The organism is Nonomuraea sp. NPDC050786, from assembly GCF_040654115.1.
Taxonomy (GTDB): Bacteria; Actinomycetota; Actinomycetes; order Streptosporangiales; family Streptosporangiaceae; genus Nonomuraea.
In genome coordinates this window covers 1-112,852 of sequence record NZ_JBFAHJ010000025.1, presented here as the reverse complement: position 1 = coordinate 112,852, position 112,852 = coordinate 1, and the positions used below count along the sequence as shown (strand labels likewise).

At 70.6% G+C, this 112,852-nt stretch carries 104 protein-coding genes and 1 pseudogene (1 of these 105 cut by a window edge); 26 read left to right on the top strand and 79 right to left on the bottom strand.

Annotation, left to right across the window (positions count from 1 at the left end; translation table 11 throughout):
- The 14 genes from AB0H84_RS36330 to AB0H84_RS36265 all read right to left on the bottom strand — a co-directional run.
- Positions 1 to 1,840: the 5' portion of an ABC transporter ATP-binding protein gene (locus AB0H84_RS36330; RefSeq protein ID WP_357614737.1), read on the bottom strand. Its footprint begins 44 nt before the window's first position; 1,840 of the gene's 1,884 nt are visible here — the first part of the coding sequence; it begins with the start codon at positions 1,838 to 1,840; the stop codon falls past the left edge of the window.
- A 213-nt stretch (positions 1,841 to 2,053) separates the two neighbouring features.
- The gene (locus AB0H84_RS36325) at positions 2,054 to 2,869 is read right to left on the bottom strand and encodes an enoyl-CoA hydratase/isomerase family protein (RefSeq protein ID WP_357614734.1); all 816 of its coding nucleotides are present in this window, start codon (positions 2,867 to 2,869) and stop codon (positions 2,054 to 2,056) included.
- Positions 2,870 to 3,019: 150 nt separating this feature from the next.
- The gene (locus AB0H84_RS36320; protein ID WP_020547488.1) at positions 3,020 to 3,235 is read right to left on the bottom strand and encodes a helix-turn-helix domain-containing protein; all 216 of its coding nucleotides are present in this window, start codon (positions 3,233 to 3,235) and stop codon (positions 3,020 to 3,022) included.
- 113 nt (positions 3,236 to 3,348) lie between these two features.
- Positions 3,349 to 4,947, bottom strand: coding sequence for an ABC-F family ATP-binding cassette domain-containing protein (locus AB0H84_RS36315; RefSeq protein WP_357614731.1), 1,599 nt, complete (start codon positions 4,945 to 4,947; stop codon positions 3,349 to 3,351).
- A 114-nt stretch (positions 4,948 to 5,061) separates the two neighbouring features.
- Positions 5,062 to 7,644, bottom strand: a complete 2,583-nt coding sequence (locus AB0H84_RS36310; RefSeq protein ID WP_357614728.1) for a Tat pathway signal sequence domain protein — start codon at positions 7,642 to 7,644, stop codon at positions 5,062 to 5,064.
- Complete coding sequence (locus AB0H84_RS36305) at positions 7,641 to 8,264, bottom strand: rhamnogalacturonan acetylesterase (protein WP_357614726.1); 624 nt, start codon at positions 8,262 to 8,264, stop codon at positions 7,641 to 7,643. The genes AB0H84_RS36310 and AB0H84_RS36305 overlap by 4 nt, the downstream gene beginning before the upstream one ends.
- On the bottom strand, positions 8,261 to 9,136 hold the full coding sequence (locus AB0H84_RS36300) for a carbohydrate ABC transporter permease (RefSeq protein WP_357614723.1): 876 nt from the start codon (positions 9,134 to 9,136) through the stop codon (positions 8,261 to 8,263). The genes AB0H84_RS36305 and AB0H84_RS36300 overlap by 4 nt, the downstream gene beginning before the upstream one ends.
- Before the next feature lie 13 nt (positions 9,137 to 9,149).
- Positions 9,150 to 10,124: an ABC transporter permease subunit gene (locus tag AB0H84_RS36295; protein WP_357614720.1), complete on the bottom strand. Its 975-nt coding sequence runs from the start codon at positions 10,122 to 10,124 to the stop codon at positions 9,150 to 9,152.
- A 60-nt stretch (positions 10,125 to 10,184) separates the two neighbouring features.
- On the bottom strand, positions 10,185 to 11,630 hold the full coding sequence (locus AB0H84_RS36290; RefSeq protein ID WP_357614717.1) for an extracellular solute-binding protein: 1,446 nt from the start codon (positions 11,628 to 11,630) through the stop codon (positions 10,185 to 10,187).
- Positions 11,631 to 11,746: 116 nt separating this feature from the next.
- Complete coding sequence (locus AB0H84_RS36285) at positions 11,747 to 12,361, bottom strand: DUF624 domain-containing protein (RefSeq protein ID WP_357614714.1); 615 nt, start codon at positions 12,359 to 12,361, stop codon at positions 11,747 to 11,749.
- A gap of 138 nt (positions 12,362 to 12,499) precedes the next feature.
- Positions 12,500 to 13,156 (bottom strand): DUF1961 family protein, encoded by a 657-nt coding sequence (locus AB0H84_RS36280; RefSeq protein WP_357614711.1) that lies wholly within the window; start codon positions 13,154 to 13,156, stop codon positions 12,500 to 12,502.
- A gap of 81 nt (positions 13,157 to 13,237) precedes the next feature.
- On the bottom strand, positions 13,238 to 14,257 hold the full coding sequence (locus tag AB0H84_RS36275) for a LacI family DNA-binding transcriptional regulator (protein WP_357614708.1): 1,020 nt from the start codon (positions 14,255 to 14,257) through the stop codon (positions 13,238 to 13,240).
- Between the two features lie 366 nt (positions 14,258 to 14,623).
- The gene (locus tag AB0H84_RS36270) at positions 14,624 to 15,235 is read right to left on the bottom strand and encodes a Uma2 family endonuclease (protein WP_357614705.1); all 612 of its coding nucleotides are present in this window, start codon (positions 15,233 to 15,235) and stop codon (positions 14,624 to 14,626) included.
- A gap of 101 nt (positions 15,236 to 15,336) precedes the next feature.
- Positions 15,337 to 16,011 (bottom strand): acVLRF1 family peptidyl-tRNA hydrolase, encoded by a 675-nt coding sequence (locus tag AB0H84_RS36265; RefSeq protein WP_357614703.1) that lies wholly within the window; start codon positions 16,009 to 16,011, stop codon positions 15,337 to 15,339.
- Between the two features lie 118 nt (positions 16,012 to 16,129).
- On the opposite strand from AB0H84_RS36265, the gene AB0H84_RS36260 reads away from it, so the two are divergent.
- Complete coding sequence (locus AB0H84_RS36260; RefSeq protein ID WP_357614700.1) at positions 16,130 to 17,155, top strand: EAL domain-containing protein; 1,026 nt, start codon at positions 16,130 to 16,132, stop codon at positions 17,153 to 17,155.
- Between the two features lie 3 nt (positions 17,156 to 17,158).
- Here AB0H84_RS36260 and AB0H84_RS36255 read toward each other — a convergent pair whose 3' ends face one another.
- From AB0H84_RS36255 to AB0H84_RS36225, 7 genes are all read right to left on the bottom strand, one after another.
- The gene (locus tag AB0H84_RS36255) at positions 17,159 to 17,764 is read right to left on the bottom strand and encodes a response regulator transcription factor (RefSeq protein ID WP_357614697.1); all 606 of its coding nucleotides are present in this window, start codon (positions 17,762 to 17,764) and stop codon (positions 17,159 to 17,161) included.
- Complete coding sequence (locus AB0H84_RS36250) at positions 17,761 to 18,903, bottom strand: sensor histidine kinase (RefSeq protein ID WP_357614694.1); 1,143 nt, start codon at positions 18,901 to 18,903, stop codon at positions 17,761 to 17,763. Before AB0H84_RS36250 ends, AB0H84_RS36255 begins: the two co-directional genes overlap by 4 nt.
- The gene (locus AB0H84_RS36245) at positions 18,900 to 19,634 is read right to left on the bottom strand and encodes an ABC transporter permease (protein WP_357614691.1); all 735 of its coding nucleotides are present in this window, start codon (positions 19,632 to 19,634) and stop codon (positions 18,900 to 18,902) included. The genes AB0H84_RS36250 and AB0H84_RS36245 overlap by 4 nt, the downstream gene beginning before the upstream one ends.
- Complete coding sequence (locus AB0H84_RS36240; protein WP_357614688.1) at positions 19,634 to 20,518, bottom strand: ABC transporter ATP-binding protein; 885 nt, start codon at positions 20,516 to 20,518, stop codon at positions 19,634 to 19,636. The genes AB0H84_RS36245 and AB0H84_RS36240 overlap by 1 nt, the downstream gene beginning before the upstream one ends.
- Before the next feature lie 95 nt (positions 20,519 to 20,613).
- Positions 20,614 to 21,459, bottom strand: coding sequence for an ATP phosphoribosyltransferase (gene hisG / locus AB0H84_RS36235; RefSeq protein WP_357614685.1), 846 nt, complete (start codon positions 21,457 to 21,459; stop codon positions 20,614 to 20,616).
- Positions 21,460 to 21,522: 63 nt separating this feature from the next.
- Positions 21,523 to 21,786, bottom strand: a complete 264-nt coding sequence (locus AB0H84_RS36230) for a phosphoribosyl-ATP diphosphatase (RefSeq protein WP_020547470.1) — start codon at positions 21,784 to 21,786, stop codon at positions 21,523 to 21,525.
- A 99-nt stretch (positions 21,787 to 21,885) separates the two neighbouring features.
- A complete protein-coding gene (locus AB0H84_RS36225; RefSeq protein ID WP_357614682.1) occupies positions 21,886 to 22,848 on the bottom strand; it encodes an acetylxylan esterase in 963 nt (320 codons plus the stop codon).
- 211 nt (positions 22,849 to 23,059) lie between these two features.
- Here AB0H84_RS36225 and AB0H84_RS36220 point away from each other — a divergent pair, with 211 nt between their 5' ends.
- The 4 genes from AB0H84_RS36220 (at position 23,060) to AB0H84_RS36205 (ending at position 27,483) form a co-directional block, all read left to right on the top strand.
- Positions 23,060 to 24,100, top strand: a complete 1,041-nt coding sequence (locus AB0H84_RS36220; protein ID WP_357614679.1) for a LacI family DNA-binding transcriptional regulator — start codon at positions 23,060 to 23,062, stop codon at positions 24,098 to 24,100.
- Positions 24,101 to 24,295: 195 nt separating this feature from the next.
- Positions 24,296 to 25,552, top strand: coding sequence for an extracellular solute-binding protein (locus AB0H84_RS36215; protein WP_357614676.1), 1,257 nt, complete (start codon positions 24,296 to 24,298; stop codon positions 25,550 to 25,552).
- A gap of 66 nt (positions 25,553 to 25,618) precedes the next feature.
- A complete protein-coding gene (locus AB0H84_RS36210; RefSeq protein ID WP_357614674.1) occupies positions 25,619 to 26,530 on the top strand; it encodes a sugar ABC transporter permease in 912 nt (303 codons plus the stop codon).
- Positions 26,530 to 27,483, top strand: a complete 954-nt coding sequence (locus AB0H84_RS36205) for a carbohydrate ABC transporter permease (RefSeq protein WP_357614671.1) — start codon at positions 26,530 to 26,532, stop codon at positions 27,481 to 27,483. Before AB0H84_RS36210 ends, AB0H84_RS36205 begins: the two co-directional genes overlap by 1 nt.
- Before the next feature lie 119 nt (positions 27,484 to 27,602).
- On the opposite strand, the gene AB0H84_RS36200 is transcribed toward AB0H84_RS36205, so the two are convergent.
- From AB0H84_RS36200 to AB0H84_RS36145, 12 genes are all read right to left on the bottom strand, one after another.
- A complete protein-coding gene (locus tag AB0H84_RS36200) occupies positions 27,603 to 29,996 on the bottom strand; it encodes a glycoside hydrolase family 2 protein (RefSeq protein ID WP_357614669.1) in 2,394 nt (797 codons plus the stop codon).
- Between the two features lie 86 nt (positions 29,997 to 30,082).
- A complete protein-coding gene (locus tag AB0H84_RS36195; RefSeq protein ID WP_357614666.1) occupies positions 30,083 to 31,096 on the bottom strand; it encodes a LacI family DNA-binding transcriptional regulator in 1,014 nt (337 codons plus the stop codon).
- A gap of 176 nt (positions 31,097 to 31,272) precedes the next feature.
- On the bottom strand, positions 31,273 to 33,120 hold the full coding sequence (locus tag AB0H84_RS36190; RefSeq protein ID WP_357614663.1) for a DEAD/DEAH box helicase: 1,848 nt from the start codon (positions 33,118 to 33,120) through the stop codon (positions 31,273 to 31,275).
- Between the two features lie 303 nt (positions 33,121 to 33,423).
- Positions 33,424 to 33,786, bottom strand: a complete 363-nt coding sequence (locus AB0H84_RS36185) for a metal-sulfur cluster assembly factor (RefSeq protein ID WP_357614661.1) — start codon at positions 33,784 to 33,786, stop codon at positions 33,424 to 33,426.
- Entirely contained in the window at positions 33,783 to 34,220 is a 438-nt protein-coding gene (sufU, locus tag AB0H84_RS36180; protein WP_357614658.1) for a Fe-S cluster assembly sulfur transfer protein SufU, read from the bottom strand. The genes AB0H84_RS36185 and sufU overlap by 4 nt, the downstream gene beginning before the upstream one ends.
- Before the next feature lie 2 nt (positions 34,221 to 34,222).
- A complete protein-coding gene (locus AB0H84_RS36175; RefSeq protein WP_357614656.1) occupies positions 34,223 to 35,479 on the bottom strand; it encodes a cysteine desulfurase in 1,257 nt (418 codons plus the stop codon).
- Positions 35,476 to 36,222, bottom strand: coding sequence for a Fe-S cluster assembly ATPase SufC (gene sufC / locus AB0H84_RS36170; RefSeq protein WP_344995220.1), 747 nt, complete (start codon positions 36,220 to 36,222; stop codon positions 35,476 to 35,478). The genes AB0H84_RS36175 and sufC overlap by 4 nt, the downstream gene beginning before the upstream one ends.
- A gap of 5 nt (positions 36,223 to 36,227) precedes the next feature.
- Complete coding sequence (locus AB0H84_RS36165; protein ID WP_357614653.1) at positions 36,228 to 36,548, bottom strand: non-heme iron oxygenase ferredoxin subunit; 321 nt, start codon at positions 36,546 to 36,548, stop codon at positions 36,228 to 36,230.
- A complete protein-coding gene (gene sufD, locus AB0H84_RS36160) occupies positions 36,545 to 37,669 on the bottom strand; it encodes a Fe-S cluster assembly protein SufD (protein WP_357614650.1) in 1,125 nt (374 codons plus the stop codon). The genes AB0H84_RS36165 and sufD overlap by 4 nt, the downstream gene beginning before the upstream one ends.
- Positions 37,669 to 39,081, bottom strand: a complete 1,413-nt coding sequence (sufB, locus tag AB0H84_RS36155; protein ID WP_357614647.1) for a Fe-S cluster assembly protein SufB — start codon at positions 39,079 to 39,081, stop codon at positions 37,669 to 37,671. The genes sufD and sufB overlap by 1 nt, the downstream gene beginning before the upstream one ends.
- Positions 39,078 to 39,776, bottom strand: coding sequence for a helix-turn-helix domain-containing protein (locus tag AB0H84_RS36150; RefSeq protein WP_357614947.1), 699 nt, complete (start codon positions 39,774 to 39,776; stop codon positions 39,078 to 39,080). The genes sufB and AB0H84_RS36150 overlap by 4 nt, the downstream gene beginning before the upstream one ends.
- Positions 39,777 to 39,871: 95 nt before the next feature.
- Positions 39,872 to 41,089, bottom strand: coding sequence for a multidrug effflux MFS transporter (locus tag AB0H84_RS36145; RefSeq protein ID WP_357614644.1), 1,218 nt, complete (start codon positions 41,087 to 41,089; stop codon positions 39,872 to 39,874).
- 212 nt (positions 41,090 to 41,301) lie between these two features.
- On the opposite strand from AB0H84_RS36145, the gene AB0H84_RS36140 reads away from it, so the two are divergent.
- Positions 41,302 to 42,210, top strand: coding sequence for an ABC transporter ATP-binding protein (locus AB0H84_RS36140; protein WP_357614641.1), 909 nt, complete (start codon positions 41,302 to 41,304; stop codon positions 42,208 to 42,210).
- Positions 42,207 to 42,989 carry an ABC transporter permease gene (locus AB0H84_RS36135; RefSeq protein ID WP_357614638.1) on the top strand — a complete coding sequence of 261 codons (783 nt, stop codon included), beginning with the start codon at positions 42,207 to 42,209 and terminating at the stop codon, positions 42,987 to 42,989. The genes AB0H84_RS36140 and AB0H84_RS36135 overlap by 4 nt, the downstream gene beginning before the upstream one ends.
- Positions 42,990 to 43,194: 205 nt before the next feature.
- Here the strand turns inward: AB0H84_RS36135 and AB0H84_RS36130 are convergent, their stop codons facing one another.
- The gene (locus AB0H84_RS36130) at positions 43,195 to 44,388 is read right to left on the bottom strand and encodes an MFS transporter (RefSeq protein ID WP_357614635.1); all 1,194 of its coding nucleotides are present in this window, start codon (positions 44,386 to 44,388) and stop codon (positions 43,195 to 43,197) included.
- 98 nt (positions 44,389 to 44,486) lie between these two features.
- Here AB0H84_RS36130 and AB0H84_RS36125 point away from each other — a divergent pair, with 98 nt between their 5' ends.
- Positions 44,487 to 45,401 (top strand): EamA family transporter, encoded by a 915-nt coding sequence (locus AB0H84_RS36125; protein ID WP_357614632.1) that lies wholly within the window; start codon positions 44,487 to 44,489, stop codon positions 45,399 to 45,401.
- Between the two features lie 287 nt (positions 45,402 to 45,688).
- Here AB0H84_RS36125 and AB0H84_RS36120 read toward each other — a convergent pair whose 3' ends face one another.
- The 8 genes from AB0H84_RS36120 to AB0H84_RS36085 all read right to left on the bottom strand — a co-directional run bounded on the left by AB0H84_RS36120 (position 45,689) and on the right by AB0H84_RS36085 (position 53,227).
- Entirely contained in the window at positions 45,689 to 46,357 is a 669-nt protein-coding gene (locus AB0H84_RS36120; protein WP_357614629.1) for a GntR family transcriptional regulator, read from the bottom strand.
- Positions 46,358 to 46,459: 102 nt separating this feature from the next.
- Positions 46,460 to 47,398, bottom strand: coding sequence for an ornithine cyclodeaminase family protein (locus AB0H84_RS36115; RefSeq protein WP_357614626.1), 939 nt, complete (start codon positions 47,396 to 47,398; stop codon positions 46,460 to 46,462).
- Entirely contained in the window at positions 47,395 to 48,366 is a 972-nt protein-coding gene (locus tag AB0H84_RS36110; RefSeq protein WP_357614623.1) for a proline racemase family protein, read from the bottom strand. The genes AB0H84_RS36115 and AB0H84_RS36110 overlap by 4 nt, the downstream gene beginning before the upstream one ends.
- Complete coding sequence (locus tag AB0H84_RS36105) at positions 48,363 to 49,364, bottom strand: proline racemase family protein (RefSeq protein WP_357614620.1); 1,002 nt, start codon at positions 49,362 to 49,364, stop codon at positions 48,363 to 48,365. Before AB0H84_RS36105 ends, AB0H84_RS36110 begins: the two co-directional genes overlap by 4 nt.
- Entirely contained in the window at positions 49,361 to 50,284 is a 924-nt protein-coding gene (locus AB0H84_RS36100; protein WP_357614617.1) for a dihydrodipicolinate synthase family protein, read from the bottom strand. The genes AB0H84_RS36105 and AB0H84_RS36100 overlap by 4 nt, the downstream gene beginning before the upstream one ends.
- Positions 50,281 to 51,849 (bottom strand): NAD(P)/FAD-dependent oxidoreductase, encoded by a 1,569-nt coding sequence (locus AB0H84_RS36095; protein WP_357614614.1) that lies wholly within the window; start codon positions 51,847 to 51,849, stop codon positions 50,281 to 50,283. The genes AB0H84_RS36100 and AB0H84_RS36095 overlap by 4 nt, the downstream gene beginning before the upstream one ends.
- Complete coding sequence (locus tag AB0H84_RS36090) at positions 51,846 to 52,088, bottom strand: (2Fe-2S)-binding protein (RefSeq protein WP_344995175.1); 243 nt, start codon at positions 52,086 to 52,088, stop codon at positions 51,846 to 51,848. The genes AB0H84_RS36095 and AB0H84_RS36090 overlap by 4 nt, the downstream gene beginning before the upstream one ends.
- Complete coding sequence (locus tag AB0H84_RS36085) at positions 52,085 to 53,227, bottom strand: FAD-binding oxidoreductase (protein ID WP_357614611.1); 1,143 nt, start codon at positions 53,225 to 53,227, stop codon at positions 52,085 to 52,087. Before AB0H84_RS36085 ends, AB0H84_RS36090 begins: the two co-directional genes overlap by 4 nt.
- 172 nt (positions 53,228 to 53,399) lie before the next feature.
- On the opposite strand from AB0H84_RS36085, the gene AB0H84_RS36080 reads away from it, so the two are divergent.
- Both AB0H84_RS36080 and AB0H84_RS36075 read left to right on the top strand, forming a co-directional pair.
- Positions 53,400 to 54,377 carry a COX15/CtaA family protein gene (locus tag AB0H84_RS36080; RefSeq protein WP_357614608.1) on the top strand — a complete coding sequence of 326 codons (978 nt, stop codon included), beginning with the start codon at positions 53,400 to 53,402 and terminating at the stop codon, positions 54,375 to 54,377.
- Positions 54,378 to 54,439: 62 nt separating this feature from the next.
- On the top strand, positions 54,440 to 55,147 hold the full coding sequence (locus AB0H84_RS36075; protein ID WP_357614605.1) for an ElyC/SanA/YdcF family protein: 708 nt from the start codon (positions 54,440 to 54,442) through the stop codon (positions 55,145 to 55,147).
- On the opposite strand, the gene AB0H84_RS36070 is transcribed toward AB0H84_RS36075, so the two are convergent.
- Together AB0H84_RS36070 and AB0H84_RS36065 are read right to left on the bottom strand one after the other, a co-directional pair.
- Positions 55,123 to 56,313 (bottom strand): PrsW family intramembrane metalloprotease, encoded by a 1,191-nt coding sequence (locus AB0H84_RS36070; RefSeq protein ID WP_357614602.1) that lies wholly within the window; start codon positions 56,311 to 56,313, stop codon positions 55,123 to 55,125. The two genes, AB0H84_RS36075 and AB0H84_RS36070, sit on opposite strands and share 25 nt — an antisense overlap.
- Before the next feature lie 106 nt (positions 56,314 to 56,419).
- Positions 56,420 to 57,364, bottom strand: a complete 945-nt coding sequence (locus tag AB0H84_RS36065; protein ID WP_357614599.1) for a heme o synthase — start codon at positions 57,362 to 57,364, stop codon at positions 56,420 to 56,422.
- A gap of 263 nt (positions 57,365 to 57,627) precedes the next feature.
- Here AB0H84_RS36065 and tkt point away from each other — a divergent pair, with 263 nt between their 5' ends.
- Genes tkt through pgl form a run of 6 tightly spaced genes read left to right on the top strand, consistent with a single transcriptional unit; the run spans position 57,628 to position 65,780 of the window.
- Positions 57,628 to 59,721 (top strand): transketolase, encoded by a 2,094-nt coding sequence (tkt, locus tag AB0H84_RS36060; protein WP_357614596.1) that lies wholly within the window; start codon positions 57,628 to 57,630, stop codon positions 59,719 to 59,721.
- A gap of 6 nt (positions 59,722 to 59,727) precedes the next feature.
- Positions 59,728 to 60,819, top strand: coding sequence for a transaldolase (tal, locus tag AB0H84_RS36055; RefSeq protein ID WP_357614593.1), 1,092 nt, complete (start codon positions 59,728 to 59,730; stop codon positions 60,817 to 60,819).
- The gene (locus AB0H84_RS36050) at positions 60,819 to 62,432 is read left to right on the top strand and encodes a glucose-6-phosphate isomerase (protein WP_357614944.1); all 1,614 of its coding nucleotides are present in this window, start codon (positions 60,819 to 60,821) and stop codon (positions 62,430 to 62,432) included. Before tal ends, AB0H84_RS36050 begins: the two co-directional genes overlap by 1 nt.
- A 1-nt stretch (position 62,433) precedes the next feature.
- The gene (gene zwf / locus AB0H84_RS36045; protein ID WP_357614590.1) at positions 62,434 to 64,059 is read left to right on the top strand and encodes a glucose-6-phosphate dehydrogenase; all 1,626 of its coding nucleotides are present in this window, start codon (positions 62,434 to 62,436) and stop codon (positions 64,057 to 64,059) included.
- A complete protein-coding gene (gene opcA / locus AB0H84_RS36040; RefSeq protein ID WP_357614587.1) occupies positions 64,059 to 64,973 on the top strand; it encodes a glucose-6-phosphate dehydrogenase assembly protein OpcA in 915 nt (304 codons plus the stop codon). Before zwf ends, opcA begins: the two co-directional genes overlap by 1 nt.
- A 33-nt stretch (positions 64,974 to 65,006) precedes the next feature.
- On the top strand, positions 65,007 to 65,780 hold the full coding sequence (gene pgl, locus AB0H84_RS36035) for a 6-phosphogluconolactonase (RefSeq protein ID WP_357614583.1): 774 nt from the start codon (positions 65,007 to 65,009) through the stop codon (positions 65,778 to 65,780).
- A 69-nt stretch (positions 65,781 to 65,849) separates the two neighbouring features.
- Here the strand turns inward: pgl and add are convergent, their stop codons facing one another.
- The gene (add, locus tag AB0H84_RS36030) at positions 65,850 to 66,875 is read right to left on the bottom strand and encodes an adenosine deaminase (protein ID WP_357614580.1); all 1,026 of its coding nucleotides are present in this window, start codon (positions 66,873 to 66,875) and stop codon (positions 65,850 to 65,852) included.
- A 100-nt stretch (positions 66,876 to 66,975) separates the two neighbouring features.
- Here add and AB0H84_RS36025 point away from each other — a divergent pair, with 100 nt between their 5' ends.
- Entirely contained in the window at positions 66,976 to 67,719 is a 744-nt protein-coding gene (locus tag AB0H84_RS36025) for a class I SAM-dependent methyltransferase (RefSeq protein ID WP_357614577.1), read from the top strand.
- A gap of 18 nt (positions 67,720 to 67,737) precedes the next feature.
- Here AB0H84_RS36025 and AB0H84_RS36020 read toward each other — a convergent pair whose 3' ends face one another.
- The 3 genes from AB0H84_RS36020 to AB0H84_RS36010 form a co-directional block, all read right to left on the bottom strand.
- The gene (locus AB0H84_RS36020) at positions 67,738 to 68,313 is read right to left on the bottom strand and encodes a TetR/AcrR family transcriptional regulator (protein WP_357614574.1); all 576 of its coding nucleotides are present in this window, start codon (positions 68,311 to 68,313) and stop codon (positions 67,738 to 67,740) included.
- Between the two features lie 12 nt (positions 68,314 to 68,325).
- Positions 68,326 to 69,195 (bottom strand): oxidoreductase, encoded by an 870-nt coding sequence (locus AB0H84_RS36015; protein ID WP_357614572.1) that lies wholly within the window; start codon positions 69,193 to 69,195, stop codon positions 68,326 to 68,328.
- Positions 69,196 to 69,277: 82 nt separating this feature from the next.
- The gene (locus tag AB0H84_RS36010; RefSeq protein ID WP_357614569.1) at positions 69,278 to 70,024 is read right to left on the bottom strand and encodes a hypothetical protein; all 747 of its coding nucleotides are present in this window, start codon (positions 70,022 to 70,024) and stop codon (positions 69,278 to 69,280) included.
- Between the two features lie 73 nt (positions 70,025 to 70,097).
- Between AB0H84_RS36010 and AB0H84_RS36005 the strand changes: the two are divergent.
- A pseudogene (locus tag AB0H84_RS36005) lies at positions 70,098 to 70,514 on the top strand (Clp protease N-terminal domain-containing protein); the annotation flags it as partial.
- A 276-nt stretch (positions 70,515 to 70,790) separates the two neighbouring features.
- On the opposite strand, the gene AB0H84_RS36000 reads toward AB0H84_RS36005, so the two are convergent.
- Positions 70,791 to 71,813 (bottom strand): GNAT family N-acetyltransferase, encoded by a 1,023-nt coding sequence (locus AB0H84_RS36000; protein WP_357614566.1) that lies wholly within the window; start codon positions 71,811 to 71,813, stop codon positions 70,791 to 70,793.
- Between the two features lie 239 nt (positions 71,814 to 72,052).
- On the opposite strand from AB0H84_RS36000, the gene AB0H84_RS35995 reads away from it, so the two are divergent.
- On the top strand, positions 72,053 to 73,660 hold the full coding sequence (locus AB0H84_RS35995) for an amidohydrolase (RefSeq protein WP_357614564.1): 1,608 nt from the start codon (positions 72,053 to 72,055) through the stop codon (positions 73,658 to 73,660).
- A 60-nt stretch (positions 73,661 to 73,720) separates the two neighbouring features.
- Here the strand turns inward: AB0H84_RS35995 and AB0H84_RS35990 are convergent, their stop codons facing one another.
- The 5 genes from AB0H84_RS35990 to gap form a co-directional block, all read right to left on the bottom strand.
- Positions 73,721 to 74,065, bottom strand: coding sequence for an RNA polymerase-binding protein RbpA (locus AB0H84_RS35990; RefSeq protein ID WP_080037068.1), 345 nt, complete (start codon positions 74,063 to 74,065; stop codon positions 73,721 to 73,723).
- Positions 74,066 to 74,138: 73 nt separating this feature from the next.
- The gene (gene secG, locus AB0H84_RS35985) at positions 74,139 to 74,369 is read right to left on the bottom strand and encodes a preprotein translocase subunit SecG (RefSeq protein WP_139630497.1); all 231 of its coding nucleotides are present in this window, start codon (positions 74,367 to 74,369) and stop codon (positions 74,139 to 74,141) included.
- A 99-nt stretch (positions 74,370 to 74,468) separates the two neighbouring features.
- Entirely contained in the window at positions 74,469 to 75,251 is a 783-nt protein-coding gene (gene tpiA / locus AB0H84_RS35980) for a triose-phosphate isomerase (protein ID WP_357614562.1), read from the bottom strand.
- Between the two features lie 6 nt (positions 75,252 to 75,257).
- The gene (locus tag AB0H84_RS35975; protein WP_357614559.1) at positions 75,258 to 76,457 is read right to left on the bottom strand and encodes a phosphoglycerate kinase; all 1,200 of its coding nucleotides are present in this window, start codon (positions 76,455 to 76,457) and stop codon (positions 75,258 to 75,260) included.
- A 278-nt stretch (positions 76,458 to 76,735) separates the two neighbouring features.
- On the bottom strand, positions 76,736 to 77,740 hold the full coding sequence (gene gap / locus AB0H84_RS35970) for a type I glyceraldehyde-3-phosphate dehydrogenase (protein ID WP_357614557.1): 1,005 nt from the start codon (positions 77,738 to 77,740) through the stop codon (positions 76,736 to 76,738).
- 184 nt (positions 77,741 to 77,924) lie between these two features.
- Here gap and AB0H84_RS35965 point away from each other — a divergent pair, with 184 nt between their 5' ends.
- Positions 77,925 to 78,566 (top strand): hypothetical protein, encoded by a 642-nt coding sequence (locus AB0H84_RS35965; protein WP_357614555.1) that lies wholly within the window; start codon positions 77,925 to 77,927, stop codon positions 78,564 to 78,566.
- 450 nt (positions 78,567 to 79,016) lie between these two features.
- On the opposite strand, the gene whiA is transcribed toward AB0H84_RS35965, so the two are convergent.
- The 7 genes from whiA to AB0H84_RS35930 all read right to left on the bottom strand — a co-directional run bounded on the left by whiA (position 79,017) and on the right by AB0H84_RS35930 (position 85,774).
- Positions 79,017 to 79,997 (bottom strand): DNA-binding protein WhiA, encoded by a 981-nt coding sequence (gene whiA / locus AB0H84_RS35960; RefSeq protein WP_138714326.1) that lies wholly within the window; start codon positions 79,995 to 79,997, stop codon positions 79,017 to 79,019.
- Positions 79,998 to 80,068: 71 nt separating this feature from the next.
- Positions 80,069 to 81,022 (bottom strand): uridine diphosphate-N-acetylglucosamine-binding protein YvcK, encoded by a 954-nt coding sequence (gene yvcK, locus AB0H84_RS35955; protein WP_357614941.1) that lies wholly within the window; start codon positions 81,020 to 81,022, stop codon positions 80,069 to 80,071.
- A 311-nt stretch (positions 81,023 to 81,333) separates the two neighbouring features.
- Positions 81,334 to 82,200: an RNase adapter RapZ gene (rapZ, locus tag AB0H84_RS35950; RefSeq protein ID WP_357614552.1), complete on the bottom strand. Its 867-nt coding sequence runs from the start codon at positions 82,198 to 82,200 to the stop codon at positions 81,334 to 81,336.
- 82 nt (positions 82,201 to 82,282) lie between these two features.
- Positions 82,283 to 84,187 carry an excinuclease ABC subunit UvrC gene (uvrC, locus tag AB0H84_RS35945; RefSeq protein ID WP_357614938.1) on the bottom strand — a complete coding sequence of 635 codons (1,905 nt, stop codon included), beginning with the start codon at positions 84,185 to 84,187 and terminating at the stop codon, positions 82,283 to 82,285.
- A gap of 106 nt (positions 84,188 to 84,293) precedes the next feature.
- Entirely contained in the window at positions 84,294 to 84,731 is a 438-nt protein-coding gene (locus AB0H84_RS35940) for a Rieske (2Fe-2S) protein (protein WP_357614550.1), read from the bottom strand.
- A 45-nt stretch (positions 84,732 to 84,776) separates the two neighbouring features.
- On the bottom strand, positions 84,777 to 85,238 hold the full coding sequence (locus AB0H84_RS35935; protein ID WP_357614547.1) for a Rieske (2Fe-2S) protein: 462 nt from the start codon (positions 85,236 to 85,238) through the stop codon (positions 84,777 to 84,779).
- Between the two features lie 104 nt (positions 85,239 to 85,342).
- Complete coding sequence (locus AB0H84_RS35930) at positions 85,343 to 85,774, bottom strand: Rieske (2Fe-2S) protein (RefSeq protein ID WP_357614544.1); 432 nt, start codon at positions 85,772 to 85,774, stop codon at positions 85,343 to 85,345.
- 209 nt (positions 85,775 to 85,983) lie between these two features.
- Between AB0H84_RS35930 and AB0H84_RS35925 the strand changes: the two genes are divergently transcribed.
- A complete protein-coding gene (locus AB0H84_RS35925; protein ID WP_357614542.1) occupies positions 85,984 to 86,703 on the top strand; it encodes a DUF2306 domain-containing protein in 720 nt (239 codons plus the stop codon).
- A gap of 33 nt (positions 86,704 to 86,736) precedes the next feature.
- On the opposite strand, the gene uvrA is transcribed toward AB0H84_RS35925, so the two are convergent.
- Entirely contained in the window at positions 86,737 to 89,577 is a 2,841-nt protein-coding gene (uvrA, locus tag AB0H84_RS35920) for an excinuclease ABC subunit UvrA (protein ID WP_357614539.1), read from the bottom strand.
- 687 nt (positions 89,578 to 90,264) lie between these two features.
- Here uvrA and AB0H84_RS35915 point away from each other — a divergent pair.
- A complete protein-coding gene (locus AB0H84_RS35915) occupies positions 90,265 to 90,921 on the top strand; it encodes an MBL fold metallo-hydrolase (RefSeq protein WP_357614934.1) in 657 nt (218 codons plus the stop codon).
- Positions 90,922 to 91,189: 268 nt separating this feature from the next.
- Here AB0H84_RS35915 and AB0H84_RS35910 read toward each other — a convergent pair whose 3' ends face one another.
- The 13 genes from AB0H84_RS35910 to AB0H84_RS35850 all read right to left on the bottom strand — a co-directional run bounded on the left by AB0H84_RS35910 (position 91,190) and on the right by AB0H84_RS35850 (position 104,011).
- Positions 91,190 to 91,465 carry a hypothetical protein gene (locus AB0H84_RS35910; RefSeq protein ID WP_357614536.1) on the bottom strand — a complete coding sequence of 92 codons (276 nt, stop codon included), beginning with the start codon at positions 91,463 to 91,465 and terminating at the stop codon, positions 91,190 to 91,192.
- A gap of 53 nt (positions 91,466 to 91,518) precedes the next feature.
- Complete coding sequence (pssA, locus tag AB0H84_RS35905; RefSeq protein WP_357614533.1) at positions 91,519 to 92,346, bottom strand: CDP-diacylglycerol--serine O-phosphatidyltransferase; 828 nt, start codon at positions 92,344 to 92,346, stop codon at positions 91,519 to 91,521.
- Positions 92,333 to 92,974, bottom strand: coding sequence for a phosphatidylserine decarboxylase (locus AB0H84_RS35900; protein WP_357614530.1), 642 nt, complete (start codon positions 92,972 to 92,974; stop codon positions 92,333 to 92,335). Before AB0H84_RS35900 ends, pssA begins: the two co-directional genes overlap by 14 nt.
- 108 nt (positions 92,975 to 93,082) lie before the next feature.
- On the bottom strand, positions 93,083 to 94,066 hold the full coding sequence (locus tag AB0H84_RS35895; protein ID WP_357614528.1) for a TerC family protein: 984 nt from the start codon (positions 94,064 to 94,066) through the stop codon (positions 93,083 to 93,085).
- Positions 94,067 to 94,244: 178 nt separating this feature from the next.
- On the bottom strand, positions 94,245 to 95,375 hold the full coding sequence (locus tag AB0H84_RS35890) for a glycosyltransferase family 4 protein (protein WP_357614525.1): 1,131 nt from the start codon (positions 95,373 to 95,375) through the stop codon (positions 94,245 to 94,247).
- Between the two features lie 84 nt (positions 95,376 to 95,459).
- A complete protein-coding gene (locus AB0H84_RS35885) occupies positions 95,460 to 97,154 on the bottom strand; it encodes a lipid II flippase MurJ (protein ID WP_357614522.1) in 1,695 nt (564 codons plus the stop codon).
- Positions 97,155 to 97,227: 73 nt separating this feature from the next.
- Positions 97,228 to 98,094, bottom strand: a complete 867-nt coding sequence (locus AB0H84_RS35880) for a hypothetical protein (protein WP_357614519.1) — start codon at positions 98,092 to 98,094, stop codon at positions 97,228 to 97,230.
- Position 98,095: 1 nt separating this feature from the next.
- A complete protein-coding gene (locus AB0H84_RS35875; protein WP_357614516.1) occupies positions 98,096 to 99,073 on the bottom strand; it encodes a copper transporter in 978 nt (325 codons plus the stop codon).
- Complete coding sequence (gene steA, locus AB0H84_RS35870) at positions 99,070 to 100,266, bottom strand: putative cytokinetic ring protein SteA (RefSeq protein WP_357614513.1); 1,197 nt, start codon at positions 100,264 to 100,266, stop codon at positions 99,070 to 99,072. The genes AB0H84_RS35875 and steA overlap by 4 nt, the downstream gene beginning before the upstream one ends.
- A gap of 73 nt (positions 100,267 to 100,339) precedes the next feature.
- A complete protein-coding gene (gene recN, locus AB0H84_RS35865; protein WP_357614510.1) occupies positions 100,340 to 102,049 on the bottom strand; it encodes a DNA repair protein RecN in 1,710 nt (569 codons plus the stop codon).
- Between the two features lie 95 nt (positions 102,050 to 102,144).
- On the bottom strand, positions 102,145 to 103,044 hold the full coding sequence (locus tag AB0H84_RS35860; RefSeq protein ID WP_357614507.1) for an NAD kinase: 900 nt from the start codon (positions 103,042 to 103,044) through the stop codon (positions 102,145 to 102,147).
- Positions 103,041 to 103,853, bottom strand: coding sequence for a TlyA family RNA methyltransferase (locus AB0H84_RS35855; protein ID WP_357614505.1), 813 nt, complete (start codon positions 103,851 to 103,853; stop codon positions 103,041 to 103,043). Before AB0H84_RS35855 ends, AB0H84_RS35860 begins: the two co-directional genes overlap by 4 nt.
- Positions 103,850 to 104,011 (bottom strand): hypothetical protein, encoded by a 162-nt coding sequence (locus AB0H84_RS35850; protein WP_357614502.1) that lies wholly within the window; start codon positions 104,009 to 104,011, stop codon positions 103,850 to 103,852. Before AB0H84_RS35850 ends, AB0H84_RS35855 begins: the two co-directional genes overlap by 4 nt.
- 119 nt (positions 104,012 to 104,130) lie before the next feature.
- Between AB0H84_RS35850 and AB0H84_RS35845 the strand changes: the two genes are divergently transcribed.
- Positions 104,131 to 104,487, top strand: coding sequence for an SCP2 sterol-binding domain-containing protein (locus AB0H84_RS35845; RefSeq protein ID WP_357614499.1), 357 nt, complete (start codon positions 104,131 to 104,133; stop codon positions 104,485 to 104,487).
- A 164-nt stretch (positions 104,488 to 104,651) separates the two neighbouring features.
- On the opposite strand, the gene AB0H84_RS35840 is transcribed toward AB0H84_RS35845, so the two are convergent.
- Both AB0H84_RS35840 and AB0H84_RS35835 read right to left on the bottom strand, forming a co-directional pair.
- On the bottom strand, positions 104,652 to 105,623 hold the full coding sequence (locus AB0H84_RS35840) for an HAD-IIA family hydrolase (RefSeq protein ID WP_357614496.1): 972 nt from the start codon (positions 105,621 to 105,623) through the stop codon (positions 104,652 to 104,654).
- A gap of 190 nt (positions 105,624 to 105,813) precedes the next feature.
- Complete coding sequence (locus tag AB0H84_RS35835; protein ID WP_357614493.1) at positions 105,814 to 106,236, bottom strand: tetratricopeptide repeat protein; 423 nt, start codon at positions 106,234 to 106,236, stop codon at positions 105,814 to 105,816.
- A 110-nt stretch (positions 106,237 to 106,346) separates the two neighbouring features.
- Between AB0H84_RS35835 and AB0H84_RS35830 the strand changes: the two genes are divergently transcribed.
- Positions 106,347 to 108,035: a DUF1015 domain-containing protein gene (locus AB0H84_RS35830; RefSeq protein ID WP_357614491.1), complete on the top strand. Its 1,689-nt coding sequence runs from the start codon at positions 106,347 to 106,349 to the stop codon at positions 108,033 to 108,035.
- 158 nt (positions 108,036 to 108,193) lie between these two features.
- Here AB0H84_RS35830 and AB0H84_RS35825 read toward each other — a convergent pair whose 3' ends face one another.
- On the bottom strand, positions 108,194 to 108,613 hold the full coding sequence (locus AB0H84_RS35825) for a single-stranded DNA-binding protein (protein ID WP_357614488.1): 420 nt from the start codon (positions 108,611 to 108,613) through the stop codon (positions 108,194 to 108,196).
- A gap of 110 nt (positions 108,614 to 108,723) precedes the next feature.
- Between AB0H84_RS35825 and AB0H84_RS35820 the strand changes: the two genes are divergently transcribed.
- Positions 108,724 to 109,656: an MBL fold metallo-hydrolase gene (locus AB0H84_RS35820; protein WP_357614485.1), complete on the top strand. Its 933-nt coding sequence runs from the start codon at positions 108,724 to 108,726 to the stop codon at positions 109,654 to 109,656.
- Between the two features lie 207 nt (positions 109,657 to 109,863).
- Here the strand turns inward: AB0H84_RS35820 and AB0H84_RS35815 are convergent, their stop codons facing one another.
- Positions 109,864 to 110,973 carry a hypothetical protein gene (locus tag AB0H84_RS35815; RefSeq protein WP_357614482.1) on the bottom strand — a complete coding sequence of 370 codons (1,110 nt, stop codon included), beginning with the start codon at positions 110,971 to 110,973 and terminating at the stop codon, positions 109,864 to 109,866.
- Between AB0H84_RS35815 and AB0H84_RS35810 the strand changes: the two genes are divergently transcribed.
- A complete protein-coding gene (locus AB0H84_RS35810; RefSeq protein WP_357614479.1) occupies positions 110,911 to 112,569 on the top strand; it encodes a hypothetical protein in 1,659 nt (552 codons plus the stop codon). The genes AB0H84_RS35815 and AB0H84_RS35810 overlap by 63 nt on opposite strands.
- The last annotated feature ends 283 nt before the right edge of the window (positions 112,570 to 112,852 follow it).

Genomic DNA, 112,852 nt, shown 5'->3' with positions numbered 1-112,852 from the left:
GCTCGGCGTACAGGCCGCCGCGGGCCAGCAGCTCCTCGTGGCGCCCCCGCTCGGCGATGCGGCCCTCGTGGATCACGAGGATCTCGTCGGCCTCCCTGATCGTGGAGAGCCGGTGCGCGATCACCAGCGACGTGCGGCCCTCCAGCGCGGTCTTCAGCGCCACCTGCACGGCCGCCTCCGACTCCGAGTCGAGGTGGGCGGTGGCCTCGTCGAGCACGACCACGCGGGGCGCCTTGAGCAGCAGCCTGGCCAGCGCGAGGCGCTGTTTCTCGCCCCCGGACAGCCGGTAGCCGCGGTCGCCGACGACCGTCTCGAGCTGGTCGGGCAGCCCCTCGACGAGGTCACCGATCTGCGCGGCCCTGAGAGCCTCCCAGATCTCCTCGTCGCTCGCCCCCGGCCTGGCGTAGCGGAGGTTGGCTCCGATCGTGTCATGGAAGAGATGAGCGTCCTGCATGACCACTCCGACGGTGTCGCGCAGGGAGGCGAGGGTGGCGTCGCGCACGTCGAGCCCGTTGATCCGGACCGCGCCCTCGTTGACGTCGTACAGGCGGGACACCAGTGACGTGATGGTCGTCTTGCCCGCGCCCGAGTGGCCGACCAGGGCGACGAGCCGCCCCGGCTCCGCGGTGAACGAGATGCCCTTGAGCACGGGGTAGGACGGGCCGGTGTCCTGTCTGGCCACCGACTCCAGCGAGGCCAGCGAGACCTCCTCGGCGGCCGGGTAGCGGAAGCGCACGTCGTCGAATTCGATGGTCACGGGACCGTCGGGCACGGCGCTCGCGCCGGGCTTCTCCGCCACCATGGGCTTGAGGTCGAGGATCTCGAAGACCCGGTCGAAGCTGACCAGGGCGGTCATCACGTCGATGTGCACGTTGGACAGGGACGTGAGCGGGCCGTACAGGCGCATCAGGAGCGCGGCCAGGGCCACCAGCGTGCCCAGCTCGAAGACGCCGGAGACCGACAGCACGCCCCCGATGCCGTACACGAGGGCGGTGGCGAGCGCGGCGACGAGCCCGAGCGCGACCCTGAACACCGTGCCGTACATGCCGACCGTCACGCCCACGTCGCGCACCCTGGCGGCCCGGTGGCCGAACACCTCGGCGTCGTCCTCCGGGCGGCCGTAGAGCTTGGCGACCATCGCGCCGGCCACGTTGAACCGCTCGGTGGTGACCGAGCTCATCTCGGCGTCGAGCTGCATCTGCTCGCGGGTCAGCGCCGACATGCGCCGCCCGACGAACTTGGCGGGCACGATGAAGATCGGCAGCAGCACCAGCGCGACCAGCGTCACCTGCCACGACAGCGCCAGCATCGCGCCCAGCACGAGCACCAGGCTGACCACGTTGGAGACCACGGACGACAAGGTGCTCGTCAGCGCCCGCTGCGCGCCGATCACGTCGGTGTTGAGCCTGCTGACCAGCGCGCCGGTCTGGGCCCGCATGAAGAACGCCACCGGCATGCGCTGCACGTGGTCGAAGACCTCGGTGCGCAGGTCGTAGATCAGGCCCTCGCCGATGCGCGCGGAGAACCACCGCTGCACCAGCGTCAGCCCGGCGTCCACGAGCGCCAGCGCGCCGATCGTCACGGCCAGGGCGACCACGACGCCCGGCCGCCTGGCCAGGATGCCGTCGTCGATGATCGCCTTCATCAGCAGCGGGTTGGCGATCACGATCACCGCGCCGGCCACGACGAGCAGCAGGAACGCGGCGATGTGCCTGCGGTACGGCCTGGCGTAGCGCACGATGCGGCGGACCGTGCCCGGTCGCAGCCGCTGCTTGGCCAGCGAGTCGTCGCGCCGCAGGGACGCCATGTGGGGACCGAAGCCCCCTCCTATCATCGTCATGTGGGGGATCCTCCTCCCCCGGATTCAGCGTCGCCGTCGCGCCTGGCGATTCCCGAGTCCGCTCACCGCGAAACGCCCGGCTCTCCGGAGCTGCGCTCAGGCCCATGCCGTCGCCCCTCATCAGGCCGCACTCGTCGAGCCCGGATCCGCCCGTCTCCTGACCCGCGAGGGACGGAGGCACGACGGCGGCGAGCCGGGACACCGCCGAGCGGGTCAGCCGAACAGCGCCTTGATGCGGGCCGCCTGTTCGAGCCCCTCGGCAACGCTCTGCTCCTCCAGGGTGCGGCGCCGCGCCCCCTGGAGGAGTCGCTTCGTCGCGACCGCCGCATCCCGGTTCACGGCAAGCAGCTGCGCGACCTTGTCTCGTACCGCTTGATCCAGGTCGCCCCCGGCGACCACTTGCTCGGCGAGGCCGATGCGCATGGCCTCGTCGGCGTGCACGGTCCTGGCGGTCAGGCAGATGTCGATCGCCTTGGCCAGGCCAACCAGCTCGACCAGGGGCTTGGTCCCCGTCAGGTCGGGCACCAGGCCCAGTGCGGGCTCCTTCATGCAGAAGGAGACATCGTCGGCCACGATCCGCAGGTCACAGGAGAGCGCGAGCTGGAACCCCGCACCGATCGCGTGCCCCTGCACTGCGGCGATGGAAACGATCTCCGGGCGGCGCAGCCACAGGAATCCCGCCTGTGCCTGCCGGATGCGCTGCTCGAAGGTTGCGTCGTCGCTCTTGGCCGCCGAGCTGAACGAGCCCTGTCCGGGCACCCCCTCAGATGTGAACATTCGCAGGTCGATCCCTGCCGAGAAGGACGGTCCCTCACCTTTCACGACGACTACGCGCACCTGCTCGGGCAGGCTCTCGCCGATCCGAGCCAGCGCCGACCATGTCGCGAACGTCTGAGCGTTGCGCTTTTCCGGCCGGTCCAGCGTGATCGTCGCTATCTCACCGTCCACCTCGAAGCGGACTCCGCCCTCCGTCAGAACGGAGACCTCGTCCGCATACCCCCCACGCTGCCGCGCCTGCGCTTCCGCCATCGCCCGCTCCCTTCAGTCCTGGTCGCGCAAGGAGTGCGCGCCCAGTGGGCTGACCGTCGCGCCCGAGCCTACAGAATGTCGTTCTGGCCCGGGCGCGACGGATGGCTGACTAGGGACGGGCGGCTGCGGTCGCACGTTCCGAGGCGGCCGTCAGCGCTTGGACTTGCCTCGGGTCGCCCCGCCGCGCCCGCGCAGAGTCACGCCGGACTCGCTCAGGATGCGGTGGATGAACCCGTAAGACCGACCGGTAGAAGCGGCCAGGGCGCGAATGCTCTCGCCCGCGGCGTAGCGCTTCTTGAGATCGCCGGCCAGTTTTTCCCGGTCGGCCCCGGTGACCCGGGTGCCCTTCTTCAGTGTCTCGGCCACGAGTACCTCCTGTAGTGCCGGACTTCCGCAGCGTTACTCCGCCATGATCAGTCATTTCAGCGGGATCGGCTACCTACTCCACGGGAAAAGATCCGTACCCACTCAAATTAAGATCAGGCAAGTGCCACAAGATCGGAAAATTCGTCGCTCCATGCGTCTTCAGTTCCGTCAGGTAGCAAGATCACCCTATCCGGTGACAGGGCGTCAACGGCACCCTCGTCATGTGTGACTAGGACGATTGCTCCTGAATACGACCTCAGAGCATTGAGAACCTGCTCGCGGCTGACCGGATCGAGGTTGTTCGTGGGCTCGTCGAGAAGGAGGACATTGGCGCTCGAGAGCACCAGGATCGCCAGCGCCAGCCGGGTCTTCTCGCCACCCGACAGCACCCCCGCGGGCTTGTCGACGTCGTCGCCCGTGAAGAGGAACGAGCCGAGCACCTTGCGCAGCTCGGTGTCGGTGAACTGGCCGCCGGCCGACTGCATGTTCTCCAGCAGGGTGCGGCCCGGGTCCAGGGTCTCGTGCTCCTGGGCGTAGTAGCCGATCTTGAGCCCGTGGCCGGGACGGATGTCGCCCGTGTCGGGCTGCTCGATGCCGCCGAGAATGCGCAGCAGCGTGGTCTTGCCGGCGCCGTTCAGGCCCAGGATGACGACCCGGTGACCTCGGTCGATGGCCACGCTGACGTCGGTGAAGACCTCCAGCGAGCCGTACGACTTGGACAGCCCCTCGGCCGTGAGCGGGGTGCGCCCGCACGGCTGCGGTTCGGGGAAGCGCAGCCGGGCCACTTTGTCGCTTTGACGCTCTTCCTCGGTGCCCGCCAGCAGCCGGTGCGCACGCCGCATCATGTCCTGGGCGGCCTTGGCCTTGGTGGCCTTGGCCCGCATCTTGTCGGCCTGCGCGAGCAGCGCACCCGCCTGTTTCTCGGCGTTGGCGCGCTCGCGCTTCCTGCGCTTCTCGTCGGTCTCGCGCTGGGCGAGGTACGCCTTCCAGCCGACGTTGTAGTGATCGATCACCGAGCGGTTGGCGTCGAGGTGCAGGACCTTGTTGACCGTCGCTTCAAGAAGACCGACGTCGTGGCTGATGATCACCAACCCACCTTGATGGGATCGCAAAAAATCACGAAGCCACCCGATTGAGTCGGCATCTAGGTGGTTTGTCGGCTCGTCTAGAAGGAGAGTTTCCGCCCCGCTGAAAAGAATTCGCGCCAATTCCACGCGCCGGCGCTGACCCCCGGAAAGCGTCCGCAACGGCTGCGACAGCACGCGGTCCGGAAGTCCGAGGCTGGAGGCGATGGAGGCCGCCTCGGACTCGGCCGCGTATCCGCCCAGGACGTGCATCTGGTCCTCGAGCCTGCCGTACTGCCTGACCGCCTTCTCGCGGGTGCGTTCGTCGGCGGAGGACATGCCGAGCTCGGCCTGGCGCAGCTTGCGCAGCACCTCGTCCAGGCCGCGCGCCGACAGGATACGGTCGCGGGCGAGCACTTCCAGGTCACCCGTGCGCGGGTCCTGGGGGAGGTAGCCCACGCTGCCGGTGGTGGTGACGGTGCCGGCGGCGGGCAGGCCCTCGCCCGCCAGCACCTTGGTGAGGGTCGTCTTCCCGGCGCCGTTGCGGCCGACGAGCCCGATCTTGTCGCCCGGGTTGACCCGGAACGAGGCCTTCTCAATGAGCAGCCGCGCGCCCGCGCGCAGCTCGATGTCACTAGCGATGATCATATTGGCGGAACACTCCCGAGCTAGGAAAACGGAGGATTGGGCGTGCGACGCCAGATCAATCGGGAGTATGCATAAGCATCAGTGTAGGGCCCCGGCCGGGGGCCCCACCTCTGGTTAACGCCCCGCCAGGTGCTCGCCGATCAGGGCCAGGTTGTGGATGGCGGCCAGGCCGTACTGGCTGGCGTCGTTCGTGCTCACGAACGGCGCCTCCCGCACGGGAGAGAGCACGTGCGGCCCGTCCACCGTGGTCAGGTGCCAGTCCTTCTGCCGTTGCAGCCCGTTGCGGTTGAGCTGGTCACCCTCGTCCACGGAGAACTTCCGCCACGCCCAGGCCGCCAGTTCGGCGTCGCCGGTGCGGGCGGCCGCGTACGCGGTGAGCCTGCTGTGCGCCTGGATCAGCGAGATCCCGCTCAGCCGCTCCCCCACCTCGGCCTCCTGCTGCTCGGGCGTGGCCAGGTAGAGCCGGCAGTACCGCAGCCACGCCTGCTCGAAGCCGGGCACGCCCAGGTCGAGCGCGATCAGCTCCGCGCACATCTCCGGCAGCCCGAACAGCGACGACAGGTGCGAGACGGAGATCTGGTCGCGCGAGGTGTCGAACCGTCCGGTCGCCAGGTCAAGCCGGGCCTCGCCGGTCAGGAAGCCGTGCGGCAGCGCCCCGATGTCGGCCATCGTGCCCAGCAGCCGGTCCCTGGCCCGCTCGTCGCCGTGCCGCTCCCAGCGCGTCAGCCACGCGGCGGCCAGCGACCCCCAGTCGGTCCCGAGACCGACCGACAGCGCCGACGGGTCCGGGGTGTAGACGTCCTCGCGCACCTTGCGCGTGGGGTCGATGACCACGAACGTCTCCTCGGGCGTGCTCAGCTCGTCCAGCAGGTCGCCCGTGCGCTCGTCGGCCGTCAGGTAGTAGTAGAAGCGCCGGTAGGCGGCGTTGGAGATGCGCAGCTGCTTGCAGCTGCACCCCCAGTGCTGCACGTTGTGCCTGGTGCCCAGGCCCTTCCACCTGCCGGCGTGGTAGACGTCGACCTCGCCGGTGTGGCGGGTCATCGACTCGGCGAAGCGGAAGACGTCCGACCGTCCCGTGCGCAGGTACTGCAGCCACAGCCACAGGTCGGGCGAGAGCTCGGAGTTGTCCCAGGCGTAGCCGCCCACGTCGTAGCGCCAGGTGTGGCGGTCCGGGTCGTAGGTGTGCATCACGTCGCCGTAGTCCCAGAAGCCGTACCACCTGCGCTGCTCGCGCTCGCGCACGTACAGGTCGAACAGGAAGTCCAGGCGCTCCTCGATCTCGGCGTGCGCGGGCGTGGAGCGGTCGGGCAGCTCCCACACGCCGAACACGCCGGCCTCGCGCATCCGTGACGGGCTGACGGCCAGCAGCCCCGGCTGGTTCATCGCGGCCGCGTGCTCGGCGAGGGCCTGCGACGCCGGCGTGGCCTCGTGGGCGCGCAGGGTCAGCTCGTGCGTGCGCGCCACGCCGTGGGCGTCGCCGAAGCCGGGCTCGTAGTCCTCGTACGTGATCTCCAGGCCCTCGAGCTGCTCGGCGAACGTGTCCTGGCCCATGCCGTCGTGGTAGAAGCGCAGATCCATGGCCGGCGCTGACGGCGACCACATCCAGACCGTCACGGTGGCCAGGTCGGTGGCCGCGTTCCTGATGTCGAGGCGGGTGGGGTGCAGGCGCCAGAAGTCGCGCAGCCCGAAGCCGAGGCCGCCGCTGACGCCGCCGACGTAGCCGTACCCGGCCGAGCGGGTGCCCGCGGGGATCGTCACCCAGGCGTGGCCCGGCGCGGTGCGCTTGCGCAGCGTGAAGCCGTCGGCGGAGCCCTGGTCGAGCGTGTAGTCGTTCCAGGCGGGGATGAGGTGCAGGCGGCCGGCGACGTCGGGGGCGATCTCGCCGGCCGGCCGGCCCTCGACCTGGGCCCGGCGCGCGGGCTCGCCGGGGTCGCGGCGCAGCCCGGTCAGGCCGCGCACGGCCTCGGTGAGGAAGCCGCCGCTGCCGGCCAGGCGTACGTGCCGGTCGTGGAGCTCGTCACGCATGACCACGTCGGCGCGGAGCCCGAGCCCGGCCAGGAAGTCGCGCTCGGCGTCGCCGTCCCAGACGAACGTGTGCATGATCCGCACCTGTTCGGCGCCCGCGTGGAAGTACAGCCGCACGGTGAACGGCAGCCAGTCTCCGTGCCTGCCCTCCAGCCGGACCACGGCCCGCAGCGGCCCGTCCTGCTCGACCGTGACCGCGGCGACCTGCCCGGTGGTCTCCGAGCGGGCGACCGGACCGCCCTCGTCGGGCGTGGGCTCGCTCTGGCGGAGGCTGACCAGGCGGACGTCCCTGGCGATCTCGCGGCTCCCGCGCGAGATCGAGCGGGCCAGCGTGCCTCCGGACTCCTCGATCGTCCAGGTGACCACGCCGGTGCTCACGGTCAGCAGGCCCTTTCCGCGGACGACGGTGACGGGCGTAACCGTCGCGGCGGGCTCGCGTCCCGGCTCGATCCGGTACGAGTACGCGGCCGGCTGCGCGCCGATCGCGTGGGCCGACCACTTGACCGAGCCGTCCGGCCAGGTGGCGGTCACCCAGCTCTGCACGGGCACCTCGCGCCCGTCCGCGTCGGCCAGCGCGAACGGCGTGCCACGTTCGACCGTGCCGCGCGGCCACGGAACGCCCCACGTCACCCCCTGCTCTCCCGGTCGGTCCAGCCAGCGAAGAGCAGTCATGCCCATATCTCCTTCAGTCGCTCGGCGACGATCGCGGCCACCTCGTCGGCCCCGCGGAAGCTGAAGTGGGTGTCGTCGGCCACCCCGTCGGGGTGGAGCGGGTGCCGTCCCGGCGGGAGGTGCGTGAACAGCGCCTTGGAGCCGTCGGGGCCGAGCCGCTCGTACAGCTCGGTCGTGGCGGCGGTCAGGTCGATCAGCGGCACGCCCTCGGCGGCGGCCAGCGCGCGCACCCGGTCGGGATAGTCGCCGTGGGTGGGCGCCAGCCGCTCCCCCTCGAACCTGCGCCGCTGCACCGGCGTGCAGAGCACCGCCAGCGCCCCCGCCCCGCGCGCCTCCTCGACGAAGGCGCGCAGGTTCTCCTGGTACGGGATCGCGGGATCCTTCTGGTCGTTGTGCCCGAACTGGATCACGACCGTGTCCCCCGGCACGACCTCGAGCAGCAGCGCCGCCCACAGCCCCCCGGCCCGGTGGCTGGCCGTGGTGGCGCCGCCCTTGGCGAGGTTGCGCACGGGCGCGCCCACGTACGGGCCGAGCTGGGCTCCCCACCCGGACATGGGCGCCTCCCAGGCCGGGCACGAGGCGACCGTCGAGTCACCGGCCAGCAGGACGGCGCGGGTCACTCCTTGACGCCCCCGATCAGCACGCCCTTGGCGAAGTGCTTCTGCAGGAAGGGGTAGAACAGGAGGATCGGCAACGTCGCGATGACCACGACGGCGAACTTCAGACCTTCCACGGGGAAGAAGGCCGACTCCAGCGCCCCGATGGCGTTGGCCGCGTCAGGGCTGGTGAGCTGCCGCACCAGCACCTGCAGGGTCCACTTCTGGTTGTCGTTGATGTACAGCAGCGGGGACATGTAGTCGTTCCAGATGCCCACGGCGTAGAACAGCGAGAAGGTCGCGATGATCGGCTTGGAGAGCGGAAGCACGATCTTGAAGAAGACGCCCATCTCCGTGCAGCCGTCGATGCGCGCCGCCTCCTCCAGCGCCTGCGGCAGTTCCTGGAAGAACGACTTCACGATGATCAGATAGAACGGGTTGATCGCCAGCGGCAGGATCAACGCCCAGTAGCTGTTCAGCAATCCCAGGTCGCGCACCACCAGGTAGGTGGGGACGATGCCGCCACCGAAGACCAGTGTGAAGATGACCAGGTTCAGCACCAGGGTCCGGCCCGGCAGATACCGCTTGGCCAGCGGGTAGGCCATGGTGAACGTCAGCATCACCTGCAGCACGGTGCCCACCGCGGTCACGATGATCGTGGTGATCAGCGCCCGTAGCATCGTGTCGTTGGCGAAGATGTACTCGTAGGTGCTGGTGACGAACTTCTCCGGCCACAGGAAGAACGGCCGCGCCGAGATCTCGCCTTCGGTGGCGAACGACCCCGCGAGGACGTAGAACAGCGGCAGTACGGTGATCAGCGCCAGGCCGCCGAGCAGGACGACGTTGAGCGTGTCGAAGATCCGGCTGCCGAGTGACTCATTGTGCTTGACCGACATGATCCCTCGCTCCCTAGAACAGTCCCCGCTGGCCCATGCGCTTGGCCAGCCAGTTGGAGCCGAAGATCAGGACGACGCCCGCAATGCCCTTGAACAGGCCGACCGCGGTGGCGTAGCTGTAGCCGCCCTGCGTGACACCGACGTAGTAGACGAAGGTGTCGAACACGTCGGCGACCGAGCGGTTGAGCGAGTTGGTGAGCAACCAGATCTGCTCGAAGCTCTGGTCGAGCAGGTTCCCGGAGGTGAGGATGGCCATGACCACGATCGTGGGACGGATGGCGGGCAACGTGACGTGCCAGAACTGCCGGAAGCGGCCGGCGCCGTCCATGCGCGCGGCTTCGTACAACTGCGGGTCCACGCCCGCAAGGGCGGCCAGGTAGATGATCGTTCCCCAGCCGGACGTCTTCCACAGCAGCTGCAAGATGACCAGGGGCCGGAACCACTCCGACTGTGCGAGGTAGTCGACCTTGGCACCGCCGGTCAGGTCGCGGATCCACCCCGCGATCACGCCGAAGTCCACCGAGAACAGGATGTACGTCAGCGAGAAGACGATCGTCCAGGACAGGAAGTGCGGGATGTAGATCAGCGACTGCACGTACCGCTTGTAGACGTTGATCCGCAGCTCGTTCAGCATCAGCGCGATGATGATCGGCGCGGGGAAGACGAAGATCGCAGTCAGCAGCGCGAGGAACAGCGTGTTGAACAGCAGGCGACCGAAGTCCGGCCCGGTGAACAGCTCCTCGAAATGCTTCAACCCGACCCAGGGGCTGTCGGAGTAGCCGAGGAACGGCACGAAGTCCTGGAAGGCGATGGTCAGGCCGTACATCGGCAGGTACTTGAAGATGACAAAGTACGCCAGACCAGGCAGGAGCATCACATACAGCCAGCGGTAGCGCAGCAGCGCCGAGCGTACCGTCCCCTTGCCCCGTTTACGCCTGCCTGCCGTGGGGGCCGCCTTCGTGGCAGGCGGCGCCAAGTCAGTGGCCACAGCGGCCTCCTTTCGCGGGGAGGGGCCCGGGGTGTTCCCGGGCCCCTCAGTGAATTCGGCTCAGCCGCCTACGCCTAGCTTGGAAATGCGGTCCTGGAGCTCGGCGAGGACCTGGGTGCCCCCGCTGTCGTACCAACGCTTGATCTCGGCCTTGAACTGGTCCTCGTTGATCTCACCTGCCAGGTACTTGATCCGGGCGTCGGTGGGGATCGGGTTGAGGGTGGCACCCTTCTCCACCAGGGTGGGTGAGATCACCGGCAGGGACGGGTCGTGCACGGCGGTCTCGAGGTCGAGCTTCGCCACCTCGTCCCGGTACTTCATCCACTCCTGCTCGGCCTTGCTCGGGCGCTTCCACTCGTACGCCTCACCGGCGACGCCGACGCTGGAGGTCATGCCAAGCTGGATGAAGGCCTTCTCCACGTCGTTGTTGATGGTCTTCATCGCCGGATCCTGGTCGTTGATCTTGGCGGCGAAGCCGTCCTCGACCTTGAAGTTGCGCCCCTCGATCCCGTTGTTGACCAGGATCGAGCCCTCCTTGGACGCCAGCTTGTCCAGAACCTTGAGCACGTCGTCGAGCTGCTGCTCGGTCCGGATGCGCTGCTTGGAGATGGACACGATGCCGTTGAAGCCGGTGAAGGGGAGCGAGAACTTCTTCCCGTCGGGCCGCTTGAGGTTGCCGGCCATGGCGACCTTCTTGTCGTAGGTCGTCGGGTCCAGTTCCTTGAACTTGTCGAACAGCGAGCCCACGCGGACGTTGACGTCGATCGTGATGCCGCCCTTGCCCTGGATGAACGGGTCATCCCACTTGGCGGTGTCGAGCGTGGCCCAGTCGGGGTTGGTCAGCCCCTCGTCGATGAACTTCTTGATGTACTTCTGGGCCTCCCAGAACTCCGGGACGTCGAACTCGGGGACGAGCTTGCCGTCCCGCATCCCGTAGTCGTTCGGGGCGCCGAACCAGACATCGATCGCGTTGTAGGGGCTCGAGGCGGAGAAGTTGACCCCCGGCCACTTCGGCAGGATCAGACCGTAGGTGTCCTTCTTGCCGTTGCCGTCCGGGTCCTTCTCGGTGAACGCCTTGGCGATCTGGTAGAGGTCGTCGGTGGTCTCGGGCAGCTTCAGGTTGAGCTTCTCGAGCCAGTCCTTGCGGATCATGATCGCCGAACGCAGCAGGGGACGCACCCGGTAGATGCCGTAGTTCTTGCCGTCGGTCTTGGAGTTGAGCCAGGCCTGCTCGGACTTCGGCTTCAGGTTCGGATACTTGTCGAGCTTGTCGGTCAGATCCCAGAACGCACCGGCCTGCGCGGCCTTGACGAACGACGGGCCCTTGTTGTCCTGGATCACCATGACGTCGGGGATCGAGCTGGACGCGAGCGTGACGTTGGTCTTCTCGTTGTACTCGGCGTTCGGGACCCACGTGATGTTGAGCTTCTTGCCGACCAGCTTCTCGACCGCCTGCTGGATCTCCCCCTTGGGATTGGGAGCGGTGCCGAACAGCGGGACCATCATGGTCAGCGTGTTGCCGTCAGCTTCACCGCCGTCACTGCCGCCTGAGCAGGCCGAAGCCGTGAGTGCGGCCGCTAGCGTTAACACCCCGGCAATGAGCCGCCGGCGACGGGATGCGCTCATGAGTTCCCTTTCGAATGCAGTTGCGCCTCGTTCTCCTGGAAGAAGCGCTGGCAGAGCCACGTATTGAGGTAGATCCACGCGCCGAAGCTGATCAACACGGCGAGGACGGGTGCCGCCGAGGTCGCGTAGGCGATGGTTGAGAGCGCTAGCAGCAACAGCACGGACGAGGCCGGACGCATGAGCGCTAGCTGTGCGGCCTTGGGCCAGTAGGCCCGCAGCGGCAGGTCGTAGTGCGCGTAGAGCGGCCCTACGTACGCTCCCACACCGGCCAGTGCGATGAGCGCCACGAAGGTCGCGATCCGCAACGCTCCCATGCTGGGCCCGAGTGCGGAGAGGTACAGGTAGTTGCCGACCAGGACGGTGGCCAGCGCCGCCGCCGGCAGGACCAGCAGCGAGGCCCGGACGAATTCCCGTCGGTAGACGGTCCAGAATTCGGTCCAGTCATGAAACGTTTCATTGCGAGCATGCCGCCGAGCCAGCGAGTAAGCGGCCACGGTGGCGGGCCCGAGCCCGAGAACCACGCCTCCAGCGAGCGTGAAGACGAGCCACATCAGGTTGAGGCGGACCGCCCAGATAAGCTCTGAGCAGGCAGCTTGGATCCTGATCGACATGGCGGGATGATTCATCCGGCACCACCTCTCGTGGCATGTGCACGGATACGGGGGTGGGGTTGTTGCACCGTGGTTCCTGCCCAGTTACGGGCCAGTGAACGGCGGTTGGTGCGAAATTAGTGTTGAATCGACTCAAAGTCAATGACGAGAGACCCGGAGATTTGCGTACTCTCCGATCAGCGGTGCCATCTGCCGAAACCCGACCTTGCCTCCTGCCAGGGCCGGACCGCCGATCGAGCCGTCGTCCTGCCACCGGAACGAGACCAAATCGTTGACCGCGAACGTGATCGTCCCGGCCTTGACCTCGAGGCGCATGGCGTACGGGCCTTCGGCGTCGAGCACCGCCGGGAGCGGGTCGGGACCCTGCGCGACCAGGTGGAAGCCGTGGCTCTTGCGCAGGTTGCAGGTGTGCAACGAGCGTTCCGAGGCCCACATCCGGCGGAAGTAGGAGACGTGGTAGGCGTCGATGTCGCCATGGTGGTACTGGTCGTAGGGACCGGTGCGCGCCGCCAGGCCGGGGTCGAACAGGTCCTCCCCGTTCCTGCCTCTGGCGTGGAAGAACATGATGGCCAGGCCCGGCTCTCTTATGGGCCAGAAGTCCCACTCGATCCGCACGTCGGCGGGGAACTCCTCGGGGCACCAGAGCACCAGGTTGGCCGCCTGGCCGTCTGAAGGCGGTCTGAGGCTCTCCAGGCGCAGGCGTCCCTGCGGGAAGGACGTGGCGCCGTCGCCCTCCATGCGGAAGCCTGCCAGGTCAGCGGGGGTGGCCAGGGGGTTGCGGTAGAGCTCGGTCAAGGGGACTCCTACAGCGCGCTCGTCCGGTTCAGGGCAGACGGCAGCGCTGAATGAAACGGTTCATGGAAGGACGGTGCCGGGTCAGGCGTCGCGGCGCCGCGCGCTCGACTCGCGGATCACCAGGTCCGGCTGGAAGATGACCTGCCTGTGCCGGTGCTGCTCGGGGTCCGCGACCTCCTCGAGCAGCAGGTCGATGGCCGTACGCCCGAGCAGCTCACGCGGCTGCCGGACGGAGGACAGCGGCACCGCCGCCGCGGCGGCGAAGTCGATGTCGTCGTACCCGATGATGGCCAGGTCCTCGGGCACGCGGAGTCCGTGCGTCGCCATGGCCTGTAAGAAGCCCAGCGCCATCATGTCGTTCGCGCAGAACGCCGCGGTGGGGCGCTCCTCCGGGGGCAGGGCGGCCACGCGCTCGCCGACGGCCCGGCCCTCCGCGACGGTCAGCGTCGGGGACGTGGAGGTGAGCAGCTCGACGGCGCCGTCGGCGGCCGCGACGGCGCTGCTGACGCCCGCGTGCCGGTCCGCCACCTGTCTGATGGACGTCGGCCCCCCGACGAACAGGATCCTGCGATGCCCTCTCTCGATCAGGTGGGCGCCGGCGATCTGCCCGCCGAGCCTGTCGTCGACCGCCACCGAGCACTGCAGCCCGGTCGCCGGGCTGTCGACCAGCACCACGGGCGTGCCGCGGCCGGCCAGCTCCTCCAGCCAGGGGCTCTCCATCTCGACCGGGGTGATCAGTATGCCCATGACCCGCTGCTGTTCGAGCTGGTCGAGGTGGCGGCGCTCGCGGCCGGGGTCGCCGGCGCTGTTGCAGAGCACCACCATCGAGTCGTGGTCGTCGGCCACCGACTCGGCGCCCTGGGCCACGTCCACGAAGAACGGGTTGGAGACGTCGAGCACGACGAGGCCGACCGTGCGGCTACGGCCCACCCGCAGGTGGCGGGCCACCTCGTTGCGGACGAAGCCGAGCTTCTTGATCGCTTCGAAGACGCGTTCGCGTGTGGCAGGGGACACGATCTCCGGGCGGTTGAGCACATTGCTCACCGTGCCCACAGAGACGCGCGCCAGCTGCGCGACCTCCTTGATGTTTCTGGTCGCCATCGATCCTCACGAGGCCGTGCTGCTCTTGGATGCAGAAAACGCTGGTGGACCGCTGGGCGCGGCCCACCGTGAACTCTGGCATCATAGCGGCATTCAAGATTCTTTTGAATCGTCTCAAACTCTCAAAGCGGTCACGAGGGGCCGTGAGGGGACATCGCGTTGAATCAGCGCGCGACCTTCAGACCGGGTCGACGACGCGCGTCCGGGTGACGCGGAGGACGCACGACGGAGTGTCTCGAGGATGGGCGGCTTCGGATCAGGCACTGCCAGGAACGGCTCAGCCTCCAGCGCGAGCAGCGGGTGAAGCACTGCTGCGACCCCCGCCCGCCGCTGTGCGTCCCTACGAGGTCGTCACTTCGAGAGGTCTTAAAGCTGGGAGAAGATGGCGGTATCGAGGTCAAAGCCGATCGGGTCGGGAATGTGCACCGTGGAGCCCATGGCGACGCGGGTGACGGTCTGGTATTCGCCTTCTTTGGCGTCGCTGAGCACAGTGACGGTGGGCGGTGTGGCGATCGGGTCCACCAGAAGCATGACCGGAACGCCGCCTGCGGCGTACATGGGAGGCTTCTTCACCCGATCGTCTTCGGCGCTGCTCGGCGAGATCACCTCGGCCACCATCAACAGACTCGAAGACAGCAACTCCCGGTCGCCCCAGCGACGGCAGTCAGGCGGGGCGACCACGAAATCGGGCTCGAGCGGGGTCCGCGGTCCATCGATGCAGACGTCCACATTGCCCGCGAAGCCGTCCCAGCCGCGTTCAACGAGCAGAGGAAGCAACGCACGGTAGATCAGCATCGCGATTCTCGCATGCTCGGGGGTGCCGACGGGGCTCACGATCAATCTTCCATCGATGACTTCGGTACGGAGGCCCGGAAGGGGCGGCAGCGCGTCGAACAGCTCGCGGGCTGTGGCGGGTAGCGGTGCGGTGTCGGTCTCGGGCGTGAGCCTGCAGGGCCGCCTGCGTGATGTCATGACCATGTTGGGCTCCCTACGTGTTCGTACAGACACGAAGAGTATCGCATCGCTGGCAAGCCGCACAGAAAACCGCCCACTGGACGGCCGCGGTAAGAACCTCGAGGTCATCCCGGAGGGGTGACGCCGGAGGGATCCACCACGCGGACACGGACCGCGCGGAAGGTGGCCGGGGTGTCGCGGAGCACGGCCAGCTTCGGATCCGGGACTACCACGAACGGCTCGACCTCCAGCGCGAGCAGCGGGGCGAGACGCCGGTCGTCGCGCAGGGCGTCCACGGCCCGGCGGTCCCCGCCCAGCACCACCCCGTCCAGCTCCCCCAGGTACGGCGTCAGCACCCGCACCGCCGTCTCCACCGCGTCGTCGTACGCCTGGGCCGCCTGGTTGCGCCGGCGCCTGGCGAAGCGCTGCTGCGACCACCCGCCGGCCGCCGTGCGCCCCTGCACCAGCCGCGACCCCACCTTGGAGGCCACCAGCGACGCCCCGGAGAAGACCCCGGCCGCGTAGCCGCCGAGCCGTACCAGGAACACCCCCACCCGCCGCTCCGCCCGCGCGTGGGCGACGAGCCGGGTGACGTGCGGCGGCCCCGGCGGCGTCATGGGCGGGAACGGCACGTGCAGCTCGGCCAGCGCCCCGTCGGCGGCCTCGAGGCGGACGACCCGGTCGTCACCGGAGGCCGAGAAGGGCCCGTGACGGTCCGCGAACCCGTCGATCCACGGATGCAGGCGCTCCGGCGGCACCGTCACCCACCGGCCGCCGCCCCTGGCCGGACGCGCACTCATGCCCCGAAGGCTAACGGAAGGCGGCCGCTCCCCGGCGCCCGCGGAGTCAAAGCGAAATGTCGGTTAATTCTGGCTCGCGGGGCTTCTGCGCCCTCCGCTGTTGGAGCAGCATCTGAACGTGTCCTCCCTGCTCACCAGCCCGGTGGTGGATCTCGACACCGGGGCGGTCATCGCCCACCCGGCGGTCGTCGACTCCGCGGGCACGCTCAGGGCGGCCCCTCTGCCCATGGTGCTGGAGCTGCCCGTCCGCGTCGTGCTGGCCGGCGCGGGCGCGCTGGCCCCGCTGCACGAAGCCCTCAGAAGGGCGGGCCGGCATCCGCGCGAGGCCATCCTGCTGCTGACGGGACCGTGCCAGGAGCAGGACCGCCCGCTCCTGAGGGTGGGGCTCGACGGCCTGCGCACGATCGGCTACCTCCTCGGCTTCGCCGACGTCGGGACGGTCGGCGCGGCCCTCGACCTGGCCACGGAGGCGGGCCCGTACCTGCTGGCCCTCGATCCCGAGCTGGTCGCGCGCATCCCCGGCGACCACCGCGCGTCGGCGGTGGCGCGGGCGGTGGTCACTCTCGCCCGCGGCATCGGCGCCCACGTGCTCGCGCCGGGCGTCGAACGCGAGCCGCAGCTCGCGGCGGCCCGCGGCCTCGGCGTACGCCTCGCGCACGGCCCCCTGCTCGCCCCCGGACCTGACGGCAAGGTACGGGTGCCGCTGCCCGTCACCGACGAGCCCTCCGCGGCCATGCTGGGCCCGCGCGTCCAGGAGCTGCTCATCCCGGCGGTGACGCTGCCCGCGGAGGCCAAGGCGGAGGAGGCGGTCAAGGCGTTCGGGCAGGAGCCGACGATCACCAGCGTGATCCTGGTGGACGAGTTCCAGCGGCCCAAGGGCAGCCTGGACCGGAGCCGCTTCCTGCTGTCGTTCGCGGCCCGCTACGGGCACGCCCTGCACGGCCAGAAACCGGCGCGGCGGCTGGCCGACCCGCCGCGCACGGTGCCGCGCACGACCCCGGCGATCGCGGCCATGCAGGCCGCGGGCAGGGACGCGGCCCGCGTCTACGACGACCTGGTCGTCACCGACGAGATGAACCGCTGCCTCGGCATCGTCCGCGTCTCCGACCTGATCAGGCAGGTGACCTCGGCCGGCGGGCACTAGCCGCTAGAGCCAGCCCTGCGTCTGGGCGCGCTGCACGGCCTCGATGCGGTTGCGGGCGTGCGTCTTCTGGATGGCCGACGACAGGTAGTTGCGCACGGTCCCCTCCGACAGGTGCAGCTTGTGCGCGATGTCGCCGATGGTGGAACCGTCCGCCGCCGCCCCCAGCACGTCCCGCTCCCGCCCCGACAGCGGGTTGGGTCCCGCGCTGAGGGCGGCCGCCGCCAGGCCGGGGTCGATCACGCGCTCCCCCGCGTGCACCCGCCGGATCGCCGCCGCCAGCTCCCTGGCCGGGCTGTCCTTGACCAGGAACGCCGACGCTCCCGCCTCCATGGCGGTACGCAGGTAGCCGGGCCGCCCGAACGTCGTCAGGATCATCACCCGGCACCCCGGCACCTCCCGGGTGATCTTCGCGCAGGCCGCGAGCCCGTCCATGCCGGGCATCTCGATGTCCAGCAGCGCGATGTCGGGCCGGGTCTCGGCCGCGACCGCCACCGCCTCCATCCCGTCGGCGGCCTCGCCGGCCACCTCGATGTCGGGCTCCAGGCCCAGCAGGGACGCCAGCGCGCCGCGTACCATGCCCTGGTCCTCGGCCAGCATCACGCGGATCACTCGGACGCCTCCGTCCCGGCCGGGACCAGCACCCGCAGGCGGTGGCCGCCGCCCGGCAGAGGGCCGGCCGCCACCGTGCCGCCCGCGCCCTCCACCCGTTCGTGCAGCCCGCTCAGGCCGCTGCCCATCTCGTACGGCCCGTCGCCGCCTTTTCCGTTGTCCACGATCTCCAGGGTGGCCTGCCGGCCGTCGTACGTCACCTTGATCTCGCAGCGCGTGGCCCGCGCGTGACGCACGACGTTGGTGGTGCCCTCGCGTACGGACCAGCCGAGCAGCCCGTCGATCAGGCTCGGCAGCGGCGTGCCCGAGACCCGGACCTCGGCCGCCACGCCCGCCGCCCGTAACACGGACCTGGCGCTGTCGAGCTCCTCCGGCAGGCTCCGCTGCCGGTAGCCGGTGACGGCCTCGCGCACCTCCTCCAGCGCCTTCCTGGCGACGGACTCGATGTCGGCGATCTCCTTGTGCGCCTGCGGCGAGCCCTCGGCCAGCCGCCCGGCCAGCTCGCTCTTGAGCACGATCAGCGACAGGCTGTGCCCCAGCAGGTCGTGCAGGTCGCGGGCGATGCGCAGCCGCTCCTCGGTGGCCGCCAGCCGGGCCACCTCGCCCTGGGCCTCGCGCAGCTTGACGGAGAGCACCCTGGTGTTGCGCACGCTGATGAACAGCACCCCCAGCGTCACCACCTGCAGCCCCAGCACGATCATCGTGTCGGCTTCGGTCCGGTTGACCAGGCCGGCGCCGACGACGACCGCGAGGCTGGTGAGGACGCCCCAGACGGCCCACAGGGGCGGCAGCGTGAACCCGTACAGCACGACGCAGTAGACCGGCAGGCTCAGCCAGGAGCCGCCGAAGGCGAGCGCGCCCGCCACGCCCAGCACGCTGGTCACCACGAGCAGCGGGTACGTCAGGCGGCTGCGCTCGAAGAAGCTCCTGTTGGCCACCACCGTCGCCAGGAAGGACGAGACGAAGGCGACGAGCAGCGCCGCCGCCCAGACCGCCCGGGCGCCGGTGAGGTTGCCCGACAGGATGTCGGTGACGGGGAAGACCAGGTAGACCATGCCCACGGACACACCGAGCAGCCGCCGCTTGCGCGACGGCTTGCGTTCGGCGTCCCCGAAGCTGATCTTGTCGGCGAAGCTCATGCCCGTACGGTAGCCCGCCGGTAGAGGAAGACGGCCACGGCTCCCAGCGCGACCCCCCATCCGGCGACGACCAGCACGTCCGTCATGGGCAGGCCGTGGCCGGCGGCGAGGCTCTGGCCCAGCCGGGCGTAGTGGAAGGAGGGGGTGAGCTCCGCGATCGTGCGCAGGGTGTCGCCGAACACCTCGGGCGGGAACCACAGCCCGCCGGCGATCGCCAGCGCGAACATGCAGAGCATCGCGGCCGGCTGGGCCGCGTCCGCGGACAGCACAGAGCCGATGGCCAGCCCCAGCGCGACGAACGGCAGCACGCCCAGCCACATCGCGAGCAGCACGGACGCCCACGTGCCGGGCGACAGCGACACGCCCTGCTGCACCACCGCCACCACGCTCACCAGCACCAGCGAGGGCAGCACGAGCAGCATGGCGGTGCCCAGCTTGGTCGCGATGATCATCCAGTTGGGCAGCGGGGTGATCTGGAGCTGGCGCAGCCACCCGGACTGCCGCTCGGTGGCCCACGGCACCGCCGTGCTCATCATGGACGAGGCCAGCGCCCCGTAGGCGGCCATCGAGACCATCAGGATGACGCTGTACCGCACGCCGCCCGCGTCGGTCTGCTTGCCGTAGATGTTGGCGTTGATCACGTAGAGCAGGACGGGGAAGGCGACGACGAAGATGAGGTAGCGCCGGTTGCGCAGCATCCTCAGCGCCTCGGTCTTGGCGTAGTAGAGCATCAGGACTCCTTGGTGAGGGCGAGGAAGGCGGCTTCGAGGTCGGCGCCGGAGACCTTCAGCCCGCGCACGTCGAGCGCGGTGCCCCGGTAGAGCCCGGCGAGGGTGGCGTCGGTGTCGGTGGTGTGCAGGGTGACGATGCCGGCGACGACCTCCACCACGGTGACCCCGGGCAGCCGGTCGAGGCCGGCCGCGGGCTGGTCGCCGAGGGAGAAGCTGACGGTGTGGCCGCCCGCCGCGGCCTTGATCTCGGCGGCGGTGCCGTCGGCGGCCAGCCGCCCCTTGGCGATGACGATCACCCGGTCGGAGTGCTCGTCGGCCTCCTCCAGGTAGTGGGTGGCGAACAGCACGGTCCTGCCGTCTGCCGCGTAGTCGTGCATGCCGGCCCAGAACCGCAGCCTGGACTCCACGTCCATGGCGGCGGTCGGCTCGTCGAGCAGCAGGATCCTGGGCGCCCCCGCGATGGCCAGGGCGAACCTGACGCGCTGCGACTGGCCGCCGGACAGCTTGTTCGCCCGGCGGTTCGCGAGGTCGGTCAGGTCGGCCAGCTTGAGGATCTCCTCGAGGCCGAGTGGCCGGGGGTAGAGCCGGCGTACGAGGTCGATGAGCTCCTTGACGGACAGCTCGGGGATGAGCGCGCCGTTCTGCAGCATCGCGCCCATCTCGCCCGCTCTGACCGCCTGGTCGGGGGTTCGGCCGTGGATGGAGACCGTGCCGCGGGTGGGCTTGAGCAGGCCAAGCAGCAAGTTGATGGAGGTCGACTTGCCGGCGCCGTTGGGGCCGAGCAGGGCCACGGTCTTGCCGGGCTCGATGGCGAGCGAGAGGTCGTCGACGGCGAGCACGTCCCCGTAGTGCTTGCTGACGTGGTCGAACACGATGGCGTTCATGAGAAGAACGCTAGAGGCCGGGTTTTCCGGGGGTAAGTGCGATCCCTCCGGCGTCGGCCATGACATTTGTCAGACCGGCGCCGGAGGGCGAGGAGTCACAGGCGGCAGGCGTAGATGTCGGTGACCAGGATGGCCCGCGCGCCGATGTCCCAGAGCTGGTCCATCACCCGCTGGTGGCCGTGGCGGCGGACCATGGCCCGCACGGCGACCCAGCCCTCGCGGTGCAGCGGCGAGACCGTGGGGCCCTCCATGCCGGGCGTGAGCGCGATGGCCTCCTCGATGCGCTCGGCGCGGATGTCGTAGTCCATCATGACGAAGTCGCGGGCGTGCACGACGCCCTGGAAGCGGCGGACGAGCTGGTCGACGGCCTGCGTCTCGGGCGAGCCCTGCTGCTTGATCAGCACGGCCTCCGAGCGCATGATCGGCTCGCCGAACACCTCGAGGCCGACGTTGCGCAGCGTGGTGCCGGTCTCCACGACGTCGGCCACCGCGTCGGCCACGCCGAGCCGGATGGCGGTCTCGACGGCGCCGTCCAGCTTGATCACGCGGGCGTCGACGCCCTGGTCGGAGAGGTACTTGTCGAGCAGGCCCGCGTAGGAGGTGGCGACGCGGCGGCCGTTGAGGTCCTCGGCCGAGGTCATCGTGCCCGCCGCGGCGGCCAGGCGGAAGGTGGAGGCGCCGAAGCCGAGCGGCATGATCTCCTCGACCGGCGCGCCGGAGTCGACCAGCATGTCCCTGCCGGTGATGCCGGCGTCGAGCGTGCCCTCGCCGACGTAGACGGCGATGTCGCGGGGGCGCAGGAAGAACAGCTCGCAGTCGTTGGCCTCGTCGACGACGACGAGCTCCTTGCTGTCCCTGCGGGGCCGGTAGCCGGCCTCCTTGAGCATCTGCTGGGCGGCCTCGCTGAGCGCGCCCTTGTTCGGTACTGCCAGACGCAGCATGTCAGGTCCTCGAATTGTCTCGCTCTTGCTTCTCCAGGGGCTTGGTGGCGGGCGCCGGGCGCCCTAGAGATGCTTGTAGACCTGGTCGAGGCCGATGCCCTTGGCGATCATGAGCACCTGCACGTGGTAGAGGAGCTGCGAGATCTCCTCGGCTGCCCTGTCGTCCGACTCGTGCTCGGCGGCCATCCAGCTCTCGGCGGCCTCCTCGACGACCTTCTTGCCGATGGCATGGACGCCGGCGTCGAGCGCGGCCACGGTGCCCGAGCCCGCGGGCCGGGTCCTGGCCTTCTCTGACAGCTCGGCGAACAGCTCTTCGAAGGTCTTCATGGTCTCTCTCGTCGTTCGGCTGACGTGCTTGATAAGCCTAGTCTGCGCGACGGGGTGACGCCGCCTCCCGTCCGCCACGCGAGACGGCGTCACCCTCGCTCACCCGAGTGCCTTCCCGGCCATCGCGATGCGCTCCATGGCGTGCGCGGACTCGCCGCCCTCGTGCCCGTTGTACGGGTAGACCTTGATGTCCTTCTCGCCGGCGTAGTGGTTGTAGGCGGCGAACACCGTGGACGGCGGCGTGATCCCGTCCTGCAGCCCGACCGAGAACAGCGCCGGCGTGGTGGCGCGGGCGGCGAAGTTGACGCCGTCGAAGTACGCCAGGGTCTCGAAGACCGGCTCCACCCGCTCCTTGAACGCCCGGCAGTAGGCGGCGATCTCGGCGTAGGGGTATTCGCCGGTGATCTCGGTGGCGTGCCTGATGTGGCACATGAACGGCACGTCGATGAAGGCGCAGGCGAGGCCGGGCACCAGCGCCGAGGCGGCCAGCGCAATGGCCCCGCCCTGGCTGCCGCCGCTGACGGCGACCGCGCCCACCATGGGGTGCGACCTGGCGGCCTCGACCGCGCGCACGGCGTCGGTGTAGAGCCGCCGGTAGTAGTAGGCGTCCGGGTCGTGGATGCCGCTGGTCATGACGCCCGGCGTGGTGGGGCCGGTGCCGGGGAAGGGGTCGGCGGTGTCGCCGCGCCGCCATCCGGCGGCGCCCTGGCCCCTGCTGTCCATGACGAAGACGGCGTAGCCGAGGCTGGGCCAGAGCAGCCAGTCGATCGGCAGCCCGCGGCCGCCGCCGTACCCCTGGTACTCGACCACGCACGGCACCGGCCCCGCGGCGTGGCGCGGCAGGAGGAACCAGCCCTTGATCGGGTGGCCGCCGAATCCGGCGAAGGTGACGTCGTACACGTCGGCGACGGTCAGCGGGGACGGCACGGGGGTGAACTCGGCCGCGAGGTCGTGGGTGCGGGCCTCGGCGAGCGTGCGCTCCCAGAAGGCGTCGAAGCCGGCGGGCTCGGTGCGTTCGGGGAGGTACTCGCGCAGCTGCGCGAGCGGCATGTCAACGAACATCTGGACTCCATAAGGCAGAGGGATCGGCTGACATGCCATCACCAAACCCGTTCAGTGGCAATGGCCGCCCCTCCTCCTCAACTGAACCGCTTCATGGCCGCCTGACGCGTCGTCCCTGGTGACGGGCCCTTGTCCGCCGGAGACGAAATAGGCGAGGGTGGCGCACAATATCGCTGATACGGTTCAGTCAGGTTCGCGGGAGGAGCACGGGGTGAAGAGGCCAACGATCGCCGACATCGCCAAGCGGGCCGGCGTGTCCAAGGGCGCCGTCTCCTATGCCCTGAACGGCCAGCCCGGCGTCTCCGCGGAGACCAGGGAGCGCATCCAGGCGATCGCCCAGGAGATCGGCTGGCGCCCCAACCTGGCCGCGCGCTCGCTCAGCGGCGCCAGGGCCGACGCCATCGGCCTCGTCCTGTGCCGCCCCGCACGCTTCCTCGGCGTGGAGCCGTTCTTCATGGAGATGATCAGCGGCATCGAGGACGAGCTGGCGGCCAGCTCGTGCGCGCTGATGCTGCAGGTGGTGCCCGACCACGAGGCCGAGATCGCGGTCTACCGGCGCTGGTGGGGCGAGGGCAGGGTGGACGGCGCGATCCTCGTCGACCTGCACGCCGACGATCCCCGGGTGCCGGTGGTCGAGCGGCTCGGCATGCCGGCGGTGGTGACGGGGCACCCGTCGGGCGCCGGCTCGCTGCCCGCGGTCTGGTCGGACGAGGTGGCGGTGCTGCGCGAGGTGATCGAGTATCTCGCGGCGCTCGGCCACCGGCGCATCGCCAGGGTGGCCGGGCTGCCGGCGCTGCTGCACACCAGGATCAGGGACGAGGCGTTCTCGGAGATCTGCGCCGAGCTGGGCGTCACCGAGCATCCGGTCGCCCACACCGACTACACGGGCGAGCAGGGGGCCCGGGCGACCCGGCGGCTGCTCAGCTCCCGGGCCAGGCCCACCGCGATCGTCTACGACAACGACATCATGGCGGTGGCGGGGCTCTCCGTGGCCCAGGAGATGCGCCTGGACGTGCCCGCCGACCTGTCGATCGTGGGCTGGGACGACTCGCCGCTCTCCCAGGTGGTGCGGCCGTCGCTCACGGCGGTGACCCGGGACATCCCGGCCTCCGGCGCGCACGTCGCGCGGACCCTGCTCCGGCTGATCGAAAGCGGGGAGACGGGGAGCCTGGAGGGGCCGCCGGCGCGCCTGCTGCCCCGGGGCAGCACCGCTCCCGCCGACCGTGACCGAACCGTTTCACGGGCCATGTAGCCACAGGTCAGCGGCGCTGCGAGGGGAAACATTTTGGCAACCTCGCAGGCTGGCTATTGTAACTTATCCGTTTAAGTGGTGAGATCCCTACACCATAGAAATTGGGCACCGGTCGTGGGGATGCCCTCGCACATCCGCACGCCCCGCCAACAGGGAGCTCCGGCGCCCATCCGACCGATAGATCGGATAGCCCCCATGCGACGAACGATGGCAGCGTGCAGCACGGTCCTGCTGACGGTCCTGAGCGCGGCCTGCGCCACGAGCGGCCAGACGGAGACCAAGCAGGCAGACCAGAACGCCCCCCAGGCCCTGTCCTTCTGGTCCACGGGCGGGGATGACGAGACCGCGACCTTCCAGAAGGCGGCCGACCTCTATCACCAGAAGCACCCGAACGTGACGATCAAGGTGCAGACGCTGGCGTGGAGCGACGCGTACGCCAAGCTGCTGGCGGCGGCGACCAGCCGCAGCGGACCTGACATCATCTCCGGCGGCATGACCTGGACCATCCAGTTCGGCACCAGGGGCGCCATGGTGGATCTGCGCAAGTACGGGGGCGACGCGCTCAAGGCGCAGGCGCTGCCCGCTCAGTGGGAGTCGGCCGTCTCCCCCGACGGCTCGGTGTACGGCGTGCCGCTGGACATGTCGACCCTCGCCCTCTACTACCGCACCGACCTGCTGGAGAAGGCCAAGATCGAGCCGCCCAAGACCTGGGAGGAGCTGACCGCGGCCATCGACAAGCTCAAGGCGGCAGGGGTGAAGAAGCCCTTCAGCCAGGACTGGGGGAACCTGGACTGGATCGGCTACTTCAACTACCTCTACCAGGCGGGCGGCTCGTTCTACACCGCCGACTGCAAGCCCTCGCTCAACACCCCGCAGGCCGAGCAGGCACTGAAGTACTGGGTGGACCTCTACCAGAAGCACGGCGCGCCCACGGCCACCGTGGAGGGCTCCGACGCGCTGGACACCGGCACCGTGCTGGTGGAGGCGGGCAACTGGATCGCCAAGGGCATCGACGTCAACAAGCCGAAGCTCAAGGGCAAGTGGGCGATGACCACGATCCCCGCGGGCCCGGCGGGGCCGACGGCGTTCATCGGGGGCCGCGCGATCGGCGTGACCTCCTTCAGCAAGTACGTCCAGACGGGCGCCGACTTCGTCAAGTTCATGTACAGCGACGAGGCCATCGACGCGATCGCGGGTGAGGCCAAGAAGCGGAACATCTCCTACATTCCGCCGCGCCCCGACAAGATCGTGAACGGCTCGGTGTTCACGCCTGAGCAGGCGACGGTCTTCGAAGCGTCGATCAAGACCGGCAAGGCCGCGCCGGGCTGCCCCGGCTGGGACGAGAGCGCCCCGGACGTGACCAAGCAGCTCCAGTCGGCGATCCTCGGCAAGTCAGACATCAAGACCGCGCTGGCGGAGGCCGCCAAGGTCATGGAGCGCAACGCCGGATAGCCGCCCGCCGGGACCGGCGCGCCCGGTCCCGGCTCTCCGATCCAGGAGTCCGACCCAGGAGCTGACATGGCCGCCCCCATCCCCTTGCGCAGCAGGTTGCGCCGCTACGGCACCTCGTACGCGATGCTGCTGCCCTTTCTCGCGCTGTTCGCGGGGTTCCTGCTCTGGCCGCTGGCCAACTCGCTCTACCTGAGCTTCACCAAGTTCGACGGGATCAATCCCGCGGTCTTCACCGGTCTGGACAACTTCGCCCAACTGGCCGGCGACGCCAGGTTCCGCCACGCGCTGGGCAACACCGCCCTGTACGTCGTCGGGTCGGTCGTGCTCGGCACGCTGCTGTCGCTCTGCCTCGCCCTGGCGTTCAACGGCACCGGCTGGCTGCACCGGATCATGCGCACCGTGTTCTTCCTCCCCTCGGTGACCTCCTCCATCGCGCTCATGCTGATGTGGAAGTGGGTCCTGTTCCCCAGCGACGTGGGCCTGGCCAACACGATCGTGAGCTGGTTCGGCGGCAGTGCCGTCGCCTGGCTGGCCACACCGGCGCTGGCGATCCCGATCCTGGTGCTGATGTCGGTGTGGGGCGGCATGGGCTACGGCATGGTGCTGTACGTGGCGGGGCTCGGCTCGATCCCCGAGGAGTACTACGAGGCCGCCAGGATCGACGGCGCGTCCACCTGGCGGCAGTTCCGCCACATCACGCTGCCGCTGCTGCGCCCGGTCACCACGTACGTCGTGGTGACCGGCCTGATCGGCGCGTTCCAGGTGTTCGAGGCCGTCTACATCGTCTTCTCGACGGGCGCCAACACCGTCGGCGGCGTGCTCGACTCGGGCCTGATGATCGTCCCCTACCTCTATGACCAGGGATTCACCCATTTCAGGCTGGGCTACGCCTCGGCGATCGCCTGGGTGCTCTTCCTGATCATCTTCGTGCTGAGCCTCGTCAACCTGCGCGTGGGCCGCGCCATGAAGGAGCTGTGATGGCCGTCGCCCCGATGGACACGATCGCCCCGGTCCAGCCGTCCAAGCACAGTGCGGAGAGCGGTGCGAGCCGGAGCTCCCGGATCAACAGGCACCTGCTGCGCCTGCCGTTCTACCTGCTGTCGCTGACGATGATCGCGCCGTTCTACTGGCTGATCATCACGGTGTTCAAGCCGCCGCGGGAGCTGGCCCAGACGCCGCCGTCGTTCGTGCCGAAGTCACCCACGTTCGACAACTTCTACGACCCGGACTGGACCCCCAAAGGGGTCACCGGCCATCTGCAAGGCATCTTCCAGCGTTACCAGGTGGACTTCGGGTTCTGGCGGTTCCTGTTCAACAGCATCCTCATCACGACGACCATCACCGTCGGGTCGCTGCTGATCTGCTCACTGGCCGCGTACGTGATCGCCAAGCACGACATCAAGGGCCGCCGGACGATCTTCCTGATGATCGTCGCCTCGATGATGGTGCCCTGGCAGACCACGCTGATCCCCAACTACGTGATCATGCGGAACCTGGGCTGGCTGGACAGCTACACCGCCTACATCATCCCGGCGCTGGCCAAGGCGTTCGTGCTCTTCTTCCTGGTGCAGTTCCTGCAGTCGATACCGAACGAGCTGATCCAGGCGGCCAGGGTGGACGGCGCCGGCGAGTGGCGGATCTGGTGGAAGATCGTGCTGCCGCTGCTGCGGCCGGCGCTCGCCGCGATGTCCATCTTCATCGTGCTCGCGGAGTGGAACAACTTCCTCTGGCCGCTCATCATCGTGCAGAGCGACGAGATGGCCAACGTCCCCGTCGCGCTGGCCAGGCTCAACTCCTATTTCGCCGGCCCCGACCACCAGGGCGCGATCATGGCGGGCGGACTGATCGCCTCGGTCCCGACGATCGTCTTCTTCCTGATCTTCCAGAAGTACTTCACCAGAGGCATCGCGCTCAGCGGCCTCAAGGGCTGACCCGGTGCGCTTGGAGCAGCTCAAGGAGATCCCTGTCCACCGGGAGTCCGTCGAGCTGCTCGAAGCGCGCAACACGGGGATTCAGGCCTGTGCCACGCTGTCATGCGGCGGCATCTCGTTCATCTCGTCACCACATCGTTGACGCAGCGCAGCACCGGCGCGCGGACCAGGGCCCGCTCGTCCAGCCCCCCCGTACTGATCAGGAACTCGGCCCGCTCGCCGGGCAGCAGCGTGACGAGCTGGTCGTCGACCTCGGCGTCGGGGTCGAGCCGGTCGGGGAAGACGGCCAGGTCGCGCAGGAGGGTGCGGGCGGTGATGGTCAGCCGGAGCCCGTCCGGGGTGGGCTCGGCAGCCGTGTCGTAGCGCGGCTCCGGCAGGCGCAGGTCCCGGTCGGGCGCGAAGAACCACAGCGCCCGGCCCACCGGCTGGTCGCTGATCTCGACGGCGACCAGCTCGCCCGCCGGGTGGCCCGGCTCGGCGACGGACGCGGGCAGCGGCAGGGTGACGGCCGTCCGCGGCGGCACGTCCAGCGCGAGGGAGTGCGCCGCGAGCGTGCCGCCATCGAAGCCGTGGCGTGCGACCCGCGCCGAGGCCCGCCACGGCCGCCCGGTGTCGTTGACGGCGACCACCGCCAGACCGCCGTCGCGCGGCTGCACGGTCACCAGCCGGTCGGCGTAGGCCCTGCGCAGCGCGTGGAACAGCGGCTTCTTCCGGCCGTCCCCGTCCACGGCCGACCATGAGGTGACCGGCCAGCAGTCGTTGAGCTGCCAGACCACGCTGCCCGCGCAGTGCGGCCAGAGCGACCTGAAGTGCTCCACGCCGAGCTGGATGGCACGTGCCTGGTTGACCTGGGTGAGGTAGTGCCAGTCGTCGAAGGTCTCGGGGACGGGGAAGTACGGCTTGAGCCCGGCGGCCAGCTTGAGGTTGCCGTCGACGGCCTTCTGGTGGTGCAGCAGGCCCCGGGAGTCGGGCAGCAGCGGCTCGTCGCTGATCGCCCTGCGGATCGTGGCGTACGCGGCAGGCCCCTGGAAGCCGAACTCGGCAGCCATGCGGGGCCGGTAGTCGCGGTAGGCGGCGTAGTCGCGCTGGTTCCACACGTCCCAGATGTGCATGGTGCCGTGGCCCGGGTCGTTGGGCGGCAGGTCCATGGAGCCCGAGTAGGGGCTGCCCGGCCAGTACGGGCGGGTGGGGTCCAGCTCGGCCACGACGCGCGGCAGCAGCTCGAGGTAGAAGTGCCCGCCCCAGCTGCGTCCCTGGAGCGAGTCCTGCCAGCCCCAGTCGGCGTAGCCCTCGATGTTCTCGTTGTTGCCGCACCACAGGACCAGGCTCGGGTGCGCGCTCAGCCTGGCGACCTGCTCGCGTGCCTCCGCCTCCACCTCGGCCCTGATCGGCTCCTCCTCGGGGTAGGCGGCGCAGGCGAACGGGAAGTCCTGCCAGACCAGCAGGCCGAGCCGGTCGCACAGGTCGTAGAAGTCCTCGCTCTCGTACAGGCCGCCGCCCCACACCCGGATCAGGTTGACGTTCGCCTCGCACGCCTCGGCGAGCCTGGTGGCGTAGCGGTCGCGGTCGACCCGGGTGGGGAAGCAGTCGTCGGGGATCCAGTTGACCCCTCTGGCGAACACGTCGACGCCGTTGACGGCCAGCGTGAACGCACCGCCCTCGGTGCGCAGGCTCACCTCGCGCAGCCCGATCTCCCGGCGCCACACGTCGTCGCCCGCCCGGACCTCGAGCTCGTGGAGCGGCTGCTCGCCGTACCCTCTGGGCCACCACAGCTCCGGCTCCGGCACCTCCAGCGTGATCACGGCCTCGCTCCGGCCGTCGGGAATCACGGCGCGCCCCGAGACACCCTTGATCGCCGCGGTCACCTCGACGGCTCCCGCCTTCTCCACCTCGACGTGGACGTCCACCCGGGCGGTCCCGTCGCCGAGGGTGACGAGCGGCCGCACCCCGGCGATCCTGGCCCCGCTCCACTCGTGCAGCCCGATCGGCTTCCAGATGCCGGCCGTGATCAGCGTCGGCCCCCAGTCCCAGCCGAAGTTGCAGGCCATCTTCCTGATGAACTGGTAGGGCTGGGTGTAGGCGCCGGGCCGGTCGCCGAGCTGCTCTCTCAGCCGCTCGGCGTATTCGAGGGCCGACCCGAACGTGACCGTCAGCCGGTTGGTCCCGATCCGCAGCGCGTGGCCGACGTCGAACCGGTAGGAGCGGTGCATGTTGGCGCTCTCGCCCACCCGGACGCCGTTGAGCTCGATGGCGGCCACGGTGTCGAGCCCCTCGCACACCAGGTCGGTGCGCTCGTGCTCGGTGCCGTCCCACGAGAACTCCGTCTCGTAACACCACTCGGTGCGTCCGATCCAGGCCAGGCGGGTCTCGTTGTCGTCGAGATAGGGATCGGGGATCAGACCCGCGGCGAGCAGGTCGGTGTGCACGCAGCCGGGCACGACGGCCGGGGCCCGCACGTCGCCGCTCGCCGAGCGGACGGTCCAGGCTTCATGCAGGGGGCGGAACGGGGTCATCAACCCTCCGGGCTCGAGCGGCGGAGATTGACATCGCATCACTAAACCCGTTTAGTTGCAATGCCGATCATGAGGTTTCTGCACGGTCATACAGCGGGCGGGGCGGTGCTGCCCCTGGAGACCAGCCGCGGGTCGCCCTGACGCGTGTCGGCCACCTCGCGGCCCTGGACCAGGTCGAGCAGGGAGCGGGCGGCATCTGCGCCGTAGGCGGCGATGTCCCTGCTGACGGCCGTCAGGTGCGGCCGGGCCAGCAGGCACAGGGCGGAGTCGTCCCAGGCCACGACGGAGAGCTCGCCGGGCACCGAGATCCCGGCTTCGCGGGCGGCGGCGGTGCCCGCGACGGCCATCACGTCGTTGTCGTACACGATGGCGGTGGGCCTGTCGGGCCTGCGCAGGAGGTCAAGAGTGGCACGCTCGCCGCTCTCGCCGCTGTAGTCGGCGTACACGGTGACGCTCTGCACGCCCAGTCCGGCGGCCGTCTCGCGCATGGCGGCGGTCCTGACGCCGGTGTGCATCAGCTCCTCCGGGCCCGCGACCCTGGCGATCCTGCGGTGCCCCAGCCCGGCCAGGTGCTCGACGACGGCGGCCAGCGCGCCGCCGTCGTCGATCCAGACGGCGGGCAGCCGCCCCGTCCGCTCGGGGCCGCCGATGACCACGGCGGGCAGCCGCAGCTCCTCGAGGACGTCGATCCTGGCATCCTCGGTACGCAGGTCCACGACGAACACCCCGGCCACCCGATGCTGCGCCCACCATTTCCGATATATCGCGATCTCAGCCTCGTGGTCCTCGGTCATCTGCAGCAGCAGCCCGACGGACGCCGCCGACAGCGTGGCCTCGATCCCGGAGATCAGCTGCATGAAGAACGGCTCCAGCCCCAGCGTGCGCGCCGGCCGGTCCACGACCAGCCCCAGCACGTCGGGCCGCCCGTCGAACAGGGCCCGCGCGAGACTGTTGGGCTGCCAGCCCAGCTCGGTGGCGATGGCCTGGATGCGGCGGCGGGTCTCGCTGGAGACGCCGGGCCGGCCGTTCAACGCGAACGACACCGCCCCTTTCGAGACGCCGGCCCTGCGTGCGATGTCGTCGATCGTGGGTCGCTTCATCGGGCGTTCCTTGGGGTTTACCGGTTCACGTGCGCCGCCAGCGCGACTCTACGCCAAACGGAACTGCCCGCCGCACTCCCCCTTGGCGGGGAGGCGACGGGCAGTTCGGCGATCGGAACACGCATCGGCACATCAGGCCAGGCCCCAAGGGACGCGCCGTCAGGCCGTGCCTCGGGTCAGCGCTCGAAGCGGCGGCCCGAGTTGCGGCGGTAGCCGCCGTTGCCGCGCTCCTCCGAGCGGCCGCCGCCGGCGCGGTGGCCGTCGCGCGGGCCGTCGGAGCGGTAGCCGCGCTCGCCGCGGTCGGCCGTGAACGGGCGGCCACGGTCGGCGTAACGGCCGCCCCGGTCGTCGGAGCGGAAGCCGCCGCGCGGGCCGCGGTCGTCCTGGCGGGCCGGCCGGTCGTCGGAGCGGTACGCGCCGCGCGGGCGCCCGTCACGGCGCCGGTCGTCGCCGAGGGTACGCGGCTCCGGCGAACGCCCGAACGGCCGCTCGCCATCGGCGTGCCGACGGGGGCGACGGTCGTCGCCGGACGCGAACGGCCGGTCACCGTCCTCGTGGCGGCGCGGGCGACGGTCGTCGCCGGGCGCGAACGTACGCTCGCCGTCCTCGTGACGCCGAGGACGGCGCTCGCCGTCGAAGTCGCGGCGCGGACGGCGGTTGCGGCGCTCGCCGGGCCCGCCGTCGCGGCGCGGGCGGAGCGGCTTGCGGACGTCCGGCTCCCAGACCGGGATGGCCTCGCCGCTCGGCGTGCGGGCGCCGGTCACCTCGGCCACCCGCGGGTGGCCGGGCGTGGCCTTCAGCCGGAACGGGTGGATCCCGGCGCGCCGGGTGAGCGCGTCGGTGGAGCGGCGCTCGCTGGGCAGCACCAGGGTGACCACGGTGCCCTTCTCCCCGGCGCGGGCCGTGCGGCCGCCCCGGTGCAGGTAGCTCTTGTGGTCCTGCGGCGGGTCCACGTGCAGCACCAGGCTGATGTTGTCGACGTGAATGCCGCGCGCCGCGACGTCGGTGCAGACGAGCACGTTGACGGCGCCCTCGCGGAACTCGGCGAGGATGCGGGTGCGCTGGTTCTGGCGCTTGCCGCCGTGCAGGCCGCCCGCCTTGACGCCGACCCTGGCCAGCTGCTTGCAGAGCCGGTCGACGCCGTGCTGGGTGCGGACGAAGACGATCGTACGGCCCTCGCGGTTGGCGATCTCGGCGATGACGTCGAACTTCTCGTCACGCGTGACCTGCATCACGTGGTGCTCCATGGTGTCGACCGGCGAGGTCGCGGGCGCCACGGAGTGGGTGATCGGGTCCTTGAGGAAGCGCTGCACCAGCTTGTCGACGTCGCCGTCGAGCGTGGCCGAGAACAGCAGCCGCTGCCCGTCGGCCGGGGTCTGCGCGAGCAGGTCGGTGACGACGGGGAAGAAGCCGAGGTCGCACATGTGGTCGGCCTCGTCCAGGACGCTGACCTCGACGTCGCCGAGCGAGCACTCGCCCTGCCGGATCAGGTCGCCCAGGCGGCCGGGGGTGGCGATGACGATGTCGACGCCGCGCCGCAGCGCCTCGATCTGCTTGCCCATGGACATGCCGCCCACGACGACCTTCATGCGCAGGCCCAGGCCGCGGCCGAGCGGCTCCAAGGCGTCGTGCACCTGGAGGGCGAGCTCGCGGGTGGGTACGAGGATCATCGCGCGCGGGTGGCCGGGGGCCGGCTTCACGCCCGCGAGGCGCGCCATGGTGGGCAGTCCGAACGCGAGCGTCTTGCCGGAGCCGGTCTGGCCGCGGCCGAGCACGTCGTTGCCGGCCAGCACGTCGGGGATGGTCGCGCTCTGGATGGGGAACGGGCTGTCGATGCCCTGCTTGGCCAGTCCGGTGATGAGCGGCTTGGGCAGGCCGAGCAGCTCGAACTCGGACGGGCCCCGCTCGGGAGCGGCCCCGCCGAGCGAGCCCGGCGCCGCGGCGGCGGTGTCCACCGAGGCGGTGTCCACCGGACCGGGGGCGGTCTCGTCGAACGCGGGCATGACAGTGTCAAGCGTGGTCACGAAAGTCGTGCCTTTCCGTCGAAGTGGCGCGTCACTTCTGCGAAAGGACGAGCCAGGGTGTACGGCGCAGGCCGTACAGGGGTCAGGGCGCCCGCCATCGGGGCGGGCCGATTCTCAACGCGTGAGGGGGACGCACCGGCGCCGGCCGCAGGCGGCGCGAGACGCGCAATGAGGCGTCAGGTACATCTGTTACCAACGCCGGGGATGTTATCGGAAATTCCCGGGGTGGGTCCGGACCTTCCGAAACCCTCGATGGCATACTGAAACGGCTGACGCTTACGCCAGCCGTGACAGCGAAAATGATCAGACGTTGAAGCCTAGCATACGGAGCTGTTCACGCCCCTCGTCGGTGATCTTGTCCGGGCCCCACGGCGGCAGCCAGACCCAGTTGATCTTGACGTCGGAGACCATGCCGTCGAGCGCGGAGTGCGCCTGGTCCTCGATGACGTCGGTCAGCGGGCAGGCCGCGCTGGTCAGCGTCATGTCGATGGTGGCCACCGGCTGGCCGCCGTCGGGGCCGGGGTCGAGGTTGAGGCCGTAGATGAGGCCCAGGTCCACGACGTTGATGCCGAGCTCGGGGTCCACGACGTCCTTGAGCGCCTCCATGACCTCTTCGGCGTTCGTCTCACCGTCGAAACCGGTCGGAGTCTCCACAGGCTTGCTCATCGGGCACTCCTCACAACAGCGTCCTTGTAAGCCATCCACGACAGCAGCGCGCACTTGACCCGCGCCGGGAACTTGGCCACGCCGGCGAACGCGACCGCGTCGCCGAGCACGTCCTCGTCCGCCTCCACCTGTCCCCTGCCCTGCATGAGCCTGGTGAACTCGTCGACCACGGAGAGCGTCTCCTCGACCGTCGAGCCGGTGGCGAGCTCGTGCAGCACCGAGGCGGCGGCCTGGCTGATCGAGCAGCCCTGCCCGTCATAGGAGACGTCGACGACCTCGCCGCCGTCGCCCACCTTCACCCTGAGCGTGATCTCGTCGCCGCACGTGGGGTTCACGTGGTGAACCTCGGTGTCGTACGGCTCGCGCAGCCCCCGCCCCTGCGGGTGCTTGTAGTGTTCCAGGATCAGCTCCTGGTACATCGACTCGCCGATCATGGCTATGCGAACACCTTCTGAACGTGGTGGAGGCCGCGGACCAGGGCGTCGATCTCGCCCGTGGTGTTGTACAGGTAGAACGACGCCCGCGTGGTCGCCGGTATTCCGAAGCGCAGGTGCAGGGGGCGCGCGCAGTGGTGACCGACGCGTACGGCGACGCCGAACTGGTCGTCCAGGATCTGCCCGACGTCGTGCGGGTGGATGCCTTCCAGCGTGAACGACACCGTGCCGCCCCGCCCCTCCAGCGAGTCGGGCCCGATGAGCCGCAGGGTGGGCACCTCGCGCAGGGCGTCGAGCGCGTAGGCCGTCAGCGTGCGCTCGTGCGCCTCGATGGCCTCCATCCCGACCTCGGTGAGGTAGTCGACGGCCGCGCCGAGCCCGATGGCCTCGACGATCGGCGGCGTGCCCGCCTCGAACTTGTGCGGCACCGGCGCGTACGTCGAGTGGTCCATCCAGACCGCCTCGATCATCTCGCCGCCGCCCAGGAACGGGGGCATGGCGTCGAGCAGCTCGGCCTTCCCCCACAGCACGCCGATGCCCGAGGGGCCGACCATCTTGTGGCCGGTGAAGGCCACGAAGTCGGCGCCCAGCTCGGCGACGTTCACCGGGTGGTGCGGCACGGACTGGGACGCGTCCAGCGCGATCAGCGCGCCGACCTCGTGCGCCCGCCTGGTCACCTCGGCGACCGGGTTGACGGTGCCGAGCACGTTGGACTGGTGGGCGATCGAGACGATCTTCGTCCGCTCGGTGATCACCGAGGGGTCGTAGTCGAGCCGTCCCTCGTCGGTGACGCCGAACCACTTCAGCGTCGCACCGGTGCGCTGCGCGAGCAGCTGCCACGGCACGATGTTGGAGTGGTGCTCCATCTCGGAGATGACGATCTCGTCGCCGGGGCCGAGCGTGAAGCGCGGGTCGGTGTTGATCGGGTTGCCGAAGGCGTACGCGACCAGGTTGAGCGCCTCGGAGGCGTTCTTGGTGAACACGATCTCGTCGCGCGACGGCGCCCCGACGAACGCGGCGACCTTGTCGCGGGCGCTCTCGTAGGCGTCGGTCGACTCCGCGCCGAGCACGTGCATGGCCCGCCCGACGTTGCTGTAGTGCAGCGCCAGGTGGTCGCGCATGGTGTCGATGACCTGGTTGGGCTTCTGGGAGGAGTTGCCCGAGTCGAGATAGACGAGCGGGCGCCCGTCGGGCAGCTCGCGGGAGAAGACCGGGAAATCCTTCCTGATCTTCTCCACGTCAAAGCTGATCTGAGTCATGCAGACGCCTTCGTGTACTGCTCGTAGCCCTCGGCCTCGAGCTTCTCGGCCAGCTCCGGGCCGCCCTCCTCGACGATCCTGCCGCCCGCGAAGACGTGCACGAAGTCCGGCTTCACGTACCGCAGGATGCGGGTGTAGTGCGTGATCAGCAGCACGCCGGTGTCGCCGGAGGCGCGGAAGCGGTTGATGCCCTCCGACACCACGCGCAGCGCGTCGACGTCGAGGCCGGAGTCGGTCTCGTCGAGCACCGCGATCTTCGGCTTGAGCAGCTCGAGCTGAAGGATCTCGTGGCGCTTCTTCTCGCCGCCGGAGAAGCCCTCGTTCAGGTTGCGCTGGGCGAAGGCGGCGTCGATGGACAGGGCGTCCATGCCGTTCTTGAGGTCCTTGGCGAACTCGCGCAGCTTGGGCGCCTCGCCGCGGACGGCGGTGACGGCCGAGCGCAGGAAGTTGGAGACCGAGACGCCGGGGACCTCGACCGGGTACTGCATGGCCAGGAACAGGCCCGCGCGGGCCCGCTCGTCGACCGACAGCTCCAGCAGGTCCACGCCGTCGAGCAGCACCTGGCCGCCGGTGATCGTGTACTTGGGGTGACCGGCGATCGCGTAGGCGAGCGTCGACTTGCCCGAGCCGTTGGGGCCCATGATGGCGTGGGTCTTGCCCGACTGGACCGTCAGGTTGACGCCGCGCAGGATTTCCTTGTCCTCGACGGCGACGTGGAGGTCGCGGATCTCAAGGGTGGACATTGGCTTCATGACTCCTTCGAGAGCGAGACGAGGACGTCATCGCCGTCGATCTTGACTGTGTAGACGTTCACGGGCTGGGTCGCGGGCGGGCCTGTGGGCTTGCCGGAGCGCACGTCGAAGCACGAGCCGTGCAGCCAGCACTCCAGTGTGCCGTCGTAGACCTCGCCCTCGCTGAGCTTCACCTCGGCGTGCGAGCAGACGTCGTGCAGGGCGAACACCTCGTTGCCCTTGCGCACGAGCGCCACCGGCGCCTCGCCGACCTCCACCCCGATGACACCCCCGTCGGGGATGTCGTCGAGCTTGCACACCTTCTCGAACGAACTCATCGCGCGAGCTCCGCCTCCACGGCGCTCAGCACGCGCTCGCGGATCTCCTCGATCTGGATCTTCTCGATGAGCTGGCCGAGGAAGCCCCGGATGACCAGGCGGCGGGCCTCGTCGTAGGGGATGCCGCGGGCCTGGAGGTAGAAGATGTGCTCGTCGTCGAGCCGGCCGGAGGCGGAGGCGTGCCCCGCCCCGGCGACCTCGCCGGTGAGGATCTCCAGGTTGGGCACCGAGTCGGCGCGGGCGCCGTCGGTCAGGATGAGGTTGCGGTTGAGCTCGTAGGTGTCGGTGCCCTCGGCCTCGACCCTGATGATCACGTCGCCGATCCAGACGGCGTGCGCGCGCTCGCCCTGCAGCGCGCCGCGGTAGTCGACGTTGCTCTTGCAGTGCGGCTGCGAGTGGTCCACCAGCAGGCGGTGCTCCAGGTGCTGCCCGGTGTCGACGAAGTAGACACCCGACAGGTCGGCGTCGCCGCCGGGAGCGGTGTAGGACACGCTGGGCGACAGGCGTACGAGGTCGCCGCCGAGCGTCACCACGAAGCTCTGGAACGTCGCGTCCTTGGCGAGCTGGGCGTGGTGGTGCGAGACGTGGACGGCGTCGTCGTCCCAGTCCTGCAGGCTGACGACCTTGAGCGAGGCGCCGTCGCCGACGACGAACTCGATGTTGTCGGCGTAGACCGCGCTGCCCTCGTGCTGGATGATCACGGTGGCCTGCGCCAGGGGCTCGACCACGATCACGGTGTGGCCATAGGCTGCACCGTCGCCGCCTCGCCCCTTTACCTGGATGGAGATGACCTCGGCGAGCTCGGCCTCCTTGGGCACGGTGACGACCAGCGCCTCCTCGAAGGAGGTGTACGCCTGTGCGCTGACGCGGTCGGCGGGCACGTACGCCTTGCCGATGCGCTCGTCGTCACGGCCGACGGTCTCCACCCGCACGCCCTCAGGGGCGAACGCCACGGCGACGACCTTGCCGTTGGCCTCCGCCTTGCCGTTGTGCAGGCCCTTCAGGCGCGAGAGCGGCGTGAAGCGCCACGCCTCCTCGCGCCCGGTCGGGACGTCGAAGTCGGCCAGGTCGAACGACGCCTTCTCGTGCAGGGTCGACAGGGGCTTCTCGTTCAGGCCCATCAGCCGACGGCTCCTTCCATCTGCAGCTCGATCAGCCGGTTGAGCTCGAGCGCGTACTCCATGGGCAGCTCACGCGCGATCGGCTCCACGAAGCCGCGCACGATCATCGCCATCGCCTCGTCCTCGTCGAGCCCGCGGCTCATGAGGTAGAACAGCTGGTCCTCGCTGACCTTGGAGACCGTGGCCTCGTGACCCATCTTGACGTCGTCCTCGCGGACGTCGACGTACGGGTAGGTGTCGGAGCGGCTGATCTGGTCGACCAGCAGGGCGTCGCACTTGACGGTGCTGGCGCTGCCGTGGGCGCCCTCCTCGATCTGCACGAGACCGCGGTAGGAGGTGCGGCCGCCGCCGCGCGCCACCGACTTGGAGATGACGCTGGAGCTGGTGTTGGGCGCCAGGTGCACCATCTTGGAGCCGGCGTCCTGGTGCTGGCCCTCGCCCGCGAACGCGACGCTCAGCGTCTCGCCCTTGGCGTGCTCGCCCATCAGGTAGACGGCCGGGTACTTCATCGTGACCTTGGAGCCGATGTTGCCGTCGATCCACTCCATGGTCGCGCCCTCGTACGCCACGGCGCGCTTGGTGACCAGGTTGTAGACGTTGTTCGACCAGTTCTGGATGGTCGTGTAACGGCAGCGGGCGTTCTTCTTCACGATGATCTCGACGACCGCGCTGTGCAGCGAGTCGCTGGAGTAGATCGGCGCGGTGCAGCCCTCGACGTAGTGGACGTAGCTGTTCTCGTCCACGATGATCAGGGTCCGCTCGAACTGGCCCATGTTCTCGGTGTTGATCCGGAAGTACGCCTGGAGCGGAATCTCGACCTCGACGTTCGGCGGCACGTAGATGAACGAGCCACCGGACCACACGGCGGTGTTGAGCGCGGCGAACTTGTTGTCGCCCACCGGGATGACCGACCCGAAGTACTCCTGGAAGAGCTCCGGGTGCTCCTTCAGGCCCGTGTCGGTGTCGAGGAAGATGACGCCCTTCTCCTCGAGGTCCTCACGGATCTTGTGGTAGACGACCTCGGACTCGTACTGGGCGGCGACACCGGCGATGAGGCGCTGCTTCTCCGCCTCGGGGATGCCGAGCTTGTCGTAGGTGTTCTTGATGTCGGGGGGCAGCTCGTCCCAGGAAGCGGCCTGCTTCTCGGTGGAGCGCACGAAGTACTTGATGTTGTCGAAGTCGATGGCGCTGAGGTCAGAGCCCCAGGTGGGCAGCGGCTTCCGGTCGAACAGGCGGAGGCCCTTCAGGCGAAGGTCGAGCATCCACTCCGGCTCGTTCTTCAGAGCGGAGATGTTGCGGACGACCTCCTCGGACAGGCCTCGCTTGGCCGCCGCGCCCGCGGCATCCGGGTCGGCCCAGCCGAACTTGTAATTCCCGAGGCCTTCCAGCTCCGGGCGGTCGGTGACAGTCACCTTCCGGTCTCCTTGCTCTTGTCTCTATGTGCGGATTCACCCAGCGACTGTGGGCTCACATGTGTCGTGCAGACCCCGTCGCCGTGGGCGATCGTGGCCAGGCGCTGCACCGGGGTGCCGAGCAGCTGCGCGAACGCCTCCGTCTCGGCCTCGCAGAGCTGCGGGAACTCCGCAGCCGCGTGTGCCACCGGGCAGTGATGCTGGCAGAGCTGGTCGCCACCGGACTTGGCCTTGCTGGCCGAGGCGGCGTACCCCTCCGCCGACAGCGCCTGCGCCAGCACCTGAACGCGCTGGTCCGCCGGCACCGTCCGCATGACCGGCTCCAGCCGCGTCAGCAGGCCAGAGACCTGCGAGCGGGCGAAGTCGGCCACCGCTTGCTCTCCCATGTGCTCGCCGATGTAGCGCAACGCGCTCTCGGCGAGGTCGTCATAGGCGTGCACGAAGGCACTGCGCCCCGCGTCGGTGATGGCGAACAGCTTGGCCGGCCGTCCGCGCCCGCGCTGTCCGCGCGGCCTCACCATGCGAGGCTCTATCATCCCGTCAGCCAGCAGCGCGTCGAGGTGACGGCGCACGGCGGCCGGCGTGAGCCCGAGCCGCTCGCCCAGTGCGGCGGCCGCGACGGGACCATGCTCGAGGATCAGCCTGGCCACGCGGGCACGCGTGGTGCGCTCGCTTCCCGGCTCGATCCCTGGCATGTTTTTCACAACATCAGTGTGCCGTAATTCCTTCCCGCTGCACAAACGGATCCGAGCAGCTCGAGGATGGAATTTCTCACGCAGGGTAGGCTTACCTAACCCTTCCGCAGGAAGGTGAAGGCCAGGCTCGAGCAGAAGATGAGCCCGAGCATCACGCAGGCCATGGGCACGGCGCTGCCGGCGCCCACGAGGCCGACCAGCGGGGCGGCGCAGGCGCCCAGCGCGAACTGCAGCACGCCGAGCAGGGCGGACGCGCTGCCCGCGACCTGCGCCGGCTGGCTCGCCAGCGCCAGCGCGCCGGTGCCGGGCATGACGAGGCCCTGGCCGAGCATGATGACGAACAGCCCGCCCACGATGCCCCACAGACCGAGCCCGGTGAGCGCGGCGGCCAGCAGCAGCGAGGCGCCGGCCAGCGCGACGACGAGCCCCGTGACCACCAGGGTAACCGGCGGCACCCGTCCCGACAGCCGGCCGCCGAGCTGGGCCATGGCGGTCAGGCCGAAGGCGTTGAGCCCGAAGATGAGCGAGTACTGGGCGGGCGTGGCGCCGTACACCTCCTGGAGCACGAACGGCGAGCCGGAGATGTAGCCGAACATCGCCGCGAACGCCAGCCCCGCGGTGAGCGCGGAGCCCATGAAGGCGCGGTCGCGCAGAAGCTTCCAGAACGTGCCGACGGTGTGCTTGAGCCCGCCGCTCTCGCGCTCGGCGGCGGGCAGCGTCTCGCGCACACCCGACAGCACCAGCATCAGCAGCGCCACCCCGGCGACGCTGAGCGCCACGAACACGCCGCGCCACGAGGTGAAGGCCAGCAGCTGCGCCCCCGCGATGGGCGCGAGGATCGGCGCCAGCCCGCTGACCAGCATGAGCGTGGCGAAGATGCGGGCGATGGCGGCGCCGTCGTAGAGGTCGCGGACGACCGCCCGCACGATGACCAGCGCCGCGCCGCCCAGCATGCCCTGCAGCAGGCGGAAGGCGATCAGCATGGGCACCGAGGGCGCGAACGCGCACAGCAGCGAGGCCACCATGAACCCGGCCACGCCCACGATCAGCGGCACCCTCCTGCCGCGCACGTCGCTCACCGGGCCGGCGATCACCTGGCCGACCGAAACCCCGATGAGGCAGGCGGTGAGGGTGAGCTGGACCTGCGCGGGCGAGCTGAGCATCTCGGAGGTGATGGCGGGCAGCGCCGGCAGGTACATGTCGATGGAGAGCGGGCCGATCGCCGAAAGAGCTCCCAGGATCACCAGCAGCAGGGTGCGGCGATCCCTCCTCTGCTCCACGGCGACGGCGGTCGTGACTTCTGCCACGGACATGCGTGATCCCTTTCCCTCGCGGCCGGCGGCCCACGAGGGCCGAGGGATCAAACCAGGTTCCGGTCCTCCGAATTCCCGGTCATCAGATATTTCTGATGACCGGGTCAAGGGCGCTCCAAATCAGGCCATATCTTTCCAGGGTCCTCCCAGGACGTACTTCTGAGGCTCACCTGCGGCCCGGACCGCGTGACCCAGTCCCTAAACTCGTGGCCATGGAATCCCCAGCCGTCGAGATCATCGACCTGGTCAAACGTTACGGCGGCACCACCGCCGTGGACGGCCTCACGCTGCGCGCCGCGCGCGGCGCGGTCACCGCCGTGCTCGGGCCCAACGGCGCGGGCAAGACGTCCACGGTCGAGATCTGCGAGGGGTTCCGCAGGGCCGACGCGGGCACGGTCCGCGTGCTCGGGCTCGCGCCCACGCTGCCGGAGCTGCGGCCGCGGGTGGGGATCATGCTCCAGTCGGGCGGTGTGCCGCCGGCGATGCGCTGCGGCGAGTGGCTGCGGCTGGTCTCGCGCTTCTACGCCCATCCGCTCGACGCCGGGGCCCTGCTGTCGCGGCTGGGGCTGGCCGATCACGTACGCACCCCCTACCGGCGGATGTCGGGCGGGCAGCAGCAGCGGCTGTCGCTGGCCGCGGCCGTCGTCGGACGCCCCGAGCTGGTCTTCCTCGACGAGCCGACGGCCGGGCTCGACCCGCAGGCCCGGCACGCCTGCTGGGAGCTGGTCGGCGAGCTGCGCGGGGCGGGCGTGTCGGTCGTGCTGACCACCCACCACATGGACGAGGCCGAGCGCCTGGCGGACCACGTGGTGATCATCGACAAGGGCCGGGTGGTGGCCGAGGGCACCCCGGCCTCGCTGACGGGGGCCGAGCGGCAGCTCCGCTTCCGCGCCCGGCCGGGGCTGGCGCTGGAGGAGCTGCTCAACGCGCTCCCCGCGGGCAGCGCGGCCAAGGAGTCGCCCGCCGGGCACTACATCATCGAGGGCCATGTCGGCCCCGAGCTGCTGGCCACGGTGACGGCCTGGTGCGCGGCGGAGGGCGTCACCGCCGACGACCTGCGCATCGAGCGCCGCACCTTGGAGGACGTCTTCCTGGAGCTGACAGGGAGGGAGCTGCGATGACAGGCACCGGGCAGGTCGCACTCGACTTCACCCCCGCGCCGGGGGCCGCGCCGTTCCCGCGCATGGTCCTCGCCCAGGCGGGCGCGGAGATCCGGGCGATGCTGCGCAACGGCGAGCAGCTGCTGCTCACCATGGTCATCCCGGTGCTGCTGCTGGCCGGCTTCTCGCTGGCGCCGCTGGTCGACGTCGGGGGCGGCCGACGGGTCGACTTCCTGGTGCCGGGCGTGCTGGCGCTGGCCGTCATGTCCACGGCCTTCACCGGCCAGGCCATCGCGACCGGCTTCGAGCGCCGCTACGGCGTGCTCAAGCGGCTGGGCGCGACCCCGCTGTCCAGGGCCGGGCTCATGCTCGCCAAGACCACCGCCGTCGTGGCCGTCGAGGTCATCCAGGCCGCGGTCATCGTGGCCGTCGGGCTGGCGCTGGGGTGGCGGCCGCACGGGTCGTTCCTGAGCGCGGCGCTGCTGATCGTGCTGGGGACGGCGGCCTTCAGCGGGCTCGGGCTGCTCATGGCGGGCACGCTGCGCGCGGAGGCCACCCTGGCCGCGGCCAACCTCGTCTACCTGGTCCTGCTGGGCGCCGGCGGGGTGATCTTCCCGCTCTCGAAGTTTCCCCACGGCATGCGGCAGGCCCTGGAGGTGCTGCCCATCTCGGCCCTGACCGGCGGCCTGCGCGCGGTGTTCGCCCAGGGTGCCGCCCTGCCAATCGGCCCGCTTGCCGTACTTGCGGCGTGGGCGGTGCTGTCCCTGGGCTTGGTTTCCCGCACCTTCCGCTGGGATTGACGCGCTCTCCGGCGGGATGCCGAAGATTCAGCCTGTGCTGCGGATCCAACACTTCTGCGGCTTCCTGCTTCACCGACCTGAGCCACCGAGATGGTCTTACCTGGTCTCCACAGGCTTGCGAGCTTTAGGGCTCCGTTCCCGCCCGTCCGGCGGTACCTGACCTGGTCAACGTACCAGCTGCCATTCTGCCTTGGCGGCGAAACGGCTATTCCGTACGGCCGTAGCGGCGCCTGGTGAGCGCGGCCACCGCGGTCAGCGGGATCGCGGCGCCGGCCGCCAGGCCGAACAGCAGGGCGTAGCTGCCCTGCTCGGCCAGCGGCCCGGCCGCCCACGACGAGACCGCGCTGCCGACGAAGAGCGCGCAGGCGAAGAACGCGATGGTGGTGCCCCTCGCCTCGGGCACCACCGAGGTGGCCCACGTCTGCAGCGAGGAGTGCAGGAACGACCAGCCGCCCCCGAGCAGCAGCGCCGTGACGGCCACGGTGGCCATGCTGACGTGCACGGAGACGAGCGCGAACCCGGCGGTGAGCTGCGCGCCGCCCACCGTCATCAGCGCGGGAGCGGGCCAGCGCCCCGCCAGCCGCTTGACGAGCTTCGAGAACGACCACAGGCCCAGTCCGTACGCGGTGATGGCGAGCCCGGCCACGGCCGCGGCGTACCCGGTGTGCTCCAGCGCGGTGGCCAGGAACGGCATGGCGCCCAGCATGATCGCGCCTTCGACGAAGGCCAGCCCGAACACCAGCAGCGCCCAGCCGTGCCCGAGCACCGCGCCCAGGTACCGGGCCGCCCCGAGCCCCTGGCCGGTAGCCGGGCCGTCGAGGCGGAACCGGGGCGGCTCCGGCAGCGAGCCGAGCGTGAGCGCGCAGGCCAGGGCGCAGGCGGCGGGCACGGTGAAGGCCACCCGCCAGTCCACCAGGCCCGCGAGCACCCCGCCCAGCCCGGTGGCCAGGGCCGTGCCGAGCGCCGCGGCGGCCATCAGGTCGGTCAGCGCGCGCTGCCGTACCGAGGGCTGGACGGTGTCGCCCACGTACGTCAGCCCGGTGGGGATCACCGCGCCGAAGCAGGCGCCGGTCACCACCCTGGCCACCACCAGCGCCCCGAGCACCGGCATCAGCGCCGAGGCCACCCCCGCCACCGCCGCGCCGAACAGCGCCCCGCGCATCACCCGCACCCGCCCGAACCGGTCCGACAGCAGCCCCCACACCGGCTGCGTCAACCCGTAGGCCAGGTAGTAGCCGCTGGCGGCCGCGACGGCGGCGGAGAGCGGGACGTCCAGGTCCACCGCGATGAGCACGAGCATGGGGCTCACGGCGAAGCGGTCGAAGCTGCTGACGAACGAGGCCACGGACAGGGCCAGCGGCGGCCGGGCGAGGCTCACGGGCGAGCCGGAGGCTTTCATGCGTCCAATGATCCAGCAGACCGTAGTAACACCTTATGTCGGGAATGTCGTGCTGCCTCAGTACGCTCTGACCTGTCATCCCACTGCATTGGAGTCCCGTGACCGCCTTCGCCCTCGACGATCCCTTCGATCGCCGCTCCGGCCTCCCCAGACCAGGAAGCCTGCTGCGCGGTGCCGCCGACTCGATCCCGCCCTCCGGGCTCGTGCTGCTGGGGATCGTCTCCGTGCAGCTGGGCGCCGGGTTCGCCAAGGAGCTGTTCGCGGCCCTGCCGCCGAGCGCGGTGGTCTTCCTGCGGATCGGGGCCGGGGCGCTGATCATGGGGGCGTTCGTCCGGCCCCGGCTGAAGGGCCTGTCCTGGCGCGACTGGGCGGTGGGGATCGGGTTCGGGCTGACGCTCGCCGTCATGAACCTGGTCTTCTACGAGGCGCTGGCGCGGCTGCCGATGGGGATCGCGGTGGCCATCGAGTTCCTGGGGCCCCTGGGCGTGGCCGTGGCGGCCTCGCGGCGCAGGATCGACCTGCTGTGGGTCGGGCTGGCGGGCGCGGGCGTGGCGCTCCTGGCGCCGTGGGGGCAGTCGGCGTCGGTGAGCTGGCTCGGCATCGGGTTCGCGATGGTGGCCGGGGCCTGCTGGGCCGGGTACATCCTGCTGTCGGCGGCGGCCGGGCGGCACTTCCCCGGCACCACCGGGCTGTCGTTCGCGATGATCGTGTCGGCTCTCGTGGTCGCTCCGGTCGGCATCACGACCGGCGGGACGGAGCTGCTGCAGCCGGAGCTGCTGCTGATCGGGCTGGGCGTGGGGCTGCTGTCGTCGGTGATCCCGTACTCGCTGGAGCTGCACGCGCTGCGGCGGATGCCCAAGCACGTGTTCGGCATCCTGATGAGCCTGGAGCCGGCGGTGGCGGCGCTGATCGGGGTGCTGCTGCTCAGCGAGGTCCTGCACGCGCAGCAGTGGGCGGCGATCATCTGCATCGTGGCCGCCAGCCTGGGCTCGACCCGGCGGCGCAAGCTCTAGCGGGAGTGGCGTGCCGCCGCGCGCCCGTGGGATGGGGTCTCGGGCGCGCGGCGGGGGGCTCGGCTCTCGGTGGGCGGGTGTGCCGAGCCCATGGAAGGTCAGCGGAGTGCGGGTGTCCGCTTGACCAGGCATACGCCATCCACCGCAATCGGTGGTGGCCGGTCCGCTGGGGACCAGGACGACGGGGCCGCCGGCGGACGTCCTCGGCGTCGCTCATCCGGCCCGCCTTGAGATTACCGCGATCGACCGCTTCGCGATCCCCAAATGTCAGAACTTAGGGCACTGTTTCAGTGTTCGGCCCAAATGCCGCGTACGTGACCGATGTGTTCGACCATGATGTGGCCGACGGCCTCGCTGTCGCCGTTCTTGAGCGCGTCGAGCAGCTGGAGGTGCTCCCTGGCCGAGTCGCCGAGCGTGCCCCGCTCGGCGAGCTGGGACAGGCCGTAGAGCCTGGCCCTGTTACGCAGGTCGCGCACCACCTCCACCAGGTGGCCGTTGCCCGCCAGGGTCAGCAGCTCGACGTGGAAGCGCAGGTCGGCGTCCACGTACGCGAGCAGGTCGCCGCCCTCGGCGGCCGAGACGATCTCCTCGGCGATGGGCCTGAGCCGCTCGAACTCCTCCGCCCGCGAGCTGTCGGCCAGCCTGGCCACGGTGGGCACCTCGATGAGCTGGCGGATCTCGGTGAGCTCGTCGAGGTCGCGGTCGGACAGCTCGGTCACCCTGAAGCCCTTGTTGCGCACCGCCTCGACCAGGCCCTCCTTGGCGAGGTCGAGCATGGCCTCGCGGACCGGTGTGGCCGAGACGCCGAACTGGGCGGCCAGCACCGGCGCGGAGTAGACCACCCCCGGCCGCATCTCACCGGTGATCAGCGCGGCACGCAGCGCCTGCGACACCTGTTCGCGCAGGCTCTGCCGCTCTCCCACCATCGGCAGGTCGAGCCGCTCCTCGGCAGCCATCCGCCCATCCCTTCCCTGCTCATAAGAGACCTGCTCACCAGCCGGCCGTCGTCCCACTGTCACGCCCCGGCCGAGACCGTGGCGGCCGTACGCGCAGCTTTCTCACGAGATCCACGCCTCGTAAGCGGCGGCCGCGACCACGAGGTCCTCCCACGCCATGCCCGTGCTCTTGAACACGCGCGGCCCGGTGCCGGCGACGACCCTGCCCGCCACGAGGTCGGCGAGGTTCCCGGCAAGATGGCCAGCGGTGATCGTACCCTCGTGGATCGGGATGAGCACATCCCCCGCCTCCTCGAGGGCGGCCGCCCTGGCCTCGACGACCACGGTGGCGCGGGCGACGAGGTCGCCGTCGAGCTCGCGGGCGCCGGGCTCGTGCGAGCCGACCGCGACGACGGTGACGCCGTCGCGGGCGAGCTTACCCGGGAACAGCGGCTCCCTGGCCGTCGTGCAGCACACGACGATGTCAGCGGCTGCCACCGCTTCGGACACCGCCTCCTGGGACCCGGCGCGCGCGGTCAGGCCGATCGCGCGGCAGCGGGCGGCCAGCGCCTCCGCGCGGCCCGGGTCGCGCCCGATCACCGTCACGTCCGTCACCGGCCGCACCTCCCGCAGCGCCAGCACGTGCCCCCACGCCTGCGGCCCGCTCCCGAACACCACCAGCCGCCGGGCCTCCCCGGCAGCCAGATGACTGACGGCCAGGGCGGAGACGGCGGGGGTGCGGAGCGAGGTGAGCGCGATCCCGTCCAGGGCCGCGAGCGGGGCCAGGGTTTCGCCGTCGAACAGCAGGTACGTCCCCTGGATCCGGGGCAGCTCCCGATCGGGGTTGCCCGGCGCGATGGTGACGGCCTTCACCCCCGCGTACCGCCCGGCCGCGGCCGGCATGAGCAGGAGCTGCCCGGCGGGCACGTCCACGATCGGCCGCTGCGGCGTGGCCTCGGGGTCGAGTCCCGCCCGCAGGGCGTCCTCCAGGATCCGCACGGCCCGCCCCATGGGCACCAGCCGCTCCAGCGTGGCGGCGTCGAGATACGGCAGAGCGGTCATCGCAGCGTGAACCCCGATCCCAGTGGGTCGTCGGGATCGAGCTCGAAGGCGTGCCGCCCCGTCCGGTACGCCATGCCCTCGATCTCCGGCACGACCCCGTGGTCGAGGACCTCGGCCACCCGCGCGCGGAAGGTGCTCCCGACGATGCTGTCGTGGATCAGCGGCCCGCGCAGCCCCGCGTCGTGCAGCAGCGCCAGCCGGGCCGCCGTGCCGGAGCCGCACGGCGAGCGGTCCACCTCCCCGTCGGCGAACACCGTCACATTCCGCTGATGAGCCACGCCGTCCACGTCCGGCAGCTCGTCGTAGAAGATCACCCCGTAGACGCCGGACAGCCGGTCGTCGGAGGGATGCCGGGTGGCCGGGTGGCCGACCAGGTCGGCCTTGATCCGGCGGGCGTGGCCGATGAGCGCCGTCAGGTGCCGGGGCTCCACGGACAGGCCCAGCGCCCGGGCGGGCACGGACACGTAGACGGCGCCGCCGTACGAGACATCGACCTTCGTCCCGCCGGCCGCCACGTCACGTGCCAGCACGTACGAGGGCACGCTGACGAACGTCACGCCGCGCACCCGCCCGCCGGAGCAGCGCACCCGCGCCGTGACGCGCCCGGACGGCACGTCGACGACCACGTCCGTCTCCCCCTCGGGATCCGCCGCGACCAGCCCCTCCTGCACGGCGTAGGCGCCCAGCGCGATGGTGCCGTGGCCGCAGGCGGTGGAGAAGCCGTCCTTGTGCCAGAACAGCGCCCCGAACAGGGCTCCGGGGTCGTCCGGCGGGACGAGGAAGCAGCCGTACATGTCGGCGTGCCCGCGCGGCTCGTGGCAGAGCAGCCGCCGCACGTCGTCGAACTCGGACTCCGCCATGGCGGCGGCCCGCCGGGAGAGCACGTCGGCCCCCGGGATCTCGGGCACGCCGCCGGTGACGATCCTGAACGGCTCGCCGCCCGTGTGATAGTCGACAGTCGTAATCACAGTTCGAATCCGGCGGGGAACGGGTCGCGCGGGTCGAGGAAGTACTGGGCGGTGCCGGTGATCCAGGCCCGGCCGGTGATGGACGGCAGGATGGCCGGCGCGCCACCCACGGTGGTCTCCTCCAGGACCCTGCCGATGAACCGGGTCCCGATGAACGACTCGTTCACGAAGTCCCGGCCGACCGGCAGCTCGCCACGGGCGTGCAGCTGCGCCATGCGGGCGCTGGTGCCGGTGCCGCACGGCGAGCGGTCGAACCAGCCGGGGTGGATGGCCATGGCGTGCCGTGAGTGGTGGGCGTCGGAGCCGGGAGCGGCGAAGTAGACGTGGTGGCAGCCGCGGATGCGGTCGTCCTCGCGGTGCACGGGCTCGTCGGCCGCGTTGATGGCCTCCATGGTGGCCAGGCCGGCGGCGAGGATCTCGTTCTTGGCCTTGCGGTCGAAGGGCAGGCCGTAGGAGTCGAGGTTGACGATGGCGTAGAAGTTGCCGCCGTACGCCAGGTCGTACGGGATCTCCCCGAACCCGGGCACCTTCACGACGGCGTCGAGCCGGTCGCTGTAGGAGGGCACGTTGCGCAGCGTCACCGACATGGCCTGGCCGTCCTCGACGGCCACGTCCACCTCGACGAGGCCGGCGGGCACCTCCAGGCGCACGGTGGTGACCGGCTCGACGACCTCCACCATGCCGGTCTCGACGAGCACGGTGGCCACGCCGATGGTGCCGTGCCCGCACATCGGCAGCAGCCCGGACACCTCGATGAACAGCACGCCGTAGTCGGCGTCCGGCCTGGTGGGCGGCTGCAGGATGGCGCCGCTCATGGCGGAGTGGCCGCGCGGCTCGGTCATCAGCAGGGTGCGGATGTGGTCGAGGTTGTCGCGGAAGTAGACGCGCCGCTCAGCCATGCTGGCGCCGGGGATCACGCCGATCCCGCCGGTGATGACGCGGGTCGGCATGCCCTCGGTGTGGGAGTCGACGGCGTGGAAAACGCGCTTTGTCCTCATCGCAGCCCTTCTGCCAGTGCCTTCTCGGTCGCCGATCGCACGATAGCGGCCTGCTCGTCCGTCAGCGGCTGCCTGGGCTGCCTGCACGGCCCGCCGTGGCGGCCCGCGATGTCCATGGAGAGCTTGATGGCCTGGACGAACTCGGTCTTGGAGTCCCAGCGCAGCAGCGGGTGCAGGGTCCGGTAAAGGGGCAGCGCGGTCTCCAGGTCCCCGGCGACCGCCGCGCGGAAGAGCGCGACGTTGGAGGCGGGCAGCGCGTTGGGGTAGCCGGCGACCCAGCCCACCGCCCCGGCGATGGCGAGTTCGAGCAGCACGTCGTCGGAGCCGATCAGCAGGTCCAGCTCGGGGGCCAGCTCGGCGAGCTCGTACGCCCTGCGCACGTCCCCGCTGAACTCCTTGACCGCCACGATCAGCCCCTCCTCGTGCAGCTTGGCCAGCAGCGCGGGGGTCAGGTCGACCTTGGTGTCGTACGGGTTGTTGTAGGCCACGATCGGCACGCCCGCCTTGGCGACCTCGCGGTAGTGCTCGATGACGGCCCGCTCGTCGGCGCGGTAGGAGTTGGGCGGCAGCAGGAGCACCGAGCCGCAGCCCGCCTCACCGGCCTGCTCGGCCCAGCGGCGCGACTCCGCGGCGCCGTACGCGCCCGCTCCGGCCATCACGTTGCGCCCGCCGACGGCCTGCACGGCGGTCTCGATCACCTGGGCGCGCTCCTCCGGGCTGAGCGTCTGGTACTCGCCCAGCGATCCGTTCGGCACGACGCCGTCGCAGCCGTTCTCCACCAGCCAGCGGCAGTGCTCGGCGTAGGCGTCGAAATCGACGGACAGGTCGTCGCGCAGGGGCAGCGCTGTGGCGACCATGACGCCGTGCCAGGCCTTGCTGCGGTTCTCCATCGGGAAGTCCTCCATGTCAGGGGGGTTCATTGAGCGGTGGGATCGTCTGAGAGGTCGGCGAGGGCGCCGAGGGTGACGGGCTGGGCGATGGGGCGGCGGGGCGGCTGCGGCGGCTCGCCCGCCAGGCAGGAGACGGCGTAACCGCAGATGCGGCCCTGGCACCAGCCCATGCCGGGCCTGGCCAGCAGCTTGATCGAGCGCGCGTCGGTGGCGCCGAGGCGCTGCGCCTCACGCACCCGCGCCAGCGGCACCTCCTCGCACCGGCAGACCAGCGTGTCGTCACGCAGCCAGCCCTGCCAGCCGGGTTTGACGGGGTACGCGCGCTGCAGCGCCTCGCCGAAGGCCCGCCACCGCTGCCGCCGCCGCAGAAGCACCCCGGCCACGACTCCGGCACCCGCCGCGCCGCCATGACCGGTCTCACCAGTCACGGCTGTTGGGACCGCACCCACCTCGGCTCGGTCGGGCGTTCCCGCCACGGCTTCGCCGGACGCGGCTTCGCCCGCAGCGCTGCGGGCCTGCGCCGCCTCTCGGGCAGCCTCCTGCGCGGAGGGCACGGTGGACGAGGCGGACCCACCCCGCGAGGCGGGTACGGCGCGCGAGACGGGTGCCGCGGTGCGGGCGCGCCAGTCGGCGGCGATCGCCTGCCCCGCGATGCGGCCCTCCAGTTCCGACAGGCGCCAGCCGCCGACGCCCGTGGGCTCGCCGGCCGCCCAGACCCGGGCGACACTCGTGCGCTGGCCGGCGTCCACGGCCAGCACCGGGCTGCCGTCCACGTCGTGCCTGGTCTCGCAGCCGAGCTGCACGCCCAGGTCGATCTGCGGGACGAACCCGTAGCCGACGGCCACCGTGTCGCACTCGACGACGCGGGTGGCGAGAACGTTCCAGTCCTTGTCGAGGCGGGCCACGGTGACGGCCTCCACCTCGCGCTCGCCGTGCGCCGCCACGACCGCCCGGCGCGTCCGGTACGGCACCCGGTGCCGTACGAGGTCCGCCGCGTACCCGGCGGCCTCGCCGGCCTTGCCCAGGGCCAGGAGCGGACGCCTGGCCAGCCCGAGGCCGCCGTTGGCCTCGAACACCCCGAGCACCCGAGCCCCGGCCCCGGCCAGCCCGGAGGCCACGGGGAGCAGGAACGGCCCGGTGCCGGCGACCACGATCCGCCGCCCGGCGACGACGTCGTTGCCCTTGAGCAGCGCCTGCGCGCCGCCGGCCGTGAGCACGCCGGGCAGGTCCCATCCGGGGAACGGCAGCGGCCTGTCGTGCGCGCCGGTCGCGATGAGCACCCGCCGCGCCGCCACCGGGACCGCCGTACGGTCAGGGGCCGTGCAGTGCACGGTCAGATCGCCGTCCGGCTCGCGGGTGACGCTCCAGACCTGGTGCCGCAGCAGCAGGTCGGCGCGGGAGTCGAGGGCGCGCGCCAGTCGCAGGAACCGGTCGAGACCGGGCGCGGGCCGCGGGTCGGCGGAGTGGCGGAAGTACTGGCCGCCGAGCCGTGTGCCGGAGTCCACGAGCGCGACCCGCAGGCCGGCCTGCGCCGCCGTGAGCGCGCCCGCCACTCCGGCGGGCCCGCCCCCGATCACCACCAGGTCGTACGTCATGACGTGGTCACCTCGTCACCGGGCGCGGCCTCCACCAGGCAGGCCCGCTCGGGCGCCCGCCCGTTGACCGAGATGAGGCAGTCGAAGCAGACCCCGATCCCGCAGAACAGCCCGCGTGGCCGCCCGCCGAAGCGCGTGCTGCGCCACGAGCGCACGCCGGCGGCGTGCAGCGCGGCTCCGATCGTCTGGCCGGGGGTCACGGGGACAGGACGCCCGTCGATCGTGATGTGGAACGTCAAAGGGACTCCTCCGAGAAGCGATCCGGCCGGAAGGGCCGCAGGTCCAGGTCGGTCTCGGAGCCGGTGAGCACCTGGGCGAGCAGGTGGCCGGTCGCCGGGGCCAGCCCGATGCCCGCGCCCTCGTGCCCGCACGCGTGGTACAGCCCCGGCACCCGCGGATCGGCGCCGATGACGGGCAGGTGGTCGGGGCAGTACGGCCGGAACCCGCAGTACGACCTGATGGCCCGCACGTCGCGCAGCGCGGGGAACAGTGCCACCGCCTGCGCGGCCAGCCGGGCCAGCACCGGCACCGACATGGTCCGGTCGAAGCCGACCCGCTCCCTGCTGGCCCCGATGAGCACGGTCCCCGAGGGCGTGGCCTCCACGACGGCCGACGTCTCCAGGCCCTCCGAGTCGCTGGCCACGTTCGTGACGTAGGCGGCGGTGTAGACCTTGTGCCTGATCAGCAGCTCCGGAAGCGGCTCCGTGACCAGGATGAACCCGCGCCTGGGCAGGATCGGCAGGTCGACGCCCGCCATCGCGGCCACCTCGCCGCCCCACGTGCCCGCCGCGTTGATCACCGCGTCGCCGAGCACGTCGCCCTGCGAGGTGCGCACGCCCGTGATCCGGTCTCCTTCGCGGATGAACCCGGTCACCGCGGCCCCGAGGCGGAGGCGGAGCGTGCCCTGGCCGAAGCTCTCCGCGCCGTGCCTGAGCAGCCGCGCGGCGGCCAGCATCGGCTGCACCTGCGCGTCCTGCGGGTAGAACACCCCGCCCGCCAGGCCGTCGGCGAGGTGCGGCTCGTAGTCGCGCAGGGAGCCGGCGGGCACGAGGGTGTGCTCCACCTCCTGCTTGGCGGCGAGGCCGGTGAGCTGCCGCTGGACCTCGCCGGTCTCGGCGACGACCAGCCCGCCCTTGGCCTCGAACTCGAAGCCGCCGTGACCGGCCAACTCGCGCCACAGCCGGTTCGAGAGCACGGCGAGCTCCAGCTCGGGCCCCGGCTCCTTGTCGGACACCAGGATGTTGCCCTCACCCGAGCCGGTCGTGCCGCCCGCGACCGGGCCGCGATCGACCACGGTCACGTCGAGGCCCGCGCGCGCGGCGTAGTAGGCGCAGGCGGCGCCCACCACTCCGGCACCGACCACGATGACGTCGGACATCCATACCTCCCTTCTGTAATATGTCACATACCTTCACGCTTGAGAAGCCCACCCCATCCCGTGGACAGCGCTCCACCGCCGCGCTCCGGCCTTCGCACCCACAGAGGGGGCGTTCCCAGAGGCCGGGCGACCGGTGGCGGGACCGGACCACCCGGCCCGTACCATCGATGACGTGAAGCTACCCACCGACCACCCCAATCCTCTTGTGCGCCGCCTGCTCTCCTTGTGGGCGCCCACAACGGAGTCGATGCGGGGCTGGGCGCTGGCGTCCGTGGTGGTCAACGCGGGCATCGCGGTGACGGGCGCGGGCGTGCGCGTCACCGAGTCGGGGCTCGGCTGCCCCACCTGGCCCCGGTGCACGCCGGACAGCTTCGTCCCGGTCGCGCACCCCGAGACCTCGATGCTCAACATGCTCGTCGAGTTCGGCAACAGGCTGCTGACGTTCCTGGTGCTGGCGGTGGGGGTCGCGTGCGTGATCGCGGCGCTGCGCTTGACGCCGCGCAGGCGCTCGCTGGTGCTGCTGGCCTGGCTGCAGCCGGCGGGCGTGCTGGCCCAGGCGCTGTGGGGCGGGCTGGTGGTCAGCACGATGCTCAACCCGTTCACGGTGGGCATGCACTTCCTCATCTCGACCGGCCTGATCGCGGCCTGCTGGATGCTGTACGCGCGCGCCGGCGAGGGCGACGGCCCGGTCCGGCGGGTGACCCACCGCGACATCCGCAGGCTCGGCCACGCGCTGCTGGCCGCCGTGTTCGTGCTGCTGGTGGTCGGGGTCGCGGTGAGCGGCACGGGCCCGCACTCGGGCGACGAGAGAGCCTCCCGCTTCGATCTCGACATCGAGGCCGTGGCGCGGCTGCACGCCGACGTCGTCTACATCGTGGTGGGGCTGACGTTCGCGCTGCTGTTCGCCCTGCACGTGAGCCACTCCGAGCGGCCCGCCAGGCGGGCGGCGCTGGTGCTGCTCGCCGTGGAGCTCGGCCAGGGCGCGATCGGCTACACGCAGTACTTCCTCGCCGTGCCCGCCGCACTCGTGCTGCTGCACGTGCTCGGCTCCACGCTGGTCTGGATCGCCGCGCTTCGGGTGGTCACCTCGCTGCGCACCCGGGAGCCGCTGCCCGACCACTCCCCCACCGGAGTGCCCGCCGCCGTCTGAGCGGTTGTGCCAGGGTATGGGGTGATAAGTCGGCCACTCCCCCACTCCCTGGAGGGTGCGATTTGCTGCTGAATGTCCGCCCCACTCGGAAGGGGCTGCGCCGCGCGTACCAGGGTCTGGTGCTGGTCAGCGTGCTCGCCCTGGCCCCCATGACGTGGGCCTGGCTCGGCAGCTCGGCCCACCGGGAGGCGGCCGAGGGCGACGGCTGGCTCGGCCGCGTCCCCCCGGCGCAGGCCGCGCTGGTGCTGGGCGCCGGCCTGTACGGGAAGCAGCCCACGGCGATGCTGGCCCGCAGGCTCGACATCGCCGCCGAGCTCTACCGGGCCGGCAAGGTGCGGGCGCTGCTGCTGTCGGGCGACAACAGCCGCAAGGAGTACGACGAGCCCACGGCCATGCGCGACTACCTGCGCGGTAAGGGCGTGCCGGACCGGGTGATGGTGCTGGACTACGCCGGGTTCGACACGTGGGACTCGTGCGTGCGGGCGCGCAAGGTCTTCGGGGCCCGGCAGGTGACCGTGGTGACGCAGGAATTTCATCTGCCCAGGGCCGTGACGCTGTGCCGTACGGCCGGGCTGGAGACGTTCGGGGTGGGCGACGACTCGACCAGGCAGTTCGCCGCGACCACGTACGTCTACGCCACCCGGGAGCTGTTCGCCACCGCCAAGGCGTTCGCCGACGCGATGATCCTGCACTCCGACCCGGTCTACCCGGGGCCGCGCGAGGTCTCCCTGGACCGGATCCTCGCTCAGCCGGGCGCGCCGGGGGCGTAGCCCGGCGGCGGGGTGCCTCTCGCGACCGATCCGGCGTGCGCCGACGGCACGGGGAAGTCGGCGCGGGCGGTGCTCATGCACTCCAGCAGCGCCCGCTGCTCCTCGTGGAAGGTCTGCTCGTCCACCATGTGGCGGGCCGCCCGCTCGTGCAGCAGCCCCAGCTCGGTGGCGGCCAGCTGGTAGTCGCGCATGGCGCGCAGCCCGCGCTTGCCGCCGTGGGCCTTGGCCCACTGCCTGGCCTGCCGCCTTCTGGCGAACGTCGACAGCATGTAGATGTCGGCCTGGCCGACCAGCTTGGTCGGCTCGTACGGCGGCAGATAGCGCTGGATGAGGGCCACGATGCGGCGCCGGTCCCTGAACACCACGCCGATCAGCACGATCAGCACGACCAGCAGGGTCAGGTAGGCCACCACGAGCCCCGGGAAACCGCCGTAGGAGGCCAGGCCGTTCCAGAGGCCGTGCAGGATCATCGCGCCCGACCAGCCGGCCAGGATGTAGAAGACCCGCTCGGGGCCCTCGCGCTGGGCGGCGTAGGCCACCGCGACGCCGATCATGGAGCTGAACAGCGGATGCGCGAGCGGCGACAGGATGCCGCGCAGCACCACGGTGACCGCCAGCCCCTTGACGCCGGAGGTGGAGAGCGCGGCGATGTAGTAGCTGACGTTCTCGCTCATGGCGAAGCCGAGCCCGACCATGCTGGCGTAGATGACGCCGTCGGTCGGCCCGTCGAGCTCGGCCCTGCGGAACCTCAGCAGCCCCAGCAGCACCAGCCCCTTCATCGTCTCCTCCACCACGGGCGCGCCGAAGGTGGCCGCGATGTTGCGGGCGCTGGCCTCCGACAGCTTGGCGGTGTCGATGATGTAGTGCAGGTTGAGCGAGTTGATCACGCCGGCGGCCAGCACCGCGATGCCCGCGCCCCAGGCGAAGGCGAAGATCAGGTTGCTGCGCGGCTCCGGCTCCATGCGGTCGAGCGCCAGCACCGCCGCGAGCAGCATCGGCACCGGCGCGAGCGCCAGCGCGAGGCCGATGAAGAACTGCACCGGGGTGCGGTCGAACAGGTCGTACGAGAACGAGACCAGAGCGCAGATGCCGGTGAGGACCAGCCCGATGATCAACGCGAACGACGGGCGGTCCTTCAACACCCAGCGTGGATCACGGGTCGCCATACGGTGACTTTAACGGATCAGAGTGCCGGGGTCTGTGCCGGTCAAGACAGCCTCACCCCTCCGGGCACGCGGCCGGAGACGCGGCCGCGCACACGGCCGGCGACGGTCATGCCAGCAGCGGGTCGATCGCGACGGCCAGGAACAGCAGCGCCAGGTAGGCGTTGGACCAGTGGAAGAAGCGCATGGGGCGCAGGTCGACGCCGCTCTTGCCGGCGTTGAGCCGGGCCAGCAGGCGGTGGACCTCCCACAGGCACATGGCGCCGAGCGCGGCGGCCACGAGGGGGTAGAAAAGCGTGGTGCCGGCCACCGGCCACAGCGCCAGCGAGCAGAGCACGGTCGCCCACGTGTAGGCGATGGACTCGAGCACGACCCGCCGCTCGGTGGCCACGACGGGCAGCATGGGCACCTTGGCCGCCGCGTAGTCCTCCTTGTAGCGCATGGCCAGCGTCCACGTGTGCGGCGGTGTCCAGAAGAACACCACGCCGAACAGCACCAGCGGCGCCCAGTCGAGCCGATCGGTGATGCCCGCCCAGCCGATCATCACCGGCATGCAGCCCGCGATGCCGCCCCACACGATGTTCTGGGCCGTGCGGCGCTTGAGGATCATCGAGTAGACCAGCACGTAGAACAGGATCGCCCCGGTGGACAGCATCGCGGCCAGCGCGTTGGTGGTCACCCAGAGGCCCACCAGGGAGAGCACGCCGAGCACGATGCCGAAGATCAGCGCGCCGCGCGGCGAGACCTGGTGCCTGGCCAGCGGCCTGCGGCGGGTGCGGCGCATCTTCTGGTCGATGTCGCGGTCCACGTAGCAGTTGAGCGCGTTGGCGCTGCCCGCCGATAGGGTGCCGAACACCATGACCGAGATCGACGTCCACAGCGGCGGCAGGCCGCCCGCGGCCAGGAACATCACCGGCAGTGTCGTGATCAGCAGCAGCTCGATGATCCGCGGCTTGGTGAGCGCGATGTAGGCCTTTACGATCATGGCGATCGAGCGCGGCCCCTCCACCTGGGGAGATCGGGCCGTCGCCTGCCTGTTGGTCAGCACCGTCAAGGCGCTTCCAGCCTGTGCGGAGTCAACGCGTAACCTCTGAATAGAGCGGATCCATGGGTAGGCGCCGTGGCGCCCCTGCGAACAAACAAACTGTAGTCGCAGGGTCGGCCGGTCCGGCCAATGGGGGGCTTGCGCCGTACATGGACGAGTGCGGGTGGAGGGGAAGGATCGTCGACTCCACTCGGTTAGGGTCCGGTATGGGCGGGATAGCCGACACCAATGACAACTAGATTCCGGAGATCGAGCAGTTGAGCACCGAACTCGTGCCAGCCCTTGAATGGACCGACCTGGACAAGCAGGCGGTCGATGTCGTTCGAGCCCTGGCGATGGACGCAGTCGAGAAGGCGGGCTCGGGTCACCCCGGCACCGCCATGAGCCTGGCCCCCGCCGCATACTTGCTGTTCCAGCGTGTGATGCGTCACGATCCGACCGATCCCAACTGGATCGGGCGCGACCGGTTCGTGCTGTCGTGCGGCCACTCGAGCCTGACCCTCTACATCCAGCTCTACCTTTCCGGCTACGGCCTCACCCTCGACGACCTGCGGCGGCTGCGCCAGTGGGACAGCCTGACGCCGGGCCACCCGGAGCACGGCCACACGGCGGGCGTGGAGACCACGACCGGCCCGCTCGGCCAGGGCCTCGGCAACGCCGTCGGCATGGCGATGGCCGCCCGCCGCGAGCGCGGCCTGTTCGACCCCGACGCCGAGCTCGGCGCCTCGCCGTTCGACCACCACATCTGGTGCTTCGTCAGCGACGGCGACATCGAGGAGGGCATCAGCCACGAGGCCAGCTCGATCGCCGGCCACCAGAAGCTGGGCAACCTCATCGTCGTCTGGGACGACAACCACATCTCCATCGAGGACGACACCCTCATCGCCAAGTCGGAGGACGTCGTCGCCCGCTACGACGCCTACGGCTGGCACACCCAGAGCGTCGACTGGACCGCCACCGGCGAGTACGTCGAGGACGTCCAGGCCCTCTACGACGCGCTGCAGGCGGCCAAGGCGGAGACCGACCGGCCGTCGTTCATCCGGCTGCGCACGATCATCGGCTGGCCGGCGCCGAACAAGCAGAACACCGGCAAGATCCACGGCTCGGCCCTGGGTGAGGCGGAGGTCGCCGCCACCAAGGAGGTCATGGGCATGGATCCGGCCAAGACCTTCGACGTGCCCGCCGGGGTGCTGGAGCACGCCCGCGGCATCGCCCAGCGCGGCCGCACCGAGCACGCCGAGTGGGAGAAGGCCTACGCCGAGTGGCGCCTGGCCAACCCCGAGCGGGCCGCCGAGCTCGACCGCATCTCCGAACGCGAGCTGCCCAACGGCTGGGCCAAGGCGCTGCCGTCGTTCGAGATCGGCTCGTCGACCTCGACCCGCAAGGCCTCCGGCGAGGTGCTGAGCGCGCTGGCGCCGGTGCTGCCCGAGCTGTGGGGCGGCTCGGCCGACCTGGCCGAGTCCAACAACACCACGATGAAGGGCGAGCCGTCCTTCATCCCCGAGGAGTTCCAGACCAAGGAGTTCCCGGGCAACCGCTACGGCCGCACGCTGCACTTCGGCATCCGCGAGCACGCCATGGGCGCCATACTCAACGGCATCGCCCTGCACGGCGGCACCCGCCCGTACGGCGGCACGTTCCTGGTCTTCTCCGACTACATGCGTCCCTCGGTACGCCTGGCCGCGCTGATGAAGCTCCCGGTCACGTACGTCTGGACGCACGACTCCATCGGCCTCGGCGAGGACGGCCCGACCCACCAGCCGATCGAGCACCTGTGGTCGCTGCGCGCGATCCCCGGCCTCGACGTGGTCCGCCCGGCCGACGCCAACGAGACCGCCTACGCCTGGAAGGCCGTGCTCAAGCACACCGACCGGCCCGCCGCGCTGGCGCTGACCAGGCAGAACCTGCCGGTCGTCGAGGGCACCAGCCCCGAGGGCGTGGCCCGCGGCGGCTACGTGCTGCGCGAGGCATCCGACGGCCAGCCCAAGGTCATCCTCATCGCGACCGGCAGCGAGGTGGAGATCGCGCTGGAGGGCCGCGACCTGCTGGAGGGCAAGGGCATCCCGACCAGGGTCGTGTCGATGCCGTGTGTCGAATGGTTCAAGGGGCAGGACATCGCATATAGGCAGACGGTCCTGCCTTCCTCGATCCGGGCTCGCGTCGCGGTCGAGGCGGGTGTCGCGCTCGGCTGGCACGAGTTCGTCGGCGAATGCGGCGAGATAGTCGGCCTCGAACACTTCGGTGCTTCGGCCCCGTACAAGACTCTGTATGAGTTGTTCGGGCTGACGGCGGAGCGCGTGGCGGCCGCGGCACATGCGAGCCTGGCCAAGCTGGGGCAGGAAAAGGGCGAGACGACGGGAAACTGAAGGAAGATGAGCGAGAACCTCAACAAGCTGTCCGGCCAGGGCGTTGCCATCTGGCTCGACGACATCAGCCGTGAGCGGCTGCGCAGCGGCAACCTCGAGCAGCTGATCCGCGAGAAGAACGTCGTCGGGGTCACGTCCAACCCGACGATCTTCGCCAACGCGCTCAGCAAGGGCGACGCGTACGACGGCCAGCTGCACGACCTGGCCGTACGCGGCGTGGACATCGGCGAGGCCGTGCGCGCCATCACCACCTACGACATCCGGTGGGCGGCCGACGTGCTGCGTCCGGTCTACGACGCCACCGGCGGCGTGGACGGCCGCGTGTCGCTGGAGGTGGACCCGCGTCTGGCCCGCGAGAGCGAGAAGACCGTGGCCGAGGCCCGGGCGCTGTGGTGGCTGGTGGACCGGCCCAACCTGTTCATCAAGATCCCGGCGACGGTCGAGGGCCTGCCCGCGATCACGCAGGCGCTCTCGGAGGGCATCAGCGTCAACGTCACGCTGATCTTCTCCCTCGAGCGCTACCGCGCGGTCATGGACGCCTGGCTGGCCGGCCTCGAGGCGGCGCAGGCCAAGGGGCTCGACCTGGGCTCGATCGAGTCGGTGGCCTCGTTCTTCGTCAGCCGCGTCGACACCGAGATCGACAAGCGGCTCGACAAGCTGGGCAAGGCGGACCTGAAGGGCAAGGCGGGCATCGCCAACGCGCGCCTGGCGTACGCGGCGTACGAGGACGTGATGAACTCCGAGCGCTGGCAGCGCCTGCGCGCGGCGGGCGCCAAGCCCCAGCGGCCCCTGTGGGCCTCGACCGGCGTGAAGAACCCCGAATACTCCGACACCATGTACGTCGACCAGCTCGTCGCCCCCGGCACCGTCAACACGATGCCGGAGAAGACGCTGGACGCGACGGCCGACCACGCCAACGTCACCGGCGACACCGTCCGCCCGTTCTACGAGCAGGCCTGGAACACCATGGCCGCGCTCAAGGAGGCCGGCATCGACTACGACGACGTGGTGAAGGTGCTGGAGGACGAGGGCGTCGAGAAGTTCGAGGCCTCCTGGAACGAGCTGCTCGAGAGCGTCACCAAGAACCTGGTTCCGTGATGGAAGTGACCTACCGCGAGGAGGGGGTGGCCTCGGCCGCCGCCTCCCTCGCGGGGCGTCTCGTCGCCGACGGCGTGCCCGCGCGGCTCGCCGGCGGCGACCCCACGCTGTGGGGTGAGGACGCCGAGGCGGAGGCGGCTGTCAGGCTCGGCTGGCTGACGCTGCCCCGCTCCTCTCGCGAGCTGCTGCCCCGGCTGGGCGGGCTCGTCGAGCGGGCCCGCGCGGCGGGCCTGACCAACGTGGTGCTGGCCGGGATGGGCGGCTCGTCGCTGGCGGCGGAGGTCATCTGCGCCACCGCCGACGTGCCGCTCACCGTGCTGGACACGACCGACCCCGGACAGGTGCGCCGCGCGCTGTCCGACCGGCTCGACGCCACGGTCGTGGTCGTGGCCAGCAAGAGCGGCTCCACCGTGGAGACCGACTGCCACCTGCGGATCTACGAGGAGCTGTTCGCGGAGGCGGGCATCGCGCCCGCGGACCGCGTCGTGGTCGTCACCGACCCGGGCTCGCCGCTGGAGAAGCGCGCCGCCGACGGCGGCTTCGAGCTGGTGCTCGCCCAGCCCGACGTGGGCGGGCGCTACTCGGCGCTGTCGGCGTTCGGGCTGGTGCCGAGCGCGCTGGCAGGGGCCGACGTGGAGCGGCTGCTCGACGACGCCCAGGAGGTGCTGCCGCTGCTGTCGCGCGACACCGGCAACCCCGGGCTCGACCTGGGGGCCGCGCTCGGCGGCGCGGCGCTGGCCGGGCGCGACAAGCTGCTGCTCGAGGACCAGCTCTCGGCGATCACGGGGCTGCCCGACTGGATCGAGCAGCTCGTCGCCGAGTCCACCGGCAAGCAGGGCAGGGGGATCTTGCCCGTCGTGGGCGCCGACCCCAACGAGTCCGGCGACGAGCTGGTCGTCGCCATCGAGACCGACCTCGGGGACGTGCGCGTGGACGGGCCGCTGGGCGCGCAGTTCCTGATCTGGGAGTACGCCACCGCCGTCGCGGGGCTGCTGCTGGAGATCGACCCGTTCGACCAGCCGAACGTGGCCGAGTCGAAGGAGAACACCGCGGCCCTGCTGGCGCTGCCCGACCTGCCGGCCGGCGCGCCGGCGTTCGTGGACGGCCCCGTCGAGGTGTACGGGTCCTCCACGGCCAGGGACCTGCCGGGGGTGTTCGCCGAGCTGCTGCGCGCGATACCGGCCGGCGGCTACCTGGCGATCATGGCTTATCTCGACCGGCTGGCCGCGTTCGACGCCCCGGTGCCCGACGGGGCCGATTTCGAGCAGATGACCGACGCGTGGATGTGGGCCGACGCGGCGACGCTGCGGCCGCTGCTCGCGCTCCGCACCGACCGGCCGGTGACCTTCGGGTGGGGGCCGCGGTACCTCCACTCGACCGGGCAATACCACAAGGGCGGGCCCCAGAACGGGGTGTTCCTGCAGATCACCGGGGCGGTGGCCGAGGACGTGCCGGTCCCCGGCAGGCCGTACACGCTGGGGCGGCTCCAGCTCGCCCAGGCGCTCGGCGACCTGGGGGCGCTCGAGACCCGCGGGCGGCCCGCCGTACGCCTGCATTTGACCGATCGCGCGGCGGGAGTCGCGCGCTTGCTCGCAGCCGCACAGGAGGCTTGAGATGACAGACCCGGCAGCACCCGCGGAGGAGGCCGCCGCCGTCGAGACCACGATGGCGGCCACTGTGGCCACCTCAGCCGCGGGCACCGCCACCACCGAGGAGGTGGTCGCCGCCAACCCGTTGCGCGATCCGCGTGACAAGCGGCTGCCCCGGGTGGCGGGACCTTGTGTGATGGTCTTGTTCGGCGTGACGGGTGACCTGGCCAAGCGAAAGCTGCTGCCGGCGATCTACGACCTGGGGAACCGGGGGCTGCTGCCGCCCGGCTTCTCGCTGGTCGGCTTCGCCCGGCGGGATTGGAAGGACCAGGATTTCGCCCAGTTGACGCACGACGCCGTCAAGGCGCATGCCCGGACGCCCTTCCGCGAGGAGGTCTGGAAGCAGATCCGCGAGGGCATCCATTTCGTACCAGGTGAGTTCTCGGACGACGGGGCGTTCGACGCGCTGGCCATGGCGCTCGCCGAGATCGACGAGACCCGGGGCACGGGCGGAAACTACGCTTTCTACCTGTCCGTGCCGCCGAAGTTCTTCCCCGTGGTGGTGGAGCAGCTCAAGCGGACCGGCCTGTCCGACGCGCCCGAGGGGTCGTGGCGGCGGGTGGTCATCGAGAAGCCGTTCGGGCACGACCTGAAGTCGGCGCACGAGCTGAACGAGATCACCACCTCGGCCTTCCCGGAGAGCTCGATCTTCCGGATCGACCACTACCTGGGCAAGGAGACCGTCCAGAACATCCTGGCGCTGCGCTTCGCCAACAACCTCTACGAGCCCATCTGGAACCGCGGCTTCGTCGACCACGTCCAGATCACGATGGCCGAGGACATCGGCATCGGCGGCCGGGCCGGCTACTACGACGGCATCGGCGCGGCCCGCGACGTGATCCAGAACCACCTGCTCCAGCTGCTCGCGCTGGTCGCGATGGAGGATCCGACCTCCTTCGACGCCTCGGCGCTGCGGCGGGAGAAGGAGAAGGTGCTCAAGGCCGTGCGGCTGCCCTCCAACCTGGCCCTGAACACCGCGCGCGGCCAGTACTCCGCGGGCTGGCAGGGCGGCGAGAAGGTGGTCGGCTACCTGCAGGAGGAGGGCATCCCGCCCGAGTCCAAGACCGACACGTACGCGGCCATCAAGCTGGAGATCGCAAACCGGCGGTGGGCGGGCGTGCCGTTCTACCTGCGCGCCGGCAAGCGCCTGGGCCGCCGGGTGACCGAGGTGGCCGTGGTGTTCCAGCGCGCGCCGCACCTGCCGTTCAGCAAGACCGACACCGAGATCCTGGGGCAGAACGCCCTGGTGATCAGGGTGCAGCCGGACGAGGGCATCACCGTCAGGTTCGGCAGCAAGGTCCCCGGCACCGCCATGGAGGTCCGCGACGTCTCCATGGACTTCGCCTACGGCGAGTCGTTCCTGGAGTCGTCTCCCGAGGCGTACGAGCGGCTGCTGCTCGACGTCATGATCGGTGACCCGCCGCTCTTCCCGCACCAGCGGGAGGTCGAGCTGTCGTGGAAGATCCTCGACCCGATCGAGGAGTTCTGGGCCACGCAGGGCCAGCCGGAGCCGTATGAGGCGGGCTCGTGGGGGCCGCCGTCCGCCGACGCGATGATGGCCCGCGACGGCCGGGTCTGGAGGAGACTCTAGTGACAACGTTCATGCTGGCGGACACGACGGCCGGCAAGATCTCGGCGCAGTTCACGCACCTGCGCCACCAGATGGGCGCGCCGGCCATCGGCATGGTGCTGACGCTCGTGGTGGTCTGCGAGGAGCGCCACCAGTACGACGCGCTGCGCGCCGCCACAGAGGCGGCCCGCGAGCACCCGTCGCGCATCATCGTCGTGATCAACCGCGAGCCGGAGGAGCAGAACAGGCTCGACGCCGAGCTGCGCATCGGCGAGTCCACGCCGGGCGAGGTCGTCGTCCTGCGCCTGTACGGCGAGCTGACCCAGCACGCCGACTCCGTGGTCAGCCCGCTCCTGCTGCCCGACACGCCGGTCGTGGTGTGGTGGCCGGGCGCGGCGCCCGACGCGCCGTCCCAGGACGCGGTCGGCGCCCTCGCCCAGCGCCGGATCACCGACGCCAGGGGCTTCGACCACGGCGGTGTCAAGTCGCTGGTGACCAGGGCCAAGGGGTACGCCCCTGGCGACACCGACCTGGCGTGGTCCAGGCTGACGCCGTGGCGCAGCCTGCTGGCGGCCGCGTTCGACCAGCCGGTGGGCAAGGTGCGCAAGGGCGTCGTGGAGGCCTCTCAGGGCAACCCGAGCGCGCCGCTGCTGGCCGCCTGGCTGTCGGAACGGCTCGGCGCCCCGATGAAGGTGGCCGAGTCCTCCGGCCCCGGGTTGACGGCCGTGCGCCTGCAGCTCAACGATGGAGAGCTGACCATCTCCAGGCACGACGCCCGGCTGGCCACGCTGTCGCGGCCCGGCCAGCCCGACCGCAACGTGGCCCTGGCCAGGCGGCAGACCTCGGAGCTGATGGCCGAGGAGCTGCGCAGGCTCGACAGCGACGAGATCTACGAGGCCGCGGTCAAGCGGTTCGCCCGGACGTACAAGGGGTGACCGGTGACCTCAATGGCTGAGAGAGTAGTGCCCGTGAGCGTTCCCAACGTAGTGGTCCACCGCGACGCCGACGTGCTGGCCAAGGCGGTGGCGGCGCGGATCATCACGCGGCTGGTCGACGTGCAGTCGGCCAAGGGTTCGGCGTCGATCGTGCTCACCGGCGGCACGGTCGGCATCGCGACGCTGGCGGCCATCGCCGCCACGCCCGCCCGTGACGCCGTGGACTGGCGCCGCCTGGACATCTGGTGGGGCGACGAGCGCTTCCTGCCCTCGGGCGACAAGGAGCGCAACGAGACCGGCGCCCGCGAGGCCCTGCTCGACCACGTGGACGTGGACCCGGAGCGGGTCCACGTCATGCGCGGCCCCGACTCGCGGATGACGGCGGAGGAGTCGGCCGAGTCCTACGCCGCCGAGCTGGCCAGGGCCGCCAGGCCCGAGGACCACGGCCCGGTGCCGAGCTTCGACGTGACGCTGCTCGGCATGGGCCCGGACGCCCATGTGGCGTCGCTGTTCCCCGGCATGCCCGCCCTGTACGACACCCGCTCGGTGGTGGCCGTGCACGGCGCGCCCAAGCCGCCGCCGACCCGCCTCTCGCTGACGCTGCCCGCCATCCAGACCTCGCGCGAGGTCTGGGTGGTGGCCGCCGGGGAGGAGAAGTCGGGCGCGGTACGCCTGGCGCTGTCGGAGTCCGGGCACGTCCAGGTGCCCGCGTCGGGGGCCAGGGGACGTGCGCGCACGCTGTTCCTGCTGGACCGGGCGGCGGCCGGCAAGATCCCGCCGGAGCTCGGCCGCATCTCGTCGCCCTGACTCCCGGCCTCCGTGCCGCTCGCCGGCCGCACCGGGGCCGGACCATGAACCGGCCCCGGTGCGGGCGCCTCAGGCTCCTTGGGCCGCCAGCAGGTCGTCGATCTCCTTGAGCAGCGCCTGCTTGCGCTCCTGCGCCAGGTAGGACGCCTGGACGCCGTTCCTGGCGAGCTGCGCGAGCTCTTTCTTGCCGAAGCCGAAGGTGTGCGCGGCCACCCGGTACTCCTCCGCCAGCGTCGTGGCGAACATGGGCGGGTCGTCGCTGTTGAGCGTCACGTACAGGCCCTCCTCCAGCATCCGCGGCAGCGGGTGCTCCTCGATGCGGGCGATCTGGCCCGTACGGAGATTGGAGGTGGGGCACACGTCCAGCGGGAGCTGGGTGTCGCGCAGGTGCGCGACCAGGCGCGGGTCGGCGAGGCAGTTGATGCCGTGGCCGATGCGCTCGGCGCCGTAGCCCTCGATGACCTCCCAGATCGTCTCAGGGCCGCTCATCTCGCCGCCGTGCGGGACGCTGTGGAGGCCCGCGGCGCGGGCGGCCGAGAACGCCGAACGGTATGCGTCCCGATATTTCGGGCGCTCCTGCTCGATGCCTCCGATGCCGAAACCTACCAGCGCGGCGGGAGGTTCCTGGAGGGCGTGCTCGACGGTCACCTTGGCGGCCTCCTCGCCGTACTCGCCGGGGATGTCGAAGATGTACGCCATCTCCACCCCGTGCTCGCTCAGCGAGCGGCGGGCGGCCAGGTCCAGAGCCTCGGTGACCTCGCGCATGGGCATGCCGACGATGTGGTGGGCGTACGGGGTCACCTGCAGCTCCACGTACCGGGCGCCCTGCGGGGCGAGGTCGCGGGCGAGGCCCAGGACGAGGGTGGCCACGTCCTCGGGCTCGCGGACGAGGGCGTTGACGGCCCGGTACACCTGCGCGAAGTGCGGGAAGTCGCGGAAGGTGTAGAAGCGGCGCAGCTCCTCCTCCGTCGAGGGCACGGGGCCGCCGGGGTGGCGGCGGGAGAGCTCGAGGACGGTGGGGACCGAGGCCGAGCCGACCAGGTGCACGTGGAGCTCGACCTTGGGCAGCGCGTCGATGAAGGCGTCGAGGGTCATGGCGACGACCCTAGGCGGCACATTTCCCGAAAAAACAGCGTTAGCACCGAAATTTCACAGCAAAATGTCAGGTTCGGCGTCCTGGGCTAAGCTGGGCTGCGTGACCAACGCCGAAGCGTACGATCGCGGCTTCGCCCAGCTGAGCGCCCACACCGTCGGCCCCCTCCTCGACCGGGCGTGCGCGCCCCGGCTGCTCGACGTCGGCTGCGGCACGGGCGTGGTCACCGCGGCGGCGCTCGCGTTAGGCGCCGAGGTCACCGCCGTGGACGTCAACCCGGTGATGCTGGAGCTGACCGCCCGCCGCCATCCGTACGCGACGACCCGCCAGGCCGCGCTTCCCGACCTGCCGTTCGAGGACGGGGAGTTTGACGCCGTAGCGGGAAATTTCATCATCAATCACGTGCCCGACACGGCCGAGGCGCTCAAGGAGCTCCACCGCGTGCTGCGCCCGGGCGGCACGCTCGCCCTGACCTGGTGGAAGTCCGACGAGATGACCGCCACGAACGTCTTCTCCGACGCCATCGCCGCCGCCGAGGTCCCCTACCAGCCTCCCGCCCGGCCGTTCACCGGCAACGACACGCCGCAGCGGTTCACGGAGCTGCTGGAGCAGGCGGGTTTCCAGGACGCGGCCGTGGAGACCCTGCGCTGGCGCCACCGGGTGGACCTCGCGACCTGGTGGACCGACATCGTGCAGGCCGGCGGCCCCCGCTTCGCGGTGATCGCGCGACAGCCGCCGGAGACCGTCGAGCGGATCAGGGCTCACTACATCAGGCTGGCCGCACCGTACGAGGAGGAGGGTTTCCCCGTGTGCGCCCACCTGGCGCACGCCACCCGCTGCCGCTGACTCCAGGAAAACCCCTTCTCAGCCCTTCGACCAGGCGGTCGCCAGCGGCATCAGTACCCCGTCGACCGACTCCGCGACGAACTCCGGGCCGAACGGCGGCCCGGCGAAGATCAGCCGATGCCACACCAGCGCCTCGGCCAGCGCGAAGAACCGCCCGGGATCGACCGGCCCGGCCAGCTCCCCGCGCGCCACGGCCCGCTCCAGCGGTTCGCGTACGGCGTCGAGGTCTCTCGTGCTCAGATGCGTGCGCAGCGTGCGCGCCAGCTCCTGGTGGGACAGCAACGTCGACGACAGGCCGATGATGAGCCCGTGCTTGCGCTCCACCGTCTCGCACAGGCTCCAGAAGACGGCGGCCAGGTCGCCGCGGAGCGAGCCGGTGTCGGCGCCCTGCGGCGCGTCGGTGTCGAATCGCCGGCAGATGACGTCCACCACGAGCTCCGGCTTGCCCGGCCAGCGCCGGTAGATGGTGGCCTTGCTGGCCTTGGCCCGCTTGGCGATCTGGTCGACCGACATCCGGTCGTAACCGACCTCCGACAGCAGCTCCATCGTGGCGTCGAGGATGGCCCTTTCGCGCTCGGGGTCGAGTGGAGCCACGTACACGTCCTTCTAGCTGTAGGCGATTTCCTGGAATCGTACGCCCGTCAGCTCGGCCGACACGTCCCAGAGCCTCCTGGCGAGCCCTTCCGACCTGGCCGCGGCCGACGGCGTGAGGAGCTTGAGCTTGGGGCCGACGAACTCGCCGCCGCGGACGTCCGGGGAGGTCGCGGCGTAGAGCGAGGGCAGCGCACCGGCCGCCGCCGACTTGAGGAACACGCCCACGAGGGGCTGTAGCGGCCCCACCTTGACGATGTTCGTGGCGGTGGCGCCCGGGTGACTGGCGACGCTCTTCAGGTCCGCACCGGCCTTCTCAGCGCGTCGCTGGAGTTCCAGAGTGAACAGCAGGTTGGCCAGCTTGGACCGTCCGTACGAGCTCATCCGGCCGTAACCGCGCTCCAGGGCGAGGTCGTCGAAGTCGATCTTTCCCCACGTGTGCGCGTCACTGGAGACGGTCACCACGCGGGCGCCGGGAGAGGCGAGCAGGTGCGGCAGCAGCAGGCCGGTGAGCGCGTAATGGCCCAGGTGGTTGGTGCCGAACTGCATCTCGAAGCCGTCCTTGGTCTCCTGCCTGGGGATCAGGCCGATGCCCGCGTTGTTGATCAGCAGATCGACCTTCTCCACGCCCTCGGCGAACCGCCTGACCGAGGCCAGGTCCGCCAGGTCGATGCGGCGGTACTCGACCTGGCCGCCGGGCACCTCCCGCTGGATCTCCGCGACGGCCGCGGCGCCCTTCTCCGGCGAGCGGGCCGCGACGACGACATGGGCGCCGTGCCTGGCCAGCTCCAGCGCGGTGGGGAGCCCGATGCCGCTGTTGGCGCCCGTCACGATGGCGGTCTTGCCGCTCAGGTCGGGCATGGAGTCGGGGGTCCAGCCAGTCATCGCCACTCCTTGGGTGCGTTTACCGCTGCCGGCCGCGAGCCGCTGGACGCGGCACACGGTGTACGAAACCGTTTCGTACACCCTAGCCTAGTCGCCCACGCGCGTGGCGCTCCTCGCGCCGCGTGACTTCGAGCCGCTGCTCGGCCTCGGCGAGCCGCTTGCGGGCCTTGGCCAGCTTCCGCTCCAGCCGGGCGACCCGCTCGGCGCGCTCGTCGTGCTTCTTGAGTGCGGCATCCAGCGCCTCCTGCCACTCCTTGTGCGCGGCCTCGGCCTCCTGGCGCTCCTTGGCCTTCCTGGCCTCGGCCTCCTCGCGCTCTCTCGCCTCCTCCTCCGGTGGCTTGCGCCTGGCGGGCCGCCCACGGGGGATGGGGGCGGGGGCGAAGCCGCTGTAGTTGAGGGGCTTGGCCAGGCGGCCTTCGCGCACCTGCGCGGCCGCGTCGGCGTCCACGACGGCGGCCTCCAGCGTCTGGTCCACCTCGGCCGCCGCCGCGGACGACAGGCCGCTGTCCTGCCTCGCCAGCCGGCCGGCCTTGGCCGTCACGTCGCCGCGGCGCCGGGTCAGCTCGGCCAGCGCGTCGGGGTCCTGCTCCTGCCAGGCGGCACGCAGCCGCTCCCCCACCTCGAGCAGCTCGGCCACTTCCCCAGGGTGCTCGCGGGCGAGCCGGTTCACGGCCCAGGCGGATACCGTCGGCTTGCGCAGCTTCGCGATCTCGCGCGCGAGCCGTACGTCGCCCGCTTCCTTCGCCGCACGGGCCTCGGCCTCGCGCGCGGCGGTGAACTCGGACGGCGGCAGCGCATATAGCCTGCCGGCCACCTCGTCAAGATCCACACAGGACAAATACCCCACATCCGCTGGTTTGTAGCGCATAGTGGAGGCAGTGGCAGTCGAACGGAGGCCCCCCGTGTTCGAACGCTTCACCGACCGCGCGCGCCGAGTCGTCGTCCTCGCCCAGGAGGAGGCGCGGATGATGAGCCACAACTACATCGGCACGGAGCACATCCTGCTCGGCCTCATCCACGAGGGCGAGGGCCTGGCCGCACTGGTGCTCGACGGCTGCGGCGTGGAGCTCGAGCACGTACGGGCCTTCGTCGAGCGCGAGACGGGCCGCGGCACCAAGTCGCCCGGCGGGCACATCCCGTTCACCGCGCGCGCCAAGAAGGTGCTGGAGCTGTCGCTGCGCGAGGCCCTGCAGCTGCGCCACAACTACATCGGCACCGAGCACATCCTGCTCGGGCTGATCAGGGAGGGCGAGGGGCTGGCCGCGCAGGCGCTCGTGGACGCGGGCGCGGATCTGGCGGACGTACGGCAGCGCCTGCTCGAACGCGCGGGGCGCGCCTCCAAGGAGCGCCCGAGCGAGATGTTCTTCGCGGGCGGCTCGGTGCTGGGCGACCGGCTCGCGCGGATCGAGGAGAGCCTGGAACGCATCGAACGCCACCTGGGCATCCAGCCGCCCGCCGACGGGAAACCCGCCGAGAAGTCCTCCGACGAGCCTGCCGGGAAGCCTTTCGACGAGCCTCCCTCGACGCCTACCGATGAGCCGCCGCCGGCCGAAGAGGGCCTGGGCTGACGCCTCTTCGGCGGGGTGTACCGGGGCCTAGGCCGACGCCAGCGCGCCGACCGGCAGCCTGGCCTCCATGACGCCCGGGTCCTCGGTGTAACCCAGCGTCGCGCCCAGCGAGATCAGCATCCTGCGCATCCTGGCGTTGTCGGACAGCATGGTGGCCCTGACCTCCGCGTACCCGAGATCGCGGGCGGCCCGCACGAGCATCCTGGCCATCGCCGTGCCCAGACCGCGCCCCTGCCAGCGGTCCTCGACCAGGAAGGCCATCTCGGCGATGCCGGGGTCGGGGGTGAACATGAGGTTGGCCATCCCCACGACCTGACCGTCGTGCCCGGCGACCAGCGAATGTGCCCTGTTCCTGTCACAGAGCCGGTCGAAGATACGCGCCGGCAGCGCGGGCATGGAGGTGAAGTAGCGGAACCTGCGCGACTCGGGCGAGCATCTGTCGTGCAGATCGCGTACGGCCTCGCGGTAGATCGAGGTGAGCGGGCGGACCGTGACCTCCGCGCCGTCGGCGAGCTTGATCGCGCGGTCGGCCGCGGCCTGCTCGGTGGCGGGCTGGGCGAGCCGGGCGAAGGAGGCCGCCCTGGCCGCCTCGGTCAGCGTGAACGGCAGCTCCGCGCGGCGCAGCCGTACCGCCCTCCTGGGGGCCACGGGGACGACGAGCTGGGTCGGGTCTGGAAGATCACTCACCGCTTCACCATAGATCCACCTGGCGTCGTCGGCGCGCAGCAACTCGGCCAGGAGCTCGGGCAGCCGCCACGGCATGGAACGCAGCCTGGAGGCCAGCAGCAGCGCCCTGGTGGGCTCGTCGGTCAGCTCGTGAGCGGTGGCGGGGACCACCTGGACCCGGCGGCCACCGGCCGCCTCCAGCGCCTCGCGCACCGTCTCGGGGTTGGCGGGGATGTCGGCGACGAACTCGTCGACGGTGCCGTCCGCGTCGGACTGCACGCTCAGGCCGAGGATGTTGCCGCCCCTGTCCGCCAGGGCCGCGGCGAGTGAGGCCAGCCGGCCGGGTCGCTCGTCCACCGTGGTGCGGATGCGCAAGAATCCCATGCCCAAGAGCATGCCTGGCGGCTGTTACGCAACCGCTAACGATGTGTTTCATCGCGTATTTCATCGCAAGAAGCCACGATTTATCCCCCTTTAGCCCTCTACATCACCCCGCCCGTACGCGCCCCCGCTGCCGCACCACAGCGCCACCCCCCGCTTGTCGCAGGTCACCGGGCCGGGCGGGAAGATGTACGGCGGGCTCGGCGTGCGCGAGCCGATCCACCGCTGAGAAAGGGAACCCCATGAACATCCTCTTCCGAGGAGGCCGCGTCCTCACTCCGAAGGGCGTGCTTTCCGAGGCCGTGCTGGTGAGCGATGGCGTGATCGCCGCGGTGGGCCCCGAGGGCGAGCTGGCCCGCCGCGCGCCGTCCCACGAGACGGTGGACCTGGACGGCGGCCTGCTGGTGCCGGGTTTCACGGACGCGCACATGCACCCGGTCCAGGCGGGCCTCGAACGGTCGAAGTGTGATTTGTCCGAACATTTCGGCCTTGACGAGTACATAGGCGTGATAGCCGACTATGCCGCGAAAAATCCTGGTAAGGAGTGGATCGATGGTGGTGGCTGGGACATGTCGGCGTTCCCCGGCGGCCTCCCCCACCGCGAGCAGCTCGACTTCCTCGACCGCCCCGCCTACCTCATCCAGCGTGACCACCACGCCGCCTGGGTCAACACCCGAGCCCTGCGCGAGGCCGGGATCACGAGGGACACGCCGGACCCGGCCGACGGCCGCATAGAGCGCGACGCCGCGGGCGAGCCCACCGGAGTCCTGCACGAGGGCGCGATGGACCTCGTCGGCCTGCTCACCCCCCGTCCGACCGCCCAGGACCTGGAGGACGCGCTGGCCGACGCGCAGGAGCACCTGTTCTCGCTGGGCATCACGGGCTGGCAGGACGCCATCGTGGGCTCCTACGCCGGTTCCCAGGACCAGCTGCCCACCTACCTGGCCGCGGCCCGCTCAGGCCGGCTCAGGGCGCGCGTGGTGGGCGCCCTGTGGTGGGACAGGACGCGCGGCCTGGACCAGATGGAGGAGCTGGTCGAACGCCGGGCCGCCGCCGAGGGCCTCGACCGTTTCACGGCCACCTCGGTCAAGATCATGCAGGACGGCATCACCGAGAACTTCACGGCCGCCACGCTGGAGCCGTACTGCCTGTGCGGCGGCACGGGCCTGTCGTACGTGGACCCGCAGAAGCTCAAGGAGTACGTCGCCGAACTGGACCGGCTCGGCTTCCAGGTGCACTTCCACGCCATCGGCGAGCGGGCCGTGCGCGAGGCCCTGGACAGCTTCGAGGGCACGAACCCCGGCAACCGGCACCACATCGCCCACCTGCAGATCATCGAGCCGTCGGACGTGCCGCGCTTCGCCGCCCTGGGCGTCACCGCCAACCTGCAGCCGCTGTGGGCCACGCACCACGCCCAGATGGACGAGCTGACGCTGCCGTACCTGGGAGAGCCGCGCTCGTCCTGGCAGTACCCGTTCGCGGACCTGCTGGCGCACGGCACCCGCTTCTGCGCGGGCAGCGACTGGCCGGTCTCCAACGCCGACCCCATCCAGGGCATGCACGTCGCGGTCAACCGCACCGAGCCGGGCGACTCGGTGCACGCGAGCTACCCGACCGCGCAGACCCCGTTCCTGCCCGGCCAGCGCATCGACCTGGCCACGGCCATGACCGCGTACACGGAGGGCTCGGCCTGGATCAACCGCTCCCCCGCCGGCGCCCTGGAGCCGGGCCGGCCGGCCGACCTGGTGGTGCTGGACCGCGACCCATTCGAGCTCCCGCCCGGCGACATCTGGACGACGCGGACGCGCATGACGTTCGTGGACGGCGACGCGGTCTACGAGCGCCGCTGAGCGTCCCGGAAACGGCGAAAGGGCCTCGGCAACCCGAGGCCCTTTCCCCGAATCCGGTCACTACCAGGGGGACTTGTTGTTACGCAGGCGCTCCAGTGCCTCCTCGAGGATCGCCTTGCCGTCCTTGTCGCTCCTGCGCTCCTTCACGTAGGCAAGATGCGTCTTGTACGGCTCGTTCTTCGGCGGGGCAGGTGGGGCCGACTCGTCCTGTCCGGCAGGAAGGCCACAACGTGGGCAGTCCCACAGTTCGGGGACCGCCGCGTCGCTGGCGAAACTGGGGCGCGTCTCGTGCATGTTGGCGCACCAGAACGAGACCCGCACTCTCGGAGCTGCCTCGCCGCGCTCGGCCTCCCCCATAGGGCCGGCGCCGACTCGGCTGCCACGGATCGCGTTGCCACTACCCACGGATGAACTCCTCGCTCGATCGCCCCGCGCGCAGACACGGGGGGAGAATCACTGTCACGCGTTAACTTGTTGCTCAGGGCTTCATGAGCAAGCCGAGAGCGATGATGCAGACGAACCAGATGGTGCCCGTGATGACGGTCAGCCGGTCGAGGTTGCGCTCCACCACCGAGGAACCACCGAAGTTCGACGAGAAACCGCCGCCGAACATGTCAGACAGGCCGCCACCCTTGCCCTTGTGGAGCAGCACGAGCAGGATCATGAGACCGCTCGCCAGGATGAGGGCGATGGAGATTCCGATTTCCACGGTATGCCTGTTCCTTCAATGCTTTGTTACGCGTGACGATTCAGACTTGCCTTCTGAGGGTACGGCCTGCTGTCAAGTCGCACCCCCAGAACGACTCAGTTAGCCTGGCATACCGTAGAAACGGCAGATCTTCGCGAACTCCCCGGCGTCGATGCTGGCGCCGCCCACGAGCGCGCCGTCGACATCAGGTTGTGCCATGATCCCTGCGATATTGCCTGACTTGACCGAGCCTCCGTAAAGGATACGGACGCCGGAGGCCACTTCGGGGTCGTAGAGCTCAGCGAGTCTGACTCGCAGCGCGCCACACACCTCCTGGGCGTCCTCCGGGGTGGCCACCTCGCCGGTGCCGATCGCCCACACCGGCTCGTAGGCCACCACTATCGATTTTGCCTGCTCGGCGGTGATTTTGCGCAGCGCGGCGTCGAGTTGACCGAGACTGTGCGCGATGTGGCCGCCCTCTTGGCGTACCGCCAGGCCCTCTCCGACACAGAGGATCGGGGTGAGCGAGTGGCGGTAGGCGGCCTGCACCTTGGCGTTGACCAGGTCGTCGTCCTCGCCGTGGTACTGCCGGCGCTCGGAGTGGCCCACGATGGTGTACGTGCAGCCCAGCTTGGCCAGCATGGCGCCCGAGATCTCACCGGTGTAGGCGCCCGCGTCGTACTGCGACAGGTCCTGGGCGCCGTACACGATCCTGAGCTTGTCGCCGTCGACCAGCGTCTGCACGCTGCGCAGATCGGTGAACGGCGGCAGGACGGCGACGTCGACCTTGTCGAAGTCCTTGTCGTTGAGCGCGAAGGCGAGCTTCTGGACCAGCGCGATGGCCTCGAGATGGTTGAGGTTCATCTTCCAGTTGCCGGCCATAAGGGGCTTACGCGTGCTCATGGTCACTCAGTCCTCCAAGGCCGCGAGTCCGGGAAGGGTCTTGCCCTCAAGGTATTCGAGGCTGGCCCCGCCGCCGGTGGAGATGTGCGAGAAACCGTCCTCGGGGAGTCCCAGCTTCCGCACGGCGGCCGCCGAGTCGCCCCCGCCCACCACGGTGAAGGCCCCGTCGCTGCTGGTACGGGCGATCAGCGCCTCGGCCACCGCCCTGGTGCCGCCGGAGAACGCGTCGAACTCGAACACGCCCATGGGGCCGTTCCAGAAGACGGTCCCGGCGTCGGCCAGCTTGGAGGCGAACAGCTCGCGCGTCTTGGGCCCGATGTCGAGCCCCTCGCGGTCGGCCGGGATCGCCGTGGCCTCGACCACGTCGTGCTCAGCGTCCGGCGCGAACGTGGCCGCCGCCAGGATGTCGACGGGCAGCACCAGCTCGACGCCGCGCTCGGCGGCCTCGTTGAGGAAGCCGCGCACCTGGTCGAGCTGGTCCTCCTGGAGCAGCGACTTGCCGACCTCGTGGCCCTGGGCCTTGAGGAAGGTGTACGCCATGCCGCCGCCGATCAGCAGCCGGTCGACCTTGGTCAGCAGGTTGGCGATGACGCCGAGCTTGTCGGAGACCTTGGCGCCGCCCAGCACCACGGCATAGGGCCGCTCGGGGCTCTCGGTCAGCTTCTTCAGCACCTCGACCTCGGCCATGACCAGGCCGCCCGCCGCATGCGGCAGCAGCTTGGGCACGTCGTAGACGCTGGCGTGCTTGCGGTGCACCGCGCCGAACCCGTCGCCCACGTAGAGCTCGGCCAGACCGGCCAGCTTCTCCGCGAACGCGCCCCGCTCGGCGTCGTCCTTGGACTCCTCGCCCGGCTCGTAGCGCAGGTTCTCCAGCAGCGCCACCTGGCCGTCCTGGAGCTGCTCCACAGTGCTCTTGGCGCTGTCGCCGACCACGTCGGCGGCGAAGGCGACCTCCTGGCCGAGCAACTCGCCCAGGCGCCCGGCCACCGGCCTGAGCGAGTATTTCGGCTCGGCCTTGCCCTTGGGCCTGCCCAAGTGGGCACAGACGACGACCTTGGCGCCCCGGTCCACCAGCGTCCTGATCGTCGGCACCGACGCCCGGATGCGGCCGTCGTCGGTGATCGTCTCCCCGTCGAGGGGGACGTTGAGGTCGGCGCGCACGAGCACGCGCCGCCCCTTCACGTCGAGATCGTCGAGCGTGCGCATGCTCATACTCCTGTTCATGGCCTCTGCTCCGCAGAGGCAGGCTCGGTCGCTGGGGAGCCGTCGCCTTCCCTCGTCACTCCGGTCGCTACGCTCCCTGCGTTCCTCAGTCCAGGCGACGGCGCTCCCTCGCGGGTCCATGGCCTCTGCTCCGCAGAGGCGGGCTCGGTCCGTGGCCTTCACTCCGAGAAGGCGGCTCGCTCCCCTGGAGCCGCCGCCTTCTCTCGCGGGCTCATGCCCTCACTACGTCAAGGCGCACCCGGTCGCTCGGACCCGCTGGATCAGAGGTCGCGGCCGACCAGCTCGATCAGGTCGGCGAGGCGGTTGGAGTAGCCCCACTCGTTGTCGTACCAGCCGACGACCTTGACCTGGTTGCCGATCACCTTGGTGAGGCCGGCGTCGAAGATGCACGAGGCCGGGTCGGTGACGATGTCGGAGGAGACGATCTCGTCCTCGGTGTAGCTCAGGATGCCCTTGAGCGGGCCGTCGGCGGCGGCCTTGACCGCGGCGTTGACCTCCTCGACGGTGACCTCGCGGCTCACGTCGACGGTGAGGTCGGTGGCCGAGCCGGTGGGGATCGGCACGCGCATGGCGAAGCCGTCGAGCTTGCCCTTGAGCTCGGGCAGGACCAGGCCGATGGCCTTGGCGGCGCCCGTCGAGGTGGGCACCACATTGAGCGCGGCGGCGCGGGCGCGACGCAGGTCCTTGTGCGGGCCGTCCTGCAGGTTCTGGTCCTGCGTGTAGGCGTGGATGGTGGTCATCAGACCCTTCTCGATGGTGAAGGTGTCGTGGAGGACCTTGGCCATCGGCGCCAGGCAGTTGGTGGTGCAGGAGGCGTTGGAGATGATGGTGTGGCTGGCCGGGTCGTAGGACTTCTCGTTGACGCCCATCACGATGGTGACGTCCTCGTTCTTCGCCGGGGCGGAGATGATGACCTTCTTCGCGCCGTTCTCGGCGTGCACCTTGGCCTTGTTGGCGTCAGTGAACAGACCCGTCGACTCCACGACCACGTCGACACCGAGGTCGCCCCAGGGCAGCTTGCCCGGGTCGCGCTCCTCGAAGACCTTGATCGCCTTGCCGTCGACGGTGATCTCGTCGCTGGAGGCCTTCACCTCATACGGCAGACGGCCCAGGATGCTGTCGTACTTGAGCAGGTGAGCGAGCGTCGCGTTGTCGGTCAGGTCGTTGACCGCGACGATCTCGATGTCCTTGCCGCTGGCGGCCACAGCGCGCCAGAAGTTGCGGCCGATGCGGCCGAAGCCGTTGACGCCTACGCGGATGCTCACGGAAACCGATCTCCTCGAACCAGATGGCGGGCTGAAACCTCAACCACGAACCTTATCGGACCTAAATTGGTTTAGACCACTGGAGGTACCCACTCTGAATCGGCGTTCAGGAGGCACGTTTTGCGACGGTCGAGTAAAGTGCCCGACTCATCGATGTAAATTCGTGCATTCTCTGGGGGCTGAGATGTCACATAAGCGGTCCGGCCTGCTGCCGGGGCTGGTCACCGGGCTGATCGCCGCGCTGGTCTGCGCGGCGGCCTTGGGGGCGGCCGTCCTGTTCCAGACCCGCCTTCCCGCCGCCGTCACGACGTTCGGGAACGGCCACCCTCTGTCGCTCGTTTCGTCCCTCGCGATCGCTCTCATCGTCGTCCTGGCGATAGGCGCGGTACGCCCCCGCAGCGTCATCCTGGTCCCCGTGGCAGCCCTGTACGCGGGCGGAGCCGTGGCGGCAGGCCAGATCGCGGGATCCTCCATCATGATCGGCGCCACCCTGCGCACCCCGCCCGCCGAGCGCGGCCCCGCGGACCTGGCCGACATCACCCTGGACAACTTCTCCGCCGGCCTCCCCTACGCGCCGTCGCTCTACCGGGACCCCCTGTCGGAGACGTGGGCCGCCTGGCTCTACATCGGCGTGGCCGCCCTGGCGGCCCTCGTCCTGCTCACCCTACGTGTAACCCGCGTCCGCCGGGCGCAGCGCGCCCTGGCGGCCGGGGAGGCGTCGGCGGAGGAGCCCGAGTACCGCGCTCCGTTCGAACCCGCCCAGGCCCCGACCCCGAAGGCGACAGCGGACCTGTTCACTCCCCGCAAGCCCGCCAACAAGGACTGAGCCGCACCGGCCGGGCCTACCGGGGACGTCCGGAACGGCGTGCCGCTTCTACCGGAGCCCCCACGGCCGGCGAACCGACGGCCGTGGGGACGGTCAAGGCGGCCACGGAGCCGGCCCAGAATGCGCGTCGTCACGGCGACCGGCCCGTGAGCCTTCACGACCGGCCATGACGGACGGCAACCCACGTCGGCGCGTGCGGCCCACCGTGCGCAGCCGTACAGGATGAAGGTTTTCATGGGACGCGGCCCAGCGTCCGCGACCACAGCTCATGAGGGGGCGCCCACCGTCCGCGACCACAACTCACGAGGTGGGCGCCCCACCATCCACGACCATAAGCGCCCCAACGCGCGCAACCGCACATACGAACTCGGCGCGCCCCAGCCCAGATCGGCGCGGCACACCGGGCCGCCGCACGGGATCAGCCGGAACAGACGGGGGACGCGGCGCCCGTCAGGGGGCGAGCATGTCGACGGTGAGGTTGGCCTCGGTGTTGGGGATCCCCAGGTCGGAGGCGCGCTTGTCGGCCATGGCGAGCAGGCGGCGGATGCGTCCCGCGATGGCGTCCTTGGTCAGCGGCGGGTCGGCGATCTGCCCCAGCTCCTCCAAGGACGCCTGCTTGTGCTCCACCCGCAGCCGCCCGGCCACCACCAGGTGATCCGGCGCCTCCTCCCCGAGGATCTCCAGCGCCCGCTGCACCCGTGCCCCGGCCGCGACCGCCGCGCGGGCCGAGCGCCGCAGGTTGGCGTCGTCGAAGTTGGCCAGCCGGTTGGCGGTGGCGCGCACCTCCCGGCGCATCCGGCGCTCTTCCCAGGCCAGCACGCTGTCGTGCGCCCCCAACCGGGTGAGCAGCGCGCTGATCGCGTCGCCGTCACGCACCACGACGCGGTCCACTCCGCGCACCTCACGCGCCTTGGCGTGGATCTTCAGGCGCCGGGCGGAGCCCACCAGCGCGAGCGCCGCCTCCGGGCCCGGGCACGTCACCTCGAGCGACATCGAGCGGCCCGGCTCGGTGAGGGAGCCGTGCGCCAGGAACGCGCCACGCCAGGCGGCCTCGGCGTCGCAGGCGGCACCCGCCACGACCTGGCGCGGCAGGCCGCGCACCGGGCGGCCGTGGTTGTCGATCAGGCCCGTCTGCCGGGCCAGTGCCTCGCCGTCGCGGTAGACGCGTACGACGTAGCGCGAGCCCTTACGCAACCCGGCGGGCGCCAGCACGAGAACCTCGGCCTTGTGCCCGAACACCTCACCGATGTCCTTGATCAGCCGCCGCGCGGTGGCGTTGGTGTCGAGCTCGGCCTCGATCACGATCCGCCCGCCCACCAGGTGGAGGCCGCTCGCGAACCGCAGCAGTGTCGAAACCTCCGCCTTACGGCAGCACGGCTTCAGCACCGGCAGGCGACTCAGCTCGTCCTTCACCACACCTGTCATGGCCATGCGTTAGTCCTCTCCCCCATTCAGACCGGCTCTCAGCAGTCTCTCGCACCTTCGCACCACGCCGGCCAGGATCAACGCTTCTGGAGGAAAATCTCGTCCAGGACGGAGGCAAGACGTCGTGGGTCATGCCTCGGCGAGCCGTCGGCGGCTGCCACGTCGGCCATGACGAGCCGGGCGCCGAGCGCCCCGGCCGCCTTCTCCAGCGCGCCCGGGTCGTCCACCACTCCGGTGTCGGCGAGTACGACGTCGATCGCCAGGTCAGGCGCGTGCTGTCTGAGCACCTCCAGGTGTTGCTGAGGGGAGAAGCCATCGGTCTCGCCCGACTGGGGCGCCAGGTTGAGCGTGACGAGCCGCTTGGCCTTGGTCGCGTGCAGCGCCCTCGCGAGCTCGGGCACCTTGAGGTGGGGCAGCACGCTGGTGAACCACGACCCCGGCCCGAACACCAACCAGTCGGCCTCCTCCACCGCCTCGACCGCCTCCGGCCGCGCGGGCGGGTCCTCGGGCACGAGGGAGATCGCCTGCACGCGTCCGGGCGTCAGCGCGCAGGCCACCTGCCCGCGTACGGTCGAGGTGACGCCGTCGAGCTCGACCTCTGCCACGATGTCGAGCGGCACCGACGCCATCGGCAGCACGCGGCCGTGCGCGCCCAGCAGCCGGCCGACCCAGTCGAGCCCGGCCACGGGGTCGCCGAGCAGCTCCCACAGGGCGACGATGAGCAGGTTGCCGACGGCGTGCCCGTGCAGCTCGCCCTCGCTGCGGAAGCGGTGCTGCACGACCTCGCTCCAGGTGCTGCCCCACTCGTCGTCGCCGCACAGCGCGGCGAGCGCCATCCGCAGGTCGCCGGGTGGCAGCACGCCGAGCTCGCGCCGCAGCCGCCCGCTGGACCCGCCGTCGTCGGCGACGGTCACCACGGCCGTGAGCCGGTCGGTCACCATCCTTAACGCGGACAGGGACGCGTAGAGCCCGTGCCCGCCGCCCAGTGCCACGACGTGCGGCCCGAACCCCGAGAACCCCTTCGGGGCCACCTCACGCTCTCCCGGCTCCGGACTCGCCTCAGCCGGCCGCGAAAGCCGCACCGGGCACACGCCACCACCGGCCACCTCCGCGGCCGGACCGCCTGCGCGTACGTCATGCACACCCGGCCGCGCGAGCTCCGCAGGAGCCGGGCGGACATCGGGCGCGTCGCTGGCCGGCAGACAGGGATCGCTCCCGTCCCTGGCCGGCAGGCGGGGATCGCTCCCGTCCGTGACCGGCAGGCGGGGATCGCGACCGGCGCCGGCCGGAGCCCTCTCTACCGGATCCGGCGAACCCGCCGCCGCGCCGCCGCCTTCATCGGTCACTCCCGCCCCACATCCCGATGGCTCACCTGGACCTCCATGTCACGGTCATGCAGGCGGGCGGCGAGCTGCTCGGCCATGGCCACGCTGCGGTGCTTGCCTCCCGTGCAGCCCACCGCCAGCGTCGCGTAGCTCTTGCCTTCGCGGGCGTATCCGGCGGCGACCACCTGCAGGACCTCCTCGTACCCGTCGAGGAACTCCTTGGCCCCCGGCTGCCCCAGCACGTAGTCGCTCACCGGCGCGTCGAGCCCGGTCATCGGCCGCAGCTCGGGCACCCAGTGCGGGTTGGGCAGGAACCGGCAGTCGACCACGAGATCGGCATCCACCGGCAGGCCGTACTTGAACCCGAAGGACACGATGTTGAGCCGCAGCCCCGGCCGGTCCTCACCGCCGAAGTACGCGACGATCTTGTTACGCAGGTCGTGGACGTTGTGCGAGGAGGTGTCGATCACCAGGTCGGCGTTGGCCCTGACCTCCCGCAGGATGCCCCGCTCGCGGGTGATCCCGTCGACGAGCCGCCCCTCCCCCTGGAGGGGGTGCGGCCTGCGGACGTTCTCGAACCTGCGCACCAGCTCCTCGTCGCTGGCCTCCAGGAACACCACCCGGACCCGCACGCCGCGCCCTTCGAGCTCCTCGATGGCGGCGTTGAGGTCGGTGGTGAAAGCCAGGCTGCGGACGTCCACGACGGCCGCCACCTTGTCGGCGGCCAGCTTGACCTTGCCTGCCTCCTCCGCCATCGCGAACAGCAGCCCGGGCGGCAGGTTGTCGATGACGAACCAGCCCAGGTCCTCGAGAGCTTTGGCGGCTGTGCTGCGCCCCGCCCCTGACATGCCGGTGACGATGACGAACGCCGGCTCCGTGCTCATTTCCTCTCTCCGTCCCGCGCGCCCTGCCGGGGCGCACCACCATAGCGGAGGCCCCCGGACACGCCCTGGCGTCCTGGCGAGATCAAGGTGACTCTCCCTTCAGCGTCGACACGATGACCTCGGCGATGGACGGGCCGATGCCTGGAACCTCGCAGATCTCCGCGGCAGTGGCCTCGCGTAGTTTCTTCACGGAGCCGAAGTGCTTGAGCAGCGCCTGCCTGCGCGCCGGCCCGAGGCCCGGCACGCTGTCGAGCGCGCTCTCCTTCACCGTCTTGGACCTCTTGGACCGATGGTAGGTGATGGCGAACCTGTGTGCTTCGTCCCGCACGCGTTGCAACAGGTAGAGACCTTCACTTGAACGAGGCATGATCACCGGCTGGTCGTCGCCGGGCAGCCACACCTCCTCCAGCCGCTTGGCCAGCCCGCAGACCGCCACGTCGTCGATGCCCAGCTCGTCGAGCGCCCGCTGCGCGGCCGCCGCCTGGGGGCCCGCGCCGTCGACGACGACAAGGTTGGGCGGATAGGCGAACTTGCGCGGCTTGCCCGTCTCAGGGTCGATGGGGCCGTGGCCGCTGTCGTCGTCGGGGGCCAGCTCGCCGGTGGCCGAGCGCTCCTCGAGGTAGCGGCGGAACCGCCGCGTGATCACCTCGTGGATCGACGCGACGTCGCCCTCCTTGCTCTTGACGGCGAAGCGCCGGTATTCGCTCTTGCGCGCCAGGCCGTCCTCGAAGACCACCATCGACGCCACGACGTTCTCGCCCTGCAGGTGGGAGACGTCGTAGCACTCCATGCGCAGCGGCGCCTGGTCGAGGTCGAGCGCGTCGGCGATCTCCTGCAGCGCCTTGCTGCGGGTGGTCAGGTCGCTGGCGCGACGGATCTTGTGCTGGGCGAGCGACTCCTTGGCGTTGCGCTCGACGGTCTCCATCAGCGCTCGCTTGTCGCCACGCTGGGGCACGCGCACCTCGACGCGGGCGCGGCGCTGCTCGGTCAGCAGCTCGGCGACGGCCTCGCAGTCGGGCGGCAGCGCGGGCACGAGAACCTCGCGCGGCATCGCGTCGGGGCTCGCCTCGGCGTACATCTGGAGGAGGAACTGCTCGACCAGCGCGCCGGGCGAGGTCTCCTCGACCTTGTCGACCACCCATCCGCGCTGGCCGCGGATGCGGCCGCCGCGCACGTAGAAGACCTGCACGGCGGCTTCGAGCGGGTCCTCGGCCAGCGCGATCACGTCGGCGTCGGTGCCCTCGCCGAGCACCACGGCCTGCTTCTCCAGCGCCCGCTGCAGCGCCTGGATGTCGTCGCGGAGCCGGGCCGCGCGCTCGTACTCCTGCTCCGCGGCCGCGTCGCGCATGTCCTTCTCGAGGCGCTTGATGAAGCGGCTGGTGTTGCCCGCCATGAAGTCGCAGAAGTCCTCGGCCAGCTCGCGGTGCTCCTCCGGGGTGACCCGGCCGACGCAGGGCGCCGAGCACTTGTCGATGTAGCCGAGCAGGCACGGGCGGCCGATCTGGCCGGCCCGCTTGAACACCCCGGCGCTGCACGTGCGCACCGGGAAGACCCGCAGCAGCAGGTCGACGGTCTCGCGGATGGCCCACGCGTGGGAGTAGGGGCCGAAGTAGCGCGTGCCCTTGCGCTTGGCCCCGCGCATGACCTGCACGCGCGGGAAGTCCTCGCCCATGGTGACCGCGAGATAGGGGTAGGACTTGTCGTCGCGGTATTTCACGTTGAAGCGCGGGTCGAACTCCTTGATCCAGGAGTATTCGAGCTGCAGCGCCTCGACCTCGGTGCCGACGACGGTCCAGTCGACGTCCGCGGCCGTGGTCAGCATCGACTGGGTGCGCGGGTGGAGCGCGGAGAAGTCGGCGAAGTAGGAGTTGAGCCGCTGGCGCAGGCTCTTGGCCTTGCCGACGTAGATCACCCGGCCGTGCGCGTCCCTGAACCGGTAGACCCCGGGGGAATCGGGGATCGAACCCGGCTTGGGCCGGAAACTCAAGGGGCTGCCCGCTGATCTCGCCACGTTCAAAGCCTAGTAGCCCGCACCGACAAGGTGACCCGCCGCGCCTTCCCACCGGCGCGACGGGCCTCCCGGGCATGCCCGGCTACGCGAGCGTGATCTGGTCGCCCTCTACCTTGATCTGCTGCGCGGGCAGCGGTTTGCCGGCCGGTCCCGCCTTGACCGAGCCGTCCGCGATGGCGAACTTGCTGCCATGGCACGGGCAGACGATCAGGCCGTCCGAGACGTTGCCGACCGTGCACCCATTGTGCGTGCACACGGCGCTGAACGCCTTGAACTCGCCCGACGTGGGCTGGGTGACCACGATCTTCTGCTCCTTGAAGACCGTGCCGCCGCCGACGGGGATATCGGCGGTCTTGGCCAGCGCGCCACCGGCCGGCGCGCCGGACTGCGGCGCGCTCGACCCGGCGGCCGCGGGCTGTGTGCTATCTGTGCTGCCGCCGCAGGCGGTGAGCGCCAGCGCCAGGCCGCCCGCTCCGACACCGGCGATCACGGTACGGCGACTACGAAGGTCATCTCCCATGTGCTCACCCAACCGCATGCGGGTGAGAATTTCATGAGACACGGCCTATCCGAGCCGGATCTTGTCCCCGTCGACCGTTATCTTCTTCTCCGCCAGCGGCTCGCTGGCCGGCCCGTTCGCGACGGAGCCGTCGTTGATGTTGAACTTGCTGCCGTGACACGGGCAGTTGATCGTCTTGTTGGAGACGCTGGCCACCGTGCAGCCCTGGTGGGTGCAGACCGCCGTGAAGGCCTTGAACTCGCCCGCGCTCGGCTGCGTGACCACGATCTTCTCGTTCTCGAAGACCTTCCCGCCGCCCTCGGGGATGTCGGCGGTGTCGGCCAGCGCCTTGCTCTTCGACGCCGTCTTCTTTTTCTTCGGTGCCGACGACTCCGAGGGCTGCTCCGCCGGCGGCTCCGCACTCGCCTCCGTCGTCGGCGAACCGTAGCTCGCACATGCCGTCAGAACCGCCGCGAGCCCGGCGCCTCCTGCGCCCAGGACCACCGTCCGGCGCGTCGTATCCGTCATCGTGCGTTCCTCCCAGATTGACTTTCACTTCAGGTACGGCCGGCGCCCACGCACCGGTTCAGCGTGCCCGAGCCCAATCCGGTTCTCCATGCATAAGTACGCGTTCAGGCGACCACGATGCCGTCGCCTTCGACCTTCACCTTGTAGGAGGCCAGCGGGGCGGTGGCGGGCCCCTTGGTGGCCTTGCCGCTGTCGGCGGAGAACTCGCTGCCGTGGCAGGCGCACCTGATGACGTTCTCCTTGGGCGCGCTGACCGCGCAGCCCTTGTGCGTGCACACCGAGCTGAACGCCTTGTAGACACCCTGCGTGGGCTGCGTCACCACGACCTGCAGGTCCTCGATCACCGTGCCCCCGCCCACGGGCACGTCGGCCGTCTTGGCGATGACCCTGCCCTTGAGGCTCGGCTGGGCCTTGGTCTCTCCCCCGCCGCACCCGGCCAGCGCCAGCCCGCACACCGAGATCCCGGCCGCGCCCAGCACCTCGCGCCGCCCGAACCCGTTTTCGGGCATGGCTCCGCCCCGCTCCGTAACCGTCATGATGTGCCGACCTTCCCCGTCGCCGCTGACCCACTGCAGGCCAGGCCGTTACCGACACCCAACTTTATTGGCGGCACCCCTCGGTCCGATCGGCGGGTGGCGGGCCGCAGGGCCGCCGCCACCCGTGCACCACCGGATCGGCCACGCCGGTGACAGCGTGGTCAGCGAGCGGTAGGCGGGCGGTCAGCGGCGGCGCCGACCCTACGCGTATGACTGTTACGACAGAACGCCCGCCTGCCTCCCCGTCCAAGCCTCGCTGGTGGCGGCGGCCCTGGGTGGCTCCACTGGCGGTGGTGTCGGCCGTGTTCGTCGCGTACTCGCTGCCGCCGTACCTGTCCCTGGACCCAGCCCAGTCCCGGGTGCCTGCTCCGGACTTCTTCCCGCCGCACTTCGTGGTGCTCTCCCTGCACGTGATCTTCGGCTCGATCGCGATGATCACGTGCTGCCTGCAGGTCTGGCCCTGGTTCCGCGGACGTTACCCGCGCGCGCACCGGATGATCGGCCGCGTCTACGTCTTCGGCGGCTGCGTCCCGAGCGGCCTGCTGGGGCTGGTGGTCGGCATGACCACGCCGTTCTTCGGCCCGGTGACGGCGACCAGCGGCGTCGTGCTGGCGACCGTCTGGGTGGGCTGCACGCTGGCGGGCTGGCGGATGGCCAGGCAGCGCAGATTCGTCGACCACCGCCGATGGATGATCCGCAGCTTCGCCCTGACCATGTCCATCATCACGAACCGCCTCTGGGGCGCCGTGTTCGTCATCACCCTGTCGCCGCAGCTGGACACGACCTTCCACGGCGACCAGGCGTTCCTGATCAGCACGGTGGCGGCAATGAGCGCGTGGCTGGGCTGGGTGCTGCCGCTGCTGGTGGCCGAGTGGTGGCTGGAGCGCGGCGACGCCGCCAGGCGCCGCGCCCGCGCCACCACCCGCTGACCACACCGCGCCACGGCGGGGTGGCGCGACGGCTCAGAAGGCGAGAATCTTCCGCAGGAAGCGCCCCGTGTGGCTCTCGTCCACCAGCGCGACCTCCTCGGGCGTCCCGCTGGCGACCAGCGTCCCGCCCCGGGAGCCGCCCTCCGGCCCCATGTCGATGATCCAGTCGGCCGTCTTGATCACATCGAGGTTGTGCTCGATGACGATCACCGTGTTGCCGCCGTCCACGAGCCGCCCGAGCACGCCCAGCAGGCGCCGGATGTCCTCGAAGTGCAGGCCGGTGGTCGGCTCGTCCAGCACGTAGATGGTCCGCCCCGTCTGCCGCCGCTGCAGCTCCGAGGCGAGCTTGACCCGCTGCGCCTCACCGCCGGAGAGCGTGGTGGCGGGCTGCCCGAGCCGTACGTAGCCCAGGCCCACGTCGTGGAGCGTCTGCAGGTGGCGCTTGATCGCGGGGATCGCCTCGAAGAAGCCCAGGGCCTCCTCGATCGGCATGTCGAGCACCTCGGAGATCGTCTTGCCCTTGTAGTGGACCTCCAGCGTCTCCCGGTTGTAGCGGGCGCCGTGGCAGACCTCACAGGGGACGTAGACGTCCGGCAGGAAGTTCATCTCGATCTTGATGGTGCCGTCGCCCGCGCACGCCTCACAGCGCCCGCCCTTGACGTTGAAGCTGAAGCGCCCGGGCTGGTAGCCGCGCACCTTCGCCTCGGTCGTGGCCGCGAACAGCTTGCGGACGTGGTCGAAGACGCCGGTGTACGTGGCCGGGTTGGAGCGGGGGGTGCGGCCGATCGGCGACTGGTCGACATGGACGACCTTGTCCACGTGGTCCATGCCGTTGATGCGCGAGTGCCGCCCCGGCACGGTGCGCGCGCCGTTGAGCTCCTTGGCCAGCGCGTTGTAGAGGATGTCGTTGACCAGCGTCGACTTCCCCGACCCCGACACGCCCGTGACCGCCGTGAACACGCCCAGCGGGAAGTCGATGTCGACTCCCTTGAGGTTGTGCTCGCGCGCGCCCTTGACCGTGATCTGCCGCTTCCTGTCGCGCTTGCGGCGCTTGGGCGGGATCGGGATGCTCCTGCGCCCGGACAGGTACTGGCCGGTGATCGACTCCTCGCTGGACAGGAGCTCCTGGACGGTGCCGGACACCACGACCTGGCCACCGTGCTCGCCGGCGCCGGGGCCGATGTCGACCACCCAGTCGGCCGCCGCGATCGTGTCCTCGTCGTGCTCGACCACGATCAGCGTGTTGCCCATGTCGCGCAGCCTGATCAGCGTGTCGAGCAGTCGCATGTTGTCGCGCTGGTGGAGCCCGATGGACGGCTCGTCGAGCACGTACAGGACGCCGACCAGGCCCGAGCCGATCTGCGTGGCCAGCCTGATGCGCTGGGCCTCGCCGCCCGCCAGGGTGGCGGCGGCGCGGTCCATGGTCAGGTAGTCGAGGCCGACGTCGAGCAGGAAGCCCATCCGGGCGTTGATCTCCTTGACCACCCGCTCGGCGATGTGCATGTCGCGGTCGGAGAGCTTGAGCCCCGCCAGGAACTTCGCGCACTCGCCGATCGACATGGCCGCCACCTCGGCGATCGACTTGTCCGCGACCGTGACCGCCAGCGTGACCGGCTTGAGCCGGGCGCCCTTGCAGGCCGGGCACGGGATCTCGCGCATGTAGCCCTCGAACCGCTCGCGGGTCGAGTCGCTCTCCGCCTCGGCGTGCCGACGCTGCACCCACGGGATGACGCCGTCATAGGTGGTGTAGTAGGAGCGCTGCCTGCCGTAGCGGTTGCTGTAGCGGACGTGCACCTGCTCGTCGTGCCCGTACAGCAGCGACTTCTGCGCCTTCTTCGGCAGCTTCTCCCACGGCGTGTCGAGCGTGAACCCGACCGTATGGCCGAGCGCCTCGATCAGCCTGACGAAGTATTCGCTGGTGTGGCCGCCCGACCACGGATGGAGCGCGCCGTCGCCGAGCGTGCGCTCGGGGTCGGGCACCACCAGGTCGGGGTCGACCTCCATCTTCGTGCCGAGGCCCGTGCACTCGGGGCAGGCGCCGAACGGCGAGTTGAACGAGAACGAGCGCGGCTCCAGCTCCTCGAACGACAGGTCGTCATAGGGGCAGTAGAGGTGCTCGGAGTAGAAACGCTCGCGGCCCGGGTCGTCCTCGGGCAGGTCGACGAAGTCGAGCGTGATCGTGCCGCCCGACAGCTGCAACGCCGTCTCGACCGAGTCGTTGAGCCGGCGCCGCGCCGACTCCTTGACCGACAGGCGGTCGACGATGACCTCGATGTCGTGCTTCTCGTACTTCTTCAGCGTCGGCGGCTCCTCCAGCCGCACGACGGTGCCGTCGACCCTGGCCCGGGCGAAACCCTTGGTCTGCAGCTCGCGGAAGAGCTCGGCGTACTCGCCCTTGCGGCCCCTGATCACCGGCGCGAGCACCTGGAAGCGGGTGCCCTCCTCCAGGTCCATCACGCGGTCGACGATCTGCTCGGGCGTCTGCCTGGCGATCGGACGCGAGCACACCGGACAGTGGGGCTTGCCGATGCGCGCCCACAGCAGTCGCAGGTAGTCGTAGACCTCGGTGATCGTGCCGACGGTCGAGCGGGGGTTCTTGCTGGTGGCCTTCTGGTCGATCGACACCGCGGGCGACAGGCCCTCGATGAAGTCGACGTCGGGCTTGTCCATCTGGCCGAGGAACTGGCGGGCGTACGCCGACAGCGACTCGACGTAGCGCCGCTGCCCCTCAGCGAAGATCGTGTCGAAGGCCAGGCTCGACTTGCCGGAGCCGGACAGGCCCGTGAAGACGATCAGCGAGTCTCGCGGCAGGTCGAGCGAGACATCCTTGAGGTTGTGTTCTCGTGCACCACGCACGATCAGGCGGTCAGCCACGGCGTTCCCGGAGGTCTAAAGGCGGATAGGTCCACGGGGATGGTAGACGGGGGCACCGACAATTTCGGCGGACCGTTGTCCGACCCCCGAAAATCCGTCCTACACAGACTACGGCCATCTCCCACCCCGCCAGGAGCCCTTCTGCATTCAACCAACTGACCTGCGCCTTTATGCCGGGCCCCGGCGCAGGCACCCCAACCGATGAAATTTCCAGACATCACCGCCCTACCCACCGCCACCCGCCACCTGGCCACCCTGGAGAACAGCGCCGCCCGCTCGGCCGTCGCCGCCCGGCACTTGGCCGATCCGGCCGACGGCGCCGAGCTCCTGTCCGTCGCCGCACGGCACCTGGCCGACCTGCCCGACAGCGCCCGCCCGGCCGTCGCCCTCCGCGACCTGCCACCCGTGCTGGCCGCACGGCCGCAGCACGGTGTGGGAGACCTGGCTCAGAAACGCGTCCGGCCGGGCCATCGGCAGATGGCCGTACCTCGATCCAGGTCCCGCGGTCGGGGCGCGCCCGCCAACATGCCGGCCCTGCTGACCGGAAGATCACGTGGCGAGGGCGTTACGCTGGTGCCCGTGGGGCAGCCGTGCATGCCCGGTGGCACCGTCCTACCAGAGCCGCCGCCGTGGCTGACGATGCCGGCCCCCGCTGATCTGTCCGCGACGCCCCCAGAGGACTTACCCATGACCTACACAGGTGACGTCCAGGTCGGCGGTCCCGCCGACGTGCGCGAGCTGCCCGCGCTCACGATCTGCAAGCTCGCCGTCGGCCCGTACGACAACAACGCCTACCTGCTGCGCTGCACCGAGACCGGCGAAGGGCTGCTGATCGACGCGGCCGCCGACGCCGACCGCCTGCTCGCCCTGGTCGCCGACCAGCCGTTGCGCTCGATCGTCACCACGCACCAGCACGGTGACCACTGGCAGGCTCTGGAGCAGCTGCGCAAGGTGACCGGCGCCGACGTGATCGCCCACCCGCTCGACGCGCCCGCCCTCCCGGTGCCGGTGGACCACACCGTCGAGCACGGCGACACGATCACCTTCGGCGCGGTCACGCTGGAAGTGATTCACCTGCGCGGCCACACACCCGGCTCGATCGCCCTGCTGTACGACGGCGGCGAGGCGGGCCATCACCTGTTCACGGGAGACTCGCTGTTCCCGGGCGGCGTGGGCAACACGTGGAAGGACTCACAGCGCTTCACCCAGCTCTACACCGACGTGGTCGAACGCGTCTTCGACCGCCTGCCGGACGAGACGTGGGTGTACCCGGGCCACGGCAAGGACACGACGCTGGGCGTCGAACGCCCCGCACTGCCGGAGTGGAAGGCCCGCGGCTGGTGAACCCGCCGTGCTCCACGGTCACGTTTGACCACGGAGTCGGCCCAGAATGCGCGTCGTCACGGCGACCGGCCCGTGAGCCTTCACGACCGGCCATGACAGACGGCAAGGGACGTCGGCGCGTGCGGCCCACCGTGCGCAGCCGTACGAAATGAACGGTTTGACGGACGCGCGACCCACCGTGCGCAGCCGTACGAAATGAACGGTTTGACGGAGGCGCGACCCACCGTGCGCAGCCATACAAGACGGATGTTTTCGGCCTGGCCCCGGATCAGCGGCGCAGGACGCGGAGGATGCGTTCTGCGGCAACAGCCGGGTCGTCGGCGGCGGCGACGAGTTCACCCCACGACCACCGGTAGAACCACCCCTCCGGCATCGGTACGCAGTCGATCGTCTCCGCCAGCATCACCGTCTCCGTCTCGGGATCACTGATGCGCAACGCGGGCGGGTAGGACCGCAACGTGGCCGTCAGCCCGCGCTGCTCCAGCTCCGTGGCCAGCTTGCCGAGATAGTACGTGCGCGTATGCTCGCGCGGCGTGGCCGACATGGCTCCATCAAAGCCGAAGGAAGACCAAAGCCGAAGTAAGACGAAAAATCCCGTCAGTTGCCGATGCGCGTGGCCGCTTCCCGGCGCTGCTCCCGCTTGTAGACCAGCATGCGCAGCGGGATCGCCGCCACCAGCGCGATCTGCATACTCGCGCCGATCTTGATCGGCAGGTCGCCGCCCTGCGGCCAGGCCACCCAGACCGTCAGGAACGCCACGTTCACCATGATCCACCCCAGGACGCCCGCCGCGAGCTGGCCCTTCGGCTTGGGGTACTCGATCCGGCTGACCATCAGCCATGCCACGCCGAGCACGGCGAGCAGGGACCAGACGCTCGGCTGGAAGAGCAGCACGATGGAGATCACGGTCATGGCGCCCATGGGGATGGGCAAGCCCATGAAGTCGCCGCTCTTGGTCTTGACGCAGGCAAACCTGGCCAGACGCACGACCCCGGCCACCAGCACGGCCGCCGCCGCGCCGACCACCATCATGAACGGCACCTGATCGGTGAACCCGCCCCAGATCACGACCATGAACGCGGGCGCGAACCCGAAGCTGATGACATCGGCCAGGTTGTCGAGCTCGGCGCCCATCGCGGAGGCCCGGAAGCGCCGCGCGACGAGGCCGTCGAACAGGTCGCACGTCGCGCCGATGAGCAGCAGCACGATGGCGGTGGCGAAGTAGCTCGGATCGGGCGTGAAGCGATGACCGCCCTGGAGCTGCTGGATCGCGGAGTACGCCAGGACGCACACGGCGAGGAACCCGCAGACCGCGTTGCCCAGCGAGAGCGAGTCCGCGGCTGACAGGCGGAACGCCTTGCCGACCGGACCCCGAGGTTCTTCCTCCTCCTCCGCCTGCCAACTACCGGCGTCAGCCGCGGTCAATTCTGGTCACCCCCGCAACCGTCTTGTCCCCCACGGACACCGCGGGAGATATCCCTTCGGGAAGGTAGATGTCGACGCGCGAACCGAACCTGATGAGGCCGATCCGCTCGGCCTGCGCGACCTTTGCGCCGGTACTCACGTACGGCACGATCCTGCGCGCGACCGCGCCCGCGATCTGCACCATCTCGATGTCACCCAGCGCGGTCTCGAAATGCCACACCACGCGCTCGTTCTGGTCGCTGTCCTTGTTGAACGCCGGCAGGAACCCACCTGCCACATGCTGCACGGACGCGACATTTCCCGCAAGAGGGGCACGGTTGACATGTACGTTCAGGGGGCTCATGAAGATCGCGACCCTGGTGCGGCCGTCCGGCCACGGGTCGATGCTCTGCACCACACCGTCGGCGGGCGACAGGATGCGTCCCTCGCCCGGCGTGCGCTCGGGGTCACGGAAGAACCAGAGCATGCCCCCGGTGAGCGCGCTCAGCGGCGCCGCCGCGAGCGCCCATCGCCGGTCCTTGCGCGTCAGCAGCGCGGTTGCGGCCGCCGCGGCCGCCGTCGGGATGAGCCACGGGGAGACCCCGCGTGCGAGCCTGACGCGGCTCGACTTGGCAGAATCGTCTGACACGTACAACCTTTGGTGGAGACTGAATTGGGCGCTTTGCCGTGATGTTACAGAACAAGCAACTATGACACGGCACAACTACACAAGCAAAGCGCCTCGAAGTCCATTTCGCTAGACCTGCTCCGGGTGCGGCTCCTCGTCCTGGCGCGCGTCGATCCGCGCTTTGACCAGGCTGGCCACGGTGGTGACGACCATGGTGACACCGATGACCGTGAGCGACACCCAGATGGGGATTTCGGGCGCCCAGGAGACATGGCTGGCGTGCAACGCCTCCAATATCAGCTTAACCCCGATGAACCCGAGGATGAACGCCAAACCATAGCTGATGTAGACCAGTCGCTGGAGCAGACCGCCCAGCAGGAAGTAGAGCTGACGCAGCCCCATCAGGGCGAACGCGTTGGCCGTGAAGACGATGAAGGGGTCCTTGGTGAGCCCGAAGATGGCGGGAATCGAGTCGAGCGCGAACAGCAGGTCGGTGCTCCCGATCGCGACCATCACGATGAGCATCGGGGTCACCATGCGCCTGCCGTCGATCTTGACGGTGACCTTGGAGCCGACGTACCCCTCGGTGGTGGGGAAGGCCCTGCGCACCCACCTCAGCAGGATGTTCTCGCTGAACTCCTCTTCCTCACCCTTGAGGTGCTGGCGGACGAGGTTGATCGCGGTGTAGACGAGGAAGGCGCCGAACAGGTAGAAGAGCCAGCTGAAGCGCTGCAGCGCCGCCGCCCCGAGCGCGATGAAGATGCCGCGCATCACCAGGGCGAGCAGGATGCCGACGAGCAGCACCTTGTGCTGGTACGCCCGTGGCACGGCGAACCTGCTCATGATGATGAAGAAGATGAAGAGGTTGTCGACACTCAGGCTGTATTCGGTGATGTAACCGGCGAAGAACTCTCCGGCCTTGCCGGCTCCGAACGTGGCCCAGAGAATCGCACCGAACACCGCGGCGAGGGCGACGTAGAACGTGACCCAGTATCCGGCCTGCCGCATGGAGAACTCTCGGGCTTCTCCGCGGTCGACGATCCACAGGTCAACGGCGAGCACAAGAAGAAGACCGCCGATCACGGCGATCCAAGCCCACATGGGTACAGTCACGTCTCAAACCCTCCGGCATGCACGACTCATTGCCGGAGGTCTCTCCCGCCCGCCTACAACCGCGGACCGGCAGCCCCGGGGGCCCCGTGGAGTGGGGCTGCACCGTGATGACGAGGCTGTCGCGAAGGGATACTCCCCTCCCTAACCCAGGCACTATATAAGAACGCCCCCACCTGGCCTAATCATCCTCACGATCTTGAGCCCCGTACACGGCGAGCACGGCCTCCACCGCGTCGTCGGCGCCGGGCATCTCCCGCCCCCGCCGCTCGGCCGCCGCGGCGAGCGTTTCCGCACGTCCCGGCGTTTCGATCAGCTCACGTACGGCTCTGCGCAACCCCTCTACATCCCCGTACGGGACCAGAACCCCGGCATCCCCCAAGATTTCCGGAATCCCCCCTACTTTGGCGGCAATTGCCGGTGTTCCGGACATGAGCGCCTCGCGCAGGGTGAGCGGCTGGCCCTCCCAGCGGCTCGGCATCAGCAGGGCGACGGCGGCCCCGAACAGGTCGGGCACGTCCGTCCGGTGTCCCAGCAGCAGCACGGGCAGCTTCTCGTCCTCGATCCTGCGCCGCAACTCCTCGCGCAGCGGCCCGTCACCCGCGACCACGAACAGCGGCTCGCCGGACGGCCACGGCCCGGCGGCGACGTCGAGCAGCGTCTCGAGCCCCTTCTGCTGGGCCAGCCGGGCCACCGTCAGGAAGACGGGCCGGTCGCCCGCCCCCAGCTCGTCCCTGACCTCCCGAGGCGTGCGTTTCGCCGGCCCGGGCGCCGGGGCGGGCACCACGGCGGCCCGCACGTCACGGGCGCCAAGCCGGGACATGCCCTCGCCGAGGTCCGGCGAGACCACGAGCACATGATCGGCCCCCCGGGCCACGATCCGCTCCAGCACCCCATAGACCAGCCCGACGAACCCGCCGGCGGTCAGCGCATTGTGCAGGGTGACGACCAGCCGCACCCCACCACGCCGGCCCGCCTCCCTCCGAAGCCGACCCGCCCCGCCACGCCGGCCCAATTCTGCGAGCGCGGCCAGTGCCCCGGCCCTCAGCCCGTGAGCGTGCACGACGTCGGCGTCCCGGGTCAGCCGCCTGACGGCCAGGACCGCGCGCAGGTCGTTCACCGGGTGCGGCCGATCCGACACGGCCACCTCCACGAAACGGGCCCCCGTGCGGGCGTAGGAGAACTGCTCCTCGACACTGCGCGGCCCGATGACGACCACCTGGTGCCCCCGCCGCACCAGCCCTTCGACCAGCATCAGGACATGCCGCCCGGTGCCGCCGGACGTGGTGCCCAGCACGAAAGCCACCCGCACAACCGCTCCTTACCTGCTCTCCAACCGAGACCCGCCCCACGCTTGCTCACTCGGCCCCGTCACGCTCACTCGGCCCCGTCACGCTCACTCGGCCCCGTCACGCTCACTCGGCCCCGCCGCGGCTCCGCCCCGCCGTACGAGCCCCGCCACGGTGGCGGCATCGGCCTTGTCCACGACGGCCACGACCGCCGCGCCCACCACCAGCGCCACGACGGCGGCCAGCACGGCGGCCCACACGTTCGGCCAGATGCCGCTCGCCCCCAGCAGCTCCACGACGCCGGCCCCCGCCAGGTACCCCAGCAGACCACCGCCAAGCGCCGCGCCGGCGGCCCGGGGCAGCCCTGCCATGGCCCCGCTCCCCCGGGCGCGGACCACCGACCCGAGCAGCAGCGCCCCGCCCACGCTCATCCCGACGCTCATGCCGAGCGCCATCCCCCCGATCCGCCATCCTTCGGGCAGCGCCAGCGCGAACACCACCTGCCCGATCATCGCGACCACCCACCCGGTCACGGTCCCGGTGGCCGCCGCCCGGCCGCGACCGGCCGCGTACAGGACCCGGCTCAGGTGCGCGATGAGCCCGTATCCCACCAGCCCCGGCGCGAACAGCGCGATGGCGCGGGCCAGCTCGGCCGCGGGGACCTCGGACTTGAACCCCAGGAACACCACGGCGCCGGGCGAGGAGGCCGCGGCCAGCACGCCGGCCGCCAGCCCGGAGACCAGGACCACGGCCCGCGTGGTGCGCGCCGCCAGCTCCGAGAACGCCCGCGGCTCGCCCGCCAGCGCGCTCAGCCGGGGAAACGCGCTGGTGGCGATGGGCACGGCCAGCACCGCGTACGGCACCAGGTAGATCGCCCATGCGTAGTTGTAGACGGCGATGGCGCCGTTGCCGACCGCGTTGTTCGCCAGCCACACCACCACGACCATGGCGGCCTGCTGGGCGAGCAGGGCGGCGATCCCGGCCGCGGCGAGCCTGCGCACCTGCACGGCCACCCCGTCGGGGAACCTCAACGTGGGCCGCCACCGCAACCCCAGCCGGCTCGTGGGCCCCACCACGGCCAGCACCAGCGACAGCACCCCCAGGCTGGTGCCCACCGACAGTGCCAGCTCGGCAGGCCCGGGCACCTTGGCGGGATCGGTCTCCCCGCCGCTGAGCGGCACGAACAGCAGGTAGGCCACGATGACCACGATGCTGGACACCAGGGGCGCGACCGCCGGCCCGGCAAAGCGCTTGTGCGCCTGCAGCACGCCGTAGAGCACGACGGCAACGCCGTACAGGGGGATCTGGGGTGCGAAGACGACCAGCATCCGGGTGGCGACCGCCGTCACCGTCTCCGCGCGGCACCCGTCGATGGCCGTACCGACGAACAACCCGATGATCGGCCCGGCCAGCAGCGCGGTGAGCACGGCCAGCGGGACCAGCACGACGACCACCCAGGTCAGCAGCGCCGAGCCGATCCACCCGGCCCGCTCATCGACGCCACCCACTCCCGGTCCCTCCTCGGGACCTCCCGCAGCTGGGCGACCGCCGCCGCCCGGCGCCCGGGCGGCGGCCCCCGCGAGCACCGGGACCACCATCCCCGCCAGAGCCCCGCCGACGACCACCTCGAAGACGATGTTGGGGATCTGGTTGGCCGTCATATAGGCCGTGGCCAGGCAGTTGGTCCCCACCGTCTGCGCGAAGGCGTACTGCTTGGCGAAGCCCGCGATGCGCGCCAGCACCGTGATGGCCCCGATGAGCATGGCACCGCCCGCGACCCCTCGCGCCGTCACCGCCGCCACCAGGCCTCCCCAGCCCCGCTCTCGACCAAGCTGACGCAGAACATCCTGGCAGGTCGTGCCGACAAACGCGGGCTCACACAGGCTGGGCGGCGGGACGGCGGCCGAGCATGTCGAGGCGGTTGAGCACGGGGTTGCCCGCGATGACCTTGGTGAAGCTGATCTTCTCCGCGGCGGCGGTCAGCGCCACAACGGTGCCCAGCAGGACGTACCGGCCGGGCCGGCCCAGCTTGGTGACGGCGGCGAGCCCGAGCAGGGCGCCCAGGGCGTTGGCGCCGGCGTCGCCCAGCATGGCGCGCTCGCCGAGGTCCTCGGGCAGCAGCGCCGCGGCGGCGCCCAGCGGCACGGCGGCCAGCGCGGCGGCGGCGGGCTCGTCGCGGAAGAGCGAGGCGGCCAGCAGCGGCCCGCCGGTCAGCAGAGCGACCTTGATGGCGCGGCCGGGGCGCAGGTCGAAGAGGTTGGCGAGGTTCGCGGCGCCGGCGATGGTGGCGCCGTTGACCAGGATGTCGGCCGGTCCCTGGGAGACGAGGGCGGCCGCGCAGAGCCCGGTGGCGCCGATGCCGAGGATCTTGACGGCGCCGCTGGTGACCTCGCCGCGAGCCAGCGCGGTCAGGTGGCCCTTGAACCCCTTGGAGGACGTGGTGCCGTACAGGTCGTCGTACGCGCCGAGCGCGCCGCTGCCCCCGCCCGCGACGAGCGCGGCCAGGCGCAGACGCCCCGGCAGGCCGGGCGTGAGCGCCGCCGCCGCGCCTGCCCCCGCGGCGAACGCGGGGCCTTCGAGCAGCGTGATGGGCTCGCCGCGGTGGTTCTTGCGCGTCCAGCGGCCGGTCAGGTCGGCCGGGCGGTTGCCGGTGAACGCGGTGTAGGCGGCGCGGGCGGCCACGGCGCCGATCGCGGCACCGGCGAGGGCGTAGAGCAGGCCACGGACCCGGGTGGCAGGCATGTCAGCTCCCTGACTGGTTTGTGGGGGACGGGGTGGCGCTCGGCACGGCGGGCAGCGGCGCGGAGATGCCCTTGCCGATGCCGTACTGGCCGGCGCGGCCGTTCAGCTGCTCACGGAGAGAGTAGACGATCGCGACCCGGCCCGCGGGCATGTCGGCGGTGTCGACCGAGGTGACGCGCTTGGAGATCTCGCTGTCGTCGCGCAGGGCGCCGATCGGGTCGCCCGGGACGGCGGGGGTGACGACGGTCCCGGCCAGCACCGTGCCCTTGCCGGCGACGTCGAGGCCGCTCGCCATGGAGACGAGCGCGCCCGCCTGGAGCTCGGCGCTCTCGCCCTCGTACGGCTTCTCCGGCGCGAACATGACAGCGAGCGTGGCCCGCTTGAGAGGGTCGCCCTCGGTGGTGAGCAGCCCGCCCGTCTCGAACGCGCTGACGACGTCGGCGGTGGCCGGGTTGGGGGTGCCCGCCTGCGCCTGATCGGTGGTGACGAAGGCGGCCGAGAGCAGCGTGGCGGCCCTGTCCCAGGAGGTGGCCGTGGTGGGGAACATCATGTTGGCCGGTTTGAGCTGGTTGACCAGGCCGTCGAGCACGCCGGTGCCCTTGGGGTCGAGGAGCTTCTCCGTCAGCCCGACCCGTCCGGAGATCTGCGCGCCCGCCTGGGTGAGCACCTGCTGCGCGGCCTCGCGCATGGTGGTGCTGGAGCCGGGCGTCTCGACCAGGAGCACCCGCTGGCCCGTCAGGTCGCCCGCCACCAGGCTCGGCGTCATGGCGGCGATGAACGTGTCGTTGCCCGTCTCGCGGCTCTGGAGTGCGTCGAGCTGTGTCCGCAGCTCCTCTTTCGACTTGGTGAGCTGGGCGGTCACCTCCCGCGCCGACCTGACAGCGGGCTCCTGGAGCAGCGTGGTGCCCAGCACGACGCCCACCGCGAGCGCCAGGAAGATCGCGACGATGGAGACGAGGTGATAGCGGAAATCGATCACGAGAAGAGTCCGACCAGCCAGAAGATGAATGCGTTCCAGGCGTCTTGCAGGCCGTTCAGCCAGGTCTGACCGATCGGCGAGATGAAGAGTGCGACACTCATCGTGATCAGCGCCGTGATCACGAGCAGGAGCAGCTGCGGGGTGGAGATGCGGCTGCGGTAGAGCCTGCTCACGCCCTTGGCGTCGATGAGCTTGCTGCCGATGATCAGCCGGGTGAGGAAGGTGCTGGCCATGCCGGAGCGCCCCTTGTCGAGGAACTCCTCCAGCGTGCCGTGGGTGCCGACGGCGACGATCAGCTCGGCGCCCTTGTCGTCGGCCAGGAGCATCGCGATGTCCTCGCTGGTGCCGGTGGCGGGGAAGATCACCGCCTCGCGGCCGAGCTGGTGGACGCGCTCCAGGCCGGGTGCCCTGCCGTCGCGGTAGGCGTGTACGACGAGCTCGGCGCCGCAGGTCAGGGCCTTGGTGGAGACTGAGTCGAAGTCGCCCACGATCACGTCGGGCAGGTAGCCGGCCTCCAGCAGCGCGTCGGCCCCGCCGTCGACGCCGACGAGGACGGGGCGGTATTCGCGGATGTAGGGGCGAAGGGTGGCGATGTCTTCCTTGTAGTGATATCCGCGCACCACGATGAGGACATGCCTGCCCTCCATGGAGGTGCGGATCTCGGGCACGCCGACTCCGTCGATGAGCAGCCTGCCCTCGCCGCGGACGTACTCCATCGTGTTGACGGCGAACGCCTCGATCTGCACGGCGAGCCCGGCGCGGGCCTCGGCCATGGCGGCCTCGACGGCCTCGGCCGTCTGCTCCTCGCCCTTGCCGACGACGTCGTCGTCGAGATAGACGACGCCGTCGTTGACGCGGACGATGTCGCCGTCCTTGATCCGTTCGAACAGCTCCCGGCTGGCGTTGTCGACGAACGGCACGCCCGCCTCGACCAGGATCTGTGGCCCCAGATTGGGGTAGCGGCCGCTGATGCCGCTGGCGACGTTGACCACGGCGGCGGCACCGCACGCGACGAGCGCCTCCGCGCTGACCCGGTCAACGTCGACGTGGTCGATAATCGCTATCTCCCCGGGCTGGAGGCGCTTTGTCAGCCTCTTGGTACGCCGGTCGATTCTCGCCACTGCCGTTACACCGGGAAGGTCACCAACCTTCCGGCCGCGGAGGCCCGGCATCTTGCTCCCCGGAACCTTCATCAAGACCATCCTGCCAGAGTGAAACAGCGCAGGGGCCACGCATCACGCGGCGTGTCCACTATGTCACGCAGGATCACCTGTCTGCCGCGGCCAGACCGAGCAGTTCTTCGGCGTGCGCACGGCCCAGCTCGGAGTCCTCCAGGCCGGCCAGCATGCGGGAGAGCTCGCGTACGCGGCCCTCGTGGTCGAGCGTGACCACGCCGCTGCGCACGACGCTGCCGTCGCTCGCCTTCTCCACCACCAGGTGCTGGTCAGCGAACGCGGCCACCTGCGGCAGGTGCGTGACCACGATGACCTGCGCGGTGCGGGCGAGCCTGGCCAGCCTGCGCCCGATCTCGACCGCGGCCTTGCCGCCCACGCCCGCGTCGACCTCGTCGAACACGAACGTCGGCACCGGGTCGGCACCGGCGAACACCACCTCGATCGCCAGCATGACCCGGCTGAGCTCGCCGCCGGAGGCGCCCTTGTTGAGCGGGAGAGGCGGCGCGGCGGGGTGGGCGGCCATCCGCAGCTCCACCTCGTCGCGGCCCTCGGGGCCGAACTCCGCACTCTCGGCCAGCTGGACGACGACCCTGGCGTGGGGCATGGCCAGCGCCGTCAGCTCCTCGGTCACCGCCTGGCCGAACCGCTCGGCGGCGGCCTGGCGCACCTTGGTGAGCTCGCCGGCCAGCTCGGTGAGCCGGGCGGTCAGCTCCTCGTATTCGCGGGTCAGCTCTTCGATGCGCTCGTCGTCGCCCTCGAGCTCGGCCAGCCGCGCGGCGGCCTGCTGCGCCCAGGTCAGGACCCCGGCGCTGTCTTCCGCATATTTCCGGATCAGCCCGGACAGCACGGAGCGGCGTTCCTGCACCGCCGCCAGCCGGGCCGGGTCCGCCTCGATCGACTCCGCGTACGCCGCCAGGTCGGTGGCCACGTCGGAGATGAGGTAGCCGGCCTCGGCCAGCCGATCGGCCACGGAGGCGAGCTGGGGGTCGAAGTCGCGCACGACCTCCACGGCCGCCCGCGCCTCGCCGAGCAGGGAGATCACGTCGTGCGGGCTCCCCGCCGCCTCCATCGGGTCGCCGAGCAGCGCCGTGTGCGCGGTCGTGGCGGCGCTGCGCAGGGCATCGGCGTGCGAGAGCCGCTCCTCCTCGCCGCGCAGCTCGGCGTCCTCGCCCGGCTTGGGGTCGACCTTCTCGATCTCCTCCAGGCCGAAGCGGAGCATGTCAGCCTCCTGCGCCCGCTCCCTGGCCCTGGTGGTCAGCTCCTCGAGCAGCGCGCCGACCTGCTTGTGCCGTTTGTACGCCTGAGCGTAGGCCCGCAGCGGCTTGACCAGCTCGTCACCCGCGTAGCGGTCGAGCGCGGCGCGCTGCCTGGCCGGCTGGAGCAGCCGCTGCTGGTCCATCTGCCCGTGCACCGCCACGAGGTCGTCGGCCAGGTAGGTCAGCGTGCCGACGGGCACCGTGCGCCCGCCGAGCCACGCCCTGGACCTGCCCTCGGCCGAGACGGTGCGCGAGATGATCAGCTCGCCCTCCTCGACCTGGCCGCCGATGTCCTCCACCTGCTGGGAGACGCGCCCGCCCGGCTCGACGACCAGCGTGCCCTCGACGGACGCCCGCTCGGCTCCCGGGCGGATGCGCGAAGGGTCGGCCCGGCCGCCGAACAGCAGCCCGAGCCCGGTCACGACCATCGTCTTGCCCGCGCCGGTCTCGCCGGTGACCACGTTGAAGCCTGGCGAAAGCTCGAGAACGGCCTCGTCGATGACGCCGAGCCCCTGGATGCGGACCTCCTCGACCCTTGGTCGCACTGCCCACTCCCGTTCACTGCCGTGTCTGATGGTCACACGCGTCGTTTCCGAACACCTGCGCCCATGTGATCCTACGCGCTCTCCCCTCCATTGACTCAGGGTCGCACCCTTCCGCGCCAGCCCTGAACAGGAAGCTCGAACTTGGCGACCAGCCTGTCGGTGAACGGCGCGCCGGTGCTCTCCACGCCGTGCAGGCGGGCCAGGCGTACGGGATCGGCGCCCCTGCGCACCTCCACCCGCGAGCCGGAGGGCAGCTCGAAGCGGCGGCGACCGTCGCACCACAGGACGCCGCCCGGCGTGTCGGGCAGGATCTCGACGGCCAGCGTGGAGCGCGGGGAGGCGACCAGCGGCCTGGCGAACAGCGCGTGCGCGCTGATGGGCACCATGAGCAGCGCCTCCACCTCCGGCCATACGACGGGTCCGCCCGCCGAGAAAGCATAGGCGGTGGAGCCGGTCGGGGTGGCGCAGATCACGCCGTCGCAGCCCCACCGCGACAGCGGCCGGCCGTCGATCTCGGCGACCACTTCGAGCATGCGCTCCTGCTTTTCGACGGTGACCTCGTTGAGCGCCCACGTGTCGGCGAGCACCCGGCCGTTCAGCCTGGCGAGAACGTCGATCGTCATGCGCTCCTCGACGTCGTAGCGGCCTCCCACGACGCTGTCGACCGCGGCCGAGAGATCGGCGACCTCCGCCTCGGCCAGGAACCCGACGTGCCCGAGGTTGACTCCCAGCAGCGGCGTGCCGGCGGGCCTGGCGAGCTCGGCCGCGCGCAGCAGCGTGCCGTCGCCGCCGAGCACCATCATGACCTCGGCGTCCTTGACGGCGCCCGGGTCCGCGGGCACCGCCTCGACTCCGCGGCAGCCGATCTCGCCGAACTCCGGCTCGAGCACGCGTACGGCGATCCCGGCGTCGACCAGCCGGTTGATGACCAGGCGGGCGCTCTCGACTGCGGCGCCCCGCCCGGTGTGTACGGCGACCAGCACGGTCCGTTTCATTGCGGCCCTTCCGCGACGGCACGCTCGATCTCGGCCTCGAGGTCGGCGACCGGCGGCTCGCCTTCCCCCTTGCCCAGCCAGAGCAGATATTCGACATTTCCCGACGGTCCCGGCAGCGGGCTCGCGGTCACACCGCGCACGGCCAGCCCCAGCTCCCGGGCCTTGGCGGCGGCGTCGCGAACGGCGCCCTTGCGCAGCTCGGGATCGCGTACGACGCCACCTGCCCCCACGCGCTCCTTGCCCACCTCGAACTGCGGCTTGACGAGCATCACGAAGTCGGCCCGCGGCGCGGCGACCGAGGCCAGGGCGGGCAGCACGAGCCGCAGCGAGATGAACGACAGGTCGCCGACGACCAGCGTGGGGGGCTCGCCGACCATGTCGGGGGTCAGGTCCCGGACGTTGACGCGCTCCATGACCGTCACCCGCTCGTCGGTGCGCAGCGACCAGGCGAGCTGGCCGTAGCCGACGTCCACGGCGAGCACGTGGGCGGCGCCGCGGCGCAGCAGCACGTCGGTGAAGCCGCCCGTGGAGGCGCCCGCGTCGAGGCAGCGGCGGCCCTCCACCCTCAGGCTCTCGAACGCCTCCAGCGCGCCGAGCAGTTTGTGCGCTCCTCGCGAAACATAGTCGGGCCCCTCTTCCGAGGCCGCGACGACGATGGCGGAGGCGGTGTCGACCTGGGTGGCGGGCTTGCGGGCCTGCTGGCCGCCGACGGTGACCCGGCCGGCCTCGATGAGCTGGCCCGCCTGCTCGCGCGACCTGGCGAGGCCCCGGCGTACCAGCTCGCTGTCGAGGCGGATCCTGCGGCTCACAGCTCTTCCACGGCGGTGGCCAGCGTGGACTCGAGCCCGGAGAACGCCTCCTCGAAGACCTCCACGTGCTCACTCACCGGCAGCTCGGCCAGGCGGCCGAGACCGGCCACGATGGCGTCGACCCGCTCGTCGCCGGTCTCCTCCGGCAGCTCACTCATGACTCGACGGTAACGCCTCCCGCGAGCGCCCGGGACCTTGGCAGGCGTGTCATGCGTTGTAGCCCATACGGGGGTGCTACTCATGTGGAACGCTACGCTCCCCCAATAAGGAAGAAAGGATGCGCACCATGGCAAGCGTCGAGGAGTGCCGTACGGCACTGGTCAAGCTCGTCGCCCAGTTCGACGAGATCGACGAGGAGGACCGCGCCAAACACGTGGTCGAGCGGACGGTCAGCTGCCGCGTCAGCGACCTTGATGTGATCTTCTACGGCCGCCTGCACCGCGGAGGGCTCGACCCGTTCACGGAGCAGCCGCCTCCGAACGGCAAGCCCGCCGACGTCAAGCTCACGATCGCGAGCAACGACCTGATCGCGCTGGTGGACGGGGAGCTGGACCTGGCCAGGGCGCTGCTCGGAGGGCGCGTGAAGGTCGACGCCAGCTTCGGCGACCTGCTGCGCCTGCGCAAACTGATCTGACTCCCCTGTCCCCTTCGCTCTGACCCCCGGAAGCCCCCATCCCCTCTCTCCGGAGCACTCACGACCCCGACCGTTGAGGCGCTCACCCGCGACGAGACGCCACTCACCCGTCAGGACCTGATCGATCCCTCACGTGGAGGAGCGCATCCGCTGTCGCTTCGCGCTCAACCGAGCCGATCGAGCACGGGCTTGACGGCGTCCTCCTCGAGCCGGCCCTCACCGGCCGCGGTCCAGGCCGCGTCACACGCGGCCCGCAACCCGTCGATCCGGCTACCGTCACCGTCGAGGCGCAGCACACCGTCCTGCCACCGGGCCCGCCACCCCCCACAGGCCCCGTCCCGTACCTCGGGATACGGAAGGAGCAACGCGCCCAGGTCATCACCGACATAGGTGGGCCGATGCCGCGGAGCGGCCGTCAGCACATCGGCGGCCGTGGCCACCCCGGTCAGCACCAGCAGGCTGTCGACGCCCGCGTTGGACGCCCCCTCGATGTCGGTGTCCAGCCGATCCCCCACGACCAGCGGCCGCCGCGCCCCCGTACGGATCATGGACTCCCGGTGCAGCGGCGGATCGGGCTTGCCCGCGTAAACCGGCTCGACCCCGGTGGCGGCGGCGATCACCCGGACCATCGCTCCGTTCCCCGGCAACTCCCCCCGCTGGGTAGGCATCGTGCTGTCCCCGTTGGAGGCCACGAACCACGCCCCCTGCCGCACGGCCAGCGCCCCTTCCGACAGCAGCCCGTACGACAGGCCGGGCGCGATCCCCTGCACCACGGCGACAGGCGACTCGGCGGCGGTCGAGACCGGCCGCAGTCCTCGATCCCGTACGGCCAGCCGCAGCCCCGACCCGCCGACGACGAGCACGTTCGAGCCGGGCGGCACCCTCTCCGCGATCAGCCGGGCCGCCGCCTGCGCCGAGGTCACCACGTCACCGGCCGTCGCAGGCGCCCCGAGCTCGCGGAGGTGGGTGGCGATGGCGGCGGGCGTACGGGAGGCGTTGTTGGTGACGTACGCGAGCCGCACCCCACGCCGCCGAGCCTCCTCCAACGCCGCAGGCGCCCCCGGGACCGCATGGCTGCCGAGGTAGACCACGCCGTCGAGGTCGAGCAGCAGGGTGTCATAGCCGTCGATCAGCACAGCGCCGCCTCTCCCCGTTCGCCTTTCACGCCGCGTGAGACTCTAGCGCCGCCCTCTCGCCCGCCTGCAGGAGGGCCGACCATCTCCACCCCCGCGACTCCCAGCGATCCGCCGGGGCCGCGCACGCCACGGGCGCACCCCGGTAGCACAGCAACGGGAACGACATCACAGGACGAAAGGATCAGCCCGCCTACATATCCCGGCGAGCCCGCAAGGTAGCGCGAACACTCTTCAAGGCCGAAACATAGTGCCGCTCATCCGGACGCATGGCCACCGCGATGGCCAGCGGTTCCTGAGCGCCCTCCACATCCCCGGTCCGCCACAACGACAGCCCCAGCCCGAAGTAGGCATAATCCTCAGCCGGATTGAAATCCACGATCTGCCGGAAACTGGCCGCCGCCTCCGCGTACTGCCGTGAGTTGAACTGCGCCCGCGCCAGCGCCTCCAGGATGCTGCGCGACTCCGGTTCAGCGGCGGCGGCACGCTCCAGCAACGCGGCAGCAGCAGCCGGACTGCCCTCCTTCAGCAACTTCACCCCACGCTGATACCAGTCGTAAACATTTCCTCTAGGAGCGCCTGAGTTGTCGTCGTGAACGTTTCCATCGTGGGTCATGCGTGAGGACTCCTTCGGCGCTGAGGGGCGGTGCCGCCCCGCCCTGCTGCGGGACGGGCACGACTGCAACCAAGGGGCGACTTCCGGAAGGCACAAGCATTTATGGGAGCATGCCCGGTATGGGGACTCCTGAACTGCCGTTGCCGGATGGACTCGTGCTACGGCCCTTCCGAGGCGTACGTTTCGCTGTCGAAGATCCCGCCAAGGTGACCTCCCCGCCGTACGACCTGATCTCCGATGCGGACGTGGACGCCCTGCTGGACTCCCATCCGAACAACGTCGTCCGTCTCATCCTTCCCCGCTCGCCCCGGGGCGACTCCCCGGCCCAGCGCCCGACCGCCCACCGGCAACCCCCGCCTCAGCACACCCCCACCGCACCGACCACCCCGCCACAGACCGCCCCTTCCCACAACGCCCCGCCCCCCAGCGCCCCGCCCGCCAGCGCCCCTTCCCCAGCGACCGAGGCAGCGGCCGCAGACCGTTACACCGAGGCCAGGGACACGCTGAGAGCGTGGCTGGACTCCGGCGTCCTGGTCCCGGACGAGGCGCCGGCGCTGTACGTGTACGAGCAGAAGGGGCCGGGTGTCCTGCAACGCGGCCTGATCGGCGATGTGGGCCTCGCCGACCCGGGGCAGCGCATCATCCTGCCTCACGAGGACGTCGTGCCGGGACCCATCGCCGACAGGCTCGCCCTCATGAGCACCACCCAGGCCAACCTCGAACCCATCTTCCTCCTCTATGACGGCGACCACGGCACGGCCACCCGCATGGTGGGCGAGGTGGCCTCGACGCGGCCTCCCCTCGTGTCCGCGCACACGGAAGACGGCCTCACGCACCGGCTGTGGGCGATCACGGACGCGTCCGAGATCGAGGCCATAAACGCCGATCTCCACGACCGCCAAGCGCTGATCGCCGACGGCCACCACCGGTACGCGACGTACCGCGTACTCCAACGCCAGGAGCACGCCACCCGCCGCCACGCGCACCCCGAGCGACTGCCCCACCCGGAAGCGCCATCGTCGAGCCCGACCTCCACCCTTCAGCAAGCACCGCCATCGCGCACCGCCGCACCGGGGATGCACCCTCTCTCTGAGGGACCCGACACCAGCGGGAGCGCCGGTTCTGGCGGCGGGATCGCCCCCGAGCACCCCACACCGCAGCGCACCGCAGCGAAGGCCACCGAAGCCGCGCACCCCTCACCCGAGCCCGCCACAGCGGGACCGGCGGTCGGGCCGTGGGACTTCGGGTTGGCCTTGCTCGTCGACTCCACCGCTTACCCGCCCAACCTCCAGGCCATCCACCGCGTGATCCCCGGACTTCCCCTTTCCGAGGCCGCCGCCAAGGCCAAGGGCTCGTGGCGGGTCCGCGACTTCGACGACCTGGCGCAGGGCTTGGCCGCGCTCGAGGAGGCTCCGGAACCGGCCTTTCTGCTCGCCGGCGGGGGCGGCGGCTCCCACCTGCTCACCGACCCCGACCCGATGCAGCTGGCCCACGCCATGCCGCCCGACCACTCCGAGCGTTGGAACTCCCTCAACACCTCCGTCCTCACGGAGTTCGTGCTGCCCAAGGTGTGGGGCATGCACGACGACGAACAGACGGTGCGGATCGTGCACCACGACACGGATGCCGCAGTGCGGCTGGCCGTCCGTACCGGCGGCACCGCAGTGCTCATCAAGCCCCTGGCGGTCGACGACGTGCTGGCCGTCGCCGCCGGCGGCGAACGGGTGCCCCGCAAGTCCACCTCCTTCGGCCCGAAGCCCAGGACCGGCCTGGTCCTCCGTACCTTCGCCATCGACTGACGCAACCGCTCCCCCTCCCACTTGACGTCACGGTCCACAGCGCCCACTGCCGCCACACGCCTCGCAGCGGCCCGCAACGCGCACCCAGCCAGGCTCGTAACCCCAGGACAATGGGCCCGCGCGCGGGCACATCGCCCCCCGCACGGGCGACGGCGCGGTCAGATCGCCGGTGCCAGGTAGGCCACTTGGCGGGGGATCAGCGCGGCCAGGCGCCCATTGGGGCTCAGGGTGGGGTCGTCGGGGAGGGCGTCGAGTTGGGGGAGGTCGGCTTCGTACGGCTTGGCGGAGCTCACTTCCACCTCGTATCGCCAGGTCTTGGCCGCGGACGGGCCGAACACGCGGCAGCGGAAGGAGCCCGTCACCTCCAGGTAGTCGCGCGGCCTGAGACTGCGGACTATGGCGGCCGTCTCCGGGTCGAAGGTGACGCACGGGATGCTGTCCGTCAGGGCTGCTCCGCGTCTGTGACGACGGCGGCGCACGATGATGCGCCACTTCGTCACGGTGTCGCCGCTGGGCAGGGGCTGCTCCTCGACCGCCGCGGAGAGCCGGCCCACCAGCAAGACTTCGTTTCGGTCCACTGTCGTCCTCCTGTCGATGCTCTGGTGGAGATCACTCTCTACGATGAGGAGGAGCCCGGATCGGCTGGAATGCCGTTCTGGGGATGACGGCTGGACGCTCGGGAGTTCCTGTGGACAACATCACCGCGCTGGGCGGCGACGTCTATGAGATCGACACCAAAATGGCGGGATACACGGGCATCACCGCCGGTTATCTGATTCTGGGTGATCGGCCGTGCCTGGTGGAGACGGGTACGTCGACCTCGGCGCCCGTGGTGCGTGACGCGCTCGCCTCGCTCGGTGTCGGACCGGAGGACCTGGCCACCGTCGTGGTGACCCACATCCATCTGGATCATGCGGGCGGGGTGGGCGACATCGCCAGGTTCTTCCCGTCCGCGCAGATCGTCGTACACGAGAAGGGTGCCCGCCATCTGGCTGACCCGTCACGGTTGATGGCCAGCGCACGGATGGTGTGGGGCGACAAACTCGACGTACTTTTCGGCGAACTGTCCCCCACCGAGGCCGAACGCATCGTCGCCCTCGGCGACACCGGAGCCATCGACCTGGGCAACGGCCGCACGCTGAACAGCCACTACTCGCCCGGGCACGCGAAACATCACGTGGGCCTCGTCGACTCCGTCACCGGCGATCTGTACGTCGGCGACGCGGCCGGTGTCTACCTGCCCGAAACGGGCGATCTGCGCCCCGCGACCCCGCCACCGGACTTCGACCTGCATACTGCGCTCGACTCGATCGCGCTGTTCGAGGCCCTTGGGCCGCAACGGCTGCTGTTCAGCCACTACGGGCCGGTGGACGCCGTACAGGAGACTCTCGAACGGTCCGCGGAGGAGCTCCGCGTCTGGGTGGATCTCACCAAGCAGGCGCGTTCTGAGGGAATGGACCTGGACCACGCCGTGGCCATGGTCAGAGAGCGTACGAAGGAGCGTTACAGCCCGCTGGAGCCCGATGACGACGGGGGCATGAACGAGCAGCTCGAGCTGCTGAGCGGTGCTCCGTCGAACGTCGCGGGGATCCTCCACTGGCTGGACCGCGTCTCACCGTAGCCCGCCCGGTGCCGTCCCGCCGCCCACGTCCACACCGCCGCATCACCGGTTCCGTTGGGGGTCCCCCATGTGTGTGCGGGACGGCTCCAGTGCGGTTGCCCTACGAAGGGAGCTGTGAGGGGCCAGGCCCGCCGTGTCCCGCCGTACCGGAACGCCATGACAGCGGCGGTACGGCGGGACGTGCGGAAGCCTGTCGAGCCTTGGACGTCAGTTGTCCGTCTTCGGCTTGTCGTCCGAGGCGGGGTCGTCGGGCTCATCGAGCACGTCACCGAAGTTCGGCTCGATGAACGCGGGGGTGATGCTCGGCGCCTGGAGCTGGGGCGTCACCTCGGGCGCGTCCTGCCGTCCGGCCGAACCCTCGGCGGCGTCCGTCAGGCTCTCCTCGTCCTCGTTCTCGTCCTCGTTCTCGTCCTCGGCCGGGCCGTGCTGCTGCTCGGGGCCTTCGTCACGCACCGCGGCCGCGCCGGCCTGCTGCGGCTCCTGCTCCGGTACGGCAGCCGAACCCTCCTGATCTGCTGCAGCAGCCAGGCTTTCCTGCTCTGCTACGGCAGCCGAGCTCTCCTGACCCGACGCCTCAGCCGGACCCTCGTGCTCCGGCCCGTCGGACGGCTCCGCTGGCTGCGGCTCTCGATCGAGTACGTCGGCAGGCCCTTCCGCGACACTGCTCTCCACGACCGGTTCGTCCTCCAGGAGGTCACCCGCCTCGTCGGCGTCGTCGAAGTCCTCCTCGACGTCCTCGATGACGGCACCGGTCAGCTCGGCGTACCGCTCCGCCGCGTCCGTCTCTCCGTCCTCGTCGAACGCCATGGCCCTCCCGAACCAAGCCGCGGCCGCCTCCTGCTGCCCGGCGTCGGCCAGCGCGTCGGCGTACGCGAACGCCAGCCGCGCCGACCACGGCTTCGGCTGCGGATCCCGCAGTTCGGGGAGCCGCTGCAGGGTGATCACGGCGGCGTCGTGCTGGCCGAGGTCGCGGCGGGCGCCGGACTCGACGATGGTCAGCTCGATGCGTCCAGCTCGGTCGAGGCGCTCGGCTTCCGGTGAACGTACGAGGTCGATCGCCCTCTCGGGACGGCCGAGACCGCGTTCGCAGTCGGCCATGACCGGCAGGTACGCCTCCGAACCCGTCATCCTCCTGGCCGCGCGTAGATCGCTCAGCGCCTCGGAGAAGTGCCCGGCGCGGTAGGCGACGATGCCGGCGGCCTCGCGTACGACGCCGATCCTGGCCGCGAACCTACGCGCCACCTTCGTGTGCTCGTGCGCCCGGTCCGGGTCGTCGTCCTCGAGCGCCCGCTCGGCGGCGACGAGGTGCCGGCCCACCAGCTCGGCGAGGTCGCCAGGGAGGGAACGCAGCTCCTCACGGACCTCCTTGTCGAGCTCCTCCGCGGTGACGTCGGGCGGGACATCGGGCAGCTTCTCACGCTTCGGAGCGTCTTCCTCGCGGTCGGGCCTGCCGTACCTGGCGCGGGTGCCGGAGGAGGAAGGACGCTCGGCGCGGTCGTCGCGCGAGAACGGGCGGGCGGCGCCACCTTCGCGGCGGGGACCGGAATCGCCCTCACGACGGTCGCCGTAACCGCCACGACGCGGGCCTCGATCACTCTCGCGCCGGCCGCCGTAGCCACCCTCGCGGCGCGGACCCCGATCGTCACGGAAGCCGCCTTCGCGACGGTCTCCGTACCTGCTCTCTCGCCGATCCCCGGAGTCGCCCTCGCGGCGCGGCCCACGGTCCGCATAGCCGCTGTCGCGACGCGGCCCACGGTCGCCATAGCCACCTTCCCGGCGGGGACCACGATCGCCGTAGCCGCCCTCCCGGCGGGGACCACGATCGCCGTAGCCACCTTCCCGGCGAGGTCCACGATCGCCGTAACCGCCTTCCCGGCGAGGTCCACGATCGCCGTAACCGCCTTCCCGGCGAGGTCCACGATCGCCGTAGCCACCTTCCCGGCGGGGACCGCGGTCGTCGCCCGAGCCGGGGCGTGCGGGGCCACCCTCGCGGCGGGTGCCGAAACCACCCTCGCGACGGTCGCCGTAGCCACCCTCGCGCCGAGGACCACGATCATCCCGATCCCGGAACGAACGACGCTCATCACCCTCAGGGCGCGGACCCCGATCATTGCGGAAGCCGCCCTCGCGACGGTCCCCGTATCCGCCCTCGCGACGGGGCCCACGATCGCCGTAGCCGCCTTCCCGGCGCGGACCCCGATCGTCACGGAAACCACCCTCACGACGGTCCCCGAACCTGCCCTCACGACGGTCGCCATAGCCACCCTCGCGACGGTCACCGTAACCGCCCTCGCGCCGAGGGCCACGGTCATCCCGATCCCGGAACGAACGACGCTCGTCACCCTCAGGGCGCGAACCGCGATCGTCGCGGTCCCGATAGGTACGACGATCGTCACTACGAGGTCCGCGATCGTCACCTTCACGCCGAGGGCCACGGTTGTCCCGGTATCCGCCTTCCCGGCGCGGCCCACGATCGCCGTGGCCGCCTTCCCGGCGCGGACCCCGATCGTCACGGAAACCACCCTCACGACGGTCCCCGAACCTGCCCTCACGACGGTCGCCATAGCCACCCTCGCGACGGTCGCCGTAACCGCCCTCGCGCCGAGGGCCACGGTCATCCCGATCCCGGAACGAACGACGCTCGTCGCCCTCACGGCGAGGCCCGCGATCGTCCCGATAGCCCTCATCGCGCCGCGGCGCCCGGTCTCGGCCGTAGGAGCGCGACCTGTCGTCGGAACGGAACGGACGGTCGCCGCCGGAGTCTCGCCCGCGAGAGCCGTACCCGCCGCTCCTGCCGTCTCCGCTGGAGCGCCTATCCCCGTAGTCGCCGCGCCCGCGCTGTCCGCCGTCCGATCCGTTATCTCTGTTCACTTCTGGTCCATTTCGTTGGCTCACCCAGCGGACTCACAATGACGGTCCACCGTGGCTGGGTCGCCGCCCGTCCTCGGGCCTTACGCGACGAAGGCCACCTGTGGGGTGGCCCGGTTCCTCCAGCCTAGCAAGCCCAGCAACGTCCATGAGCCCAGATGAGAGCCGCTTCCCCGGTGGAGGACCGATTCACGGCGCCGAGGATGCCGGCGCGGGCGTCAGCAAGGTCTTTCTCAGGGTACGGAGGACAACAAAAAGAGGGGGGGGGGCCCCCCCCGCCGGGGACCCCCCCCCCAAAAAATATTGAGGCGGGGGACGAAACACCCCC

What these genes read in the sequence shown, in the direction of transcription:
- AB0H84_RS36325 (WP_357614734.1), bottom strand. Translation starts at nt 2,869, where the DNA reads ATGGCGGAAGCGCAGGCGCGGCAGCGTGGGGGGTATGCGGACGAGGTC.
- AB0H84_RS36315 (WP_357614731.1), bottom strand. Translation starts at nt 4,947, where the DNA reads ATGATCATCGCTAGTGACATCGAGCTGCGCGCGGGCGCGCGGCTGCTC.
- AB0H84_RS36310 (WP_357614728.1), bottom strand. Translation starts at nt 7,644, where the DNA reads ATGACTGCTCTTCGCTGGCTGGACCGACCGGGAGAGCAGGGGGTGACG.
- AB0H84_RS36300 (WP_357614723.1), bottom strand. Translation starts at nt 9,136, where the DNA reads ATGTCGGTCAAGCACAATGAGTCACTCGGCAGCCGGATCTTCGACACG.
- AB0H84_RS36290 (WP_357614717.1), bottom strand. Translation starts at nt 11,630, where the DNA reads ATGATGGTCCCGCTGTTCGGCACCGCTCCCAATCCCAAGGGGGAGATC.
- AB0H84_RS36285 (WP_357614714.1), bottom strand. Translation starts at nt 12,361, where the DNA reads ATGTCGATCAGGATCCAAGCTGCCTGCTCAGAGCTTATCTGGGCGGTC.
- AB0H84_RS36275 (WP_357614708.1), bottom strand. Translation starts at nt 14,257, where the DNA reads ATGGCGACCAGAAACATCAAGGAGGTCGCGCAGCTGGCGCGCGTCTCT.
- AB0H84_RS36270 (WP_357614705.1), bottom strand. Translation starts at nt 15,235, where the DNA reads ATGGTCATGACATCACGCAGGCGGCCCTGCAGGCTCACGCCCGAGACC.
- AB0H84_RS36265 (WP_357614703.1), bottom strand. Translation starts at nt 16,011, where the DNA reads ATGAGTGCGCGTCCGGCCAGGGGCGGCGGCCGGTGGGTGACGGTGCCG.
- AB0H84_RS36250 (WP_357614694.1), bottom strand. Translation starts at nt 18,903, where the DNA reads ATGAGCTTCGCCGACAAGATCAGCTTCGGGGACGCCGAACGCAAGCCG.
- AB0H84_RS36245 (WP_357614691.1), bottom strand. Translation starts at nt 19,634, where the DNA reads ATGCTCTACTACGCCAAGACCGAGGCGCTGAGGATGCTGCGCAACCGG.
- AB0H84_RS36240 (WP_357614688.1), bottom strand. Translation starts at nt 20,518, where the DNA reads ATGAACGCCATCGTGTTCGACCACGTCAGCAAGCACTACGGGGACGTG.
- hisG (WP_357614685.1), bottom strand. Translation starts at nt 21,459, where the DNA reads ATGCTGCGTCTGGCAGTACCGAACAAGGGCGCGCTCAGCGAGGCCGCC.
- AB0H84_RS36230 (WP_020547470.1), bottom strand. Translation starts at nt 21,786, where the DNA reads ATGAAGACCTTCGAAGAGCTGTTCGCCGAGCTGTCAGAGAAGGCCAGG.
- AB0H84_RS36225 (WP_357614682.1), bottom strand. Translation starts at nt 22,848, where the DNA reads ATGTTCGTTGACATGCCGCTCGCGCAGCTGCGCGAGTACCTCCCCGAA.
- AB0H84_RS36215 (WP_357614676.1), top strand. Translation starts at nt 24,296, where the DNA reads ATGCGACGAACGATGGCAGCGTGCAGCACGGTCCTGCTGACGGTCCTG.
- AB0H84_RS36210 (WP_357614674.1), top strand. Translation starts at nt 25,619, where the DNA reads ATGGCCGCCCCCATCCCCTTGCGCAGCAGGTTGCGCCGCTACGGCACC.
- AB0H84_RS36205 (WP_357614671.1), top strand. Translation starts at nt 26,530, where the DNA reads ATGGCCGTCGCCCCGATGGACACGATCGCCCCGGTCCAGCCGTCCAAG.
- AB0H84_RS36200 (WP_357614669.1), bottom strand. Translation starts at nt 29,996, where the DNA reads ATGACCCCGTTCCGCCCCCTGCATGAAGCCTGGACCGTCCGCTCGGCG.
- AB0H84_RS36195 (WP_357614666.1), bottom strand. Translation starts at nt 31,096, where the DNA reads ATGAAGCGACCCACGATCGACGACATCGCACGCAGGGCCGGCGTCTCG.
- AB0H84_RS36185 (WP_357614661.1), bottom strand. Translation starts at nt 33,786, where the DNA reads ATGAGCAAGCCTGTGGAGACTCCGACCGGTTTCGACGGTGAGACGAAC.
- sufU (WP_357614658.1), bottom strand. Translation starts at nt 34,220, where the DNA reads ATGATCGGCGAGTCGATGTACCAGGAGCTGATCCTGGAACACTACAAG.
- AB0H84_RS36175 (WP_357614656.1), bottom strand. Translation starts at nt 35,479, where the DNA reads ATGACTCAGATCAGCTTTGACGTGGAGAAGATCAGGAAGGATTTCCCG.
- sufC (WP_344995220.1), bottom strand. Translation starts at nt 36,222, where the DNA reads ATGTCCACCCTTGAGATCCGCGACCTCCACGTCGCCGTCGAGGACAAG.
- AB0H84_RS36165 (WP_357614653.1), bottom strand. Translation starts at nt 36,548, where the DNA reads ATGAGTTCGTTCGAGAAGGTGTGCAAGCTCGACGACATCCCCGACGGG.
- sufD (WP_357614650.1), bottom strand. Translation starts at nt 37,669, where the DNA reads ATGGGCCTGAACGAGAAGCCCCTGTCGACCCTGCACGAGAAGGCGTCG.
- AB0H84_RS36150 (WP_357614947.1), bottom strand. Translation starts at nt 39,776, where the DNA reads ATGCCAGGGATCGAGCCGGGAAGCGAGCGCACCACGCGTGCCCGCGTG.
- AB0H84_RS36145 (WP_357614644.1), bottom strand. Translation starts at nt 41,089, where the DNA reads ATGTCCGTGGCAGAAGTCACGACCGCCGTCGCCGTGGAGCAGAGGAGG.
- AB0H84_RS36140 (WP_357614641.1), top strand. Translation starts at nt 41,302, where the DNA reads ATGGAATCCCCAGCCGTCGAGATCATCGACCTGGTCAAACGTTACGGC.
- AB0H84_RS36135 (WP_357614638.1), top strand. Translation starts at nt 42,207, where the DNA reads ATGACAGGCACCGGGCAGGTCGCACTCGACTTCACCCCCGCGCCGGGG.
- AB0H84_RS36130 (WP_357614635.1), bottom strand. Translation starts at nt 44,388, where the DNA reads ATGAAAGCCTCCGGCTCGCCCGTGAGCCTCGCCCGGCCGCCGCTGGCC.
- AB0H84_RS36120 (WP_357614629.1), bottom strand. Translation starts at nt 46,357, where the DNA reads ATGGCTGCCGAGGAGCGGCTCGACCTGCCGATGGTGGGAGAGCGGCAG.
- AB0H84_RS36115 (WP_357614626.1), bottom strand. Translation starts at nt 47,398, where the DNA reads ATGACCGCTCTGCCGTATCTCGACGCCGCCACGCTGGAGCGGCTGGTG.
- AB0H84_RS36105 (WP_357614620.1), bottom strand. Translation starts at nt 49,364, where the DNA reads ATGAGGACAAAGCGCGTTTTCCACGCCGTCGACTCCCACACCGAGGGC.
- AB0H84_RS36100 (WP_357614617.1), bottom strand. Translation starts at nt 50,284, where the DNA reads ATGAACCCCCCTGACATGGAGGACTTCCCGATGGAGAACCGCAGCAAG.
- AB0H84_RS36095 (WP_357614614.1), bottom strand. Translation starts at nt 51,849, where the DNA reads ATGACGTACGACCTGGTGGTGATCGGGGGCGGGCCCGCCGGAGTGGCG.
- AB0H84_RS36085 (WP_357614611.1), bottom strand. Translation starts at nt 53,227, where the DNA reads ATGTCCGACGTCATCGTGGTCGGTGCCGGAGTGGTGGGCGCCGCCTGC.
- AB0H84_RS36070 (WP_357614602.1), bottom strand. Translation starts at nt 56,313, where the DNA reads ATGGCGACCCGTGATCCACGCTGGGTGTTGAAGGACCGCCCGTCGTTC.
- tal (WP_357614593.1), top strand. Translation starts at nt 59,728, where the DNA reads ATGAGCGAGAACCTCAACAAGCTGTCCGGCCAGGGCGTTGCCATCTGG.
- AB0H84_RS36050 (WP_357614944.1), top strand. Translation starts at nt 60,819, where the DNA reads ATGGAAGTGACCTACCGCGAGGAGGGGGTGGCCTCGGCCGCCGCCTCC.
- zwf (WP_357614590.1), top strand. Translation starts at nt 62,434, where the DNA reads ATGACAGACCCGGCAGCACCCGCGGAGGAGGCCGCCGCCGTCGAGACC.
- add (WP_357614580.1), bottom strand. Translation starts at nt 66,875, where the DNA reads ATGACCCTCGACGCCTTCATCGACGCGCTGCCCAAGGTCGAGCTCCAC.
- AB0H84_RS36015 (WP_357614572.1), bottom strand. Translation starts at nt 69,195, where the DNA reads ATGACTGGCTGGACCCCCGACTCCATGCCCGACCTGAGCGGCAAGACC.
- AB0H84_RS36000 (WP_357614566.1), bottom strand. Translation starts at nt 71,813, where the DNA reads ATGGGATTCTTGCGCATCCGCACCACGGTGGACGAGCGACCCGGCCGG.
- AB0H84_RS35995 (WP_357614564.1), top strand. Translation starts at nt 72,053, where the DNA reads ATGAACATCCTCTTCCGAGGAGGCCGCGTCCTCACTCCGAAGGGCGTG.
- tpiA (WP_357614562.1), bottom strand. Translation starts at nt 75,251, where the DNA reads ATGAGCACGCGTAAGCCCCTTATGGCCGGCAACTGGAAGATGAACCTC.
- AB0H84_RS35975 (WP_357614559.1), bottom strand. Translation starts at nt 76,457, where the DNA reads ATGCGCACGCTCGACGATCTCGACGTGAAGGGGCGGCGCGTGCTCGTG.
- AB0H84_RS35965 (WP_357614555.1), top strand. Translation starts at nt 77,925, where the DNA reads ATGTCACATAAGCGGTCCGGCCTGCTGCCGGGGCTGGTCACCGGGCTG.
- whiA (WP_138714326.1), bottom strand. Translation starts at nt 79,997, where the DNA reads ATGGCCATGACAGGTGTGGTGAAGGACGAGCTGAGTCGCCTGCCGGTG.
- rapZ (WP_357614552.1), bottom strand. Translation starts at nt 82,200, where the DNA reads ATGAGCACGGAGCCGGCGTTCGTCATCGTCACCGGCATGTCAGGGGCG.
- AB0H84_RS35940 (WP_357614550.1), bottom strand. Translation starts at nt 84,731, where the DNA reads ATGGGAGATGACCTTCGTAGTCGCCGTACCGTGATCGCCGGTGTCGGA.
- AB0H84_RS35935 (WP_357614547.1), bottom strand. Translation starts at nt 85,238, where the DNA reads ATGACGGATACGACGCGCCGGACGGTGGTCCTGGGCGCAGGAGGCGCC.
- AB0H84_RS35930 (WP_357614544.1), bottom strand. Translation starts at nt 85,774, where the DNA reads ATGACGGTTACGGAGCGGGGCGGAGCCATGCCCGAAAACGGGTTCGGG.
- AB0H84_RS35925 (WP_357614542.1), top strand. Translation starts at nt 85,984, where the DNA reads ATGACTGTTACGACAGAACGCCCGCCTGCCTCCCCGTCCAAGCCTCGC.
- AB0H84_RS35915 (WP_357614934.1), top strand. Translation starts at nt 90,265, where the DNA reads ATGACCTACACAGGTGACGTCCAGGTCGGCGGTCCCGCCGACGTGCGC.
- AB0H84_RS35910 (WP_357614536.1), bottom strand. Translation starts at nt 91,465, where the DNA reads ATGTCGGCCACGCCGCGCGAGCATACGCGCACGTACTATCTCGGCAAG.
- AB0H84_RS35880 (WP_357614519.1), bottom strand. Translation starts at nt 98,094, where the DNA reads ATGCCTGCCACCCGGGTCCGTGGCCTGCTCTACGCCCTCGCCGGTGCC.
- steA (WP_357614513.1), bottom strand. Translation starts at nt 100,266, where the DNA reads ATGAAGGTTCCGGGGAGCAAGATGCCGGGCCTCCGCGGCCGGAAGGTT.
- AB0H84_RS35860 (WP_357614507.1), bottom strand. Translation starts at nt 103,044, where the DNA reads ATGAAACGGACCGTGCTGGTCGCCGTACACACCGGGCGGGGCGCCGCA.
- AB0H84_RS35850 (WP_357614502.1), bottom strand. Translation starts at nt 104,011, where the DNA reads ATGAGTGAGCTGCCGGAGGAGACCGGCGACGAGCGGGTCGACGCCATC.
- AB0H84_RS35845 (WP_357614499.1), top strand. Translation starts at nt 104,131, where the DNA reads ATGCGCACCATGGCAAGCGTCGAGGAGTGCCGTACGGCACTGGTCAAG.
- AB0H84_RS35835 (WP_357614493.1), bottom strand. Translation starts at nt 106,236, where the DNA reads ATGACCCACGATGGAAACGTTCACGACGACAACTCAGGCGCTCCTAGA.
- AB0H84_RS35830 (WP_357614491.1), top strand. Translation starts at nt 106,347, where the DNA reads ATGCCCGGTATGGGGACTCCTGAACTGCCGTTGCCGGATGGACTCGTG.